The organism is Sporosarcina sp. OR05, from assembly GCF_041414805.1.
Taxonomy (GTDB): Bacteria; Bacillota; Bacilli; order Bacillales_A; family Planococcaceae; genus Sporosarcina; species Sporosarcina saromensis.
In genome coordinates this window covers 56,719-172,061 of record NZ_JANKJL010000002.1, presented here as the reverse complement: position 1 = coordinate 172,061, position 115,343 = coordinate 56,719, and the positions used below count along the sequence as shown (strand labels likewise).

112 protein-coding genes, 1 tRNA gene and 1 riboswitch (2 of these 114 only partly in view) are annotated in these 115,343 nt (G+C 40.4%); of the genes, 27 read left to right on the top strand and 86 right to left on the bottom strand.

Going from position 1 to position 115,343, the window contains the following annotated elements:
- The 3 genes from NRI27_RS05090 to NRI27_RS05080 all read left to right on the top strand — a co-directional run.
- Positions 1 to 657, top strand: partial view of an ABC transporter permease gene (locus tag NRI27_RS05090; protein WP_371389816.1) — the 3' portion only. Its footprint begins 144 nt before the window's first position; only the last 657 of its 801 coding nucleotides appear in the window; its start codon lies beyond the left edge, outside the window; it ends in the stop codon at positions 655 to 657.
- On the top strand, positions 654 to 1,727 hold the full coding sequence (locus NRI27_RS05085) for an ABC transporter substrate-binding protein (protein ID WP_371389814.1): 1,074 nt from the start codon (positions 654 to 656) through the stop codon (positions 1,725 to 1,727). The genes NRI27_RS05090 and NRI27_RS05085 overlap by 4 nt, the downstream gene beginning before the upstream one ends.
- Before the next feature lie 498 nt (positions 1,728 to 2,225).
- Complete coding sequence (locus NRI27_RS05080; RefSeq protein ID WP_371389813.1) at positions 2,226 to 3,425, top strand: MFS transporter; 1,200 nt, start codon at positions 2,226 to 2,228, stop codon at positions 3,423 to 3,425.
- 88 nt (positions 3,426 to 3,513) lie between these two features.
- Here the strand turns inward: NRI27_RS05080 and NRI27_RS05075 are convergent, their stop codons facing one another.
- From NRI27_RS05075 to NRI27_RS05010, 14 genes are all read right to left on the bottom strand, one after another.
- On the bottom strand, positions 3,514 to 6,111 hold the full coding sequence (locus NRI27_RS05075) for a VWA domain-containing protein (RefSeq protein WP_371389812.1): 2,598 nt from the start codon (positions 6,109 to 6,111) through the stop codon (positions 3,514 to 3,516).
- Positions 6,092 to 7,852 carry a vWA domain-containing protein gene (locus tag NRI27_RS05070; protein ID WP_371389811.1) on the bottom strand — a complete coding sequence of 587 codons (1,761 nt, stop codon included), beginning with the start codon at positions 7,850 to 7,852 and terminating at the stop codon, positions 6,092 to 6,094. Before NRI27_RS05070 ends, NRI27_RS05075 begins: the two co-directional genes overlap by 20 nt.
- A 14-nt stretch (positions 7,853 to 7,866) precedes the next feature.
- On the bottom strand, positions 7,867 to 8,739 hold the full coding sequence (locus NRI27_RS05065) for a DUF58 domain-containing protein (RefSeq protein WP_317941809.1): 873 nt from the start codon (positions 8,737 to 8,739) through the stop codon (positions 7,867 to 7,869).
- Positions 8,739 to 9,731: an AAA family ATPase gene (locus tag NRI27_RS05060; RefSeq protein WP_317941810.1), complete on the bottom strand. Its 993-nt coding sequence runs from the start codon at positions 9,729 to 9,731 to the stop codon at positions 8,739 to 8,741. The genes NRI27_RS05065 and NRI27_RS05060 overlap by 1 nt, the downstream gene beginning before the upstream one ends.
- 21 nt (positions 9,732 to 9,752) lie before the next feature.
- Entirely contained in the window at positions 9,753 to 11,237 is a 1,485-nt protein-coding gene (locus NRI27_RS05055) for a hypothetical protein (RefSeq protein WP_371389810.1), read from the bottom strand.
- 10 nt (positions 11,238 to 11,247) lie between these two features.
- The gene (locus NRI27_RS05050; protein ID WP_371390055.1) at positions 11,248 to 12,099 is read right to left on the bottom strand and encodes an ABC transporter permease; all 852 of its coding nucleotides are present in this window, start codon (positions 12,097 to 12,099) and stop codon (positions 11,248 to 11,250) included.
- Positions 12,096 to 13,025: an ABC transporter ATP-binding protein gene (locus tag NRI27_RS05045; RefSeq protein WP_371389809.1), complete on the bottom strand. Its 930-nt coding sequence runs from the start codon at positions 13,023 to 13,025 to the stop codon at positions 12,096 to 12,098. Before NRI27_RS05045 ends, NRI27_RS05050 begins: the two co-directional genes overlap by 4 nt.
- Positions 13,022 to 15,442 carry a DUF7408 domain-containing protein gene (locus NRI27_RS05040; RefSeq protein ID WP_371389808.1) on the bottom strand — a complete coding sequence of 807 codons (2,421 nt, stop codon included), beginning with the start codon at positions 15,440 to 15,442 and terminating at the stop codon, positions 13,022 to 13,024. Before NRI27_RS05040 ends, NRI27_RS05045 begins: the two co-directional genes overlap by 4 nt.
- A gap of 82 nt (positions 15,443 to 15,524) precedes the next feature.
- Positions 15,525 to 16,421 carry a transcriptional regulator CcpC gene (locus NRI27_RS05035; protein WP_317941815.1) on the bottom strand — a complete coding sequence of 299 codons (897 nt, stop codon included), beginning with the start codon at positions 16,419 to 16,421 and terminating at the stop codon, positions 15,525 to 15,527.
- Entirely contained in the window at positions 16,402 to 17,889 is a 1,488-nt protein-coding gene (locus tag NRI27_RS05030; protein WP_371389807.1) for an MDR family MFS transporter, read from the bottom strand. The genes NRI27_RS05035 and NRI27_RS05030 overlap by 20 nt, the downstream gene beginning before the upstream one ends.
- A 107-nt stretch (positions 17,890 to 17,996) precedes the next feature.
- Positions 17,997 to 18,434 (bottom strand): cyclic-di-AMP-binding protein CbpB, encoded by a 438-nt coding sequence (gene cbpB, locus NRI27_RS05025; protein WP_317941817.1) that lies wholly within the window; start codon positions 18,432 to 18,434, stop codon positions 17,997 to 17,999.
- 285 nt (positions 18,435 to 18,719) lie between these two features.
- The gene (locus tag NRI27_RS05020) at positions 18,720 to 18,956 is read right to left on the bottom strand and encodes a hypothetical protein (protein WP_317941818.1); all 237 of its coding nucleotides are present in this window, start codon (positions 18,954 to 18,956) and stop codon (positions 18,720 to 18,722) included.
- A 73-nt stretch (positions 18,957 to 19,029) separates the two neighbouring features.
- A complete protein-coding gene (gene fadH, locus NRI27_RS05015) occupies positions 19,030 to 19,788 on the bottom strand; it encodes a 2,4-dienoyl-CoA reductase (RefSeq protein WP_317941819.1) in 759 nt (252 codons plus the stop codon).
- Between the two features lie 134 nt (positions 19,789 to 19,922).
- A complete protein-coding gene (locus tag NRI27_RS05010) occupies positions 19,923 to 21,974 on the bottom strand; it encodes a putative bifunctional diguanylate cyclase/phosphodiesterase (RefSeq protein WP_371389805.1) in 2,052 nt (683 codons plus the stop codon).
- Between the two features lie 326 nt (positions 21,975 to 22,300).
- Here NRI27_RS05010 and NRI27_RS05005 point away from each other — a divergent pair, with 326 nt between their 5' ends.
- Positions 22,301 to 22,774, top strand: coding sequence for a YkyB family protein (locus tag NRI27_RS05005; RefSeq protein WP_371389804.1), 474 nt, complete (start codon positions 22,301 to 22,303; stop codon positions 22,772 to 22,774).
- A gap of 164 nt (positions 22,775 to 22,938) precedes the next feature.
- Here NRI27_RS05005 and NRI27_RS05000 read toward each other — a convergent pair whose 3' ends face one another.
- From NRI27_RS05000 to NRI27_RS04980, 5 genes are all read right to left on the bottom strand, one after another.
- Complete coding sequence (locus tag NRI27_RS05000; RefSeq protein ID WP_317941955.1) at positions 22,939 to 23,823, bottom strand: NAD(P)-dependent oxidoreductase; 885 nt, start codon at positions 23,821 to 23,823, stop codon at positions 22,939 to 22,941.
- Between the two features lie 138 nt (positions 23,824 to 23,961).
- On the bottom strand, positions 23,962 to 25,194 hold the full coding sequence (locus NRI27_RS04995) for a hypothetical protein (protein WP_317941822.1): 1,233 nt from the start codon (positions 25,192 to 25,194) through the stop codon (positions 23,962 to 23,964).
- Complete coding sequence (locus NRI27_RS04990; protein ID WP_371389802.1) at positions 25,137 to 26,348, bottom strand: DUF58 domain-containing protein; 1,212 nt, start codon at positions 26,346 to 26,348, stop codon at positions 25,137 to 25,139. Before NRI27_RS04990 ends, NRI27_RS04995 begins: the two co-directional genes overlap by 58 nt.
- Positions 26,345 to 27,280, bottom strand: coding sequence for an AAA family ATPase (locus NRI27_RS04985; protein WP_371389800.1), 936 nt, complete (start codon positions 27,278 to 27,280; stop codon positions 26,345 to 26,347). Before NRI27_RS04985 ends, NRI27_RS04990 begins: the two co-directional genes overlap by 4 nt.
- A 34-nt stretch (positions 27,281 to 27,314) precedes the next feature.
- Positions 27,315 to 27,473: an aspartyl-phosphate phosphatase Spo0E family protein gene (locus tag NRI27_RS04980; protein WP_317941825.1), complete on the bottom strand. Its 159-nt coding sequence runs from the start codon at positions 27,471 to 27,473 to the stop codon at positions 27,315 to 27,317.
- A 185-nt stretch (positions 27,474 to 27,658) separates the two neighbouring features.
- Between NRI27_RS04980 and NRI27_RS04975 the strand changes: the two genes are divergently transcribed.
- Together NRI27_RS04975 and NRI27_RS04970 are read left to right on the top strand one after the other, a co-directional pair.
- A complete protein-coding gene (locus NRI27_RS04975; RefSeq protein ID WP_317941826.1) occupies positions 27,659 to 27,847 on the top strand; it encodes a YkvS family protein in 189 nt (62 codons plus the stop codon).
- 49 nt (positions 27,848 to 27,896) lie between these two features.
- The gene (locus NRI27_RS04970; RefSeq protein WP_317941827.1) at positions 27,897 to 28,544 is read left to right on the top strand and encodes a hypothetical protein; all 648 of its coding nucleotides are present in this window, start codon (positions 27,897 to 27,899) and stop codon (positions 28,542 to 28,544) included.
- A 73-nt stretch (positions 28,545 to 28,617) separates the two neighbouring features.
- Here the strand turns inward: NRI27_RS04970 and NRI27_RS04965 are convergent, their stop codons facing one another.
- Together NRI27_RS04965 and NRI27_RS04960 are read right to left on the bottom strand one after the other, a co-directional pair.
- Complete coding sequence (locus NRI27_RS04965) at positions 28,618 to 29,064, bottom strand: MarR family winged helix-turn-helix transcriptional regulator (RefSeq protein ID WP_317941828.1); 447 nt, start codon at positions 29,062 to 29,064, stop codon at positions 28,618 to 28,620.
- Between the two features lie 83 nt (positions 29,065 to 29,147).
- Entirely contained in the window at positions 29,148 to 30,578 is a 1,431-nt protein-coding gene (locus NRI27_RS04960; RefSeq protein WP_317941829.1) for an ATP-binding protein, read from the bottom strand.
- A 189-nt stretch (positions 30,579 to 30,767) separates the two neighbouring features.
- Between NRI27_RS04960 and NRI27_RS04955 the strand changes: the two genes are divergently transcribed.
- Entirely contained in the window at positions 30,768 to 32,552 is a 1,785-nt protein-coding gene (locus tag NRI27_RS04955) for a B12-binding domain-containing radical SAM protein (protein ID WP_371389798.1), read from the top strand.
- A 50-nt stretch (positions 32,553 to 32,602) separates the two neighbouring features.
- Here the strand turns inward: NRI27_RS04955 and NRI27_RS04950 are convergent, their stop codons facing one another.
- From NRI27_RS04950 to NRI27_RS04925, 6 genes are all read right to left on the bottom strand, one after another.
- Complete coding sequence (locus tag NRI27_RS04950) at positions 32,603 to 33,955, bottom strand: TrkH family potassium uptake protein (RefSeq protein WP_371389797.1); 1,353 nt, start codon at positions 33,953 to 33,955, stop codon at positions 32,603 to 32,605.
- 273 nt (positions 33,956 to 34,228) lie between these two features.
- Complete coding sequence (locus NRI27_RS04945) at positions 34,229 to 34,984, bottom strand: TerC family protein (protein ID WP_371389796.1); 756 nt, start codon at positions 34,982 to 34,984, stop codon at positions 34,229 to 34,231.
- A 414-nt stretch (positions 34,985 to 35,398) separates the two neighbouring features.
- Positions 35,399 to 38,464, bottom strand: coding sequence for an efflux RND transporter permease subunit (locus NRI27_RS04940; RefSeq protein WP_371389795.1), 3,066 nt, complete (start codon positions 38,462 to 38,464; stop codon positions 35,399 to 35,401).
- Between the two features lie 1,004 nt (positions 38,465 to 39,468).
- Positions 39,469 to 41,043, bottom strand: a complete 1,575-nt coding sequence (locus tag NRI27_RS04935) for a peptide chain release factor 3 (protein WP_317941834.1) — start codon at positions 41,041 to 41,043, stop codon at positions 39,469 to 39,471.
- A 122-nt stretch (positions 41,044 to 41,165) separates the two neighbouring features.
- Positions 41,166 to 42,656, bottom strand: coding sequence for a UDP-N-acetylmuramoyl-L-alanyl-D-glutamate--2,6-diaminopimelate ligase (locus NRI27_RS04930; protein ID WP_371389793.1), 1,491 nt, complete (start codon positions 42,654 to 42,656; stop codon positions 41,166 to 41,168).
- Between the two features lie 14 nt (positions 42,657 to 42,670).
- Entirely contained in the window at positions 42,671 to 43,717 is a 1,047-nt protein-coding gene (locus NRI27_RS04925) for a M42 family metallopeptidase (protein ID WP_371389792.1), read from the bottom strand.
- 98 nt (positions 43,718 to 43,815) lie between these two features.
- Here NRI27_RS04925 and NRI27_RS04920 point away from each other — a divergent pair, with 98 nt between their 5' ends.
- Positions 43,816 to 45,411: an ATP-binding protein gene (locus tag NRI27_RS04920; RefSeq protein WP_371389791.1), complete on the top strand. Its 1,596-nt coding sequence runs from the start codon at positions 43,816 to 43,818 to the stop codon at positions 45,409 to 45,411.
- A gap of 72 nt (positions 45,412 to 45,483) precedes the next feature.
- Here the strand turns inward: NRI27_RS04920 and NRI27_RS04915 are convergent, their stop codons facing one another.
- Positions 45,484 to 46,851: an aldehyde dehydrogenase gene (locus NRI27_RS04915; RefSeq protein WP_371390054.1), complete on the bottom strand. Its 1,368-nt coding sequence runs from the start codon at positions 46,849 to 46,851 to the stop codon at positions 45,484 to 45,486.
- A gap of 339 nt (positions 46,852 to 47,190) precedes the next feature.
- Between NRI27_RS04915 and NRI27_RS04910 the strand changes: the two genes are divergently transcribed.
- Complete coding sequence (locus NRI27_RS04910) at positions 47,191 to 47,340, top strand: hypothetical protein (protein WP_317941839.1); 150 nt, start codon at positions 47,191 to 47,193, stop codon at positions 47,338 to 47,340.
- Between the two features lie 42 nt (positions 47,341 to 47,382).
- On the opposite strand, the gene NRI27_RS04905 is transcribed toward NRI27_RS04910, so the two are convergent.
- On the bottom strand, positions 47,383 to 48,228 hold the full coding sequence (locus NRI27_RS04905) for a DNA-3-methyladenine glycosylase family protein (protein WP_371390053.1): 846 nt from the start codon (positions 48,226 to 48,228) through the stop codon (positions 47,383 to 47,385).
- 125 nt (positions 48,229 to 48,353) lie between these two features.
- Here NRI27_RS04905 and NRI27_RS04900 point away from each other — a divergent pair.
- Positions 48,354 to 48,426 (top strand) — tRNA-Val (locus NRI27_RS04900).
- Positions 48,427 to 48,823: 397 nt separating this feature from the next.
- Here the strand turns inward: NRI27_RS04900 and NRI27_RS04895 are convergent.
- Positions 48,824 to 49,342 (bottom strand): hypothetical protein, encoded by a 519-nt coding sequence (locus NRI27_RS04895; RefSeq protein ID WP_371389790.1) that lies wholly within the window; start codon positions 49,340 to 49,342, stop codon positions 48,824 to 48,826.
- A gap of 360 nt (positions 49,343 to 49,702) precedes the next feature.
- Here NRI27_RS04895 and NRI27_RS04890 point away from each other — a divergent pair, with 360 nt between their 5' ends.
- Positions 49,703 to 49,843: a hypothetical protein gene (locus NRI27_RS04890; RefSeq protein WP_371389789.1), complete on the top strand. Its 141-nt coding sequence runs from the start codon at positions 49,703 to 49,705 to the stop codon at positions 49,841 to 49,843.
- Between the two features lie 92 nt (positions 49,844 to 49,935).
- Here the strand turns inward: NRI27_RS04890 and NRI27_RS04885 are convergent, their stop codons facing one another.
- From NRI27_RS04885 to NRI27_RS04860, 6 genes are all read right to left on the bottom strand, one after another.
- Positions 49,936 to 51,306, bottom strand: a complete 1,371-nt coding sequence (locus NRI27_RS04885; protein ID WP_317941842.1) for a vWA domain-containing protein — start codon at positions 51,304 to 51,306, stop codon at positions 49,936 to 49,938.
- A gap of 16 nt (positions 51,307 to 51,322) precedes the next feature.
- Positions 51,323 to 52,504, bottom strand: a complete 1,182-nt coding sequence (locus NRI27_RS04880; protein ID WP_371389788.1) for an AAA family ATPase — start codon at positions 52,502 to 52,504, stop codon at positions 51,323 to 51,325.
- Between the two features lie 172 nt (positions 52,505 to 52,676).
- Complete coding sequence (gene arsC / locus NRI27_RS04875; protein ID WP_317941844.1) at positions 52,677 to 53,096, bottom strand: arsenate reductase (thioredoxin); 420 nt, start codon at positions 53,094 to 53,096, stop codon at positions 52,677 to 52,679.
- A gap of 18 nt (positions 53,097 to 53,114) precedes the next feature.
- Positions 53,115 to 54,395: an arsenic transporter gene (locus NRI27_RS04870; protein ID WP_371390052.1), complete on the bottom strand. Its 1,281-nt coding sequence runs from the start codon at positions 54,393 to 54,395 to the stop codon at positions 53,115 to 53,117.
- Between the two features lie 29 nt (positions 54,396 to 54,424).
- Entirely contained in the window at positions 54,425 to 54,772 is a 348-nt protein-coding gene (locus tag NRI27_RS04865) for an ArsR/SmtB family transcription factor (protein WP_317941846.1), read from the bottom strand.
- A 181-nt stretch (positions 54,773 to 54,953) separates the two neighbouring features.
- Positions 54,954 to 56,270 (bottom strand): sodium-dependent transporter, encoded by a 1,317-nt coding sequence (locus NRI27_RS04860; protein ID WP_317941847.1) that lies wholly within the window; start codon positions 56,268 to 56,270, stop codon positions 54,954 to 54,956.
- Between the two features lie 156 nt (positions 56,271 to 56,426).
- Between NRI27_RS04860 and NRI27_RS04855 the strand changes: the two genes are divergently transcribed.
- Positions 56,427 to 56,924: a TspO/MBR family protein gene (locus NRI27_RS04855; protein WP_317941848.1), complete on the top strand. Its 498-nt coding sequence runs from the start codon at positions 56,427 to 56,429 to the stop codon at positions 56,922 to 56,924.
- Positions 56,925 to 56,970: 46 nt separating this feature from the next.
- Here the strand turns inward: NRI27_RS04855 and NRI27_RS04850 are convergent, their stop codons facing one another.
- The 4 genes from NRI27_RS04850 to NRI27_RS04830 form a co-directional block, all read right to left on the bottom strand.
- On the bottom strand, positions 56,971 to 57,387 hold the full coding sequence (locus NRI27_RS04850) for a pyridoxamine 5'-phosphate oxidase family protein (protein WP_371389787.1): 417 nt from the start codon (positions 57,385 to 57,387) through the stop codon (positions 56,971 to 56,973).
- Between the two features lie 671 nt (positions 57,388 to 58,058).
- Complete coding sequence (locus tag NRI27_RS04840) at positions 58,059 to 58,502, bottom strand: GNAT family N-acetyltransferase (RefSeq protein ID WP_317941850.1); 444 nt, start codon at positions 58,500 to 58,502, stop codon at positions 58,059 to 58,061.
- 167 nt (positions 58,503 to 58,669) lie between these two features.
- On the bottom strand, positions 58,670 to 59,152 hold the full coding sequence (locus tag NRI27_RS04835) for a hypothetical protein (protein ID WP_371390051.1): 483 nt from the start codon (positions 59,150 to 59,152) through the stop codon (positions 58,670 to 58,672).
- Between the two features lie 263 nt (positions 59,153 to 59,415).
- Positions 59,416 to 61,170, bottom strand: coding sequence for an ABC transporter substrate-binding protein (locus NRI27_RS04830; RefSeq protein WP_371389785.1), 1,755 nt, complete (start codon positions 61,168 to 61,170; stop codon positions 59,416 to 59,418).
- A gap of 140 nt (positions 61,171 to 61,310) precedes the next feature.
- On the opposite strand from NRI27_RS04830, the gene NRI27_RS04825 reads away from it, so the two are divergent.
- A complete protein-coding gene (locus tag NRI27_RS04825) occupies positions 61,311 to 62,525 on the top strand; it encodes an MFS transporter (protein ID WP_371389784.1) in 1,215 nt (404 codons plus the stop codon).
- A gap of 40 nt (positions 62,526 to 62,565) precedes the next feature.
- Here NRI27_RS04825 and NRI27_RS04820 read toward each other — a convergent pair whose 3' ends face one another.
- Positions 62,566 to 63,105, bottom strand: coding sequence for a hydrolase (locus tag NRI27_RS04820; RefSeq protein ID WP_371389782.1), 540 nt, complete (start codon positions 63,103 to 63,105; stop codon positions 62,566 to 62,568).
- Between the two features lie 150 nt (positions 63,106 to 63,255).
- Here NRI27_RS04820 and dpaL point away from each other — a divergent pair, with 150 nt between their 5' ends.
- On the top strand, positions 63,256 to 64,476 hold the full coding sequence (gene dpaL, locus NRI27_RS04815) for a diaminopropionate ammonia-lyase (RefSeq protein ID WP_371389781.1): 1,221 nt from the start codon (positions 63,256 to 63,258) through the stop codon (positions 64,474 to 64,476).
- Between the two features lie 23 nt (positions 64,477 to 64,499).
- Positions 64,500 to 65,057, top strand: coding sequence for an SLOG family protein (locus NRI27_RS04810; RefSeq protein WP_371389780.1), 558 nt, complete (start codon positions 64,500 to 64,502; stop codon positions 65,055 to 65,057).
- A gap of 63 nt (positions 65,058 to 65,120) precedes the next feature.
- On the opposite strand, the gene NRI27_RS04805 is transcribed toward NRI27_RS04810, so the two are convergent.
- The 4 genes from NRI27_RS04805 to NRI27_RS04790 all read right to left on the bottom strand — a co-directional run bounded on the left by NRI27_RS04805 (position 65,121) and on the right by NRI27_RS04790 (position 69,216).
- On the bottom strand, positions 65,121 to 66,911 hold the full coding sequence (locus NRI27_RS04805) for a S9 family peptidase (protein WP_371389779.1): 1,791 nt from the start codon (positions 66,909 to 66,911) through the stop codon (positions 65,121 to 65,123).
- A gap of 198 nt (positions 66,912 to 67,109) precedes the next feature.
- Positions 67,110 to 67,511, bottom strand: coding sequence for a DUF4870 domain-containing protein (locus tag NRI27_RS04800; protein WP_371389778.1), 402 nt, complete (start codon positions 67,509 to 67,511; stop codon positions 67,110 to 67,112).
- 101 nt (positions 67,512 to 67,612) lie between these two features.
- A complete protein-coding gene (locus NRI27_RS04795; RefSeq protein WP_371389777.1) occupies positions 67,613 to 68,302 on the bottom strand; it encodes a hypothetical protein in 690 nt (229 codons plus the stop codon).
- A gap of 119 nt (positions 68,303 to 68,421) precedes the next feature.
- Positions 68,422 to 69,216, bottom strand: coding sequence for a VLRF1 family aeRF1-type release factor (locus NRI27_RS04790; protein WP_317941862.1), 795 nt, complete (start codon positions 69,214 to 69,216; stop codon positions 68,422 to 68,424).
- Between the two features lie 223 nt (positions 69,217 to 69,439).
- On the opposite strand from NRI27_RS04790, the gene NRI27_RS04785 reads away from it, so the two are divergent.
- Positions 69,440 to 69,604 carry a hypothetical protein gene (locus tag NRI27_RS04785; RefSeq protein ID WP_317941863.1) on the top strand — a complete coding sequence of 55 codons (165 nt, stop codon included), beginning with the start codon at positions 69,440 to 69,442 and terminating at the stop codon, positions 69,602 to 69,604.
- A gap of 329 nt (positions 69,605 to 69,933) precedes the next feature.
- Here the strand turns inward: NRI27_RS04785 and NRI27_RS04780 are convergent, their stop codons facing one another.
- The 21 genes from NRI27_RS04780 to NRI27_RS04680 all read right to left on the bottom strand — a co-directional run bounded on the left by NRI27_RS04780 (position 69,934) and on the right by NRI27_RS04680 (position 85,063).
- The gene (locus tag NRI27_RS04780) at positions 69,934 to 70,215 is read right to left on the bottom strand and encodes a hypothetical protein (protein ID WP_371389776.1); all 282 of its coding nucleotides are present in this window, start codon (positions 70,213 to 70,215) and stop codon (positions 69,934 to 69,936) included.
- 103 nt (positions 70,216 to 70,318) lie between these two features.
- Positions 70,319 to 70,660 carry a cupin gene (locus NRI27_RS04775; RefSeq protein ID WP_371389775.1) on the bottom strand — a complete coding sequence of 114 codons (342 nt, stop codon included), beginning with the start codon at positions 70,658 to 70,660 and terminating at the stop codon, positions 70,319 to 70,321.
- Entirely contained in the window at positions 70,638 to 71,120 is a 483-nt protein-coding gene (locus NRI27_RS04770) for an NUDIX hydrolase (protein ID WP_371389774.1), read from the bottom strand. The genes NRI27_RS04775 and NRI27_RS04770 overlap by 23 nt, the downstream gene beginning before the upstream one ends.
- A gap of 154 nt (positions 71,121 to 71,274) precedes the next feature.
- The gene (locus NRI27_RS04765) at positions 71,275 to 71,706 is read right to left on the bottom strand and encodes a VOC family protein (protein WP_371389772.1); all 432 of its coding nucleotides are present in this window, start codon (positions 71,704 to 71,706) and stop codon (positions 71,275 to 71,277) included.
- A gap of 14 nt (positions 71,707 to 71,720) precedes the next feature.
- A complete protein-coding gene (locus tag NRI27_RS04760) occupies positions 71,721 to 72,161 on the bottom strand; it encodes an ASCH domain-containing protein (protein ID WP_371389771.1) in 441 nt (146 codons plus the stop codon).
- Positions 72,162 to 72,173: 12 nt separating this feature from the next.
- Positions 72,174 to 72,623, bottom strand: coding sequence for an SRPBCC family protein (locus NRI27_RS04755; RefSeq protein WP_371389769.1), 450 nt, complete (start codon positions 72,621 to 72,623; stop codon positions 72,174 to 72,176).
- A 25-nt stretch (positions 72,624 to 72,648) separates the two neighbouring features.
- Complete coding sequence (locus NRI27_RS04750; protein WP_371389768.1) at positions 72,649 to 73,128, bottom strand: NUDIX hydrolase; 480 nt, start codon at positions 73,126 to 73,128, stop codon at positions 72,649 to 72,651.
- A 12-nt stretch (positions 73,129 to 73,140) separates the two neighbouring features.
- Complete coding sequence (gene dnaN, locus NRI27_RS04745; RefSeq protein ID WP_371389767.1) at positions 73,141 to 74,271, bottom strand: DNA polymerase III subunit beta; 1,131 nt, start codon at positions 74,269 to 74,271, stop codon at positions 73,141 to 73,143.
- Positions 74,261 to 74,854: a nucleotidyltransferase family protein gene (locus tag NRI27_RS04740; protein WP_371389766.1), complete on the bottom strand. Its 594-nt coding sequence runs from the start codon at positions 74,852 to 74,854 to the stop codon at positions 74,261 to 74,263. The genes dnaN and NRI27_RS04740 overlap by 11 nt, the downstream gene beginning before the upstream one ends.
- Positions 74,851 to 75,753, bottom strand: a complete 903-nt coding sequence (locus NRI27_RS04735) for a GNAT family N-acetyltransferase (protein ID WP_317941870.1) — start codon at positions 75,751 to 75,753, stop codon at positions 74,851 to 74,853. Before NRI27_RS04735 ends, NRI27_RS04740 begins: the two co-directional genes overlap by 4 nt.
- Positions 75,754 to 75,774: 21 nt before the next feature.
- Positions 75,775 to 76,632, bottom strand: coding sequence for a hypothetical protein (locus NRI27_RS04730; protein WP_371389765.1), 858 nt, complete (start codon positions 76,630 to 76,632; stop codon positions 75,775 to 75,777).
- Positions 76,619 to 76,915, bottom strand: a complete 297-nt coding sequence (locus tag NRI27_RS04725) for a DUF2087 domain-containing protein (protein ID WP_371389764.1) — start codon at positions 76,913 to 76,915, stop codon at positions 76,619 to 76,621. The genes NRI27_RS04730 and NRI27_RS04725 overlap by 14 nt, the downstream gene beginning before the upstream one ends.
- Before the next feature lie 257 nt (positions 76,916 to 77,172).
- On the bottom strand, positions 77,173 to 79,890 hold the full coding sequence (locus NRI27_RS04720; protein WP_371389762.1) for an ABC transporter permease: 2,718 nt from the start codon (positions 79,888 to 79,890) through the stop codon (positions 77,173 to 77,175).
- The gene (locus tag NRI27_RS04715) at positions 79,887 to 80,579 is read right to left on the bottom strand and encodes an ABC transporter ATP-binding protein (protein ID WP_371389760.1); all 693 of its coding nucleotides are present in this window, start codon (positions 80,577 to 80,579) and stop codon (positions 79,887 to 79,889) included. The genes NRI27_RS04720 and NRI27_RS04715 overlap by 4 nt, the downstream gene beginning before the upstream one ends.
- A 456-nt stretch (positions 80,580 to 81,035) precedes the next feature.
- The gene (locus NRI27_RS04710) at positions 81,036 to 81,320 is read right to left on the bottom strand and encodes a tetratricopeptide repeat protein (RefSeq protein ID WP_371389759.1); all 285 of its coding nucleotides are present in this window, start codon (positions 81,318 to 81,320) and stop codon (positions 81,036 to 81,038) included.
- A 34-nt stretch (positions 81,321 to 81,354) separates the two neighbouring features.
- Entirely contained in the window at positions 81,355 to 81,939 is a 585-nt protein-coding gene (locus NRI27_RS04705) for a ribonuclease FAU-1 family protein (protein ID WP_371389758.1), read from the bottom strand.
- Between the two features lie 15 nt (positions 81,940 to 81,954).
- Positions 81,955 to 82,491 (bottom strand): Rossmann-fold NAD(P)-binding domain-containing protein, encoded by a 537-nt coding sequence (locus NRI27_RS04700; protein WP_371389757.1) that lies wholly within the window; start codon positions 82,489 to 82,491, stop codon positions 81,955 to 81,957.
- Positions 82,488 to 83,063 (bottom strand): NUDIX hydrolase, encoded by a 576-nt coding sequence (locus tag NRI27_RS04695; RefSeq protein WP_317941876.1) that lies wholly within the window; start codon positions 83,061 to 83,063, stop codon positions 82,488 to 82,490. The genes NRI27_RS04700 and NRI27_RS04695 overlap by 4 nt, the downstream gene beginning before the upstream one ends.
- A gap of 14 nt (positions 83,064 to 83,077) precedes the next feature.
- The gene (locus NRI27_RS04690; protein ID WP_371389756.1) at positions 83,078 to 83,848 is read right to left on the bottom strand and encodes an alpha/beta fold hydrolase; all 771 of its coding nucleotides are present in this window, start codon (positions 83,846 to 83,848) and stop codon (positions 83,078 to 83,080) included.
- Positions 83,845 to 84,303, bottom strand: a complete 459-nt coding sequence (locus NRI27_RS04685; protein WP_317941878.1) for a GNAT family N-acetyltransferase — start codon at positions 84,301 to 84,303, stop codon at positions 83,845 to 83,847. Before NRI27_RS04685 ends, NRI27_RS04690 begins: the two co-directional genes overlap by 4 nt.
- A gap of 121 nt (positions 84,304 to 84,424) precedes the next feature.
- Complete coding sequence (locus NRI27_RS04680; RefSeq protein ID WP_371389754.1) at positions 84,425 to 85,063, bottom strand: SIMPL domain-containing protein; 639 nt, start codon at positions 85,061 to 85,063, stop codon at positions 84,425 to 84,427.
- 194 nt (positions 85,064 to 85,257) lie between these two features.
- Positions 85,258 to 85,391: riboswitch (cobalamin riboswitch) on the top strand.
- Positions 85,392 to 85,552: 161 nt separating this feature from the next.
- Between NRI27_RS04680 and metE the strand changes: the two genes are divergently transcribed.
- Entirely contained in the window at positions 85,553 to 87,850 is a 2,298-nt protein-coding gene (gene metE / locus NRI27_RS04675; RefSeq protein WP_371389753.1) for a 5-methyltetrahydropteroyltriglutamate--homocysteine S-methyltransferase, read from the top strand.
- 56 nt (positions 87,851 to 87,906) lie between these two features.
- Here the strand turns inward: metE and NRI27_RS04670 are convergent, their stop codons facing one another.
- The 3 genes from NRI27_RS04670 to NRI27_RS04660 form a co-directional block, all read right to left on the bottom strand.
- The gene (locus tag NRI27_RS04670; protein WP_371389752.1) at positions 87,907 to 88,068 is read right to left on the bottom strand and encodes a hypothetical protein; all 162 of its coding nucleotides are present in this window, start codon (positions 88,066 to 88,068) and stop codon (positions 87,907 to 87,909) included.
- Positions 88,069 to 88,092: 24 nt separating this feature from the next.
- Positions 88,093 to 89,022: a heme o synthase gene (gene cyoE / locus NRI27_RS04665; RefSeq protein ID WP_317941882.1), complete on the bottom strand. Its 930-nt coding sequence runs from the start codon at positions 89,020 to 89,022 to the stop codon at positions 88,093 to 88,095.
- A gap of 234 nt (positions 89,023 to 89,256) precedes the next feature.
- Positions 89,257 to 89,493 carry a hypothetical protein gene (locus tag NRI27_RS04660; RefSeq protein ID WP_371389751.1) on the bottom strand — a complete coding sequence of 79 codons (237 nt, stop codon included), beginning with the start codon at positions 89,491 to 89,493 and terminating at the stop codon, positions 89,257 to 89,259.
- A 123-nt stretch (positions 89,494 to 89,616) separates the two neighbouring features.
- Here NRI27_RS04660 and NRI27_RS04655 point away from each other — a divergent pair, with 123 nt between their 5' ends.
- Together NRI27_RS04655 and ypfJ are read left to right on the top strand one after the other, a co-directional pair.
- Positions 89,617 to 90,051, top strand: coding sequence for a YusW family protein (locus tag NRI27_RS04655; RefSeq protein ID WP_371389750.1), 435 nt, complete (start codon positions 89,617 to 89,619; stop codon positions 90,049 to 90,051).
- 121 nt (positions 90,052 to 90,172) lie between these two features.
- Positions 90,173 to 91,009 carry a KPN_02809 family neutral zinc metallopeptidase gene (ypfJ, locus tag NRI27_RS04650; RefSeq protein ID WP_371389748.1) on the top strand — a complete coding sequence of 279 codons (837 nt, stop codon included), beginning with the start codon at positions 90,173 to 90,175 and terminating at the stop codon, positions 91,007 to 91,009.
- A gap of 35 nt (positions 91,010 to 91,044) precedes the next feature.
- Here the strand turns inward: ypfJ and NRI27_RS04645 are convergent, their stop codons facing one another.
- The 9 genes from NRI27_RS04645 to NRI27_RS04605 form a co-directional block, all read right to left on the bottom strand.
- A complete protein-coding gene (locus tag NRI27_RS04645; RefSeq protein ID WP_317941885.1) occupies positions 91,045 to 91,950 on the bottom strand; it encodes a methyl-accepting chemotaxis protein in 906 nt (301 codons plus the stop codon).
- Positions 91,951 to 92,084: 134 nt separating this feature from the next.
- Positions 92,085 to 92,924 (bottom strand): aspartate dehydrogenase, encoded by an 840-nt coding sequence (gene nadX, locus NRI27_RS04640; RefSeq protein ID WP_371389747.1) that lies wholly within the window; start codon positions 92,922 to 92,924, stop codon positions 92,085 to 92,087.
- A 36-nt stretch (positions 92,925 to 92,960) separates the two neighbouring features.
- Positions 92,961 to 93,968, bottom strand: coding sequence for a YcjF family protein (locus tag NRI27_RS04635; protein WP_371390050.1), 1,008 nt, complete (start codon positions 93,966 to 93,968; stop codon positions 92,961 to 92,963).
- Positions 93,969 to 94,230: 262 nt separating this feature from the next.
- A complete protein-coding gene (locus tag NRI27_RS04630) occupies positions 94,231 to 94,725 on the bottom strand; it encodes a GNAT family N-acetyltransferase (protein WP_371389746.1) in 495 nt (164 codons plus the stop codon).
- 11 nt (positions 94,726 to 94,736) lie between these two features.
- The gene (locus tag NRI27_RS04625; protein WP_371389745.1) at positions 94,737 to 95,243 is read right to left on the bottom strand and encodes a GNAT family N-acetyltransferase; all 507 of its coding nucleotides are present in this window, start codon (positions 95,241 to 95,243) and stop codon (positions 94,737 to 94,739) included.
- Between the two features lie 169 nt (positions 95,244 to 95,412).
- A complete protein-coding gene (locus NRI27_RS04620; RefSeq protein ID WP_371389744.1) occupies positions 95,413 to 96,819 on the bottom strand; it encodes a SpoVR family protein in 1,407 nt (468 codons plus the stop codon).
- Positions 96,816 to 97,973, bottom strand: a complete 1,158-nt coding sequence (yhbH, locus tag NRI27_RS04615) for a sporulation protein YhbH (protein WP_317941892.1) — start codon at positions 97,971 to 97,973, stop codon at positions 96,816 to 96,818. Before yhbH ends, NRI27_RS04620 begins: the two co-directional genes overlap by 4 nt.
- Before the next feature lie 78 nt (positions 97,974 to 98,051).
- Positions 98,052 to 99,947, bottom strand: coding sequence for a PrkA family serine protein kinase (locus NRI27_RS04610; protein WP_317941893.1), 1,896 nt, complete (start codon positions 99,945 to 99,947; stop codon positions 98,052 to 98,054).
- 205 nt (positions 99,948 to 100,152) lie between these two features.
- Positions 100,153 to 100,578 carry a DUF1801 domain-containing protein gene (locus NRI27_RS04605; protein ID WP_371389743.1) on the bottom strand — a complete coding sequence of 142 codons (426 nt, stop codon included), beginning with the start codon at positions 100,576 to 100,578 and terminating at the stop codon, positions 100,153 to 100,155.
- 403 nt (positions 100,579 to 100,981) lie between these two features.
- Here NRI27_RS04605 and speD point away from each other — a divergent pair, with 403 nt between their 5' ends.
- Genes speD through nspC form a run of 6 tightly spaced genes read left to right on the top strand, consistent with a single transcriptional unit; the run spans position 100,982 to position 107,340 of the window.
- Positions 100,982 to 101,794, top strand: a complete 813-nt coding sequence (speD, locus tag NRI27_RS04600) for an adenosylmethionine decarboxylase (protein ID WP_317941895.1) — start codon at positions 100,982 to 100,984, stop codon at positions 101,792 to 101,794.
- Positions 101,795 to 101,806: 12 nt separating this feature from the next.
- Positions 101,807 to 103,267 carry an aminotransferase class I/II-fold pyridoxal phosphate-dependent enzyme gene (locus tag NRI27_RS04595; protein ID WP_371389742.1) on the top strand — a complete coding sequence of 487 codons (1,461 nt, stop codon included), beginning with the start codon at positions 101,807 to 101,809 and terminating at the stop codon, positions 103,265 to 103,267.
- Entirely contained in the window at positions 103,264 to 104,115 is an 852-nt protein-coding gene (gene speE, locus NRI27_RS04590) for a polyamine aminopropyltransferase (RefSeq protein WP_371389741.1), read from the top strand. The genes NRI27_RS04595 and speE overlap by 4 nt, the downstream gene beginning before the upstream one ends.
- Positions 104,105 to 104,962 carry an agmatinase gene (gene speB / locus NRI27_RS04585; protein ID WP_317941898.1) on the top strand — a complete coding sequence of 286 codons (858 nt, stop codon included), beginning with the start codon at positions 104,105 to 104,107 and terminating at the stop codon, positions 104,960 to 104,962. Before speE ends, speB begins: the two co-directional genes overlap by 11 nt.
- 18 nt (positions 104,963 to 104,980) lie before the next feature.
- The gene (locus NRI27_RS04580; RefSeq protein WP_371389740.1) at positions 104,981 to 106,180 is read left to right on the top strand and encodes a saccharopine dehydrogenase family protein; all 1,200 of its coding nucleotides are present in this window, start codon (positions 104,981 to 104,983) and stop codon (positions 106,178 to 106,180) included.
- Between the two features lie 17 nt (positions 106,181 to 106,197).
- Positions 106,198 to 107,340, top strand: coding sequence for a carboxynorspermidine decarboxylase (nspC, locus tag NRI27_RS04575; RefSeq protein WP_317941900.1), 1,143 nt, complete (start codon positions 106,198 to 106,200; stop codon positions 107,338 to 107,340).
- Between the two features lie 64 nt (positions 107,341 to 107,404).
- Here the strand turns inward: nspC and NRI27_RS04570 are convergent, their stop codons facing one another.
- Together NRI27_RS04570 and NRI27_RS04565 are read right to left on the bottom strand one after the other, a co-directional pair.
- The gene (locus tag NRI27_RS04570) at positions 107,405 to 107,542 is read right to left on the bottom strand and encodes a hypothetical protein (RefSeq protein ID WP_317941901.1); all 138 of its coding nucleotides are present in this window, start codon (positions 107,540 to 107,542) and stop codon (positions 107,405 to 107,407) included.
- Positions 107,542 to 107,856, bottom strand: a complete 315-nt coding sequence (locus NRI27_RS04565) for a hypothetical protein (RefSeq protein WP_317941902.1) — start codon at positions 107,854 to 107,856, stop codon at positions 107,542 to 107,544. Before NRI27_RS04565 ends, NRI27_RS04570 begins: the two co-directional genes overlap by 1 nt.
- A gap of 141 nt (positions 107,857 to 107,997) precedes the next feature.
- Here NRI27_RS04565 and NRI27_RS04560 point away from each other — a divergent pair, with 141 nt between their 5' ends.
- Positions 107,998 to 108,387, top strand: coding sequence for a hypothetical protein (locus NRI27_RS04560; protein ID WP_371389739.1), 390 nt, complete (start codon positions 107,998 to 108,000; stop codon positions 108,385 to 108,387).
- A 128-nt stretch (positions 108,388 to 108,515) separates the two neighbouring features.
- On the opposite strand, the gene NRI27_RS04555 is transcribed toward NRI27_RS04560, so the two are convergent.
- Positions 108,516 to 109,433 carry a stalk domain-containing protein gene (locus NRI27_RS04555; RefSeq protein ID WP_371389738.1) on the bottom strand — a complete coding sequence of 306 codons (918 nt, stop codon included), beginning with the start codon at positions 109,431 to 109,433 and terminating at the stop codon, positions 108,516 to 108,518.
- 139 nt (positions 109,434 to 109,572) lie between these two features.
- On the opposite strand from NRI27_RS04555, the gene NRI27_RS04550 reads away from it, so the two are divergent.
- Entirely contained in the window at positions 109,573 to 109,980 is a 408-nt protein-coding gene (locus NRI27_RS04550) for a YugN family protein (RefSeq protein ID WP_317941905.1), read from the top strand.
- Between the two features lie 64 nt (positions 109,981 to 110,044).
- On the opposite strand, the gene NRI27_RS04545 is transcribed toward NRI27_RS04550, so the two are convergent.
- From NRI27_RS04545 to argC, 5 genes are all read right to left on the bottom strand, one after another.
- Positions 110,045 to 111,256, bottom strand: a complete 1,212-nt coding sequence (locus NRI27_RS04545) for a CynX/NimT family MFS transporter (protein ID WP_317941906.1) — start codon at positions 111,254 to 111,256, stop codon at positions 110,045 to 110,047.
- 293 nt (positions 111,257 to 111,549) lie between these two features.
- On the bottom strand, positions 111,550 to 112,695 hold the full coding sequence (locus NRI27_RS04540) for an acetylornithine transaminase (protein WP_371389737.1): 1,146 nt from the start codon (positions 112,693 to 112,695) through the stop codon (positions 111,550 to 111,552).
- Positions 112,692 to 113,471, bottom strand: coding sequence for an acetylglutamate kinase (argB, locus tag NRI27_RS04535; RefSeq protein ID WP_371389736.1), 780 nt, complete (start codon positions 113,469 to 113,471; stop codon positions 112,692 to 112,694). The genes NRI27_RS04540 and argB overlap by 4 nt, the downstream gene beginning before the upstream one ends.
- Positions 113,434 to 114,660 carry a bifunctional ornithine acetyltransferase/N-acetylglutamate synthase gene (gene argJ / locus NRI27_RS04530; protein ID WP_371389735.1) on the bottom strand — a complete coding sequence of 409 codons (1,227 nt, stop codon included), beginning with the start codon at positions 114,658 to 114,660 and terminating at the stop codon, positions 113,434 to 113,436. The genes argB and argJ overlap by 38 nt, the downstream gene beginning before the upstream one ends.
- Positions 114,661 to 114,747: 87 nt before the next feature.
- Positions 114,748 to 115,343 carry the 3' portion of an N-acetyl-gamma-glutamyl-phosphate reductase gene (argC, locus tag NRI27_RS04525; protein WP_371389734.1) on the bottom strand. Its footprint extends 439 nt past the window's final position, so only the last 596 of its 1,035 coding nucleotides appear in the window; its start codon lies off the right edge, out of view; it ends in the stop codon at positions 114,748 to 114,750.

The following is a 115,343-nucleotide window of genomic DNA, read 5'->3' as shown; positions in this document are numbered from 1 at the left end:
GCAGCAGTTTTCGAAGACAAACGACTCATTATTATCGTCATCAATACAGTAATTGTCGCCTTGCTTTCTGCCTTATTATCAACAACCATTGGCGTAATGGGCGCACTTGCCATCTATTTCATGCGAAATAAAAAAATGCGGAATGCAGTATTGTCGTTGAACAATATCCTAATTGTCAGCCCAGATGTTATTATTGGTGCTTCATTTCTCATTTTGTTTACAATTCTTGGCGTGAAGCTAGGTTTTGCATCTGTGTTGATTTCACATATTGCCTTCAGTATTCCAATCGTAGTGATCATGGTATTGCCTAAACTTGCTGAGATGAATCCAACGCTAATTGACGCTGCACTTGATCTAGGAGCAACGCGAAAGGATATTATGAGGAGAGTCATCCTACCTTTCATTCAACCCGGAATATTTGCTGGCTTCTTCTTAGCTTTGACCTATTCATTAGACGATTTTGCAGTTACATTTTTCGTTACCGGAAATGGATTCTCCACGTTATCAGTTGAAATCTATTCAATGGCAAGGACAGGGATCAGCTTGACGATTAACGCCTTATCCGGTCTAATATTCATCGTCACCGTCCTATTAGTCGTCGGCTACTACGCCATTAATCAAAAGTTAAAGACTCCTTTTGCGGGGGTGAAGAAATGAAATCTTTATTACAAGTAGCAATACTTATTTTGGCTGTATCAGGAGTTCTCTTCTTCATTAATGGAGAATTGAGCGAAGGAAGTAAATCAGGAAAAAATACCATTACCGTCTATAATTGGGGGGAATATATTGACCCTGAATTACTAAAACAATTTGAGCAAGAGACAGGCTATAAAGTCATTTATGAAACCTTTGACTCCAACGAGGGAATGATGGCAAAAATCGAGCAAGGCGGAACAGCATACGACATATCCGTCCCATCCGAATACATGGTTGAAATGATGGTCGAAAAAGATCTTCTTTTACCGATTGATTATAGTAAAATTCCAAATATCCAACATATCGATTCTTATTTTCTCAACTTGCCATTTGACCCTGGCAATACGTACTCAATCCCGTACTTCTGGGGCACTGTAGGAATAGCTTTCAATCCAACGCTACTCGAAGGGCAAACGTTCGAAAGTTGGGATAATCTATGGGATCCTTCGTTAAAGCAACGTGTCATCCTCGTAGATGGTGCACGCGAAACAGTTGGTATGGGCTTAAACTCATTAGGGTACTCGCTAAACTCAACAAACCCTGCTGAACTTCGGCAAGCTGTCGACAAGCTGAAAACACTCAAGTCAAATGTTAAAGCAGTGATTGGCGATGAAGTAACCCAATTAATGATTAACAATGAAGCTGCCATCTCCTTAACATGGTCTGGGCAAGCTGCAGATATGATGTATGAAAACGAAGATATAGACTATATCGTTCCAGAAGAAGGTTCAAATTTGTGGTTCGATAATATTGTCATTCCAAGAACGAGTAAAAATATTGAAGGTGCCCATGCGTTCATTAACTTTATGTTAGACCCTGAAGTAGCGGCTCAAAACGCAGATTACGTTGGGTATTCCACACCTAATCAAACTGCTTTGGACCTTATGGATCCTGAAGTTGTATCAGATGAACGTTTTTATCCCGACGAAGAGACAAGAAGTGAATTAGAAGTATATAAAAATCTCGGCCTTGAATTACTAGGAATCTACAATGAACTGTTCCTTGAATTCAAAATGGACTTGAACAACTAAAGATAAATTAATCGTATGAGAATGACTGGAGTCTGCATACCGGTACAGACTTTAAAGATCACTTTATACGAATCCTTGAAAGAGGCTGGGACAGAATCTTAAAATGCATGTAGGCAAATTCGCCATCATGCATTTTTTCTACTTTTAATATGTTTCTTTTCATATTAATGAGTGGATCGGAGCGGAAAAAGGCCGACTCCTGCGGGATTTAGCGCGAATGTTGAGACCCCGCAGGAAGCAAAGCGAAGCGACGCGGACGAGGAGGCTCAAGCGCGCCCCGCGGAAAGCGTGCCTTTTGGAGCGCAGAGGAACGGTCTATTTAGAGTTTTGTCCCAGTCTGTTTTATGTACTGTTCCTGATTTGTTTTACGCTTCGCATACCTTTGCATCTCGTATTAACTAACCAAATCGTTTCCTTTTCTCAATCGTGTGTATTTGGCTATTTACTATGGTAAACTATTTCAATAACGTAATTACTATATTGAAAGGCGGTGCGCATTTGACAGGTTCAAAATCCACCAATATCGCACTTATCGTTTTGATGTTCAATATGTTCATCGCGATGGCGGGCATCGGTCTAATTATTCCGATCATGCCTGAATTCCTAAAAACTTTCGGCGCCGCTGGTATGGTACTCGGATTCCTCATCGCAATCTTCTCTTTTGCTCAATTCATCTTTTCTCCTCTGTCAGGAGATCTTTCAGACCGACATGGCAGAAAGAAAATCATTATTATCGGCTTGTTCATATACGGTGCTGCGCAACTCGCTTTTAGCTTATCTACAGAATTATGGATGCTTTTTGCCGCAAGATTCTTTTCAGGATTTGGTGCAGCTTTTCTTGTACCGCCAATGATGGCATTCGTTGCGGATATTACAACACTCGAAGGAAGAGGAAGAGGAATGGGCCTATTAGGTGCTTCCATGTCGTTAGGTTTTATGATTGGACCAGGCATCGGGGGATTCCTTTCAACAATTAGTTTACATTTTCCATTTTATTTTGCTGCAGGTGCTTCTTTTTTTGCAGCACTCTTATCGATCATCATTTTACCGAATCCTACACCAACAATTTCAATGGAAAAACAGCAAAAACGACAAGATCATCTTTTTAAGCAACTAGTGAAATCTACAAAAACACCTTATTTTGTCTTACTAATTGTCATGTTTGTTTTTTCATTTGGATTGGCTAATTTTCAATCGACGATTTCTTTGTATGTCGATCAAAAATATGGCTATACGCCTACCCAGATTGCAGTTCTCATCACAGTCGGTGGGTTTGTAGGCGTTATCGTCCAAACATTTGTCATCAATCCATTGTTTAAGCGATTTGGGGAAATGCGTATTGTTCTGGTCAATCTTCTCATTGCAGCCGGTGCGATGCTCGCAATTCTTTTTGTAGATCTTTTTTGGACGATTCTATTGGTCGCTACTGTGTTTTCCACCGCTACTTCCCTCTTGCGTCCAGCAGTCAATACGCTCGTCTCTAAACTTGCAGGAGAAGAACAAGGTTTTGCAGCAGGTATGATGAATGCATATATGAGTTTAGGAAACATGTTTGGACCAGCACTTGCAGGCTTTATATTTGATATAAATTATACATTTCCTTACATACTCGGAACTGCGATCTTACTCATTTGCTTTGCCATTGCTAATGTCTGGTCTGTCAAAAAGAAAAGTATCATTGCAGCTACACGGACTTAATAAGTTCCACTTACAGTCCTTACTATCTACAAACAAAAGCCCCTTACTCTCTCGCATGTATGCTAAAGAGTAAAGGGCTCAAATTTTATTATCTTCTCTTTTTCGCTTTTAATAAAGCACCTACATGGTCTTCGGTCGATGAAGGCGTGGAGACAGACTCCGTATCATCTTTCTTTCTTCGTACAAGTCCTCCTAACATACCAAAACGACGCAATGTAATATCTACGAAAAACAGAATCATTCCTAGCATCACAAGCCACTGAGCAATCGGTAGCTGATCAGCACTTTTATAAGGATGAGGACGAAAAGCTTCTGTTGGATCTTCCAGCACTTTCCCACCTGTACGTTCTGAAATTTTTTCTAATAGCTGAACATTCGGCTCAGCGTATTTGAATTCATCACTATAAGGAACAGAAACACCCGCTTCAAAGAGTCCTCCTTTATCGTCTGAAACACCAAAGAATACAAGTCCAGGATCAGTATCCAGCGTAACTCTCACTTTCCCCGGTGCGAGTGGTTCTGATACAAAATTCACATCATTTCCTTTTTCATTTACAATGGCAATATCCAGGAACGCTGAATTTTTCGACGTATCCGTCACTGTATATGTGCCTCCACGTTCATGCGTAATTAGATACGGGACACTTTCATACGACGGTAGCAATCGAGAAATAGCCGCGTTCCAGAAATCACCATATCCTCCCCACCTCGCAAGATCTCCAGCCCACTTACCTGTAGAATCAGATGTAAATGCAACGGTACGTCCTAATCCATACATCCATTCAGCAAGAATAGGGTCTTCTTTCGGACTCTCAGCGACAATCGTTGACGTGCCTTTTGGAGTTGTTGCGATATATGCATTCATTTGTGGAACTCCTTCTGTAAAGAGTGAAGTCCATTCAGGCACATTTTTCAAATTCATATAAAATGGATTGTCCTCAATATATGTTCTCGTCAGCATAGAAGTCTCACGGGTTAGAATAGCAGGGACTGTCGACTCATCGATTGCATTATAAAATCGGCCTCCCCCCAATTCAGCGAGTTCTTCCAATAGACCAACATCTGCATCTGTGCCAATTGATACGGTAGATAAAGTAACGTTATTTGTCTTACCTTCCGTAATGATGTCTTCATAATCCGAAGGCATCGATGATTGGCCGTCCGTCAGTAAAATAATATGCTTCCTCTGAAGCTTCAAATCTGCCAAGTCTTCATATCCTTTTGCAACGGAGGGGAAAATATCAGTTCCGCCTGCTACCGGTATAGAAAGAATTTGATCGATAACATCTTGTTTATCTCCCAGTGTCCCTACAGGAATGACTTCCCAAATTTCATGATCAAACGCTGTAAAACCAAACGTATCATCATTTCGGAGAAGATCGACTGCTCGGGCAGCAGCTTCCCTTGCAATGACAATTTTAGATCCCGACATACTGCCAGATCGGTCCATTGCAATGACAAGTCCAAGAGATGGTAATTGCTCTTTCCCTTTCACTTCCATCTCAACAGGTAACAACCTCTCAATTGGTGATTTAAAATAACCACCAAGTCCAAAGCTATCTTCACCACCGACCATCATGAAACCTGTACCGAAATTTTTAACAGCTTGTTCAATCACGGTCATTTTATGCTCACCTACAAGATGACCAGGGACATTGTCAAAAATAATGGCACCATACCCTAAATAACCCGACAACGTTTCAGGCAGTTGTTCTGCCTGCAAAACATCGACATCCATTGCATTCTGATCCAACAAAGAAGGAATGACAGATGGATTACGTTCAGTTTGAACAACGAGCACTTTCGGTGATTGCTCCACCATTGTTACGGAAAGCATTCGATTGTTTTCGAGTAGACCATCATTTGGAACAATGAGCTTCGCTTCATATTTCAACAAACCGGACCCTTTTGCCTCCATGGAATAGGTGAAGACATTCCCACCTTCGTCCAATACAACTTCTTCCCGATTAATCTCTTCATCGTTTCGGTAAATAAGCAATTGCCCCGCTGTCTTAGACGATGACTCAACTTCAACACGAAGTAGCTGCTTTTCTCCTTCAAACGCAGTTCGCGGCGTGTCGAATAATGAAATGGACGCATCTGCCACATTCGTTTTCTTCAATACAACGGTATCAATCTGGACATGGCTATTTTCATACTTCGGGAGCAATTCCTCGATCGACCCATCCGTCTCCAATCCATCCGTTAACAGAACAAGTCGAGTTGCTACATTCCTTTTTGCTAATGCAACAGACAAATCGACCGCGTTCGCAATATTAGTCTTATTCGCTGTAGGTAACGGTTCAGGAGATGCTATATTTACTGCTTGGTCTGTCAACTGATGATCTGTTCGAAAGCCACCTCCGAATGAATAAATGCCGGAAGCTTGATACTCTTTACGTTCTTTTAAACTATCCGCAATCCATTGATCAGCTAGCTGACCGGCATCTTCAATCGATACAGACCTATCCACGACAAACAAGATTTGTTCTTCTTTATGCGGTAGATTAATATAGGGAACGGTTAGTGCAAATACAAGGGAAAGGATGACTGCACTTCTTAATACAAATAAAATTGCACCTTTACTAATGACTTTTAATTTTGATGCTTTCCACGTATAACCCATATACAGTCCAATCGGAACAAGCAAAAGCAGCCACAACGGTTCAACTATTCGGATATCCACGACGTCTTTGCACCTCCCACTCTAGTACTAACAGAAGGAGAACTGGCAATAAAAACAGCCAACCTATCAACCTTTTACCTTCTTCTTGGTTTTTCTGTTGGGTAGAACCGAGTTGATAGCCTTTTCCATCCGCAACTGTTTTTTCTGCAGCATCAAGTTGTACAGATAGAAAGTTCTCATCACCTTCATCGAGTAACTTATAGATGCCTGGTTTTGAAGGGGCAACAAAACTATTACCATCCGCGAACGTCGTTACATATTGATCATCCAGGGTGAATAATTCTAGGGATTCGACACCGCCTGTCACAATTGCCTTACGTTCATTTGGTGTAAAAGAGCCGATAAGTTCACGATCCGTTGTCAACAATTCTGAAGCACTCCAAAAAAACAACGGAAACGACGGATGTAATGGCCAATCTGTTAAGTCGATATCTGTTAATACTACAATATCCCCTCGAGAAGACTGCTGAATGAAAGGCCTATCATTGATTGAAGCAAGTGTTGTGAAACCCTCAAATGGAGGATAGAGTTCACTTACATACACTTCTTCAATCGAAGCAACTGTAAATAATGGGTTTGGTACCGTCTCAATGTCCCCCGCTACTTCTTCTGCCGGAACGTCATTTCGCCCAATTAACAAAATTGGTTCCGTCCCTTCATCTAAAAAAGAGGTCTGATTTGTGACAAGCATCGCTTGATCTCTTGATAGGTTCAATTCATTTGTAGAACCAGTTGTTACAGCCAAGCCAATTGCCTCAAATGCTTTTTTCACAAGTTCATGGAGCTGAACGTCAACAATAACTTCCGTTGACTCTTTTCCTAACAACACGATTGCTTCATTATCCAAAAGATAGTCATCTTCCGCTTCTATCTTCACACTAACAACAGTCATTACTGGTAACTCCTTAAAGCTTAATAGCTCTTCCGATTGCCCTTCTACAACTACATTTTCTGACGCAAGCTGTTCACCCGTCAATTCATTCTTCAGCAGGACTGTCCCTTCCAGCTTCATCGCTGACTCATTTTTCAATTTGACAATTGCTTCTGTATGATTCTGAGAGGAAACAGCTCCAAACTTTTCAATCGCAATATTCGTGAGTGGTTTGTCGTTGTTGTGAACGTTCCACGATATACCATTTTCGTTTTCCATAAAAAATGAACGATCCAAGTAATCTGTAAAAATATGAACATCTGCGCCGCCTGTTTTTGCAATAGATTGGACGATTTCAATTGCCCGATCCATATGTTCATGTTCGTAGTTCAGTTCCAATTGATCAATTGTCCCTAGAATCAAGCGTAAATCTTTTTCTTCCCGCAAAAGGAAAGAAGGCTCTTTACCAGTTGTGATAACGGAAATCGCTTCCCCTTCTTTTTCTTCTGCTAGAGCAAGTAATTTTTTCTTGTTCCGCTCAAACAACGATACTCCGTCAACCATAGCCCCCATTGAGGCTGATGTATCAATGACAAAAATTGAATGTTCTCCCACCACGTTCTCTTCAGCAACATAAGGCTTTAGTAACACAAAGAGAAACAATAATAACGCAGCCATTTGTAAATAAAACAAAGCATTTTGTTGTAGATTTTTTAAATAGGGCGATACTTTCGTTTCACGCATCGACCTTTCCCAAAATAAAGTGGATGAAATTGTCGTCGTCACGTATTTCTTCCGAAAAAAATAATAAAGAAGGACGGCGAGCGGGAAAATTGCCGTCCACAAATTATTCAATTGATCCAAACCCACTTAGCCGTCCCCCTTCAACGTAGCCAACCAATATGGCGCATCTTCTTAGTAAACACTTCCATGACGCCATCTGTAACTTCTGTACGCACCAGCTGGATACCGTATTTATTCGCCAGTGCTCGTATTTCCGCTTCATGCCTACTTTTCTTTTCTTGATACTGTTGTACGATACGGTGATTTAGTGATACTTCCACGATTGCTTCATCCTCAACATCAATAAATCTTACATCCCCTTCATAAGTCGGCACTTCTTCTGTACGAGAATGTATTGTCATAACACGGACGTCTCTGCAAATACCCGGAAGTCTTTTAAAAAGCAACTCCCACTTTGACAGTTCTTCCAGCCCGTCTGTAATGATGAACAATACCGTAACGGCCTTTGGAACATGACGAAGCGCATGATCAGCAAAACCATTAGGGGACGACGGTGCTGGTAGTTGCGAAACGAATTTTTTAAAGGAAGCCCGATGGAGTGCCCCCTTCTTTCTGAAGAAATAGTTCTGCTCTGCTGTCCAAGTTGAAAAGGAAACGGTATCACCGCTCTTTAATGCAATCTGTCCAAATCCAATTGCAAGCTGGCGAGCAAAGTCCCACTTGCCATCCGTTCCCATCGATTTTGTGGAATCGAGCAGTATATGTATCCGCATCTCCTGTTCGTCCAAAAATTGTTTAATGAACGGCTTATCTGTACGGGCAAACACATTCCAATCGATGTGGCGCAAGTCATCACCGGGATGATACTCTCTAAAATCAGAGAAATCCAATGAAGTACCTGTTTTCGTTGAACGATGTGTCCCTTTATGGTGGCCAAGACGCCGTGATTTTGTCGCAATGGTTAGTGCACCTAACCTTTTTGTCAAACCATCCGGAAAGAGTTGTTCACCCATTAGACAGATGCTCCTTGGCGAATCTCTTCCAATAATTTATCGATCAACTGATCTACGTCGACACCTTCCGCTTCACCTTCATAATTGATGAGGACCCGATGGCGTAATGCAGGTTTAGCGACTGTCTTAATATCAGCAATTGACACATGGAAGCGTCCAGAAACAAGCGCTCTTGCTTTTGCTAAACGAATAATGGACTGCAAGCCCCGCGGACCACTTCCGTATTGCACGTACTGGCTCCATTCGTTACCTGTTTCAACTTTTTGATGGGTTGCAGCAATCAAATCGACTGCATAATCGACCATTTCATCTGCAATTACGACAGTTCTAACCATTTCTTGTGCTTCAATGATTTTAGTAGCTGTCATCACTTTTTCTACACCGATTGTACGAGGTCCTGTCGTTCGCTTCATAATTTCTTTCAATTCTTCTTTTGTTGGATACGGAAGTAAAATCTTGCACAAAAATCGGTCCATTTGCGCTTCAGGTAAAGGATATGTCCCTTCCATTTCAATCGGATTTTGAGTTGCCAATACAAAAAATGGATTGGCCATTTTTCTCGTTTCACCGAGAACCGTTACGGTCTTTTCTCCCATCGCCTCTAACAGAGCACTTTGGGTTTTAGGTGTCGCTCGATTGATTTCGTCTGCAAGGACCATTTGGCCAAATATCGGACCTTCTTTGAAGATAAATCGTTGAATTCCATCCTTATCACGTTCTAAAATACTTGTGCCTGTAATGTCTGCTGGCATTAAATCAGGCGTAAATTGGATACGCGCAAAGGATAGGTCCAACACTTCAGAAATTGTTCGAATAAGCATTGTTTTTCCGAGACCTGGTAAACCTTCAAGTAATGCGTGACCGTCAGCTAATATGGAATACAGACAAAAGTCAACTGCTTCTTGCTGGCCAACGATGAATTTCCCAATCTCACTCCGCACTTCAGCAAGTTTGCTACTCATTTCTTCAAATTGTTCAGGTGAAAAAGACATGTATACATCCCCTATCATTTATCATTCAATTGATGAAAAGTAATCAGAAAGGACACGTTGTAAATCTGCTGGAAGTTTCATTTTATCAGACCCTTTTAGATACGCATCTTTGTAATTTCCGATTACTTCTTTATACGGACGTATCGTCCCTTTCTCTGTTAACCCTTCCCGCTCGTTCTCTTCGATGAAATCCCCTTCACCAAGTTTTCCACTGTCGATAGATGAATTGGTTTGTTTTCCTATTCTGTTTGCAGGAATGGATAAAAGGTCACGACCACCTTTTCCAGTACCTGCTCCCATTCCACTTCCCGGCCCTTGACCTTGACCTTGGCCCTGGCCTTGACCTTGACCCTGGCCTTGACCTTGACCTTGACCTTGACCTTGACCTTGACCTTGACCTTGGCCTTGGCCCTGACCCTGGCCTTGACCTTGACCTTGACCTTGGCCCTGACCTTGACCTTGACCTTCGCCTTGACCTTCGCCTTGACCTTCGCCTTGGCCTTCGCCTTGACCCTCGCCTTGGCCCTCGCCTTGACCTTCGCCTTGGCCCTCGCCTTGGCCTTCACCTTGGCCTTCGCCTTGGCCTTCGCCTTGACCTTGACCAGGTTTACCGTTTCCGGTTGAATTACTTGAACCAGATTGTGTAGATTTTCCGGCATTAGCCAATGCAGGCAATGCTGGTGCTTTGCCGATTTTATTTAAAGCACTTTGAGTCTTCCCGGCTTGTTGTGCTAATTGGTCAACGAGAGGTTGAAGTTGATCCAACTCCTCTTGTTCGGAATCATTCAGCCCTTCAACAGATTGTTTCTCAGTTAACTTTTGTTCTTTCAATTTTAGCTCTTTCTGTTTTTTCACTAGCTCCTTCAGCAACTGCTCAGATGTTGGACTTTCTTTTAATTGATTAGCTAGTTCTTCGAGTTCTTTTTTTAACTCCGGTACTTTTTCTTTCTTCGCTAAATCTTTTATTTCCTTTTTCAACTCTTCAACAATCTCTTTTTCTTTTACAACTGCCTCTGCTTCTTCTTGTGCAACTGACGGGAACAAAAAGAGCAACGTTGAACAGATTGAAAAAACAAAAATACCCACTATCATTTTTGCATGGATAAAATGCTTATCCCGTTTCTTAAATTTTTCGTACGCAGTCGGTACTTGCGCCTTTGCATTACCGACTAGTACATCGGCTAAATTTGTTTGTTGGTCGTCCACATCCAAAGCCGTAACAAGAAGATTGTGCGGTAAATAATGATCCAGTCTCCACACAGCTTCTTGACGATGAATTCGTTTCAAAAGGATAACAATGACGGCGATGAGAAGTGTGCCAAAAGAAGCCCAAAAAGCAATCTGCTCATAGTAAGGCAGGATAAACAATCTGGAAGCGGCAAGTATTACCGTATAAACCAGGATGGAGATGAACAAACCTGTTTGCAATTGATAAATCGATCGCTCAAAGCGAAGAGCTCGTAACGCACGATCTACATATCGTTGTAATGCTCTTTTCCCTTCCAAAAAGTTCACCTCATTTTAATTTTTTCATATTAACACGCAATCTCTTTACTGCAATGAAAAGAGAAAACATGGTAAGAATACCGTAGAAAATTAAATAACCTGCCCAAATAGGAAAATCGATATTCGTCATCTCATGAATGGTTCGATTCATATCAGGTGATAAAAAAGTAGCAAATAAAACCGCCGGATTAATGGACGCCAAAAACTGGCCTAAATAGGACGGTGACATAGATGGTGTACCCATTTGTGTATACATTTTCATTTGCATCGTTATGATGAAAAGGAAGCCAGTTACGACCGAAAGGAACAACATTGAGCCATACGTGACAATCATCGACACAATTGTTCTACGGAGTAATGTCGAAAACATTACGCCTAAGCTTCCGATTGCAAGCAAAGTCACAAATAAAAATAGAAGCATTTTTAAAAAATGCATTGGCGAAATACCACCAAACAAAAACACCAAACTGTAAACTGGAAGACCTGCAACAATGAGTAATAAAAGAAATGCTACCGAAGACAACATCTTTCCAGAAATGATTTGGAAAGAGCTTTGAGCTGTCGTCAATAGGATCGGTAATGTCTGCTTTTCCCGTTCAGAACTTATAGCTCCCGCTGTCAAGCCAGGTGCCGTAAACAGCACAAGACCTAATTGTATATAGGATAGAAACGCAAAAAGGACGAAACTTTGACTTGGTCTGAAATAAGAGCTACCACCAATATTAACGGTGAGAAAAATGTATCCAAAGACAAACACACACATTGCAAGTAAGAAAAACAAGATGCCGTTGAAGCCTTTAAAGGATCGGAAACGCAATTTCAGCTCTTTCGCAAGAACAGGATTGTTGAAACGCATATTCAGTCCGCCCCTTTCGTTATTTCCATAAAGACATCTTCTAAATTCGTAATATGCTCCATGAACGATAATATTTGTATATTTGCAAGCATTGCTTTTCGTAACATATTTGCTTGCTCAATATCCGTTCCTCTATAAGTGAAAGAGAATCCATCGTTTTCCTCAAGCAACTCAACAGTACTAACATAAGGTTGTTCTTCAAAAAATGTAATCGCTTCTGCTCGATCACCGACTGTGCGCACTGTAATTTGCTTTTCACCTTGCAATTTTTTTTGAATTTCCGTTACAGATCCATGTGCAATTAACTTCCCATTATCAATTACACCAATTTCATCACACATCTCTGCAAGTTCCGGCAGTATATGTGATGAAATCAAGATGGTTTTACCCATCCCTTTCAGTGTTCTTAAAATGTCTCTCATTTCAATTCTTGCACGAGGATCAAGTCCTGATGCTGGTTCGTCTAGAATCAGAACTTTTGGATCATGTATAAGACTTCTTGCCAAACATAGTCTTTGCTTCATTCCACGGGATAATAAGTCAACATACGAATATCTTTTATGGGATAGATTAACAAGCTCTAGTAATTGTGGTATGAGTTTTTTTCTTTCATCTTCTGGAATTCCATAACTAGCTCCATAGAAATCCAAATATTCATCCGCTTTTAACTGATCGTATACCCCAAAGAAATCCGGCATGTAGCCGATCAACTTTCGTATTTCACCCGGTTTCTTTCTCACGCTAATTCCATTAATGAAAACATCCCCTGAAGTAGGTTGCAACAAAGTCGATAAAATGAGAAATGTCGTTGATTTGCCTGCTCCATTTGCACCAACAAATCCAAAAACCGTCCCTTCATCTAACGAAAGGTTTAGATTATCTAACGCAGTAAATTGGCCATATTTTTTTGTTAGTCCCTGTATGTCAATCATTTCTTCACCTCGCCATGCAACTTGATGATTGGGGGTTGTGCCTCATTGCCATGCTGTTTATTGATAAAATCCAATTTCAATTTAACGACCCCATCTGTTGTTAGGTAACGATCTAACGTATCAATTGTCAAACTCGTTTCCGATTCAAGTGGTTCGTATTCGTTTGTTTGGATATTTAATATACTCACATCATACAAGTTCTTCTTAATCTTTGAGATATCCATGGACTTCCACGTAAACGCTTTTTCTAGCAAATCTTTCGGTAGATGCCATGATTGGATGTATACATCTTCGTCAAAATAATACATGTTCCCTGCGTACCCACTTGAATGTGCAGGCATATTATTCACTTCAGACAAAAGCTCCATCGTCATCATTTCGGCATCAACAGAAAAAGCTCCGCTAAATTCGATATTCGGTGTAAAAGCTTGTGACACCATCGTGAATGCATCTGTTGATGCTTTTGTGCCTTCCAATTCAACTGGAATAATCTTTGTATCTGTGTAGCCGATTACGACTGGCTTTGGTTGGTTATTCATGAAATCACCAGAAAAAGAAAGGACACTATCTTTACGCATTTTCATTAGATCATCCGTCGTCGCAGCAGGTTGATAACCCATATACATGGAATTTGAGGACTGCTTTCTGATGAGCGTAGATGTTTTTAACGTTTCATTCACTTTCACTGTTTCTCCAGGACCTAAATCACCAACTGTAATTTGTTTTGTTCCAGACCAAATCGCCACATCACTTAATGGAAAAGGAAAATTGTTTGTAATTTCACCCGTTAACTGTTTATCTTTTACGGTCAGATCAATTGCAAACGTACCGACTTCGTTTAATGTCGTTTGACCAAAAACGGTCGCAACGTCCCAGTATCCGACGTCTCGTACATACAAGTTCAAACTACTCGCATCTTTTTCCAGTATCGCCCTTTTATGCGCACTCGTCCCCATTTGAGAAGGACCGAAGAACCCTGAAGAATACGGTGTAAATGTTGATAAAATCGTCTCACGAGGTGCTGTGAACACGAAGTCTCCACCTTTATGTGTTAAAATCGATTCAACAAAATACCCTGTCATCGTTCCGTCCTGATTGACATCGAAAACAGATGTCTGTTGAATTTGTGCTTTCCCAATACGATCGTGCGCACCATATGCAAAAATGAATACGGAAACGACAATTGATATGGCTGGGATGATCCACCAAGCATGTTCCCGTTTGTCTTTCCGTTTTAAAACAAAATATAATACAGGGATAATAATAATGATATATAGAATGATGATTCCGAAAATGAACGGAGCGGAAACTTTAAAAGAAGGAAACAATTCATTTGCATTACCGATTGTCCAGCGCAAAGAGTCCATCGGTTGGTCATAATAGTTCATACTTCCGCCTACCATTAATGATTGTTGCACATTATTCAGCATCTGATTCCACACGATAGTTGCATCAGATACTTTTGAAAATGGTTCATCCCCAACCGAGAAGGCAGTCTGTACGACCATTCCTTTTCCGAGTTGGTTGGAAGCGGCTAATATGTCTGAACCAGATGCATGGATAACAGTTGCTCCCTTGTTCAATGTCGCCTTTGCTATTTGAATATCTTCTGTGAATCCTTTTCTTTTTGTCCAGTCATTAAAAACCTGTGGGCTGATTGTTTTGTTTTCAGCAACTTTAAGAGGCAAAAATTCAGCAAAAGTACCTGCCTCGGCATCTACATGATCCGATCCACCAAACACGATGATGCCTCCACCTCGAACCCAATTCACAAGAGATTCCTGCTCTGATGGAGATAAATCCGCAACTGGATATTCGTCTATGATAATAATATCAGCCGGTCCCCATCCAGCAGCTTCATCAGGCAGTTTAATGGATGCCACTTTTGTGCTATCAATCACTTGAGTAGAAGAAGTATTATTCAATCGGATGCCTTTTACTGCAGAAAGTCGATCAACGTTATCTGTAAACGTTGTGATGATTTTCGTATCTTCGTGATACATGGCAACCGTTATTTGTTGAGAACCTTTATGCTGAATTTCTTTACCTTTTTTCCATCCACCTTCATAAAAGTAAATAGATTTCGTATTTAATCCATACATATTAAAATCAAACATTTTCGAAACAACAAAAGATACGGTTTTTGTTTCACCTGCTTCTATCGACAAAGGAAAGACTTCTCCAACACCCGATTCATACGTTTGTTGCGTATCGATGACCATGTCACCGTTAAATGTTGAAGTTCCATTATTCTCGACTTCAATTAAAATCGGTGCTCCTTTTCCGTATTTTGCCTTGCCGTCAAAACCCGCAGACACCTTCACTTTTAATTCTGGTGCTGCAGCCGCATGGACAGTTGGCAGGAACAAGCATACAGTTAGCAGCATTGCTATGATTGCCCACTGTTTTTTCCACATGTAGACTCCCCCTAATCGGCAATTGCCATTTATCTATTTAGCTTTCTTAATTAGTACGTAGGAAAGGAAAGAAAGTTCCCCTTTATTCTGATTCTTTTCTTAATTTTTCAGCATGCGCCATAACCACTTCTGTAAAAGCACTTACTTGCTTTAACGCAAATGTGGAATCATACCCAATCAGCCATGTATCCCTTGTCAATTCGAATTCTTCTTCACTATTCAAAAGAGGAATTTTGTTTACTTTTTCATCGCCCGTTAACGTAATGTTTGGCAAAATCGCATAACCAATTCCATTCAGTGCAAGTTGTTTGCACGTCTCAATTTGGTCGACTGTAATTTGACGGCCGGGATATTGAGAAAAATGTCGTTGCCACCATCTCTGAATTTCCATGTAATAATTCGAATCACTTTTGAATTGAATGAACGGTCGATCTGTATTTTTCAATTCATCAATGGATTGTATTTCTTGATCGACTAAATACAATTTATCCCTAAATAAATACGTTTTCTTGCTCTTCCAATCCACTTGTCCACGTACAATTCCAACATGGGCCTCCCCATCATAGAGAGCTTTCATAATTTCAGAACTCCAACCTGTCATGAGAGAAACTTTTGCATCGGGGTACATTCTGACAAATTCTTTTAATACTTGCGGCAACCAAGTTTGCCCAATAATGGATGCACACGCAATACGCAACGTACCATGTACTTTATCGGCAAGTGAAGCGATCATTTCCAATGTTTCTGCTTTCTTTAAAATCGTTTCTCTTGCATACGCGATAACAAGTTCGCCTGCAGGTGTCGGTTCCAAGCCTTTTTGTGAGCGGATAAACAGCATTGCACCCCACTCTTTTTCAATCGTCTGTAGACGTTGTGACAATGCCGGCTGCGAGAGAAATAATCGCTCAGATGCTTTGCGCATGTTTCCTTCTTCAGCAAGTGCTTTAATAATTTCCAATTCAGTTGTCGTCACGTTCATTCATCCTCCCTCTTGGAATGCGTAAAATGAGTAATACACTTATGACGGCAAAGAGAAGTACGACAATATAGACCCATTGCAATGAACTGTCCAATGCTTCTTGGAGAGATTGCAACTTCAACGTTGGCAATAACAATCGCTCATCTACGGTTAATAGTGCGTTTATATCATTTACTTCATAAAAAAGGTGCTCTCGCTTAAAAATAAATAAAAGTGATCCATTTAGGACTGCACCAAAAATAGCTGCTCCAATTGTATTGCCGAAATTTCGCATAAACATATTTGCAGCTGTAGCCGTACCTCTTTTTTCCCGACCAACAGATCCTTGGATTGTGACAGTGAACGAAGTGCTAGTTAGCCCCATGCCGACACCAATGAAAAAGCTGGCAACTGCTGCCCATACCGGTCCTGATTCGCTTGACATGAAGACGAACAGAACAGCACCAACAATGAGAGAAAGTCCACCAACAAAAGAGACTGGAAAGGGTCCAAATCTCACTAATAAATGCCCAGCAACAGATGATGCAATAGGCCAGCCAATGGACATCGTCGTTAAAGTAAATCCAGCAATAATTGCAGGTTGTTCCATTACGCCAGTTACAAAAGTCGGCAAATAAGTCGAAACGCCAATGAGAATGACACCAGTCGTCAATGAAACTAGATTGGCATAGAGGATAACCGGATTTTTCCAAATAGAAAATGGCATCATCGGATCTTCTGCAACACGCTCGACAAAAATGAACAAAGTAAAAAGTGCAAGACCCAAAACGAGAAGGACAAAGCTAATAGCAGAAAGTCGGGGAAACCCTTGTCCTCCTTCAACCAACCAAAAAAGAAGGAACGATAACGACAGCGTCAGTAATAACGCTCCTTTCTTATCAATTGCCACTTTACGTTCAACTGCTGGTTCATGCAAAAACAAATAGACACCGGCCATCGCCAATAGTCCAAGCGGAACATTTACCCAAAAGATATATTTCCAATCTACGTATTGAACAATGAGGCCACCGATAACTGGTCCTGAGACGGCAGATATCCCCCACACACTCGACAAATAGCCTTGTATTTTTGCTCGCTCTACCGTCGTGTAAATATCTCCTACGATCGTTGTAGCAATCGGCATCACTGCACCAGCGCCTAACCCTTGAATGAATCTGAAAACAATTAACATTTCCATGGATGTCGCCAAACCACAAAGAATAGAGCCGATTAGAAAAATCGAAAGACCTAAAAAAAATATTGGCTTGCGGCCAAATAGATCAGCAAGTTTCCCATATACTAAAACTGTCACCGTACTCATTAATAAATAAGATGAAAAAATCCAACTATATCTTGAAAAGCCCCCCAACTCTGCTGCAATTGCGGGCATAGCTGTGGAAACAATTGTCGCTTCAACAGCCCCAACGAACATTGCAAGCATAACAGAAACAAGCACGAGCGGCCGTTTTGTCGCTATACCTTTCGTCATATTCATCCCTCCATGACCCAACCATAATTTATGTATACAATTAGGAAAAGGCCCCAATTTGGAGCCTTCCTTGTTACGCATACTGACGAATCAGACTATCGAATCGATTATTTTGTGTAAATGTATTTTTTAAACTCTTTTAACATGACTCTTCTTGTCAATATCCCTGCAAATGTCCCGTCTTCTTCCGTAACACATAAAAACGTATGGTTAATTAACAAATCTAGTCCTTTTTGGAATTTATCGGTTGTTTTAATTGTAGGTAAGTCTGTTTGCATAATGTCATCGACTTTTAAGTCTGAAAGCCGTTCGTATTCAATTCGTTCCAATCCTAAAATGGAATCCGTAATCATCCCGATACCAAGTAAACCTCTTAAGTGATTTTTCGAATCAATGACAGGAATGGCAGAATAACCAGTCTTGGTCAGGACGAGAAGGGCGTGTTCAGCATTATTCCCAACTTGCACATGTGCAACTTTCTCAGACGGAATAATATAGTCTGTAATCGGCACATGCAAAAAATCCCTGTTATTTACAGAAATCATAAATGAATCGCTCCTTCGGTTCTTAAGCTGTCTAACAAATCTTCAACACTATCATACCATAAGTGTCTCCCAACAGCGTATCATATTGCGAAAGAGCATTAGAATAAGGGCAAGAGAAATAAAATCAATGCAGGTTTGTTGATTAACTCACTTATTTACAGTTAAACTCCTTCGAACCCGTTGGCTTGCGTTCCGGCGCACGCTTTCCGCGGGGCACTTCCAACGCGTCTGCCTGGAAATAAAGAAAGTAATTTGGACAACCTATACAAAGTGAAAAACCTCTTCTTATGAAGAAGAGGCCCAATAATAAAAAATCACGAACAGAATGAACACAGATGCGACAGCGATCACCCAAATAATCGGATTCACAGTAAAAGGGTTTTCTTCCACAACCTCTGGGATTTGCTGATCTTTATTGTTCAGACGAACTACAGGTTCATTCCAATTTCGCACAGATTTCCACCCAATATAAGCGATAATAAGAATGACAATCACAACTGGAACTGTCCAAATATCCATCATACTAGTAAACCTCCCTACTTCATTATGACGTAGGGTGTGCAATTTAATGGAAACAATACTAAAGCAATCCCTATTAGAAAGGATATTGGTTCAACCACTGTCCACCATCTAATGTGACGATTTCCCCATTCATATAAGCTGCTTTATCAGACATAATGAAAGCTGCTAATTCAGCGATCTCTTCAGGTTTTCCTACACGCCCAAGAGGAACGGAATTGATTGTACGTTGAACCGCTTTTTCAGATTGGAACAATTTTTCAGCTCCACCTGTGCGCTCAATAGGTCCTGGTGCAATTCCATTTACCCTAAAGCCGTACTTACGTCCCCACTCGACTGCTAATGTTCGAGTCAACGACATGACACCAGCTTTCGCAGCTGCCGAATGAACAACCCCTGGGCCTGCATCCCATGCATATGTGGCTAACATGTTTAAGATGTTCCCTTTTTGTCCCTTTTCTATCCAATACTTGCCAACAGCACTTGAACAGTAAAAAGTTCCATTCAATACAATGTCAATTACCGCATTCCAGCCATTTGGTGATAAATCTTCAGCTTGGACAATAAAATTTCCAGCTGCATTATTTACAAGTCCATCAATCTTACCGAATTTCTCATCTGCAAACTCAACTAGCCCCTGCACTTGCTCAGTTGACCGGACATCCATCTGATAACAATATGCAGATTCCCCAATTTCTGATTTTGCTTGTTCTAGTTTCGCTTCATCCCGTCCTGTTATTATGACGTGAGCACCCTCTTCAGCAAACTTTCTCGCCATATACTTGCCCATACCGCTAGAACCGCCTGTTACAATAATGACTTTTTCCTCAAACATGTTACTCCCCCTTTATGAATGAATACTCACTCATAATTATAGCACAATTTTCTGTATATGATATAGATGAACACTAAAAAAGCACATGAAAATGTGTCACTTCTTACACACTTTCATGTACCTCATTTTTTTAGTTAAATCCAGTCAAAATATTGATCGACAATTTGCGAAGCGGGAACGGGTTTACTAAACAAGAACCCTTGTGCTTTATGGCATGCCGCCGCTTTAAGAATTTTTGCTTGTAACTCTTTCTCCACACCTTCAGCTATAACTTCCATTCCAAGGTTATGGGCTAAGTTAATAATCGTTTTTGCAATTGCTTCGTTCTTCTTATCATGTTCAATGTCTTTTATAAAAGACCGATCGATTTTAATAATATCAATGGGGTATTGCTTTAAATAACTTAAAGACGAGTATCCTGTTCCAAAGTCATCCACTGAAATAGTTACACCAATTGCTTTTAGTTTTTGCAAGGTTAATAAAGTATCGTTCATGTGCATTAATGCTGTTTCCGTAATTTCTACTTCAAAAGAAGAGGCATCTATTTCATGTTTTTCTATTAATTCTTTCGTTTTCAGTGCAAAATCTCCAGATCTGAATTGTTTCGGAGAAATATTTACAGCGATTCGAACCGGACGATATTGTTTGTCTTGCCATTCTTTCAACTGCTTACAAACAACTTCTAGCACCCAATCACCTATAGTATGAATCAGGCCGGATTCTTCCGCTAAAGGGATGAATTCCATCGGTGAAACAAAACCGAACTTTCGATTATTCCATCGTAACAGCGCTTCAAAACTATCGATTTGCCCTGTATTTAAATTTACTTGCGGTTGATAATAAACCGCAAGCTCATTAAATTCAATTGCTCGACGAAGATGGGATTCCATTAAAGCCAAATCTGTAAATGTGCTATTCATATCTTCACGATAAAACCGATAATGGGACCTACCATTCTCTTTTACGTACAAAACAGCTTGCTCAGCCTTCTGCAATAATCCTTCAAGTGATACACCATCATGTGGATAGACTGAAATACCGACTGATGCAGAGATGAAATACTCTTGATGATTGTAATAGAAAGGTTTTGTAAAATCACTGAGAATCCGCTGTACCAATGATTCTGTGCTGTCAATGGAATGGTTCCGGAAAGAGATGATGTATTCGTCCCCTCCATTTCGATACAGCTTACAATCCTTTCTACAAACCATTTTTATTCTGTCGGCAATCATCTTCAGCATTTCATCCGCACCATTGCGGCCAAGAGAATCGTTAATCGTTTTAAAGCGATCCAAGTCTAAATGAATAAAAGACAAATATTCATCACTTTTCTTTGCATAGTCGGCATCCACTTTAAAATGTTCTTTTAATGCACGTCGGTTCCATAAACCCGTCAATTGATCGTGATAAGATAAAAACAATAACTTTTCATTATTCTTTTGATGATAAGAAGTATCGCGCAAAATCAAGTGAATTTCATCAATTGATCCGATAATTTTTACAGGAATTGCTTTTATATAGGAAGTCACATACTTTCCTTTTTTATGAAAGAATGATATCCCTTCCATTTCTAATGACTCACCGGCAAAAGCCCGTGCGATAAAGTGATCGAATTCCTCTTTCTTTTCATCACTCAAAAGATCGATGACAGAACGTCCGGACAGTTCTTTCATTCGATAACCAAACGCATTATGTACGGATATATTTGCGTACGTAATGCGATTGCTGCGATTAATTGTAATAATCGGATCTAAATTATGCTCAATTACTGACATATATTTTTGTTCGAATTCTATACGGATTTTCTGTTCTTCCAATAGCGCTTCTTGTGAACGTAATTCAATCACATACATTTCTTGATAGTGTTCTGAAGCTTGGCGAATGATAATTGACTCAAATAAGTGGGCTTGTTCATCTTTTTCATAAGCAATCTGGTTTTTACTCGTTTGTGTAGAACACATTGTACCTATCTGTTTACGTAAAGGCGCCCAGAATGGTCCAAAGTAGCTGGCCGCGTCTAGCCCTTCACTTTCTTCAAAAAACCGCTTTGCTTCTTCATTTGTGGACAGAACCGTCCAATCGTCGCCGTGCATACTGCCGATCAGGATGGCAAGAATGTGAGGATGTTGTTGTAAATATGTACACAGTGTTTCGTCATGATGTTCTTGTACAGTTTTATTCTCCATGTATGCCTCCATGCATGTCGATTGTCTTTTAACGAGCAGTAGGGGGACATCTCTTGCTAAGGGCGATCATTATACATGTTTTCCTACTATTCTACGTTATTTTACAAGTATACCTTTTTATTCGACAAAAAAATAGTGTCTCTACGTAAATTTCTGTAAACGAACCGTAGTACCGTACACATATGTCACGAAGAGTTAAGACGATGATCAGTGAGTTTTGGTATTAAATCGTAGCGTAATCTGTGTGAAATTCATCTCTACTTCATTTTAGTTTCAACTATGCTATGATAGGAGGACAGACGTCAATATTTGAGCGGAGGATAACAGTGACTAACGAAGAAAGAATACAGCAATTGGCAATCGCCATCTATACCGTGAACCGACACGCCAAAACAGCTACGAATAATCGTGAGTTGTATACACTGAAAAACAAAGCGATTCAACAACTCCTTCAAAATGGGGATGCCCAAAAAATCGGTTTGCATTTTATTGAGAATCCTCAATTAAGCAAACAAAGCTCAACAGTTCTTGTGGCATGCAGTGATTTTCTCTTTCATACCTTACCAACAAAAGAAGACTTCACATCTCTCCCTCACCTTGGCAATCAAGACCAACAATTCCGAAACCCTCAAATCCATATGAATTTAAAAGCAGCTAAAGAATTGTTGCTATCATTCATTGGTGAAGACTCTGTCGTACACCAAACTCCTCCTAAAAAAAGACCTGCAATAAAGGAACACAAAACCAAGCGAATGTCACATACACAACCTTTCCGTTCCTCTTACTTAGATGGGAAGTAAGTGTAGGATCACCAAAGAGTTGACATTGCGTGACGAACATCAAACAGAAAAAAACGCGTAAAAGCAATCGGCCTGTTCCTTTGCTTTCACGCGTTTTTCTATTTTCCACTTATACAAACAGCATGCCACCCTCTGTTTCTTGTACCTTTAACTCCATCTATCAATCAATTCTTATATTTCATAAATAACACTTGAGTACCTTTTTCTCCATACCCTTCCTCTATTAACTCTGCATATAAATCCTTTGCCATTTGAAGACCAGGAAGAGCTACTCCCATCCTATCAGCTTCCTCCAAAGCAATTTTCATATCTTTCACAAAATGCTTTACGTAAAAACCCGGCTCAAAATCTCCTTTTATGATTCGAGGAGCCAAATTGGACAATGACCAAGATCCCGCTGCACCTGTTGCAATGGACTGTAATACAGTATCTAAATCCAGACCCGCTTTCTTTCCATAGACGAGTGCTTCACAAACGCCAATCATGCCTGTCGCAATAGCGATTTGGTTACACATTTTTGTATGCTGGCCAGCCCCTGAAGGACCCTGATACACAATTTGCTTACCGAATAGTTGTAAGAAAGGTAGCGCCCTTTCGAACACTTCTTCAGCCCCTCCACACATAATAGAAAGTGTACCATTTTGTGCCCCAACATCTCCACCCGATACTGGCGCGTCTAGTGTATACAAACCTCTTTCCCTCGCATCAGCATCCATGCGCTGCGCTAACGAAGGGCTGGAAGTCGTCATGTCAATAAACAAAGCCTGAGAATTAGCATTCTCTAAAATCCCGCCACTACCGTAGAACACTTCCTCCACATCAGTTGGGTAACCGACCATCGAAAAAATAACGCTCGCCCCTTCAACCGCTTGCCCAACTGTTTCAGCCCATTTAGCCCCAAACTGAAGCAGTTCCTCCGCTTTTGCTTTTGTTCTCGTATAAACTGTGACTTCATGTCCCGCTTGCAACAAATGCTTTACAATACTTTTACCCATTACACCCGTGCCAATGAACGCTATTTTCGCCTTCTCCAAGTTGACCCCTCCAATATATGTATTACTCTCATTATAAACAATGTTCAACAAAAAAAGGAGGACAAAACCTGAAAAGGTTCTGTCCTCAAAAGGGGGAAATGAGAATGTTGCTGTGTTCAATCATACTATGCCCTGATCATACAAAGGTTAAACCTATTTCGTAAAAAAGTTTTCCTTTATTTTTTCAAGTGCTTGTAAAAATGTGTTTTGCTCCAATTCTGAAGGGATATAGGCACCGTAACGAACATCATTGTAAAGCGTTACAACAAGTACTTCCTGCTTCCACCCCATTCTCGCAAACCATTCAGAGACAGTCTCACCTTGAAACCGAGAAAAATTGTATTTTTTTGCTTCTAACTCAAAACTTTCAAAAGCTTGTCTAACAACATCTCGCGCAATTGAATAATCATACGTTAGTTTAAGAGGACTCACGTTATTCCGCTTTCTCCCTTTAGATGTAAACGTATACGGTTCTTTCTTCTCTATCTGCTTTGTTCTTCGTTTTCTTCTAAACAAGTAAATTGTTGCAGCAAGTAATAAAAAAGCAGTCACCGCAAACATCGTATATTCAAAAATACTTCCTTCGTCCCCAAACACTTTTGCCTCTTCTTGCATTTCAAAATCAACGGCACTCGACTCATCTTCCAATTCCTCTTGAATTTTTGTAGCTTCACGGTTAATATACTCAACAAGCGGACTCGTCGCTTTACCGAACAGCGTGAACAATCCGTTGAATAAAAAACCCATTAACATGAATAATCCAAGACGCACAGGTTTCAAGCCAAATGCGATAAGTGCAAATACTGCACTGCCTAGCCCAATAATGGAGAAGAATATTCGATTGGCATCGACTAATTTAAAATTAGCTAATTTGCGGCTATTACTCCAAATCGTCAACATTCGCACAAAGAAATACAGAAATGTGATAACAAGATAGATGACAACCTGCTCCTGAATCCTAACTCCAGGGTTATCCATTGGAAACAATAACCGAACAAGAACTGTTAGTATGACAAATACAAATGTATTTACGAATAAAAACGGCCAACCATGAATGCGAGAACCATTAAAATTCCCTTGTATCCGCCACAATGCAAACAAGAATATAAACCAGCCGCTCATAAGCGGAACACCTGCAAACAAAACTAGCATCGTCAAACTTAAGGCCAAACCTATACCCAGCCCTATTGAATAATCACGCTTACTAAACAAGAAATAGCTTACAATGCCTCCAAATAACGCAATCAAGATCCATACAAACGCTACAACCGCATGAACTTCTTGTGGAAAGAAAGCAAAAATGTAAGCCAGGAGCGATAACTCAACAATCAAGCGCTCGGAATTACTGAATCGGTTCCTGTCATCTTCAATTCTGGCTTCTCCCATCCATTTTCATCCCTTTCAAAAGAAGTATCGACTGTAACTGTATAACGTCTTTCCCACTGATGAACAATCCTTTGAAACCTTTCTTGAACATGAGAGATAAGTATAATCGTTGGAGAGAGCTGACCTGAACTCTCCATATGTTTCATCATCTCCTCAAAAGGCATTTTCGCATAACGATCTGAAATTTGCGCCATCATTTCCATTACCTCTTGAAAGTGCAATTTTCCAGAGCCACTTGGAATGAACAAGTAGGGTCTTCCTCCCAAAGTACGCAAATTAATGGCAACCGCATAAGGAATCTCATTTTTCGTACAATAATCCGCGTATGCGACAAGCCGTTCAATTTTTGCTTCAAAGTCATGATAACCTCGGTCTTTCTCAAGCGCGTTCATCATCAAAACAATCATTTGTGCACTAATTGGCTGAAATTCTTTCGTCTGCAGTTTTTGCATTCTCGCAGAAGCTGACCAGTGAATCTGATCAAATCGGTCATTGGGCATATAATCACGCGTACCGATCGGTTGGAAAGGATCAACAAACAATGACTGCCGTTGTTGAAATTCTCCTGGTTTAAAAGGCGATGGTGTCAGCTCTCTTCCTAACTTCGTAATTCTTGGGTATACGATACTTTGATAACTGACTACATCTTTTAGTTCCATATTGACTGAACCATCCCCAAACATATGAGGAATTTCCAGCAACACCCTCGTTATTCTTGATTTGCCTCGTTTTTTCCCTTCTAACGGAATACGAATTTCTGTCGTTTCATGACGACCAATTGCAAAAGGAATATAAATATCATAGATTCCACTAAAGTTTTTCATTAACAAATTTTTCGGTGCAACCGAATCTTCCATTGACAAAACAAGTGTGCCGTTCCAAATAGGGACCCTACCGTTCTCAAATTCCATTATGAGTTCTTCGTCATGCCCAATTAAGATTCGTTTTTGTTTCGCTTTGAATCGAACAGTCAACCCCTCTCCAATTTTGGAGAAATAATAATTCTGAAAAGCCAACATTGCAAATACTGAAGCAAAACAAGCCGCTAGTGTAGATAAACCAAACACTGCACAGAGTAGAAATAATGTAAGTGTAAGGAGCATGCCGTTGTAGATCGCCTTGAACCCATGCTCATAGCGGATCCAATTCATCATACAGTCGCCTCAATCGGAGCAGTCACATGATTGACAATTTCATTCAACACTTCCTCTACCGAGCGTGTTAACATACCTTCTGTCGATAACTCCAGTCGATGCAATGCAGCAGGTGCCACAATCGCTTTCACATCATCCGGTGTAGCATACTTCCTGCCTTCTATATATGCTTTTGCTCTAGTGGCTTGTAGGATTGCAAGTGCAGCTCGTGAACTTAACCCAAGTTCCATCATAGGGTGTTCTCTTGTAGCTCGAACAATCTTTAGAATGTATCTTTCAATATCTTCATGGACAGTCACTTCTCCGGCTTCTTTTGCCCATTGACGGACAAGTTGAGCGTCGACAAGCGCTTTTGTTCGAATTTCTCCAGGTTTAGAACCATATTGGCGCAAAATCTCATGTTCTTCATCAAATGAAGGATAATCGATTGTCAATTTAAATAGAAAACGATCTAACTGAGCAGCCGGTAACGGAAAAGTTCCCTGCTGAGATTCAATAGGATTTTGTGTGGCAATGACCATGAATGGAGTAGGCAATTCAATCGTTTCTCCATCAATCGTTACCTGCTTCTCTTCCATAGCTTCCAACAAACTTGACTGTGTACGTGGGGTCGCTCGATTCACTTCATCCGCTAAAAGGATATTCGCTTGTACAGGTCCTGCTTTTAAGACAAACTCCTGTGTTTGTGGATTAAAAAATCGAATACCTGTCACATCGGACGGTAGTACATCCGGGGTGAACTGAACACGTTTAAAAATCCCTTTGAATGTATTGGCAAAACTTTTTGCCATCATTGTCTTACCGGAACCCGGCACACTTTCAAGCAACACATGCCCTCCTTGTAAAAGGGCAATTAACAATAGAACAAATTCCTTTTCTCTCCCCACAACCGCTTCATTCAATTCTTCTCGAAACTCTTGTAACGTCACCATTTTACATAATCCTCCCTATTCCCCTAATCATCTATTATCCCGGCAACTCGTCTATTGTTTGGAGCGCATTCAATAAACGATCAAGTTCTTCACTCACTTCAATCGTCTCTTTAGAAGAAATCCCCTTTTCTAACGCTATCGCACTCAACTCTTGACGCGTCAATTCGATTTGTTCTTCCAATAAACATCTCATGCGCTAGCCTCCCGAGAATAATAGTTTTAAAAGTCTAGTATAACCTATTTTACAAATAATTAGAAACGTTTTAACAATCTCGTTGTTTCTTATGAAATTGCACAATTTTTTGAGTGAAAACCTTTACGAATTGAACATTTTAAGGCACACTATAAAAGATAATCTGTTTAAGGAGCTGGCGAACTATGAAAATCGCAGAAGTTGGCAACATTATAGAATTCAGAGATGGTTTACAAGGGATTGTTGAAAAAGTAAATGAGAACTCTGTCATTGTCGATTTGACATTCATGGAAAACTTCGATGAACTTGAGCTGGAAGAAAAAACAGTTGTCAACCATAAACGGTATACAATTATTCATGGAAGTGATCAGTGAAACGTTTCAGCCAATGATACGTCCAATTAGTAAATGGGAGGGATTATGAATGAAGATTAAATTTAAAATTTTATACACCGGGCTTGCCGCAACCCTACTCCTTGCAGCATGCGGCACAGAAAGCAACAATGAAGAACCCGCTAAAGAAAAACAAGAACAGTCGGTCAATCCTTCAGAGGAAAGTTCGACTGATGAGAGTACGACAACTGACGGTACCGAGGAAAGTGGTAGCGACGATTCAGAAACTTCTTCTTCGGACTCTTCCGATGAGCTGGCAGATGCTACGTTGACAGAAAGCGATGAACAACCCTATGCACTTAAAGTGTTACCTGGCTACACATTAACAAGTGAAGAGCCTGGCCGAGATAGCTTGTACTCAAATACCAATGAGTCAGCGTTTATGCGCATTGAAACTAAAACTGCAGAAGATGGCTTGTATGATTACCTTGCGGAAAATATGCAAGAAGTTTTAAAAGCCTCAAGTGATGGAGTTGAACCCGAAGAAGTGAATGATGTCTACACTAACTCCAACGAGGGTGTGTCAAACGTTCAAGCTTTTAAAGTAGAAACCGCTACAGGTCCCGTCACAGGAGTGCTTTTTGAAAAAGGGGATATGATTGTCAGATTGACAATTTTTGATGCTCAAGATGGAGAATTTACAAATGATTTTCTGAAAATGGGCGAAACCATTCAATGAATAAAGGAAAGCCGGACAGTCACATCATAGTGGCTGTCCGGCTTTTTAAGTATGATTAATAATAAGTTCGACTTTAAGATAAATCCCTAACTGATAAGCCTAATTTTTTTATAAGATGAATTGCATGTTCTTGTTCTTCAGCACTAAGTGTCGACATGATTCCAGCAATATTCTCTTCATGGGAGGGAAAGATCTCTTCAATTAACGCTGTACCTGCTGGTGTAATCGACATATACGTAATTCTTTTATCCTCCATACTGGAAACCCTTTCAAGGAGTCCTCTTTTTTCAAGCTTATCTACAACATATGTCATAGACCCACTTCGTAATAAAATTTTTTGACCAATTTTTTGAATAGGCTGCCTTCCTTTGTGATGCAACAATTCTAATACCGCAAATTCAGTTGGATTTAAATCATAGGTTTCAATTAACTTGTTCGCTTCTTCCAAGACGACTTTGCTTGCCCTCGAAAGGACAATAAATAACTTTAATGCACGGGCCGTATCCTTACCATTCGCCATTATTCAAATCCACCTTCTATTATTCCTTAACTCTGTGACACTATTATACTGTTCAGTTGAAGGAAGTGTCAAAATATCCATTGTTATGAAACAATCGTCCGTTTGCAATTCATCATTTCGTTAGCAGCCTCATTCTTTTTTGGCAATGTCAACACGAATTTTGTCCCGATTTCCAGTTGACTTTCTACCGCAATCGTTCCTCCATGCTCTTCTACTGTCTTCAAGACGAATGGTAAACCTAAACCTGTACCACCGGGCTTTGAGCTAAAAAAGGGCATGAAAATTTGATTCACTTGATGCAAGGTCATTCCTTTGCCTGTATCTTTAATTGTCAACATTAATTTTTTGTCTTCTTCTGAAAGCTGAATTGTCAAAATCCCACCGTGTTCCATCGATTCCAGGGCATTCTTGAAAAGATTCAATAAGACTTGTTTAAATTTATCTGGGTCACCATGCAGAAGTGGACTTTCCTTTACACGAATATCGGTATCAATTTCAATTCCTTCCATAAGTGCTTTTGGTTGTAACACTGCCACCATTTCATCTACTAGAATTTCCAGTGAAAAAATACTCTTCTTCTTTACAGACGGTTTTGACAGCACTAGCATTTCTCCCAGAATCGATTCCATCCGATCGATTTCATCTTCAATAACGGATATATACCGTTTTGAATCGTCTGAAGCGGATGCTTTTAATAACTGTGTAAATCCTTTTAACGTTGTTATCGGGTTACGAATTTCATGCGCAATGCTCGCTGCAATCTGACCAACTGCTGATAGAGATCCTGAATGTGCCAATTGGACTTGAAGGTTCTCTTTTTCTGTTGAATCGGCCATTTGAATAATATACATATTTGTTTCTTGATCGTAATACGTAGTAATATGATAATGACGCGTATCTTCCTGTGTCCGTTGGTACGATTTAAATGTTTCTACACAACCTTGTCTTTTCACAGTTTCACATAATTCCGCAAAGTTATTGGTATTTCTAGAATCGATGATGGAGAGGACTGTAGAAATGTTTTCGCCAATCAGTTCTTCCCGTCTTCGGTTGATGAAAACAGTATGCATGGCGTTAACGTCCCTAATGATTCCCTCCTGGTCCACGAGGAGGATGAAGTTGGATGATTGGTTAAATGCATTAACATATGTTTTCATTGAGGGGAGCATTTGAAGATGAACAGCATCAAACATTACGATCATTTTATTAACATCAGGAACAAAGAGTAACTGCATATCCACAGGATGCTTTTCGGTTAACATGACTTTCTTCGGCATCATTTCCATCATCATGCATCCTGATCGTTTAGCTTTACGCGTAAATTTTTCGAAAGCTTCATACGATGATGCATCTAGTAATTGGACGATATTTCGATTCGTTACACTGTCAAAACACAGTTTGAATGCTTCATTTTCATACAGGACGTTTCCATCCATATGCAAGATGAGACCCGGTCGAAGGCTGTCATCCACTAGGAACGACAAACTTTTTCTCGTTTTTTCAAGATCACTCAATTTGATACCTCCTATGTCATTTGTAGACAATATGAGCAATGAATAGATTTGATGAGAAGAAATACAATTTTAATAATTATCTTTATTTTTGATTATTTCATATTCCTACACACATTAAAATAGTCACATATAACTAATTACACGTATCAAGACACACTACTTAAATACTACTAAAAAAGGTGAAAAAACATGAACATTATCCTTACTACTCTAAATGCAAAGTATATTCATACGAATTTAGCGATCCGTTCCTTAAAGGCATATGCACAACCTGAATATGAACCAGTACTTACGGAGTACACAATTAAAGATCCCATTTTAAATATTGTAGCAGATATCCATCAAAAAAAACCAAAAATTGTCGGATTCAGCTTATATATTTGGAATATAGAAGAATCCTTAAAAGTAATTCGAACGTTGAAAAAGACGAACCCAGATTTAATTATCATTGCAGGCGGACCTGAAGTCACATATGATTACGATAAATGGTTGGAAAAAGTTCCCGAAATCGATGTAATTGTTATTGGAGAAGGCGAAAGAACATTTAAACAATTGTTAGATTACTACGCACGTAAGATAGATTTAACAGAAGTCCAAGGGATTGCCTACATAGAAAATGGCATCTTCAAAGCAACTCCTCCTGGACCAAAGCTCGACTTACGTGAAGTACCTTCACCATTTAGGTTTCATGAAGACTTACCCCACCTCAGTAACCGTGTCACCTACATCGAAACGAGCAGAGGATGTCCGTTTTCTTGTCAGTTCTGTTTATCGTCAATCGAAGTTGGCGTTCGGTATTTCAATCGGGAGGCAATTAAAGACGATATTCGATATTTAATGAAAAATGGAGCGAAAACAATCAAATTCGTTGACCGCACATTCAATATTAGTCGAAGCTATGCGATGGAAATGTTTCAGTTTTTAATTGATGAACATGTGCCAGGTACGGTTTTTCAATTTGAGATTACAGGTGACATTATGCGCCCTGAAGTCATCAATTTCTTAAATGAGAATGCCCCTGCCGGTCTATTCCGATTTGAAATTGGTGTCCAATCGACAAACGATTTGACGAATGAATTAGTGAAGCGACGACAAAATTTTGAAAAGCTTTCTCGAACAGTCACAATGGTAAAAGAAGGAGGAAAGATCGCACAACACTTAGATTTGATTGCCGGGTTGCCTGAAGAAGATTACAACTCCTTTAGACGTACATTTAATGATGTATTCGCGATGCGTCCTGAAGAACTGCAGCTAGGTTTCCTTAAGCTGTTGCGCGGAACAGGGTTACGAATCCAAGCGGAACAATACGGTTATACGTATATCGATGAGGCACCCTATGAAATCCTTTCGAATAATGTGTTAACGTTCGATGAGATTCTTCAGATTAAACAGACCGAAGACGTACTCGAAAAATATTGGAATGACAATCGTATGCCACGAACAATCGAGTATATTGTTTCTCATGTATTCGAGACACCGTTTGACTTCTTCCAACAATTCGGGACCTACTGGGAGACGCGTGGCTGGTCAAGAATCGGGCATCAGTTGCAAGACCTCTACACACGTCTCCAAGCATTTTTAGAGGAGACTGAACGAGGGGACATGAACATCATCCGTAGTCTCATGAAAATCGATTATTTAGCTCACCATTCGTTCCAACCGCGTCATATTTGGTGGGATGTAGAGCTTGATGCCAATGAATTAACTAGTCTTGAACAACGTATTTTACAAGATGAGCAGTATCTTAAAGACATCATCACGCCCACACGTTTAACAGAACGCAATATCCGTAAACATACGTTCATCACACCGATCAATGTACGACCAAATGGAGATGATGCAATGGAGTACAGCATGGAAAAAGGCTACTTAATAACCCTCTTTTGCCGTGGACACAAACCACAATTCCGTTTTATGCGTGAATCAATTCGTTCAACTGATAAAATAGCTATGGACTCGATTACAGTCCGATAAAAAAACGCGTGCGACCGGATAACGGTCCACGCGTTTTTTTATTATTTCCCTCATCCAATAATGACTCGTTCTTTTGGATACGTATAAGGTCTTTTATTCGTCTTTCCACCTAATGTATATAAGAACGAAATAAGTCCCACTCGTCCGATAAACATTAAAATCATGATAATTACTTTACCGACAACGGATAAATCAGATGTAATACCAAGTGACATCCCACACGTACCGAACGCGGATGTGATTTCAAACAACAATGCGACTACCGGGATATTCTTTTCAGTTACGAGCAATATTAACAATGCAGTCATGACCATCATTGCCGCAAGAAGGATGACAGCATATGATCGATACACGTCCACAAGCTTCACTTCACGCCTAAAGATATTGATGACGTTATTTCCACGTGCAAAGTTTATGAGGAACAATATAGCGATTGCAAACGTCGTCGTTCGAATTCCGCCTCCAACTGAGCTTGGAGAAGCACCTATGAACATTAACGATGAAATGAAAATATCTGTCGCATCACTAAATTTTGTAATATCATACGTCGTCAATCCTGCTGACCTTGCCGATACTGAATGAAAGAGAGACGTAAATATCTTTTCATGCCATGTCATTCCTTTAAATGAATGAAATGATTCCAAAATGAAAATCATAATTGCGCCCCAAACGAGCAACAATCCGAATGTTGCCGTAGTAATTTTCGTAAATAACGAAAAGCGGAAGTTTGGAACTTTTTTAGAAAAATACCCTTTCACTTCAATAAGGACAGGAAAACCGATCGCCCCAAGAATGATGAGCACCATTATGACGGACTGAACAAAATAATCATTATAGTATGGATGTAAGGATGCTCCTGTAATGTCAAAACCGGCATTTGTCGTTGCAGACACGGACATAAACATCCCGTTAAGCAACGCTTCACTAAATGTGTCATAAAAACGCATAATGTATAACGTTAAAATGATACCACCCGTAATTTCAATAATGAAAATAATCCCAACAATTTGTTTTATGAGCTGCACAACACCAGCAAATGAATATTGGTTATGATCGACCATTATTAATTGACGTTCCCGCAAGCCAATTCTCTTTTTCACGAGAAGCCAGAAAAATGTACCTATCGACATAATACCGATTCCGCCTAATTGCAGCACAAGCATTAACATACAGAGACCGAAAACTGTATAAGTATCCCCTATACTGATGGGTGTTAAGCCTGTTACACTGACAGCACTGACAGCGGTGAAAAGACTATCAATAAAGCTAACTTTAACGCCAGGCAAATAGACACCAGGCAAATTCAGTAATAAAAATGAACAAGCAATTGCCAAAAAATAATAAAATACGATTACTTGCGCAGGGGTGAATCTATGCAAACTCTCCTTTGTAAGCTTCTTCATGCCATCAGTACCTTTCTTTGTAGAAGGAATCATCTATCTAGTTTAGAGAACTTTACCTAAAAAAGAAAGGATTGCGGTATCCAACACGTTCATCCTTCAAAAAGTCCTTTTTCAACTGTACGCAAACAGTGGGTGTAAAGTTTCAATAAATCCGTCCACAGACATAAAAATGATTATCTCAAATGTCTCTTTGCAACGCAATCATTTTTTTAACTCGATAATTAGACAAAGAAAAAGCCGATACACCTCATAAGATGTACCAGCTCTCAATCATTATGCCTTTTTACGCTTTGTCGCGAGTGCAGTCAAATAACCGAAAAGAACAATCGCTCCAAGGACAGTCCAGAAAATGACCTTCCAAAGTGTTGAATGCGGGAATGCCGTATCAATGATTGCTAACTTTTCATGTCCTAATGCAAGGACTGCCAATTTGACGCCTACCCACCCAACAATAATAAATGCCGTTGTTTCCAGTACTGGATATTTTTCAATAAGGATGACAAACTGTCTAGCCGCAAATCGGATTAAGACGAGGCCGACAATACCACCAATCAACATGACGGTGAACTGACCACCATTAATGCCACCGATATGGAAATCACCAAGTTCAGGTAAGGTCACTGCCAACGCTACAGCAGCAAGCATTGAATCGAGCGCGAAAGCGATATCCGCCAACTCAACTTTCAGCACCGTCATCCAAAAGCCAGATTGTTTCCGTGGTTTCTTGGTCGCATGGCCATCTGCACCTTTCCCTTTATCCATTAAACTCTTAATGGCGATGAACAATAGATAGGCTGCTCCTAACGCTTGAATCTGCCAGATATTCACCAAAAAAGTAATCATGAACAATGCCGCGAAACGGAAAACAAATGCTCCAAGCAATCCGTAAAACAACGCTTTCTTCTGTTGGACTTTCGGCAAGTGTTTCACCATAACCGCCATAACAACTGCATTATCAGCTGCCAATAGACCTTCTAAAAAGATCAAAACGACTAGCACCCATGCGTATTCCAATAAAATTGCTTCCAACTAAATTTCCTCCTTATTTTCACAAAATAAAAAACCCTCACCTAATAAAGGCAAAGGTCTCGCTAAGTCAGAAATTTTCAAAACGAAAAATCCAGCTATCATAACCGATGGACAACGCCCATGTATTGACGACTATGAAATAGGTTTCCCTATAGCTACTCCCCTTTGACAACCGTCAAAAGAAATTTAATTAAGTTGCTGAGTGCTCTCCTATCATTATATCACTAATCGTTTTCGAGGACAATTACTTACGAAAAAAAATCACAGTTCTTTCCACCTCACTTTCTAAGATGAATTGAGACACCGATATCGTCGATTCTGCTTATATATAGTCTTTCAAAAAGAATACTTACACTTCTAATTCATTAAAAAACCCTTGGAAGCTACCTTTGAGCAAGCTTCCAAGGGTTTCATTCATTCAGGTTCAACTGCGCGTCTTCTCGTCTGGCGATCGAACAAACTATAAATGATGGGTACAATATAGAGCGTCAAAAATGTTGAACTGATCAATCCACCGATGACCGCAATCCCCATCGGTTGGTTCATCTCTGTCCCTTCTCCTAACCCGAGTGCTAATGGTAACAATCCTAAAATGGTCGTCAAAGCAGTCATCAAAATCGGCCTTACACGGTCCCTTACTGAAGCGATGATTGCATCATAGGATGACATGCCCGCTTCCTTCCGTTGATTAATATAATCAACAAGGACAATACCGTTATTGACGACAATTCCAACGAGTACTAGCACCCCAATTACCGCTGTCACACTGATTGGGGTAGAGGTTACGAAAAGTCCTAACGCCACACCGATAACCATTAACGGCACAGAAAACATAATGACAAATGGATACTTGAACGATTCAAACTGAGCAGCCATAACAATGTACACTAACACGACAGCCAACACGATTGCTAATAACATGTCATTGATCGCACTCTCAAACAGTTCTCTGTCTCCCCCATAAGCCATTTCGGTCTCATCAGGTAAATCAATTTTGTCAATGAGCGTATTCACTTCTGCAGTCATTTCACCTAATGATAAAGAGGATTCGTATTTGACATCAAATGTTACTGAATGCGCTTGGTCGACCCGTTGGATGGACACAGGACCTTCAGCGACTGAAATGGTCGCAACATCTTTCAAAAGAACGAATTGCCCCGTTTGCGTTCGTAATTTAATATTTTTCAACGCCTCAATACTGTCCCGAAATTTTTCATCATACTTCACCAAAACAGAAACGACGTCTTCTTTGTCATCTACAAACTGTGTAGCAAAAGCACCACGAGTAATCGTATTGACAGTTTGAGCAATTTGATAAGGTGCAAGTCCTTGTTCAAATGCTTTCTCACGATTGACGTCAATATGGATTTCTTGTATCGTGTCTTGCAAATTATTAGAGACTTCTAATACGCCATCCATCTTTTGCAGCTCATCATTCAGTTTGGCAACAGAACTGTTTAGCCGCTCTTCATTCGTATCTTGCAATGAAAACGACAAGGTGTTCGGACTGGATCCAGCAGCCGTTTGCATATTGAAGCTAACGCGTGCATCTTCGCCTACCAGGTCCAAAACTTCCGGTTGTACATCATCTACAAATTCAAACACAGAGCGTTCTCGATCTTCCATAGGAACAAGTTTGACATACATTTCAGCAGTGTTGGATTCGGAACCCCCTTGTGCCATACTTTGCTGTGTTCCCCCGACTAGACTGACATACACCTCAATGTCTTCTTCCTTTTTCAACCTTGTCTCAATCTTTTCAACAACCTCATTTGTGGATGAAAGTGCTGAACCATTTGGCAAATCGATTGCAATACTGAAGAACCCTTCATCTGTTGCAGGTAGAAATTCTGTTCCAACTTTGAATAAGCTAAAACCACTTCCAGCGAGTAACAATACTGTCATCGTCAATACGATGGCACGATGTTTTAACGACCATTTCACAGATCGCTCGAAGTTGTTTACTGTTTTAGAACGCCGTCTCCTTGCTTCCAAGTTCTTACGTGGTTTCTTTAACATTCGACTAGCCATCATTGGTACTACCGTCAAAGCAACGACAAGCGAAGCAAACAAACTAAAGGAAATCGTCAACGCGAACTCTGTAAAGATTTGTCCGATCAATCCGCTAATAAAAATGACTGGAACGAATACAGCTAACGTCGTTAATGTCGAAGCCGTAATGGCCCCACTAATTTCCTTCGCCCCATCTCGAGCAGCTTCCACTCGATCTTTCCCCATTGCCAAATGCCGTTCAATGTTTTCGATGACAACAATGGCGTTATCTACAAGCATTCCGATGCCAAGCGCCAATGCACCAAGCGTCATAATATTTAGCGAAAAATCGGCAAAAAACATCAGCACGAATGTGACAATGACCGAATAAGGTATCGCCACTCCTATAATAATCGGGCTTTTAATGCCTCGTAAAAATAAAAACAGAATAACCATTGCAAATAAACCACCAAGAAGTAAAGATTGGCCGATGTTCCCAATTGCCAATTTTACATAATCCCCTTGGTCAAACAAAATGTCCGCTTCAATGTCCTTAAAGTTCTCTTTTGCAAGCAATGCATCCAGCGATTCCTTGAAAGCTGTCGATACTGTCGCTGTATTCGCACCTGACTCCTGCAATACAGACATGAGCACTGCTTGTTCATCATTCGCTCTCGTTTCAGATGTTGCTTTCGGTTCAACAAGCGCAACATCTGCAACATCTGCAACTTTTACTTTCTTACCTGTTAACGGATCCATGTTAATCAGTACATTACGAATATCTTCGACAGACGTTAACGAGCTGAGAATCCGAGTCGTCAATTGTTTTCCATCATCCGTTTCAATTGGCTCACCTGGCATCGATACATTATTTGCCTGGATTGCTTGCACGACATCCGATTGGACAAGTCCGTAACTGCCTAATTTGTTTTGGTCAAGTACTACTTGGACTTCTTCCACTAATTTGCCGGATACCGTTACACTCGCAACACCTTCCGTCCGGCGTAATTCTTTCTCAAGTTGCTCCGCAAGATTCCGAATATCCGCATCCTCAGCCGAAGTCCGTAACGATAACTGAATGACAGGAAATTGCGACGGATCAAATTTCATAAACCGGGGAGCATTTGAACCTTCCGGAATTGGCACTTGATCAATCCGCTGTAAAATATCTAGCTGCACATCATCAATCTTTGTAGACCAATCAAACATTAATAAAATGAAATTAGCACCTTCCTGAGACGAAGATTGCATCGATTTCAATCCAGGTGCTGTTGATAAACTATCTTCTAACGGTTTCGTTAACTTTTCACTTACTTCAGTTGAAGAAGCCCCAGGATAATTTGTTACCACAACCGCTACAGGAGGATTTAATTCCGGAATTAATGTCACTGGAATCTTTAAAAAAGATACCGCTCCAAGAATAATGACAAGAAACATCGTCACAATCGTAAAGACCGGTCTCTTTATTGCAAAATTACTGATCTTCATGCGCCCATTCCTTTCTACATCACCACATCACTATATCCATCATATTGAATGTAGTTATGAACATCAAACACGAACTCTCACCATCCCCCAACTCTCTTCTAAAAATTCCATCACTCTGTCACACATCCCCTAACCAAACAAACTTTAAACAAGTCACTCACCACATATCTTCCGAGAACGCAGCCTATTCTTTCCCCGTTCGCAGCATAAATTCCTAGAACGCCGCATTCTTCCCTCGTTCGCCGCATAAATTCCCAGAACGCAGCATTCTTCCCCCAGTTCGCCGCATAACCCCGCAAAACGCCGCATTCTCCTCCCACTTCGCCGCAAAAAATCCACTAAACAAAAATTCCCCATACCTAAAACATAAAAGCCTAGTTTGTCAAAACCCATTTTAGCGCGTCTGCTACTTACTAACACTTCAAGCTATCCACGGAACAATTATGCTGGACAAATATGTAAACTAACTTTAACTTTGGCGAATGTCTTTCCTCTAAACAAAGCAATCCATCTGAACGCGGCATATTTTCCCCTTAAGCCGCATATATTCACGGAACGCAGCATTCTTCCCCCATTCGCGGCATAACTCCGCAAAACGCCGCATTCTCCACCCACTTCGCCGCAAAAAATCCACTAAACAAAAATTCCCCATCCCAAAACATAAAACCCTAATTTGTCAAAACCCATTTTAGCGCGTCTGCTACTTACTAACACTTCAAGCTATCCACGGAACAATTATGCTAGCCAAATATGTAAACTAACTTTACCTTCGGCGGCGAATGTCTTTCCTCTAAACAAAGCAACCCATCTGAACGCGGCATATTTTTCCCGTTCGCCGCATATATTCCCAGAACGCAGCATTCTTCCCCCGTTCGCCGCATAAATCCGCAAAACGCCGTATTCTCCTCCCCATTCGCCGCATAACCCCGCAAAACGCAGCATTCTCCCCTCAACCAAAAAAGCCGAATAGACTCATTTCAAGTCTATCCAGCCAAACCTAATCCTTATAACAAATTGTACAATCGAATATCTGGATACTTATCACCGAACCAGCGGAGTGCAAAATCATTCTCGAACAAAAAGACGAGGTTGTCGTATCGATCTTTCACGAGCATCGACCGTTGTCCTGTCATCGAATCTTTCACGTCACTTTCATTCTCAATCCAACGTGCCACCTTCGAACCAATATGTTCCATATGCACTTCAACGTTATATTCGTTCTTCATACGATGTTCGAACACTTCAAACTGTAGTTGACCGACTGCGCCTAACAGCACTTCTTCGGTATGCAGCGTCTTGTAATATTGAATAGCCCCTTCTTGCACAAGCTGAAGAATCCCTTTATGGAAATGCTTTGATTTCATAACGTTTTTGGCCGTCACACGAACAAATAGTTCAGGCGTAAACTGTGGCAATGCTTCAAATTGGAAGTTGGACTTTCCACCAACTACTGTATCGCCAATTTGATAGTTCCCTGTATCATATAAGCCGATAATGTCACCTGCAACCGCTTCATTCACCGTTTCACGGTCATCCGCGAGAAATTGCGTCGTTTGCGTCAACTTAACCGTCTTTGAAATACGCGGAATGGTGACGGACATGCCTCTTTCAAAACTGCCTGAAACAATCCGGACAAACGCGATTCGATCTCTGTGTGCGGGGTTCATATTCGCCTGGATTTTGAAGATAAAGCCTGAAAACTCTTCAGCCTTTGGATCCACTGCCTGTTCATCTTTCGTCATTCTCGGTTGTGGTGAAGGCGCAAATTTTAAGAACGTTTCCAAAAATGTTTGCACCCCGAAGTTCGTCAGCGCGCTGCCGAAAAATACAGGTGTTAATTCACCTTTTGCAACACGTTCAGTATCGAACTCGTTCCCTGCTTCATTCAACAGTAAAACGTCTTCAAGCGCTTGCTTGTAATAGGACGTCTCTGTCATCGGATGTTCAACCGCAAGCTCACCGTCTTCATTTAACGGAAGAAAATGACTTTCCCCTTCAACACGCGCTTGCTCAATTCGTTGATTGTAACGATCGTACACGCCAATAAATTCTTTCCCCATCCCAATAGGGTAATTCATTGCGTATGACTCGATTCCTAACACTTCTTCAAGCTCTTCCATCAATTCCAACGGCTCTTTCCCTTGTCGGTCCATTTTGTTCATGAACGTAAAGATCGGAATGCCTCTCATCCGACAAACTTTAAACAATTTGATCGTCTGTGGCTCGATCCCTTTTGCCGAATCGACCATCATGACAGCTGCATCTACCGCCATTAATGTACGGTACGTGTCTTCACTGAAATCTTCATGGCCAGGGGTATCCAAAATATTTACTCGTTTACCATCATAGTCAAATTGTAAAACAGAAGACGTTACCGAAATTCCCCGTTGTTTTTCAATTTCCATCCAGTCAGAAGTGGCATATTTACCAGTTTTCTTCCCTTTTACAGTCCCCGCATCACGAATAGCTCCACCGAAGTAAAGCAGTTTTTCAGTCATCGTCGTTTTCCCGGCATCTGGATGCGAGATAATCGCAAATGTCCGCCGGGATAAAATTTCATCATGTATCGATTTTTGCATATAAATAACTCCTTCTTTTCCGCTTTTTTAAGCATAGACAGATTGCAATCCATTTTCAACATTTTTTTCTTCAGAATTAATCAAAATGAAAGAGCTGCCTAAACAGACAGCCCTTCTCACTATTATTGCTCACGAACTTGATGACCAAACTTCTTCTCTGCTTCTTCAAGCGCAATCATTGCATCTGAATGCGGAAATTTTTCCTTCCCGATAATTTGGAAATCCTCGTGACCTTTACCAGCGAAAATAATGATGTCTCCTTCATTAGCAACTGCAACTGCATGCCGAACCGCTTCCTCACGGTCTCCAATACACGCGTACTGGTCATGTTGCATGCCCACTTCAAGCTCTGAAAGAATTGACGTATATGGCTCGTCTCTCGGATCATCTGTCGTCAAAATGACGTAGTCCGCAATCGAAGCCTTTTCTGCCATAAATGGACGTTTCAACCTGTCCCGATTGCCACCTGTACCGATGACAAAAATTAATTTTCTTTCAGTACCTTTATACGGTAATACAGCTTGAATCGCTTTTTCGATTGCATCCGGCGAATGCGCATAATCGACATAAATTGTGAGCGGTAAATCCGTCTCTACTTTCTCCATTCGTCCTTTTGCAGCCGGAATAACAGCTAGACCTTCAATTATCGACTCCATTTGAATTCCTTTCGCATATAACGCAGCAATGACAGCAAGGGCGTTGTAAACATTAAACTCGCCAATGAGTGCCATTGATACATCAAATCTGCCTTCAGGTGAATCCAAATGGAAAGAAGTCCCTTTATCACTTAAAACGATGTCTGACGCACGAAAATCGGCAGACTGATGAATTCCATACGTCAAGACAGGGAATGCGGTCATCTTTTTCATACGCTCTCCCCAAAGGTCATCACAGTTGACAATACCAAACTTCTTTTTCTCCAAGTCTTGTCCGAGTTGCGCAAACAAAAGACCTTTTGCATGGCCGTAATTATCCATACTGCCATGGAAATCCAAATGATCATGCGATAAATTCGTAAAGACAGCAATGTCAAACTCCGTACCTGCCAGCCTTCCTTCCAACAGACCATGTGACGATACTTCCATCGTCATCGTCGAACAATTTGCATTCGCCGCTTGTCGAATTAGCTGTTGAGTTGTCAATACATCATTCGTCGTATTTTCAGTTTCAAACAACACACCATCCAAGTTAAACCCGATTGTCCCGGTCACTGCAGACTTTTCGCCAATATGACGCAAAATCGCATGCATCATATTGCTGACACTTGTCTTCCCGTTCGTTCCTGTCACACCAATCATCGTCATTTCTTTCGACGGATAACGATAAAACCGAGGAGCCAGTAATGAAATCGCTCGCATTGTATCGTCAACATAGACAACCGCCACTCGTTCCGTATCTACGTCGATCCGGTCCGACGCGACAATGACACGAGCACCCGCTTCTACTGCATTTTGTGCATACATATGTCCGTCGACTGTAAACCCTTTAATACAAACGAATGCCCCTCCCGCATTAACGGAACGAGAATTTACCGCAAGATCAGTAACCTGTTCTGGTAATATCCCTTCTATTGTTTTAATTGGCAACACGTCAAATAATTCATTACAATTCATCACAAGACTCTCCTTCAATCCATCATATCTGAATTCACATAAGCATATAACAACTGTGCCGTTGCACGTAATGAATCAACATGTGTCCGCTCTAACGCATGAGACGATTCAATTCCCGGACCAAACAAAGCATGCTTCACGTCAAAGCCTGCCCGAATAGCAGCAGATGCATCCGAACCATAGTATGGGTAAATGTCTAATTTAAACGGCACATTCTCTTTTTCACAAAGAGCTGTCAAATGCCGCGTCAAGCCGTAATGGTAAGGACCACTAGAGTCCTTTGCACAAATGGAAACCGTGAACTCATCAGATGATTGGCCATCACCAATCGCACCCATATCAACGGCTATATATTCTACTGTTTGTTGAGGAATATTAGAATTTCCGCCGTAACCAATTTCCTCATTGTTCGAAATATAGAAATGCGTTGTATGCGGCAATTCCACGTTCTCTTCCTTTATTGTCCAAAGTAAATCCAGCAACAAAGCTGTACTCGCTTTATCATCCAAATGCCTTGATTTAATAAACCCACTTTCAGTCGTTTCAAAGCGCGCATCAAACGAAACAAAATCGCCTACTTCAATCCCTAGCGCTCTTGTATCTGCAGCATTTTTTACTTTTTCGTCTATACGTACTTCAATGTTTTCCGCACTTCTCTCGGCAGTTCCTGCATTGCGATACACATGAACGGTCGTCTGGTGCATTAAAATGGTTCCTCTCACTTCTTTACCAGCAGTATGTATACGACAATATTCTCCTTCAACCGCATTCCAGTTAAAACCGCCGACCATAGCAAGTTTTAACCTGCCATCGCTTTTCACTTCTTTGACCATTGCTCCTAGTGTATCCACGTGTGCCGTCAACAATCGATGACGCGTATCATCTTTCCCTTTGACAGTTGCAATAATCGCGCCTTTATTTGTTTGCACAAACGGTACTTTAATGCTCGTTAACTCTTCACGGATTACTTGCATCACTTTGTCCGTAAAACCAGATGGACTTGGTGTCTTCACTAACTTTTCCAATAACTTAACCGTACGTTTTTCATTAAAACGCTTCATATACACTCAACCTCTTTTCTATTTCTGAAACTTCTGTTTTCATTCCTCGATAAATCATGTATGATACATATAATACTACTTCTAAGAGAGGTGCATCAATGAAAACCGATCAATTCATCCTCACACAAACTAAGTATTTACTACTCTTTTTTAGTTTCATTGTTTTAGCACAACTACTCTTTATTATATCAGTAAAACATTATGAATACCTCTCTATCATTGCAGTAGGCGCTGTTATAACAGGTTGCTTGCACTATATGCTTTCTCGCAATTTTATGCTGACCTTTCTCATACCGATCATGATTAGTACGAGCCATTTCTACTTAATTTCATTATTTCTTATTGAGCATAAATTAATTTTCATCTATTTTTTACTTTTACCCATTATTTTAGCTGTGCTCTTTAAACATACCGTATTATCAATGTCGCTTCTCCTCATTACAACTATTGAATGTATTGTTATAGTTAGGTATGTGCAGCTTACCGTACAACCGATGAACAATGCCTCTTTACTCATTTTCACAACCGTCATCATCGGAATGCTTGTCCTTCTTCTTTTTACATTCAAAGTACGGTCAACAGAGCTTTCAATATTATTTAAAGATCAACTTCCTGAATCCACATCCACCTCAGGTTACTTGGATTTGTTTTTCGAGTACGCACAAGACGCCATCGCTGTTTTTGCGATTGACATGAAAATACTAGCTGTCAATCCTGCATTTGAAGAGTTGTATTTGTGGAAGAAAGAAGATTGTATAGGAAAGCGGATTACTTTGTACCATCCATCTGATGAAGATAATGTAACTGAGCGGATCCAATTACTATTAGAAGGCAGGCATTTCAAAAACTTACGTACAAAAGAGATTCGTAAAGATGGCACAATGTTCGAGGCAGCGACAACGCTTGCACCCATTAAGGACAAAAACAATAACGTCATTGCTATTTCGGTCATCGTTCGTGATATGACAGAACGGATACAAGTCGAGCGCATCAAAATGGAAGCCATCAAGCTGAATGCCATTGGTGAAATGGCCGCATCTGTCGCCCATGAAGTCCGCAACCCAATGACGTCTATAAACGGTTTTGTTCAGATGATGAACAATGACCCAGCGAATCCTTATCGTGCCTTTAGCGAGATTATGGAAAATGAAATTAAACGAATCAATTTGATCGCTAATGAGTTTTTAATATTATCGAAACCGAATATTAAAGAACGGAAGCAAATAGATGTTGAACATTTAATCATGGAAGTCATTTCACATCTCGAACATGAACTGATTGCAAAAGACATTGGTTGCGATATTTATCTAGCGGAATACCAAACAACTGTTATTGGTAATGAAGAAAGCCTTAAGCAAGTATTCATTAATTTGATTAGAAACGCAATTGATGCAAACCCTAACAAAGGAAGCATCTCGTTTACTAATACCATCTTAAATGACATCCTGACGATAACAATAAGAGATACTGGCTCTGGGTTCCATCAAGAGACACTTGATCAATTATTTACGCCATTCTTTACAACCAAAGACGGCGCCGCTGGTCTCGGACTCGTCATTTCCAAAAAAATTATTCTCGATCATGACGGCACAATCGAGATAAATGAACGGGCGAAACAAGGGGCTGAAATAACCATTACGTTGCCAATCAGTTCATTTTCTAAACAAGATTACACGTATACGACTACCAGATAAACTCATAAAGCCGCATGAATCAGGGTTCATGCGGTTTTTAAATGATTTGGCGATGCCTTTAACGCATCTCAATTATTTAAGAATCTTTTTAATGACCGACAGCTTATTGCCATACGGGGGGAAACCTATACGGACAGGAATTTTCGAGTTTCTTTTCATAATTGATTTCTTATGCGAAAACAATTCAAAGCTCGCTTGACCGTGATAAGCGTTCATACCCGAAGCCCCGACCCCACCAAACGGCAAGTGGATATTGGCCACATGCGAAATTGTATCGTTAATGCACCCTCCACCAAAAGAGAGGTTCGCTAAAAAGTATTCTTGTGCTTTATCATTTTCGGAAAACAGGTACCCCGCCAACGATTTTGGCATTTGACGCAACCGGTGTATAACTTCTCCCAAATGTTTATAAGTGATAATCGGAAGGATTGGACCGAAAATCTCCTCTTCCATTGACGGGCTATCCCACGCCACCCCATCCAAAAGAGTTGGGCTAATATAGAGTTCTTGACGGTCTACTTGTCCACCAACAAGGATTTGTCCTTTCTCTCTTTCCAACAGCTGCACTAATCGATCAAAGTGTTTTTCATTAATAATCCGTCCGTAATCCGGGCTTTTTGCGCTATCTTTCCCATAAAAATCACGAATTGTATTTTTCATTTCTTTCATAAGATGTTCTTTGACACTTTCGTGGACAAGTACAAAGTCTGGCGCTACACATGTCTGCCCATTATTTACAAATTTCCCCCAGACAATCCGTTCAGCGGCCGCTCGTATATTGGCGGTCTGATCGACGATTGCAGGACTTTTCCCACCAAGTTCAAGCGTGATAGGTGTCAGCCTCTCTGCTGCAGCCTTCATAACAATTTTCCCGACAGTTGCACTCCCTGTAAAAAATATGTAATCGAACGGAGCATGTATGAGCGCCGACGTCTCTTCCACACCACCTTCAACAACTCGCACGAAATCAGGTGGATAGGTAGCTGTCACAAGATCACGTACAACCGCAGCCGTGTGCGGAGCATCTTCAGAAGGTTTGATAATCGCGCAATTCCCTGCTGCAATCGCCCCAACTAAAGGATCCATGACCAATTGAAACGGATAATTGAACGGTCCGATAATCAAGACAGAACCATATGGCTCCCGTACAACAAAACTTTTAGCCGGTTGCAAATGAACGGGCGTCTTCACTTGTTCGGGTTTCATCCATTCTTCCAGATGTTTCATCATATGCGTAATACTCGACAAAACAAAACCGACTTCCGTCACATAGGCCTCAAAAGAACTTTTCCCTAAATCCTTTAATAAGGCTTCTTGAATTTTCTTCTCATTGGCACGAACCGCTTCTCTCAAACGATGTAACATGTCCAATCGGAACGCAACGCTTTTAGTTGCACCTGTCGCATAAAAATTCTGTTGATACGTAATCATTGACTCCATATTTTTCTTTACAGTCACAAAATCAATCTCCCTTCAAAAAAGTCAATATAGCAAAAGCACTGTTTTTACTAACCATCAAATTCCGACCAATTACGCAGTTTGGTTCAATATACGACAACATATAATAGGTATACGTAAATCATCGAAATCTTGTCATCATTCCACGTGAAATCAAGGAAAAAATACGTCGAAAAAGGAAAGAAAAGATAAATCACACAACAATCAACACATAGGCCTTAGGATCTTTTTTCATGTATTCAGTTTAAACTACTCACTTTCTCGGGTAAAGAAATAGCACATACCAACAATGACAACGAAAAACGAATGGAGGAAATGAACATGACAACAACAGAAACTTGGTGGGAAACAATTTTTGAAGGAAATCTTTCATTAGGACTCAACAAGGAGCGCATCTCAGACCTAAATGATGAAACTTTCCTCTACTTTGGTGAAATGGATCAACAAACAAACGAAGACCCTACACAATAAATACATGCCAGAAAGCTTTCCACTTGAAAATGGGAAGCTTTTTTATTCGATACTTCTCCATAAATACAGCGCAGCGTAACTTAAATACGGAGACCACCTCGGAAAATGCTCTGCAATTTCATCTGCAGTCGGTTTACGCGTAAGATTCCACACTTTCTTCAAAGCATTCTGCAAACCGACATCTGCGATCGGGAACAAATTCGGTCTACCTAACCCGAACAAGAGAAAATTTTGAGCTGTCCACGCACCAACACCTCGATAGGCAACCAACTCACGTATGACCTCTTCATCTTCCATCGTCTCAAACTTATTCAGATCTAGTCGTCCATCGGCAATTGCTTGCGACAAACCGATGACATATTCTGCTTTACGCGCACTGAATTGCAGGGTTCTCAAATCATCCACTTGCAGACGAGCAACAACTTCAGGTTTTGGATACCGCCAAACGCCCTCTTGCTTTGAGCCAAACGCTTGAACGAATCGCATCGTCAATGTGTGGGAAAAAGCTAGATTTAATTGTTGGTGGATGATGTTTTGCATGAGTGTACCATACAAAGAAAAGTTTCGAACGAGCGGTGTACCCGCATGCTCGATAAATAATTGCTCCAAATCCGTTTGCATAAAATGATGATTTATTTGATCGAGCGACTGATGAAAATGAAAACGACGCTTCACCCATTCAATTTGGTCTTCATTCAGCACATTTTGCAAAATAAACGATGGACTCACCGTAGTACCCGTACCAACAAGACGTACAATATTCCCTTCCTCCATTGGAATTCGTACTTCACGTGTTGCCAAATTTATCGAATGCACTGGATCGGATGCTAACCGTTCAAGCGCACGATCATAATCATATCGAAAAGGTAACTTAATAGAACTATCGATACGTCCCACCTCCCTCTTCCATCTATATTACCTTTTTACGGTCCAAGAAAAAACTTTTAAAAATAGTGTTGACTTTAAACTCAAACGCGCTATAATATAACTTGTGCAGTAAACAACTATCTCCCGATTCCGTAGCTCAGCTGGGAGAGCGCTACCTTGACAGGGTAGAGGTCGCTGGTTCGAGCCCAGTCGGAATCATTGGGTGCCAAACCCTCGGAAGTATTGTCGGAACAACAATACTTCTCCGAAACAGTCCTATTAGGCCGGATGCCTAGGGGCTGTTTTTTTATGGTTTTTTATCGAATGTCCGCATTTTTGTTCTCCGTGCTTCACGCTCTCTCAAATCCAAGCCAAAATCGTGAGAAATGCAAATAAAAATACTCCTCCCTTGCATTACGCCAATAATTTAGCACATTGAAGGGGAGAGTTTAAGTCCTCCGCTGAGGACTTATACAAAAAATGGTAATAAAAAGATTTAATGTTACTCATTACACAAAGGGTTTAGAATTATGAAATTCATTCAATTAATATAATAAATATTTTCATTTTGAGGATACAATATTAGTTGAATAAGAATTATTAATTGAAGTAAAACCTATTTAACATTAATTATAAGAGGTGCTGAAGTAATCTTGCTGTTTCCGAGTTCTATTAATTCTTCATTCGTTTCATTTTTTATGTATTCTTCGTTACCTATTCCTTTTATTGGCTTTCCGTCTACCAGAATTAATGTTGTTCTTGCTTTTAAACTTTGCTTTCCAGCCTTTGTAACTTTAAACTCCTCTTCTACTTTAATAGTTTGCCCTGTCTGTATCTTTGTTATAAATCCACCATCAGTATAAACATGTTCATCCGATCCAGTAAAAGAAAAACGAATAATAGGTTCACCATGGGATAATTCAATTGGTACATCACCTACATATGTTAATTTTCCCTCTACCTTAAGCATTTGCCCATTCTTAATAACAGAAGGGGATGTTATTTCAAGAACAAAATTTGATGCCTCAATTTTTTCAGTTACAAAGTTTTCTTCTTCAGATTTGTTTTTACAACCAAAAATAATAAAAATCAGGAATATAGAAAACAAATATCGTACAATAATTTTACCAACCATAAAGTGTCCCCTCCATTACTCCCATATTCTAAATACCAATGTTAAACAATCATTCCCGTTCGTTTACCAAAATCATTCATTCTACAAACACTTTAACACAAATTTTCCATTTATCCACAATAAAATATGCTCGATTAAACAAACTACCTCAGTTTTAGCGTTGGTTTAACAACACCACATAAATTTATGCAGTATCTTCAAATTGTTGTATACATGTTAGTATACAAATTAGTGTGTTAAATCCATTAAAGTTTACCATGAGAACAAAGAAAGGAAACACAAAACGCCGCAACGGATACTTTGACAAGTGCAACCAATATATATGTCGGATACTTTCACAATGAAATCACGGAAGCAGGGATGATCGAAGATTTCGAACGATTGTCGGTCGCCGCTTCGAAGTTCACCAACGGCGTTGAAGACGAAGATAACCCCGAACTAATGGGCGAATATACAGTAGCATTGCGGGACATTGTTGAAAAACTGGGGCTTGAAGAATAAGAAAGAGAGCCGAAGTTTTTTTAATTTATTCGTAAACCAAGCTGTTTACTATGCTACGCAATAGTATAAAACTTTTCTTAAACAATAGAACATCAAACCTCAAAAGCAATAAAAGCCCCTTCATCGTTGTAATCTGTAATCTGCACAACCCTGTCAGAAAAGTTCTTCACGCTCTCACAAGCTTGGCCAAGAACGAGTGATAGCACTTGGAAGCCTTTCTCCTCTTTTGCCTGTCGGAACGAAGTTAAAAAGGATTCGCTCACTTCGTCCTCTCCGTCCGTTACCAAAATTAGATCTGCTGCTCGAAATCGGCTTTCTTTCATGACAGTCACCGCTTCTTCGAGTACGCACGAAAAATTTGTTCCTCCCCCTAAATAGGTTTTCGTCAACTTCACCATTTCAGGAAACTTCACTTTTCCCTTTTTATAGATGAACATGCGTGTCGTAGTTGAAAATAACAAGATACAGAAATCACGACGTTGCTGCTTTGCAATCGCCAAAAGTGCTAAACTGAATCCTTTCGAAGGTGCGTCAAGACCACTCATACTGTCAGATTGGTCTAAGCAGAGCACAATCGGACCTCTCCCTAACACTTCCCTACCTTGTTGTTCATATTGCAACGTTTGTCCTTCGGCTAACCGGCGCAAAAAATCCGTTTTTGTTAACGGGTGTGAATAATAACTGTATTCGATCGGTACTAACGCATCTATTGCGTTGCCGATTGTCACGCCGTTTTTTTCAACAGATTCAAGCGTTGTAGTTCGTTGTTTTGTCCGAGCAATTTGTTTGAACCGGCCGGCCCACTCAGCAATCTCCTTTAACTGTTTATTCTCCAACATTTTATCCGCTATCATGAACTGGTGACGTAAAGGGACTTTCTTCAATGACGCTTCCCCATCACCCGACTTTAAGCCACCCAACAATGATTGCAGTTGGAATTTTAGCCACTTCGATTCTTGCATGACTGCCGCAATCATGTCGTTAAAGCGATGACTATTTTCATCGACAGAACGGTCAACTGCTACTTCTATTCTTTGCAACTCTCGATCATCCAACCTCTCCCACTCACAACGTGAATTATTAGGTTCAAACATACGATCGAAGTCTTTATCTGCATCCCTTAACTCCGTAAGCCAGCGATTAATCATCTCTCCAAATTTTATTGCACCGATTGCAGAAACAAAATCATCCAGTCTAGTGACACGCCGAAATGACACAAACTGTTCATGCGCCATTATTTGCTGGATGAAGTGCAAATTTAGCTGTAATTGACTATCAATTTCCCCCTTTCTAATCTCAGGTTTCATTTTATACAAACACGCCCACACATCACCGAGTAATGCTCTAAACAATGGATAGTCCGTTTCTTGTTCGAGTTGGTAAAGACGATTAGACATATTAAAAATCTCTTGAAAACGTCTACGGTCAAATGCATCGGTGTTGACGACTGACAGGTTGTCCATTCACGCAAGACTCTCCTTACAATTTGTAGTTCATTGACGACATATTTTGTTTAAATTCTCTCACCTTTGCTGAAGCATCAAAATAGAGCGGTTCCAACAAAAACGTTAGTACTTCTTCGTGCATCAATTGTACTTTAGATAAAAGTTGTTCAATTGCTTCTTCACGAGTATGGTGCGTTTCTTTTAACTTCATCAAATCTGCCAGTAGCGCTTTTAATTTCTGAGATGCTTCCACTCCTGCGTCCACACAATGTTGTTGAAGTACAATTGTAAACAATTCAACTGCTTCTGCTTGAATACTATCCAACTTCCGAATGACAGCATCTTCAGCGTGTCTACGAACAATAAGAGAAGTGGCCTCTTTTTGATCGTGCGTTTTCCATAAAACATTTTCCAAAATGACAAGGTCATCCGTATGCACGACGCCTCTTTGCTCCAACAACGCTTTTGCTTGTAAAATCCGTAATGATTTTTTAAAACGACGATCTGACGGCCGAATGCCTTCATCGCTTAGTTCTTGTCGTATTTTTACAAGCGCTTCATAAATATCATTATGGATAATTACTTTCTCCGTAAGCTCTTGGTAATCATGCAACTCCTCTAGTGTTATCGTTGGTACTTCTTTCAGTTGCTCATCTTGTTTCATCATTGCAAGGAAATTGGTTTGCTCTTTTATGTAATCCACCTCATAGCGCAATAGAAACCGATCAAAAAGAGCATCTAACCCTTCTCCCTCTTCAGGGTATTCATTCGATGCACCAATGACAGAGAATAGAGGGACTTTCATGGGTTGATCTCCATTGTAGAAAAGCCTTTCGTTCATCAAAGTAAGTAAACTGTTCAAGACCGCACTATTAGCCTTGAACAATTCATCTAGAAAAGCAACATTCGCTTCCGGCATTTTCTTGCTCGTATTGCGTTTATATAGACCAATTTCCAAATCTTTTAATGATAATGGGCCAAATAATTCCTCAGGGGTACTAAATTTCGTCAATTGCCATTGAAACAATGTTGCCCCTTCAATACTTTTCATCAGCTCATCTATCATTGCAGATTTTGCTGTACCCGCCGGACCAATCAACAACATATGCTGACGAGCCAGTAGAGAAATTAACATCCCCTCAATTTCTTTTTCTCGCTCAACAAATCGCATATTTAAACTTGCCTTTATCGCTATCAGTTTTTGAAGTTCTTTCAAGTCATCCCCTCCTATTGGTGTCATTCATTTTACTCATAACATACTTCTATCTTTTCCAAACCATTCATTTGTTAATCGAAAACAAAACAGGTCATCTTTATCTCTCGAATTTTCTACACAAAAAAAATTGTGGAACATTGAATAAATCCAATGACCCACAAGCAGACTCGCCTTAATACATATCATTAAAATAATTATTAATTTTACTTCCAATCTCATCCCTTACACGTTGAAAGAAAGCCCATTTCTCTTCATCGGTTCCTTCAGCTTTTGCAGGATCATCGAATCCCCAATGTAACCGTTCGACATGTGGAGGTGTTAATGGACATTTGTCCGCAGCATCCCCACATAATGTGATAATTAAAGTAGCATTGTTTAAAATTTGCGGATCAATGATATCCGATGTTTGGTTGGTTATGTCAATCCCGACTTCACTCATTGCTTTCACCGCGTTCGGATTCACTCCATGTGCCTCAATGCCTGCACTATAGACATCCCATTCGTCACCTAAATACTTTCTCCCCCACCCTTCTGCCATCTGGCTTCGGCATGAGTTACCTGTGCATAGAAAATACAAGCTTTTTTTCGCCATTCCATTCCACCCTTTCCATTAGATAATGAGTAGCCATAGATACAGTCCAACGAGCGTGATCAATAATGTTGGAATCGTCAAGATGATGCCAACTTTGAAATACGTCCCCCAGCTAATTTTAACGCCTTTTTGCGCTAGTACATGCAACCAGAGCAAGGTTGCAAGTGAGCCAATTGGCGTAATTTTTGGCCCCAGATCAGAACCAATGACATTGGCATAAATTAGCGCTTCCCGAATGGGTCCTGTCGTTGTTGTTTCCGCAATTGCCAATGCGTCAATCATAACAGTCGGCATATTATTCATAATGGATGACAAAAATGCAGCAATGAAGCCCATCGCAATCGTCGCACTAAATAATCCTTGATCGGCTGCAAGTTGTAGTACATCCGCCAAAACCGTCGTCAATCCTGCATTTTTTAATCCGTACACCACGACATACATTCCAATCGAGAAAAAGACAATGGCCCAAGGTGCACCTTTCAACACTTGTGTAGTCTGGACTGCCGAGCTTCTTTTTGCCATAAGTAAGAAGAAAATCGCAACAATCCCCGCGATGAAGGATACCGGTATACCGATAAATTCACTTGAGAAGTAGCCAACAAGTAGCACACCTAAGACATACCAAGACAGACGAAACATCTTTGCATCCTTAATCGCTTCTTTCGGTCGTTTCAACTGCGCCATGTCATAGTTTCCAGGAATACTTTTTCTGAAAAACAAATAGAGGACAATAATACTTGCAACTAACGAAAATAGATTAGGCACAATCATTCGAGATGCATATTCCACAAATCCAATACCGAAGAAGTCTGCTGAGACGATATTGACTAAGTTACTAACAACAAGTGGTAGAGACGTCGTATCGGCAATAAAACCACTAGCGATAATAAAAGGAAAAATCATTTTCTCGCTAAATTTCAAGTTACGCACCATCGCTAATACAATTGGTGTCAGTATTAATGCTGCACCATCATTCGCAAACAATGCAGCAACAATTGCACCCAAAATGCTGACATAGACAAACATCCGTAAGCCGCTCCCTTTGGCAATACGCGCCATATGTAAAGCAGACCATTCAAAAAATCCGATTTCATCCAAAATCAATGAAATAATGATGATAGCAATAAAAGCAAGCGTTGCATTCCAAACAATCCCTGTTACATCAATGACATCCCCAATATCGACAACACCAAACAATAGCGCAACAACGGCTCCTATACAGGCAGACCAACCAATCGAAAGATTTTTAGGCTGCCAAATAACAAAAACTAACGTAACAATAAAAATCAATGAAGCCATAATAACTGGATACAAACTTTATTTCCTCCCTACTCGCATATAATGCGTAATCCTTGTGTTTCTAGCGCTGCTATCGATTCATCCTGTTCGGGCAGATAAGCAAGGATACTCTGAATGAAAGGATAATCTTCATGCTCTGTATTAATGGAGTAAAAAATCCACTGCCCTTTTCGTTCTTCCTTTACCAATTCAATATCTCTCAACTTACGCAAGTGTTGACTAACTGCCGGCTGACTCATGTTAAAAATTGCTACAAATTCACACACACAGCAATCATGTGTTTGAAGTAATTTCATCATGGTTAACCGGGTTTTATCTCCCAATAACTTCAACAATTGTGAAGCACGTTGAAACTCAATGACTTCTCCCCTATCCATCGTTCTCTCCCCCTCCTCATTAACATCGTATAATTATATGCTTATATACGCAAGGAGTTTTTTGTTAAGCTTTGTAAATAGCTTAATCAACACATCGATTTCTCTCCATTGCATTTCCATGAAACACCGACATACTAGATGCATAAGAAAGCCGCTTACCTGATTTGTAAGCGGCTTTCGTTTAAAAGAATGCAGCGATAAAAATTATCACAATCGCAGCAGGTGCGATGAATCGCACGATGAACTTCCATGCGCTATGCAAGAAAGGATGCATACGCAATTCATCTTTCGTTTGTGCCGAAGTTAACACGTGTCCAGCAAAAATAGAAATGAGAAGTGCACCAATTGGCAAACCGAAGCGACTTGTCAACATATCCGCAAAATCAAAGAACGTTCCGCCTGGTAATTGAATATCAGCCAACAGACCAAATGATAAAGCGCTTGGAATGCCGACGATAAAAATAAGAATTCCAAACAACCAAGCTGCTTGTTTTCTACGGTTGTATTTGCTACGAATACCAGTCGACACGACAATTTCCAACATAGAAATCGAAGACGTTAACGTGGCAAAAAGCATTAATACAAAAAAGATAATCATAAAAAATGCCCCAAAAGGAATTTCATTGAATATTGCTGGCAATATGACGAAAATAAGTCCAGGGCCTTCTGCCGGTGATTGTCCGAGTGCAAACACTGCAGGAAAAATGACAATTCCTGCTAATAACGAAATAACAATGTTAAGGATGGATACATTAAAAGCAGATTGGCCAAGTCGTTCTTCTTTTGATAAATAAGATGCATACGTCATCATTGCAGTTACCCCTACACTCAAAGAAAAGAAGGCTTGACCGAGTGCCATTAGTAATGTCTTTCCATTTAAATAGGACCAATCAGGTACAAAAAGAAAACGAACTCCTTCCATTGCCCCTTCAAGCGTCAATGATCGAATCGCTAAGACGATGAAAAATATGAACAATAACGGCATCATCCAGCTGCTAGCACGTTCTATCCCACCTTTTATGCCACTTTGGACGATCCAAATTGTCAACATCATGAAGACCGCTTGTGCGATGAGCACTTCAACTGGATTGGCAATAATCGTATTAAAAAGGTTACTGTAATTCGTCAAATCCAGCTTAAACAACAATGCCCTGCCTAAATACGAAAGAATCCAACCGCCGACAACACTATAAAAAGACAACAGGATAAAGGAAGAACCTAGTCCCATCCAACCAATCCAATGCCATTTACTTTTCGGAGCAAGCTTTGATAGTGAAGTGACCGCATCACTTTGCCCTCTTCTTCCAATGACAAATTCAGCAAGTAAGATCGGCAATCCAATTGCTAATGTACAAAAAATAAATAGTAACACAAATACACTTCCGCCATTCATTCCAGCCATATACGGAAACTTCCATATTGCGCCAAGTCCGATGGCACTTCCCGCTGCCGCTAATATGAATCCAATTTTGGACGTCCATTGTTCACGTTGTTTCATCTAATCACTCACTTCATTCCCAGTGAACCACTGAATTTTGTATTAGTATACCGTACCAACATAGGAATCAGTACTATTTTTATTATTTCGGAAATAAAGCGCTTCTGGTTTGTCTATCTAAAAGAAGGGAATTCTACAGTACGAGGAGGTTGTAAAATGGAACTTTTGAAAGTGAATGGCCGCTTGGATCGTAAACGGGTTGCTGTTGGCATATTGTTGCCAATCATCGGTGGCTCCATTACGGGTTGGCTCGCCAATCGGAACGCACAAGAGAAGTATAAAAGACTTGAAAAGCCTTCATTTTCTCCACCACCGGCTGTCTTTCCGATTGCATGGACAACCTTATATGGCATGATGGGGCTGGCAAAATATCGCGTTGAACGAAAAAAGGAGATCGGTTACAAAGAACCGACAAGCATTCCCTCATATGAAATTCAACTAGGGTTGAACTATTTGTGGTCTTTTCTGTTTTTCAAATGGGGATTGCGGGGAACTGCCCTCATAGAAATGACAATTTTATTAGCAACGATTGCCTTGACGACCTATGAATTTTATCAAGTGGACAACACTGCTGGGACGTTGATGATTCCTTATATCGGATGGGTTGTCTTTGCGTTAGGTTTAAATTATGCAACGTGGAAATTAAATAAGTGAATACCAAAAAATCCCTTACATTTAGTTACGCAAGGGATTTTTTGGCTTAAGTAAATTGAATGTCTTGTGGCGGTTGGCCTTTTTTATTCATGAGTCGCATCGATTCAGGCGTCACTTTCAAGATAATTAAGTCAGGATCATCAGGACCTGAAAACCAAGGTTTCATATGCTCGTTCCACACTTTTTCTCTCAAGCTTTCGTCGTCAGAAATCTTTACAGTGCCCATAATCTCAAGGAATGCATCGTCATAGCCTTCTCCGTTATAACCGATGAGAATATGCGTGTTTGGGTTCGCTTCCAACTCCTCCACTTTGTCCGTCTGTTTCGATGTCGCTGTGTACAGAGTGAAATCCTCATTGAAAAATGTCATATACCGACTGAATGGCTTATTTCCTTTGACGGTCGCCATTGTCCCGACTAAACTTTCATCTAAAATCTTTCTTGCTGTCGCTTTTGCATCCATTTTCACTCACTCCTTTTATGTCTCTCCTCTAACTCTTCCTATATTGGGCAAAAACTAAACATCGACAGACCTACTCGTAGAATAAGGAAAAATTTCTCATTGATATTTAAACGCATGTTGCGTATTATATACGTATGAGCTGCATTGTTCGTATACACATTAAGTTTTAACCTTTAAGCTGTAAAAGGGAGTTTATATAAGAACAGGAATGGCAGGCCCGGTTCAATGATCAATCGGGACATACAGGAATGTTTTTGCGAACACCCACTTTGAGGAGTGGTGGTTTAAAACTTTCTATGAAACCTATACGGCAAAGGCGGCTTTTTAAAAGCAAATGAGCAACCACTACCCTTTATAGGGTGGTGGTTTTTTGTTGTAAAACAATTGGGGTTAAAATTGTTTTAGTTGCTGATAAAAGCTGAAAAAAAAGTAGGTCAATGCCCCATCGTTCATTTTCTAATGAACATGATTTTTGCATACTATATTCAACTTCCTCGTTATCGTACTCTTTGCAACCCTTTAGTTTCCGGGGAACAAATGCCAATTTCCCCTTATAAGGTGGTTCTCCGTAAAACAGATTGAGGTACACATTCCATCTCTTTCGGTAGCATATGTGCAACCTCAAAAAGAAAATATGTCATGTCTTTTGAAAACAACACTTAACTTCAAGCTTAGTTTTCCGGTATGTATAACCGCATAAAGAGATAACCATTCTCCATGTCGTCTGTCATCTCAAATCCTGCCTTACTCCAAAATCTTTGAGCTACGCTATTTTCACGTTCAACTGGTAAAGAAATTTTACTTGCGCTGCACTCTTTACACAGGTATTCAACACAAAGCTTAGCAGCAGCCGCACCATAACCTTGTGCTTGAAAATCGCTATCTATCATGAAATTAATGATTTGAGGGTTATTTTCTCCAATATACATTAGAACATAGCCCACCATCACATCACCCGCATAAATCGCAAAGGGACGAGAAGCATCGTAAAACACCCACGCCTCCGCTAAAGACCACGCTACAGAATCTACAAAGTCATCATTAGTAACCGATGCACGTAAATTCAAGCACTCCTCGTAATTATCTTCATTAATTGTTCTTAATTCTACCAACATTAATCAAAGTTTCTCCCCTTTTTTATCGCAATAAGTTTTTACATATTAAACCAATTTGCTCTATTGTTGGAATGGCGCAATTCAAATTTTGAGAATTGCGCCTGATTGCTGAACAAAAGTTAAACAGCACTCTTATACTAAACTGCCTCGTTAGTTCATTAATGGCTTTATTGTTTATGAACTTTCAAATAAATACTCCCAAATATTTCATCTCCAATATAAGCATCTAACTTCCACATTCCACTTTTAGGAAGCATCATATTTGTTGGGATATGATGATCTGCACCATTACTTGGGCTAGGAAAAGAACTCCCTATTGTTGGTACAACTGTTATTTCCTCATCACTGTTTTCGTGAGTTCCTAAAACCTTAAAATCACCAATTAACTCATCTTCGTTTCCCCAAAAGTGCCACATATACGTTTGCACTTTGTCCGGATAAAATCTAACTACCTCGCTATCATCGTAAATAAATGCCAATCGTCCTTCTTCGCCGATCATTGTGTAACTTCCTGATTTAAAGAGAGGACTTTCACTCCAATTGTGTTGAATAACTTCTTCTTTTATTGGCTCTTCGTCATTACAGCCCGCAATTACTAATGCTAAAAAAACTGCGCAAATCAAAAAAAAATTATTTTTGAACAAGAACATATCCTCCAACTTTTTATTTTCACCTTACTCATCTAATTCGCTTCCGTTAATAGGAAAACCTCCTAAAATCGTTAAAAATAACAAGCACAGCATTCGATAAAGGACAGGGCACTTTTTACAGTCATCTTATATTTCATTGTCCGCGCTTGCCATCAGTTAAAGCAGCACTAGCATTTGATGTGCCTGGTCAATTGGGTTGTTAAATGGGAAGCAAGATACGATTATTGTTTAAAGCGAATCAGCTTACAACAATAATTTTACAGTCAAATCCTATATTTATTATCCCACCTCCTCCACACTTTTCGATAATCCACTCGTCCATTGCTATCTAGTTGGATGCCCTCATATGGACTATCTTCTGGTTCATAGACAGCATGGAATCGATGATTTAAGAAGAATATTGCGTGTATCGATTTCAGCATTTCCTCAATTTCAAAGTACTTTGTCCAACGAATAGATTCCTCCTGAGACAATCTAATTTCCCTAACCTTCTTATCGATTATTTTCTTCGTGCGATCATCTACTGTGGGATAGATTGTATAAAGTGAGGATTGTAACGTTGCAAGCAGAGATAAAAGTCGATCTTCCCCTAACAATATCCCGCAAACAAAAAGGTCATATTTCGCCAAATTTTCACTTGAACTTAAGTGTGATGCCTCAACTAGGTCAATTGTCGATTCAATGCCCATTGTATGCAGCTGTCCTTGAAGATACTTGGCAGCTCTCAAATGATTTGCACCAGGACGAATTTGCTGAGCAGCAATCCGCAAAGCAGGACCTTTATACGTGAAATCATTGCTTCTTACTATTATTTTCAATTTGCACTGCTCTGATCGCTTCCAGATAAAGCTCGTTGCAACAATTTCTTTGTCCAGTGCTTCGTTCCGTATAGCCGCTGGTTGAAGTCGCTCACAAATCGCTCTCCTAATAGTTTGTTGGCGAATTGGGCCGTTTTTTATACAGTTAAATGAGATATAGCTTGCTCCATCTTCTACGCGTTTCACTTGCCTCCACGTTGCATCAGGCGCAGCTAATAAAAATGGATGGCCCGCTTCAGCCTTATATTGGGTTGGTGTTTTAATGATATCTATTTGATCCAACCACGGGCGTTCCGAGAAATAGGATTGATTCACTTCAAGTCGAATTAGGTTTTCGTCATGCACTGTCAACTTATAGGGACCACTGCCAATCGGAAAGACTTTAAACTTCTCCGGATTGGCTGTCACAATCTCAACTGGCACGATGGACGCTTTTGTACTTGCTAGACTTCGAGGAAAGAGATAGTCTACTTCCTTTAACATAAATTGGATTACTGTCCGATTACAAATAATTATCTTGTCTATCGTTCTAAATAAATCCTTTTCATCCATTAACCTGGAAAACGTCAATTGGACATCTGTACTCGTAAGCTCTCTTCCATGATGAAACGTAATCCCTTTATTTAAATAAAATGTCCAACACTTTCCATCTTTTGATTCCCAATGGCGAGCTAAACTTGGATTCAGCCGATTGGAAACTGCATCATATTCTACAAGTCGATCAAATACTTGCTGAACCATATGTGCATCGTGACGGGATGTCGTCCATAAGGGGTCCATGATTAGGCTCGTTTCATAGAATGGATAGCGCAATACATCAACTTCATAAGCATCTTTCTCCCTTTTCTGCGTTAACCCTACATGATTAGAAAACCATTTACGAAACTCCTCTTGCTCTACACGCCCCAGCGATTCCATTAGCTTGAATGCCTCACGATATTGTTGAACTCCTACTCTTTTCTTTGCTTGTATGAGTAGAACAGTATTTCTTGACATTTTGACGGTCAATCTAGGCTTCTTCCCTCTGCCCCTTTGTGTTTGCCACTCAATAACACCATCATTTTGTAGCGATTGCATAATCGTTTTTACATGTCTCTCTGAGCAATTCAAAATACTTGCAAGCGCAGAAATAGATGTCTCTGTTTCATCGTCTTCTTGAAAATGGTCCGTCAATTCGAGTAAGTACTCAACGTATTTCATATGCATCTACTTCCTTTCGCATGTAGTCCATACAAGTAACTGCTAAAAGGTGAACAACGAAATTACTAGTGGTCACTTTTTATGCACCTTTTACTATTCTACACTTACAATAAGCGTTTGAAAAATTTGGAGGGGGTACTATGAAGGCTGCAGTTTTACAACGTCCGTTATGGAGAAACAGAAACTTCCTGTTTTTGTGGGGAGGGTCTACACTTTCGAGCTTTGGCATGCAAATGTATAGCATTGCAATACCATTACTCATTTACGATTTAAGCAAATCTGCATTATCAATGAGTTTGATGCGAGCGATCGAATTTTTCCCTAATATTTTTTTAGGTATGCTCGCTGGAGCGCTCGTTGATCGGCTAAACCGAAAGAAGATGATGGTTTGGACCAGTTTTATACAAGTCCTTTCGATGTGCGGCATCATTGCTTTGTTGCTTGCAAATCATATTGAACTTTGGCATTTATATGTATTTGGATTTGTCTTATCATCGGCTGGTTATACGTTCGGTAACGCCAATCATTCAGTTCTTCCGCAAATTGTGACGAAGGAGCAACTTACGTCTGCTAACGCAACACTTTCTTTTATCGACACATTGATTCGGATGATCGGTCCAGGAATTGCTGGCATACTGCTAGCTGTTTTTTCCTATACATCTACACTTACCATTTACTTGATTTGTCTTGTCATCATGCATGTATGTATGCATTTTTTACACGTTCCACCTGTTGTGAAACAAAAAGAGACTTCAAATTCCATTTGGAAAGATATGAAAGAAGGAATCGATGAACTTTTTAGCAATAAAACATTGTTAACACCAACGATTACCGTGCTTTTTAGTAACTTTGCATCCAGTCTCGTCATCGGTGTACTCATCTTTTTTGCTACCGATCAAATTGGGGCAAATTCAAAACAAGTCGGTTTCATGTTCACTCTTTCAGCAATCGGGGGGCTCATTGGCGCAAGTGTGATTAGCAGCATTCGAAAACGGTTCGGTAGAGGTGTCATCTATACATACTCCTTACTTTTTGATATTGCATCGATGGGGTTACTTATTTTCGCACAAACGTGGTGGGCGATTGGTCTTTCGTTAGGAATCCGGACGTTCTCAACGACACTGTCCAACATTGTCTACTTTACAATTCGACAAGAATTCACGCCAAATCACTTATTAGGTCGGGTTGCAGGAACGTCCTCCATGCTCATGAAGTTAACGTTACCATTCGGTCTTTTCATAGCCGGTTTATGGGCGGAGTGGTTACCAATTCGTGTACTATTTGTTATTTCCATGTGCATATTCATCGTTCTGTTTTTACGCTTGTTCTTTCATCCTTTTAGGAAATTAACGTAACGAAACGGTCTGCCAACGATTCTAGGCAGACCGTTTTACATCATTTAATAATCTTGAGCAATTGTTTAAATGCAGGATCATCCGCTCGCTCCATCAATTCATAGAGCGCCATTTCTACACTTGTGACTTGTACCCCTAAAGCCGCCATCTTTCGTAATCCTACTTCTTTGTTTTCATTCGTACGTGACGACACAGCATCTTCTACTACTTGAACGTCATATCCATTTAATTGTAAATCTACTGCCGTTTGATAGACACATATATGAGTTTCGATACCCGCAATGAGAACTTGATTGCGGTTCAGTAATTGTAGCTGCTCTTTAAATGTATCTGTTTTGAAAGCGCTGAACGTCATTTTCGGGATAGGTGTGGTCCCTTCCAACAGGCAAGCGATTTTTTCATTTGTTGGCCCCAAACCGTCCGGATATTGCTCGAGCCATAATATCGGTACTCCTAGTACTTGTAAGCCTTGAATGAGCTTGCGCAAATTTGTTAGCATCTTCTCACTTTCATGAACAATCTCAGACAGTTTTCCTTGTACATCTACTAACACAAAAACAGTTTGTTCTCTCTTATTCATTCTCCTTAATCCCCTTTCCCAACTACCACTAATACCTTCTATCATAATCATAAATCACTATAATGCAAATCATCCGACAATCCATTAAACTGCATTCTTACGGGATTACAGTATAATAGATGCATAGATAGATGATGAGGAGGATGTTAGATGAATACACACTTAAAATGGACGCTTAATCGTTTCCATACCAAAGATCTTGCTATGGATGAAGCACTATCCCAATTTAACGATCAACAAATCCGTTCGATTTACCAGTTCCAACAGTCGCACCCCTCTTACACAAAGACGGCACTCGTTTCACTCCAAGATCTAGCTAAACATTTAGGGATTGCCCAATTACATGTAAAAGACGAATCGACTCGGTTTGGCTTGAACGCATTTAAAGTAATGGGAGGCATTTATGCGATGGGCAACTACATTGCTCAAGCATTGAATAAAGACATTTCTACACTGTCATTTTCAGATTTAACGGCTACTGCTGTCCGCGAACAACTTGGCGAGTTGACATTCATTTCAGCAACTGATGGCAATCATGGAAGGGGCGTTGCCTGGACTGCAAAAGAGCTTGGTCATCGTTCAGTCATTTATTTACCAAAAGGAGCTTCCCAGCAACGGTTGCAGGCCATTCAAGCTGAAGGGGCAGAAGCGTACATAACTGATATGAATTATGATGATACGGTTCGCATGTGTGCTCAACTTGCTGAAGAGAATGGTTGGGTACTCGTACAAGATACAGGCTGGGAAGGTTACGAGGAAATTCCATTATGGATCATGCAAGGGTATGCAACCATTGCATATGAAATGATTGAGGAGCTACCAGAACCTCCGACACATTTGATTTTACAAGCGGGAGTCGGTTCTTTTGCAGCGTCCATTGCCGCGACGATGATCAATGCCTACCCAACTAATCCACCAAAGATTTTAGTTGTTGAACCGGCCGCAGCTGATTGCTATTTCCGTTCGTTGACGACACATGACGGCCACATTGAACATGTGACTGGCGATCTAGCGACAATTATGGCTGGTTTATCATGTGGTGAACCAAATACACATGCTTATGAACTATTGAAAAAGGCCGCTACTGCCTCGTTTTCCTGCGTTGACAGTTTAGCCGCTCTTGGTATGCGTGTATTAGGCAATCCGATTGGAACTGACCCGCGTATCATTTCAGGAGAATCCGGCGCGATACCGATGGGATTACTTTATCATTTACGGACGACTGATGAAGGCAAAGCTATTTGTGATGCGTTAGCTATTAACAATGAGTCTCGATTACTCTTCGTCAGTACGGAAGGAAATACGGATGCCCAGCATTATTTGGATGTAGTTTGGAAAGGCTATCACCCTTCACATTTGGAATCGTACTAAACAAAGTAAAAAGGAATGAGCAAATGATCAAACGACTTGTCATAACAGGATACAAAGCACATGAGTTAGGCATTTTCAATGATAAACATGAAGGGATTACCATCATAAAGAAAGCATTGGAAAGCCGATTGACCCCACTGCTGGAAAGTGGACTTGAATGGGTCATCATTAGCGGACAGCCTGGCGTTGAAACGTGGGCAGCTGAAACGGTCATTGACTTGCAAGACGATTTTCCTGAACTACAGCTAGCTGTTATCACACCATTCGAAGAGCAGGAGAAAAACTGGAACGATGCGAAAAAACAAGCGTATGAATTCATCCTCGCACATGCGGATTACACAGTCAGTTTGACAAAACGTCCCTATGAAGCACCTTGGCAATTCATCGAGCGGGATAAATTCCTATTACGCAATTCGGATGCCATTTTAATTGTTTACGACGAAGAGAATGATGGCTCGCCAAAATTCATAAAAAAGATGGCTGTCAGTTATTCGGAGAAGAGTGATTATGAGGTGTTGTCGATTGCAGCCGATGACCTTCAGTTAATCGCTGAAGATATGCAACGACAAGATTGGGAGTAGAATTGCACGGCTAAAAAAACAGCTATCTCCAGTACCTTTCTCTGGAGAATAGCTGTTTCCCTTTTATTGCTGATGCTTTTCCAAAAAACCAAGCATAAGCGAATACACCTTAATCTCATTTTCTTTCTTAGAGAATCCGTGTCCTTCATCATCCAAAACAAGGTATTCAACATCTCTGCCTTTTTCTTGTAATTTAGCAACGATTTGATCCGATTCCTCTTTAACGACACGTGGATCTTTTGCACCTTGTATAACGAGCATTGGTTTTGTCATTCCGTCTAAATACGTAACAGGTGAATCTTTGATGAAACGTTCTTTATCAAGTTCAGGGTCACCTAACCACCGTTCCATAATTGGCTTCCAGTGCGGAGGGACTGAATTGACAAACGTGAATAGATCTGATGGTCCAAAAATATCAACTACAGCTTTAAAGCGCTCTGCATGGCGTCCGTGTAAAAGCAATGCCATGTAACCACCATAACTACCACCGACAAGGAAAAGACGATCACTATCCGTAATACCGTTTTCAACAAGCCAGTCTATTCCTGCTAGGCAATCAAGGCGAGGACCTTCTCCCCAATCTTGTTCGACCATCTTTGTAAATGCAGAACCATAGCCTGTGCTTCCTCGGAAATTTGGCGCAAAAATTGTATAGCCACGATGTAAGAAACATTGGAACATTGAACGGAACATCTTACGCTCGGACGCTTGTGGACCACCATGTGGCCAAAAGATTGTAAAACCATTGTCATTTTCGGGCTTCGCTTTAAATAACAATGCTTCAATTTCCATACCGTCAAATGATTTGTACGAAACGACATCCGGTTCAACCATACCTTCTTCGCTCACACCAAGTACTCGATTTTCCGTCAGACGACTCCACACTTTCCCGTCGATAGACGAATAAATATTTTGCGGCACCGTTGCACTTCTTCCTAATACATAGATATTTCCGGCCTTTGTATAGTGAATCTGATCAATCACATCGACAGGGAGCTTGCACTCTTCAATAGAAGCAGTGATGAGCGAATAGCGATAGAGCTGATCAGTTACACCTTTCGTCGTTAAGAAATACAAATCGTTCTTCTCTTTATTCCACTTAATCGTTTGGATGCTTTCCCCTTCGACCTCTAACACTTTTGTAAAGGTCTTCGAGGATAACTCAAATTTCGCGATATACTTGTGATCACTTTCATAATCAGTCACAAAATGAATCGTGTCATTGTCTGTAAAAACTGCGTCATACGCAACATGTACTTGTTGAGGATCAGGCGTTAAATGAAATGTATCTTCACCGAGTTTCACAAAACTGACGACATACGTATTCGCAAACGCTTGGGAATAAACAAATGCCTGCTCATCATCCGACACAGCAGCAAGCTCAGTCGGTGACACTTCTCCAATGTGAATCAGTGTATCTACATCCGTCTCCAAGTTACGCATATGTGTATTCAAGTACGATGGATTATCTTCTGAAGTGACATAATAGATGCGTTTTCCATCTTCACTTAAATGACTAAAATAATATTTCTCATTCGGTTCGCCCGTTATTAATGGATGGGGTAACCCACCTTCAAATGGAATCGCATAGATTTGGTAATTTTCATCGCCATCTTTATCAAACCCAGCAAGTACATAGTCATTTGCTGGTCCAAATTTTATAAAGTTGCAAGATTCATCTCGTTGAGCAAATAAATACGGATACGAGCTAGGAAGATCCATTGCCCACAAATTCATCTTTCCGTTCAAGTTGGTATTGAAAATCAATTTCGTTTCGTCACTGTTAAGCGCAAAATTGGTTATGGCATACGTTCTAAAAAACTGTTCCACTGTCGGTTGTGCAAATACGACCATTGTTTCATCCCCTTTTTAGGTACTTTCCTACATGCAACTAAGTATAACATTATCTTAATCTACTTTTCACTTTTTAGAGAATAGCGTAATAATTTACACCTTAAATTATAAATAGCAATTGCAAATTATTTATAACGAGTTTTAGTAAATACTAACAAATTGAAAAAGCTGTCCTTCATAACGGGGACAGCTCTCTCATCAAACACTATCAAGTTGTTTCTCCACTAATTCTCCAATAAACGGCAGTTTATAAAACTTCCCTTGATACGCTTGCACCATCATGAAAATCACTAACGCAAAAGCAAGTGGTCCTAACAACAAGTTTGCAACCCAACCGATAATTGGAATAAATCCTAAAACAACACTTGCTAAAAAGACAGCTATTGTCAGAAAGATGGACTGCAATGCATGAAAACGGATGAATCGGTTCTCTTTTTCGATAAATAAAAAGACGATCCCGATAATGAAAATATAACTAAGCATTCCTCCTACATTTTCAGTCAACCCAATAGATGTTTTTTTCTCAGCGTCTGCAGATGCAGGTAATAACTCTGTTTTTGATTCTGTTTGTTCTACAGACTCTTTTTCTTCAGTCGACAAATCCTTCCCTCCCCTTTTACATACTATATTGACGTAGAGAGAGAATGATACCGAATTTCATCAGCTTTCTTGGTCTCATTTTGATTCTGTTTTTCTATTACTCAGGAACGAAATGCTGTTGTCAATTTTTTCAGAGATGAAATGCTGTTGTCAATTTTTTCAGAGATGAAATGTGTGCGTTCGTACAATATCGAACGAAAGTAATCTAGCTGCCTCAAGATTTTATCAATCAATCCTTCTTGATTGTCTAATCGCTCAACAATTCTAGATTGAACGGTTTGTTGTTCTTGTAGGCTTGTCGCAAATTGATTTTGCTTTTCTATTTGTTCGTCCATCTTACTCAACATCACTTCTTGGTCCTCATCAAGCTTGTTTAACCGACTCATTAGTTGTTCATTCGAATAAGTCAACGTTTCAATTTGATGAACGAGTTCGTCATGTACTGAACTTTTTTGTTGCAATACATCTTGAAGATTTATATTTTGCCGTTGTAATTGCTCTATCGCTTGAAGAGCATCTTGTTCGAATTGGAATTGTTGTTCCTGATTGTCCAACACTTCATCTATTCGCATCCTCGTCGTCGTCCACCGGTCTGTTTGAAGGCGATGCTGTTTGCCAACCTTTTTTTCAATTGCTTGTTGTTGATTTTTCATCGCTTCCAGTACGTTTTGCTGCTCTTTTAAAAGCGCTGACAAGGAATCAGACCGATACGATTGTTGATTGGATTCGTCAGATGGACGGCTGCCTGCCAGAAGATTTTGGTGATGTGTCTTATTGATAAATAGCCCCATTTCATTCAACCTCCTTGTCTTCTCATTTCTGTATGATATGTCGAAAACGTTCATTCCGTCCGGCTATCGGCAACCAAGACAAAACCGCTCCTCATATGAGGAACGGTTTATAAGTGTCCTTATTTCTCAAATACTTGATGTAGAATTTTTCTTGGTTCTACATTAATTAAATTTTTGTTAATACAATTCGTTGGTTTTTCTTTTAATGAGCTGGCAAAAGAATTGGCAAGTTCAGCCTCACCGACGACATAGATCTCTTTCCATTTTAATTCTTTCCTCATCTTCTCAACAATCTCGCCCATTTCTTTATAAAAACGTTCTAAGTTTTCTTTTAAGCGCTGATCCAAATCATCGGAATGGCTGCCACCAGTTCCTCTTTGATAGGATGAATTTAACCCTTTCTGCTCTCTCCATACTTCTAATCCTGAATCAAACGCATACGACTTCTCGCCATTTACAAAGCCCATTGATGTGTCCAGGATGCGCACTTCCCCAAAGCTTGGTAATACAATTCCCGCTTCAGGATATGCTTTTAACATATATTCCATTTCTTCAACGACCGGATGGTCTTCCCAATGAAAACTCGTCTTCACTTGTACTTGAACATAATGAACGGACCACAGTTCAGGGTCATCAGCAGCAAAAATTACGACGCCTTTGTTTAAGTCGTTTTGATTGTCTTCAATTTCTTTCATCACTTTGTCTTTCAATTTTTTATACGCTTTTATTTCCTTTTCATCTTGAGAGGCTTCCAAATACTCGGTGATCCGCTTCAATCCATTTTTCAAATGAATTCTCCAGGCACCGTTTTGTTGCTCCGGGTCAGCAGGGTTTGTGTTCAAATAAACACTCAACACACAACGTGAATCGCACTTAAATTCTTTAAGTTTTTTCAATTCTTCACTTAGTGACATGTATCCCGAACCTCCTTAAAAGTATGCTCTTTTGTAGCATACCCCAACGACGATATCGTAAAACGAAAGCAGGCACATGTGGATTTTATTCCATGGGAAAGTGATGCCAATATGAATTACATCTAGTTATCCTACCAATACGCTGGCAAATCATCTAAGCATAAAAAACGATCCCCAAAGCCATATTATATTGAACACTACTTTATAAAAGGAGCTGTTACTTGTGGGAAAAGACGAGCACAAAACGGGAGGAAACAACGCAAGTTCCTTGCCACAGACACCTAAAAATCAAAAGATCAAACCGAAAGATATGCAAGAGGAAATCGCAAAGGAATTTGCAGAATTACGCCAAGACAGAAGGAAGAAAAAACAAGTTAGATGGCCATAAGGAAAAACAACCCCGCACTTCTATTTGCTATGGAAGTGCGGGGTTTACGTGTACTATTTGACAACCGTCTCAGCTGGTGTAAATGCTTCCCACTCGTTATATTCTGTTAGGATGGATGTAATAAACCAATACTCTAAAAAAGGTTCTAAATTCTTCTCCACGGTTATCATCTTCTGTCCTCCACCAAAGTCTCCATAGGATGCGAATAAATCATATACTACAGTATATCGCATTTGCGTTTCGCTAAGCTTTTCTACGTTGGTGAAACGAAAATTACTAACTGAAGGACTAGACTGACCTGTTATCCAATGAGTTTCCTCAAATTTACTTCATGATTGTTTGCGGAGCGCTGGGGACAACATCGCATATTGAACAGCACCACTACGATTATTCACACCTAATATCCATAACTCAATAGCTTGTTTTGGCTCGTTTACCATCAAACCATTCAAAAAAGACATTAATTGGCTTTCTATAGGTGTGAGTTGTTTACCTTCAGTAATTTTCTCCTCAAAAGAAGGAGGAACGTTTGTTTTCGCATTTATTGATTCATCATGCAAGCCACAAAATCCTATACTAAACAAAACCACAAGAAGAAATTTCCTTTTCACCGATTTCAACACCCAATATTGTATTTGGGTTTATTATCTCCAATTTAGGAAAAACAATGCCCCTTATACGAAAAATGCAATCTACCTTATTCGTTCATCCTCCTTAAAACGAACCAAAATCCAATCCTTCTGATTCAATAACAATTGCTTTCATTCCCTGATCTGAAGTCGTTTCGTGCCCTTCCCCTTTTTCCCATAAAACAACATCCCCTACTACGACCTTTACTTTTTCATCTTCTCCGGAACGGACCCAACCTTCCCCATCGAGGATGATGAGCAGTTGTGGAACTGTTGCATCATGGTAACCTACGATTCCCCCTTCATCCAGCTGCATCATTCCGACATGAGCGTTCTTATCGGTCATAAGGATTTTTCTCATGATGAAATTAGAGTCGTATTGGCTAATGCTTTTCCCTTGTATTTCATCTAATCGAATAATCTTCACCTTTCATGCCTCCTTGACTAGCAGCGTATTGGTTAATAATCGGAAAATCAGGTGGGCTAATTTTTGTAGGAAGATTTTCGATTGGAAAGAATCTCAAGTCCAACACTTCCAGCTCATCCTTCTTTACTTCCCCTTCATAATCTTTACAAACAAAAGTTGCAACGACATTGTATACTTCATCACCATGAGGATATTTATAGTAGAATTTTTCACCAGAGAAAATATTAAATAATGTTAATTCATTAGCTACTAAATTAGTCTCTTCGAAGAGTTCACGTCTTGCAACTTCTTCTAAGGATTCCCCGAGGTCCATTGATCCTCCAGGTAAACCCCAACATTTATTATCCGCTCGTAATTGTAAAAGCAATCGATTTTCCTCATCCACTACCAATACATTGGCTCCTACCATAATAATAGGATGGGTACCGATGAGTTCTCTGAGTTTACTAACATAGCCCAAGTGAATCCCCCTAATGATGGTTAATGATATATAGTAATACTAACATCTATAATATAAGTCCGTATTTCACACAAATTTATCCAGTAAAAAGTAGTAATACCATCATTCTGTCTTAAGATCGTTCCCCTACTGTTCAACTACAAAATCAGTTGATTCAGCTGTTGGTTAGACTTTCGTCGCGTTGACGATTTTTAAATGAAGGGCTTAACTCGCTCCACACGTCATACTGATTGCCATCTAGGTCTTGAAAGACAAAATTGCGGCCGGCATGCCCTCTATTTTCAATCTCACCTACTGTTACATCAGATTCAATGAAATGTTCACGTAAACTTTCTAACGCTTGTAAACCATCTACTTCAAAAGTAAGTGAAAAACGCTCGTTCCCTTTCGCATCATAGAAGTTCGCCGTTTCGTTTTCTTTTGACTTTACGAGGAAGAAACTTTGATCGGCTAAGTTCAAAATCGCCTTATCTTCATCCCGATAATTTAACTGCGCATCCAGTTTTTCTACATACCACTGGGCTGCTTTCTCCACATCTTTTACCGGAATATATGTCGTACCTACTCTTTCTAACTTTGGACTCATACCCATACCTCCACTCATTTTTTTACGTCAATCAATGTAAACCTTTCACAGACAAGGAGCATATCCTCCGAATACGACCGATGGACTTCTTTTAATTCTTGTTTGAAAAAGCGAACGTGTGCGGCTTTCCATTCTTCATAGGTTCCTTCACCTTCCGCCAATGCAAATTCTTCAGTCACTTCATTCATCGGAACGATTTCAACGTTCACAGTTTTTATGATTGCAACGGGTTCTTCTTTACTGTTTAGAATTACACTGTAATCCTCAGTTGTAGGAAGTGGTTCATTTTCTAATTCATACAGAATATGTGCTGAGCATGTTGCTGTTTTTTTCTGGTCAATGACTAACTGTGCAAGCTCATCAGGTGTATCTCCGAACATCCAGGCACTTACAGATGCTGGTGGTTCTTTGTCACCCCAATAGCTTTCCCAGTAGGTCTTTGCTGCTTCATTCATGATTGCTTCCCCTCACTTTTCACTTTCAGCTACTCGTTTTACACGTTCGACAAATTCTACAACGACTTTATCGTTTGCAAACATCAAGAATAATTTCACAAACCATTTTAACGGATCATTTGTTGCTGTATAAATTAATTTCGTTCGCTCTTCATTCAACTTGATTAATTGATAGCGAGCTGTAATGTCAAACATATTAGCAAGCGCAAAACCTACTTTCAGCTTTTTCTCATTAGGAGAATCTATATACTCCAATGTTTTTACTTCATACTCCATGACACGTTTGCCTTCCCGATATTTTTGCAAATACACACTGCCAACTACCTCTTCGGTAATCAAAACCGGGTCATTTGAAACCACTTGTGGCATGATTTTTTGCATATTCTCTAAAGAACCGTCCAAGTACTTCCATACATGTTCGATCGGTGCATCAATTTCAATTTCCCTTGTCCATTGTTTCATTTTCATTCTCCTCGTATGTTCTTTGTCATTTAGCAACTACACGTAAAGACGAATAATGTTTCAACAGAAATTCATCCAATATCGCTTGATGACTTTTCACAATTCCTTCAGGAAATTCATTGGGATAAAAATAATGGAAAGCGAACGACTCAGTTTCATCAACGACGACGTCCCCTTTTGCATGCTCTGCATAATAGGCAGTCGTTACGACATAGAATTCATCGCCATTGGCCGCTTTTATGAAGTGCTCGGGTCCAGAGTAGACATTGATTAATGTTAAATCCTCTACCTGTAACCGTGTTTCTTCATACAATTCACGTTTTGCTACATCCTCTGTCGATTCACCTAGTTCCATTAATCCTCCTGGAATGCCCCATGCACCTTCGGGAAATTTTCTTTGTTGCAATAAAATTCTCCCTTTGTTATCGACTACAACTACGACAGATCCGACAAAAATGAGCGGTCGGTGTCCTACAATGCTCCGCAAGTCTTCTATGTATCCCATGATAGCCTCCTATTAATGTGTTCGGCGTGGTGAAATGAGCTGTACATATGTATTACTTTGTGCCGGTTTAATAACAATCGGCTTCATTGCACCATTATACTGTATTTCAACAAACTCCTCTTTAATTCCTCTCAACGCCTCTACTAAATACTTCCCATCAAGCGTGATCTCGAATAAATCCAACCCTTCCATACGCTCAACCTTCTGTCGTTCTTCAATCATGCCCATTTCTGTAGAACTTGAAGAAATACTAATGGTTGTTCGATCACAAAGCTTCAATAACACATTGTTATGTTTTAACTCTCTCGAGAAAACGCAAGCCCGATCTACACCATTTTGTAAAGCTTTTCGATGTAATGTAATAGAGGACATAAAACATGTCGGAATTAACCCTTGTGTTACTGGATAGTTGCCTTCAATTAATACCGAAACCAGTTTCGTATGCTCAGTTTCCATTACAAGTAAGTTACCTTCTTGAAGGATGCTAAGGTTCGTAGCGTCAGCCTCCTTCAAATTTACAACCTCCAGCATGCTAGCAGAAGGTACGACAAATGCTTTATTTAATTGAGATGCTATTGGCAGCTCACAGCGAGACATTCGATTGGAATCGGTCGCAATACATATGAGTTTACCCTTTTCAAATTCCATCCTTACACCTGTAAGAACAGGTTTAGCATCATTTTTTGAAACAGCAAAGATTGTTTGTTGAATTGCTTCTTTTACTGTTTTAAGTGGTAACTCAACGGATTGTTGAGCATGGACTTCCGGTAACTTTGGGTATTCTTCAGCACAAAATCCTGGAATCTTCATGACTACCTCATCGGATTGAATACGTATCGCATTATTCAGGTCAGCTTGAATATGAACGTTCCCCGGCAGCTTTTTTAGTATTTCATTAATGAATTTAGACTGAACGACAACACTCCCCTCTTCAATGACTTCAACTACTTTTTCACCATTGAGCTCAAGTGGGATTGTCTTTTCAATGAATATCTCTGAATTGCCACCGGTTAGTTTTAATCCATTTTTACTTGCCACAATTTTAATGCCTGAAAGAATCGGAATTACACTTCTAGCTATGCAAACTTTATGAAGTTCAGAAACAACTGTCGATACTATCGAATGATCTACGTTAAAATTCACGGACATATTCCTCCTTACTTACCATGCCAAACACTTCAAGCTTGTTCCATCTAGCCTTCCAGTTTTTCTTTATCACTCGATCTTTGTAAATCTCCATTTGTTCCTCGCTTTGAGTAAAGTACGGTGTTGGCTTCACCTGACAGTTCACGACATCTTCAATACCATGAGGTGCCGCCAAGACAACTTTTCCATGATCATTCAGTTTAACCCCAAGCGCTGTAGCAGTTTCCGGAAACTTGGAGATTGCATCTATAGATGATTCATAGGGTGGAATTCTATTGACAATATGCATTCTTGCTTGATTTTTCACCGACCATGGGAGATGAGGTTGAAGGTGAAGCAATGTCTGTTCATATTCTTTTTCAAGTTCAGCACTTTGCACCGTGGAATCGAAGTAAATTACATCAATATCAGGCAAAGGGGTTCTTTCACTGAAACCGTGTAGCACATCCCATACTTTTGCTCGCACAAATCCTGCGCATATCCACCAATCCGGTAGATTGAGTGACTGCGCACTTTTTAATATATCCAACATCCATTTGTCTTCTTGTATGAGTTGAATGAGTGACTCATTGGTGATCATCTTAAAACAACTCCACTAAAACGATTAATTTTATAACTAATCAACTCATGGAGCACCTCGAAACCTGCAGCTTGATACAATTTCAGAGCTTGCTCGTTTGCACTTTCTACGCAAAGTGAAATTTCTTCAATGGTGTCATGTTGAAACAACTCTTGCATCGCAAAGGTTAGTAGCTTTGTACCGAGGCCTTGTTTGCGAAAGTCATTGGAAATAGCAATGTATTCAATCGAACCTTCATGATGTGTTGGTTGTGCTTCCACGTAGACATAGCCTTGCATTTTTCCGTCACTCGTACGAGCAATGAACAATTTATGGGTATCACTTAGGCGATTAATTATTTGCTCTGCATTAAAGTATGTAGACGGAAATTCACGTTCATGAAGTTCCTTGAAATCTTGATAATCTTTCGGCATGTAAAGCTGGATCCCACTGCCATCTACATCACGTTTGTCACTTTTCTTTGCAAGTAGAATTGAATGGTGACCATTTTCAACTCCTCCGTGTGCCAAAGCAAACTGTTGTCCAAAACGATTTTCTTTGGAGAGGAAAAAATAAAAGTTTGATAGTTGCAAACCGGAAAATTCAAGTACTTTACGCCACAACTCTTCAGCTACACTAGACTGGTCCGCTACGTCACTAATAAACGGACCCCATACTTCAGCACTTAGGTCCTCCTCGTCGATATCCAGCCCGATTGCACCAACAATGCGATCATGTTGATAAGCGACTGCAAAGGATTGATCTACGTCCAAATCCGAAAAATCGGTTGAAATCGTATCGTAAATCTCTTCCTTCACATTTCCACAATAGCCGACGTGTTTTGTTTGATCTGTGTTCATCTCTTCTAGAAAAGCTGCTAGCGCTTGCCTATTACGAGGTGGTGTAATGAGGATATTCATCGTCTATCATCCTTTGTAAGTTTAGTTGACATAAGCAAACAATGTTTCAACAACTTCATACGGTACCGATTTGCAAATATGAAGGGAATAAGGACAAGTTGAATCTACTTCCTTTTCAATGAAGGCGATATTGTTTTCCTTTGCACCTGCAAGTTGTCGGGCAAGAATGGCATCTAATAAGTATAGATTTGAATTGATATCAGCCCCTACCCAGCCTAATTCCCAATTATTCTCCTCTCCTTCATACAGTAAACTGAATGCAAGTACTTTTTCCCCATCAAGCACAACATAGCTATAATCCAAAAGCAGTCCATCCAAAACCACTTCTCTCCATGATTGAAACGGATGATTGCCGACAGGATTACTTACATGCGTTTCTGTATATGTACGTTTGCTTATTTCTACTAAACTGTTCATGCAATCGACATTTTCACTAATTTGTGCAACTGTTGTAAGCGGGGTGTCACTCCTATGATGTGTAGCTGGTTGAATATGTACAACTTCAGTTTTCCGAATCATTTGGAATCCAAATTCCACTAGAATGCTTGCTAATGCATTGAAACGATCATCTAGTAAGAAGAACAATGGTTTATCAATTTCATCTCGCAAGAACTCGATACAAAATTGAAGCAGCTGTAAATCAGGTTCATCAAGATCGTAAGCAAGACGCGTATAGACACAGTGAGGATGCCATTCGCTTTCATGTATTGAAGCGATGAGTGGACGACGATTCCCTGACAAAAATTCAAACAATCCACAGTTACGTGGAGAATTGGCACTCGCAATTAAGGCACCTTGTAAATCGGAATGTTTTGCAAAGACCTTTTCAATAAACAGTAAATTCTCCTCATTCAGCGTCTTGATTTTATTCGCTTTCAATCCAATACACCTTCCCATCATCACTCCGCTTCATGAATTCATAATCAATGAAGTAGCGTCTGATGGTCGCAAAGTCAGGATATACCTCTTTCAAGATGCAATTTATCTCTACTTCTTGATAATCCTTCCCGACTTGAAACCGTTTGATCAGTTCTTGCGCGATTATAAATTTCCGTTTGTCTTTACTTGGAAATATATCTAGCGGTCCATCAACGCCTTGTTTAAAGTAATTCTTTAATACTTTTTCTCTTTCACTGTCTGTTACACGAAATATAGTATTCATAATAGCAGTCCTTCCTGATGGTTAGTAAGTATTTCAGAAAAATTCCCATCGTTCGATAATTATACCACAGGAAGCGACTAACTTTTCTAAATCATTCATCTCACATTAATGTTGAAATTAAAAAATGCATGAAGTATCATGCGACTTCATGCATTTTTTCTTTGTAACGATATGTGTGCTAACTATCCCATTTATACAAGGAAACGATATTTTAGTTTAGTTCTATCCTACTTACTTTTCCTTCAACATAACTACGGTCAAATTGACAAAATGAAACGGGCTGCAGTATAAATAACGAACAACAATAAGACTGCAAAAACCGTAATAATAAACTTGCGCATCCATTTTTCTTCACTTACTTCATTTCCAAACTGACCAACTAAACCTTGCATAGGAACCAGTCTTGCAGCTTTTTCAGCAGGGATAACTGTTCCAAGTACCCCAACAATAATTGGTACTAATGCCGTCACAACAATCATACCGAAATCATCAAACGGAATTTCTCCATAGAAAATCCACATTGCACCAAATGCTAACAATAGTGAAAGAACGGCTGCGCAAATTCCTGTAAACAATCCTTCAGACCAAATAAGTTTTCTGATTGTGCCATTTTTCCATCCAACCGACTTTAATATTGCGATTTCTTTACCGCGTTCTGCAACATTTTGCCAAGTAATTTCAAAAGTCGTCAATACTGCGATAACAAGTGCGATGATTATTGCAATATATTGTATCGGCCCAACTTCAAGTGCCACATACTGGCCGAGCCATGTCGTATACATGACGCCTTTTAGTCTGAAACCGACATATATGAATAGGGCAAGTAAACTGGTCGGCAAGGCAATCGTGATAATTGAAAGCCAACTTCGTTTCCACTTTCCAAGGAAATGATTGGCTGACATGGATAATATGCCTCGAGTATGAAGCAAGCGTTTCTTAGATATTGATATTTCTCCTGTTTGCATTGCCAAATAAGGAGAGATATTCCTTGCCATAAGTGCAGGAACTACCGCACCAATAATATATATGATAAAAGCAATAATCCCGGTCGCCAAAAAACGTAACGGCGAAACCGAAACATCTTCTGTCAAGTAAACAAATCCAATAATCGTCCACGACACGGCTGCAACAAAAACGCCGAGCAAGGCAGATTCCACAACAAGCAATCGGCTAATTTGGCTAGGTCGCCATCCAACCGCCGCCATAACTGCAAACTCATTACGCCTTGCAAGTAAAGAGACAAAACTAGATGCCCATACATATAAGGATGCGACGACTATTACACTGAAAATAATCCCTGTATACCCAATCTTCGCTTCCTTGAATAGCGTAAAGGAAGAGCCTAGTTTCACCCACATTTGTTGCAACCAACCGTACTCAGGTTTGCCATTAATTGAAGGTATGTTAGTAAGTGCAGGTTGGGGCGAAGAACCGAGTGTAATGTCTGTTAGTAAACCTGTCTTTTCTTCAATTTCACGAGCGATGAGATCAAGCGTTTCTTGACTGTCTTCAGTTAACTCACTAACACCTGCCACCTTGACTCGAATCGCGGATATCGGTTGATCGCCTCGTATCATCTCTGCAGCTTCAATTGTTGTAAGCATTCCGGGCGGATTTGCAAGAAAATTATCCGGACTTACTTCCGGCTTTAATGTTTCCGGCGGATTTACAGGGTTTCGATCTCCATCAAGTACAAGTTCTGCAGATGCAGGACGATACGTTTCCATCGGCAGCTCATTCAAAGGATCCTTGGATATATCCAAGTTGGTCGGATCGTAGAATCCAATCCAATATGGTGCTATTAATGGAGCCATACCATCCTCGATAAAAGAGTTCATCTTTCGGAAGCCTTCGTAAGCACCTTGCATTCCTTCATTTTCCTGAACTTCAATTTCATATGCATACGGCCATCTTTCTTGGAAAGGGCTGTCCACTTGTTTGTATTGAAACTGACTTGGATGGTTGTCTAATGTAATGTAATCAAATTTCAATCGGTTCTCATAGACTGGGTCACCTGTCACCATATCATAACCAGACATACTGTTTCCGAGCTCTTCTAGTACTTCTTGATCGTCATAGGTATACTTTCTTATAACTGTTCCGGGTTGCTTATCCAAATAATCTCTGCCACCATTTTCTTCGGCCCGTTCAAGTGTAGTTGAAGCTTCCGACTTATCAAATGGCAGATCCAATTTTTCGATTGTATAGTTCGTTTGTAAATCAGTATATGATGTATTGCTAAAAATCACTGGAAATGAAAAAACATCTGGCACATCATCTGATCCGGAATCGTAAAGGGGTTTTATTTCGGCAACATCTTCCTTTGTAAAGTAATGATTATTCTCATTTTGTAAAATCGCTTTGTCCAAACCAATTAATTTCGCTTCTTGTTCAGGATCAATTCCAGCAAATAAAATACTTCGCACAACTACTATATTTTCGAAGATCGGACCTAAAAAATAATCTCCTTCGTTTTCTATGAACTTCTGATGGACAATGGCGTCATTCCCATATGTGAAGTAGGAGTGGGTCTCATTTCGTTTCTCAGTGATTCCGTCGTTTATGACTTCTTCTTCTATCAATCTATAAATCCCTTCGTCTTCCAACTCATAGTTGTCCAAGTACAGATTATAGGTTCCATATCCAATCATCGCTATCGGTGCGGCAACTTCTATATTTTCGATTGCTTTAATTTGTTCATATTGGGCAAGACTAATTCCCCCGTCAAGTCCACTCAAGTAATTTGGGTCAAGTAAATTGTCCGCTTCAGTCAGACTGCGCGACCCTTCCGGGCGTACAACAATATGATAGGAGGCCGACCAACGTTTTTGCAGTTCGTCTACAATTGTCCCTTTACTTGTCTCAGACAGACCTATCAAATAGGATAACCCAGCACTTATAATCAACGCTCCAAATAGCAACAACAGAAAACGCTCTTTACGCCTCCACCAACTTTGCCAAATGAGACGAATCATACGCTAGCACCCATCTTGTCTGATAGTATAAGCCCATCCTTCATCGTGAGAACTCTGTCAGCCTTTGCAGCAAGTTCGGGGTCATGTGTTACTACGATGAGACCACACCCTACTTCCTGCTTTAAATTCTGTAGCAATTCTAGAACTAGTTCGCCAGTTTCCGTATCGAGATTCCCTGTCGGTTCATCCGCCAATAACCAACTTGGCTTATGTACAATAGCTCGAGCTATCGCTACCCGTTGCTGCTGTCCCCCTGACAATTGCGAAGGAAGAGAATTCAGCTTATCTTCCAAACCTACTTGTGCGAGCACTTCTATTGCTCGCTTTTGCTTATTATAGGGAACCTTCCTAGAAAACAGAGGAGTCATCACATTTTCTAGTGCAGTCAATGTAGGTAGAAGATGAAACTGTTGAAAAATGAAACCGATTTCATTAAATCGGAAATCCGCAATATCCTTCTTCTTTTTTTTCATGATGTCAAGGCTGTCATATAGAACAGTTCCTTCAGATGGCTTGTCCAAGGTTCCAAGCAAGCTAAGCAATGTCGATTTCCCTGATCCGGAAGAACCTACAATAGCTGTAAAATCTTCTTTCTTAAAAGTGACATTAATGTTGTTAATTGCATTTGTCTTTACCCCATCTCCGACATAGGACTTTGTTAAATCGGAACATGTAATTTCTGCGATCATACCCTGTTAATACCCCCTCATATTAAAAAGTGATTTCAGTTTACATAACCGAGAAGCCTGATAGATGAATTTTTCTATCAGGCTTAATTATAATATTAGACCCCCAACACAACTGGAATAATATTCCCACAAGGTCTATCATACACGTTTGTGCAAAAAAAAAAAACAAATTATTTAAACTAGACAAACAATAGTAACCGTAGTAAAGTGTTTATCTTTATTGATAACTTGATGAATACAAAAATACCATTTTTTTCTTTAATACCACGTCTTATCCAGTTTGTCCGCGTAGAAACCAATAGCTCTCTTATAAAGTGCTATATCTGTGTCATTTGTAGTCTCCACGATACAAGTAAGAAGAATTTCCATTGCTTTTTTGTTCTCGCCTAAATTGTACAACGTCATTGAGTAGAATGTTTTCAGTGCATTGTTGTGAGGAAAGCGGTCAATTCCCTTTTAGAAAACTAACTTCGATTTTTTATATTGGCCAAGCGTTCGGTAAGTACTGCCAAGTCCAATGGTTGCACCTAACGTATCCGAATCATTCAATCCAATTTCAAGTGCTTTCTCATAAAAAGGTACTGCTTCCGCTTCCTTACCGAGCACATCAAAACTCCAAGCGCATTGGTAATTCAATTCCGCGTTATTCGGATCATTTACTACTAGTTTAAGAAGCAATTCATTGGATTCCTGCAATTTTCCTTCATCACGGTATTGAAGTGCTCTTTTAACGTTATTCATTCATCACACTTCCTTTACTTCTTCTGCCGAATAGTTACCCTTCTATTATTGGCAAGTAGGGAATCACTTGGTCATCCACAATTCCCATAGAAAGCTCATCAAAATGCGTTGTGGTCATTTCAAGAAGGGCGAATTGATCATCTTTAATCATAGTTTTTAATTCCCTAAAGTCAGTCCAAGCTTGCAAGTAATCTTGTTTAGAAATAATTCGAGTATTTAATGCTGCATCTAGTTCTTCTTGATCTTTCTCTATTATTTCACCTGTTGGCAAGACAATTAAATCTAAATATAAGTCATCCATCCAGGGACCGTTCACACTACAATAGCCATTTTTTTTGCAAATATCGATATACCATTGGACGATTTGATTTTCTGCATTAAAGACAGTCGTTACAGAATAGCGCTTACCTTCAGGGAAATGTTGCAACCAACTGTATCCCTTATCCGCAATACAAACAGTCCTCTCTTTATAAGTCATGTTGAGAGGTTCAACCACTTCGCACATTGTAAATAAACTAATATACCCCGTAAATTGTGGAGTGGTCCTATACGTTTCTGTATACCTTTTCTTCCTAATACGCTTCCAATCGTACCGACTTCCATATTTTCGTTTCAGCAAGCATTTTCCACCTTTCTAGCTTGGCCGTTGACTATAAGGATGTAATTGACCAACAATCCGATCTTCAATTGGCGCTAACATTTGCTGGATGACGCCATCTACTATTTCTTCATGCGTCAGCCATCTGGAGTTTCCGGTTTCCATCACGAATCCTAAAAATACCTTTTCATAATTACAATTAAGTGGAATGCGTATTTCTTCATCATCAAAATACCTTCTGCTCCCTTTAACATGAATCAGTCGAAAGGTATCTTCCTGTTCATTCAATTCACAAATCCTTTCAAGTGCTTGATAATTCGGCGTCCAACTGACGATTACACTAAAGGGTCCCCGATTCTTTATGGCATCTATTACTTTTGTGAAAATTGTATCCGTATTGTAATCCGCTTGAATAGGATAGATTGAATGAGGTGGACAATCCTCTATTAGCTGGTCTAATTTACAAATAGTCCTGCCAATAACTGAAACGATGTATCCTTCTTTCGCTAAATAGCGGCTTACGCCAGCTAACATTCCAGTCCCACCGATAACTAGTACATGCTGTTGACTCAATAGACTTTTTCCTCCTGTTGAGTACCTTTGTTCATCTCTATATAATTCTTAGCTAGATAGTATGCGCTTACCGAAAACAATTGCGTAATTTGTCTCTCTCGAATCATCTTTTCAACACTTTCAAAAGGATACCTTTTTACATCTATTACTTCCGTTTCATCCAAGTCTTGCTCAAACGCATAGTAAGCATCTTTGATTAAAAAGGTTATTACTTTATTCGTCTGCGTCGCTGGATTCACCAGGAATTCCCCTAATAGAATAGGTTGTTGCATAGAAACATATCCTGTCTCTTCGCGCAACTCACGTACAATTCCTTCCGCATACGTTTCCCCTTCTTCAACTTTGCCTGCAGGGATTTCCAAGAATATATCTCCACCAGGATGACGGTATTGCTCGACGAGAATGATGTCATTTTCCTTCGTTAGGACGATTGCATTTACCCAATCTGCATATTCGTTCACATAATAATCTTGAATGATCGTTCCGTCCGGCATTTGGCACGTATCTCTCCGTAAATTACCAAATGGTGATTGATAGACGTTCTCCGAGTTTAATACTTCCCATTTCTTCAACGTAATTCCCCCATTTACAACTTATGTACGTTACCTTTTGTTATCCATTTCTCCACAACCTCATTGAAAAGTTGAGGTTGTGCGACTGGAAAACCATGTCCCATATTTGGAATAAAGAGTTCTTTGCAGTTTACATAGTGTTCGACGATTTGTTTGACCGATTTCTTTAGTATTCTCGTCTCTCTTTCACCAACTGTCACTAAAATTCTCACTGTACTATTAGATCGATTTTCTGGAAGTGCATATGACATGTTTTCCTTTAACATTTGGATAAGCGTTGATGGTTTCAGTTTCACACTGTCTTCATAGTATTTTTCGAAGTATTCTCCATCCATATAAAGCTGCTTCGCTTGAACTTTCGCAAATGATCGGCTTTTGACCAACGGAAAAGTTAGTAGGATTGTCGGGGCAATTAATGGTAATACATATTTCATCGGAATGACTGTCGCACTGTTGATAACTGCTGACGTAATAAGAGTCGGCGCAAGATCAATCATCTCTAAACAGATTTGAGCACCAATTGAAAAGCCAATAATATGTATGTCCTTGCCAGCTCCCTTTTCTTTGATTAAGTCAATCATCTCTTCTGCATTTCCCCGAATTGAAAATTCTTCTTCATTCCTTCTAACTCCATGTCCTTGAAGGGTTGGTACGATACAATGGTAGTGACTGAAATCGTCAATTTGCTTATCCCACATCCACCCCCCTACACCTCCCCCGTGCAAAAAGAGCAGGAGAGGTGCGTTTTCATTACCATATTCTTCAAAGTGCATCACTTCATTCATTCCTTATCATCAAAATTTAAAATGTGCGTCGTTTCTGAAGCGGAATCATCGAACGAAAAACCACATGCACGATAAAATGCGTCTGCTTTCGCTGATTCTGTCCGAACGGTAATCTCTTTAAAGTGCTTCTTGGCATGATTGATGATCGCGTTTTGAAGCAACGTACCGACACCCTGACGTCGATATGCTTGTAACACATAAAATCTCCGTAATCGAGCTACCTCGTGATTTTCTGAAAAAGGAGATTGATTGATGCCTCCGATAGCGACGACTTCACCTGTATTGTTTTGAACACAAAACAGCCCTTCCCCTCGTTCGTCGAATGTATTTGAACTGTCTTCATAATCGTTCACTAAACGAGTAACAAAACGATATCCTTCATCTTCGCTTTCTTTCACAAGCCTTGAAATATCAATCGTGCGCAAGTTCTCAATCTGTTGAACGACATAATTCATAGACTTCCCCCCTCAATTTTCTCACCTATCTCTACATTCTACAAAGTCTGTCAAAAAGCCTGCTTATTCTAGTAAAACAGTATAAGTAAGCCGAATCCCTCCTGACGGATTCGGCATTACATTAAAACGAATAGTCAACGCGCATCGTCGCTGTAATGACTAACTGTCCTTTCTCAATGGGTGTTGTTGATTTTTCTGCGGCGACAGAATAATACGGAGTAGGACTTACACGATTCACTTCCTCTACAATTCTTATTGGCTGAGGAGGAACGGCCAGTTGCATAGAATTTGCGATAGTTTGGGCTTTCGTCTGTGCATCTTGCAAAGCAGCTACAATGGCTTCTTGTTCATACATTGATGGATCTTCGACGCTGAATTGGATGCTTGAAACACGATTTGCACCGTTCGCAACCGCTGTATCGTTGACAATGCCAACTTGATCAATATTCGTTAATTTCACAGAAATGGCGTTGTTTACTTCATATCCTCTAAATACTTGTTCCCCGTCGACGTAATCATATTTTGGATAGATCGTATATGAAACGGTTTGTATATTCGCTCGAGGAATGCCTAGTTGTACGAACGATTGGATCACTTGATTTATGATTGCGGCATTTTCTTCTTGTGCCACACGGACTTGCTCGTCTACAGTACGCACTTCAAATTGAATGGTTGCTACATCTGGTTCAACAGCAACCTGCCCATTACCGACGACTGTTATCTTCCTTACCGGTTGGCGAAAAACGTTCTGGTAATACAACGAACTTCTCCCTTCTTCATTCAGTTTCTTTACTCTATGCCAAATGAGTAGGTGCTAGTAAAAGATATTTCCATTCTAGTAAGCGTTTACAACCTAGCAACCTGTACCTATCAGTCCTCTAGCAATGCTACTAAATCCGAATCTTTAGTTGACAGATATTTTTTACTATGCTAACTTTAGGCATCACTACTAATCTAATAGCTATGGAAATAGGTGGTCTGATTTTGGTCAGATCTTAAATGGGAAGCCGGTGCTCAATCCGGCGCGGTCCCGCCACTGTAACGGCATATTGCCGAAGCCAGATACCAGCCTATTTGAACAACGCTGCTAACCTACGGTGAATGGGGAGGTGTTAGACGATACGCAAATGAATTGCGTGCTTTTTAAGCATGCATTTACCCGAAAATCGGGATACACGTACATTTCTAACATTCCGTAGAAATGTATTTTTTTATGCACAAAAATCCAAAATTGAAGGAGACGAGACAGATGACAGTAATTAGTAGTACAATCGGCTATCCGTATATCGGTGAAAACCGTGAGTGGAAGAGAGCGTTAGAATCATTCTGGGCAGGCAAAACAAGTGAAGAACAATTGTTGCAGGTAACAAAAGACATTCGTCTTTCCCGTTTACAAAAACAAAAAGAGAGCGGCATTGACCTCATCCCCGTTGGCGACTTCACGCTCTATGATCGTGTGTTGGATACAGCAGTTATGTTCGGAATGATTCCTGAACGTTATGGCTGGAATGGCGGGCAAGTTCCTTTATCTACATATTTCTCAATGGCACGTGGCAATGCGTCTACAGTTGCGTGCGAAATGACAAAATGGTTCGATACAAACTATCACTACATCGTCCCTGAATATGAGGGTCGCAAACTGGCTGTAACCGAAAACAAGCCCCTCATCGAATACCGTGAAGCAAAACAAGAGCTTGGCATTGAAGGAAAGCCGGTACTCATTGGACCGTATACATTCCTGAAGCTTTCTAAAGGTTATGAGACAAAAGATATTCCAGCTTTCTTACTTCAATTACTACCACTCTACGAAAAAGTACTTGTAGAATTGCAAGCGGAAGGAGTCGAGTGGATTCAATTGGATGAGCCGATCCTTTCCACTACTATTACACAGGATGAAATGAAAACCGTTCATGAAATCTATTCACAACTTCAAAAAGCGGTCACACAAAGTAAATTATTCATCCAAACGTATTTCGATTCAGTTGAATGGTACGAAGAGACAATTGCCCTTCCGGTTGATGGGATTGGCTTGGATTTTGTACACGGATTGAAAAACAATCAAAAGAGTCTAGAGGCGCATGGCTTCCCTGCTGATAAAGTATTTGGAGCAGGCGTGATTGACGGTCGAAACATTTGGCGCGCAAACTTGCAAAACAAATTGGCGTTATTAGATACACTTCAGCAACATGTGTCAGTTGAAAATTTATGGATTCAACCTTCTTGTAGCTTACAACACGTTCCTGTGACAATTGCATCCGAGCAAAAATTGGACTCGACCATTAAAACGGCACTTGCTTTCGCAGATGAAAAAATTGTTGAAGTAGCAACTCTTGTGAAAGCTGTTCGCGAAGGAGCCGACACTATTGTTCATGAACTTCGTGAAAGTGTTGAAGCATGTGAACAGCTTGCTCAATTACCCGCTCGCAATCGCCAAGATGTTTTGCAAGCCGTCAACAACATCGGTAACGTACCAAGTAAACGCCCTACACCATTTGCAGAGCGTCGTGTAAAACAAGAAGATGCATTTAACTTACCTTTATTGCCGACAACTACTATTGGAAGTTTTCCTCAAACACCTGAAGTACGTGCAACGCGTACGAAATGGCGCAAAGGTGAAATTACGGAGCAACAGTATGGTGATTTCGTATTCGATGAAATTAAACAATGGGTCGACATCCAAGAAAAGATTGGCCTAGACGTATTTGTACACGGTGAATTTGAACGGACAGATATGGTCGAGTACTTCGGCGAAAAGTTGGACGGCTATGTATTTACAGAAAAAGCTTGGGTCGTTTCCTATGGATCCCGTTGTGTAAAACCGCCAATCATTTATGGAGATATTGCATTTGTCGAACCAATGACTGTCAAAGAATCGGTCTATGCGCAATCTCTTACGGACAAGCCGATGAAAGGGATGCTGACAGGCCCTGTTACGATGTTGAACTGGTCATTTGTACGTGACGATCTTTCCCTTAAAGATGTGACGTACCAAATCGCTCTTGCCCTACAAAAAGAAATTGAAGCGCTAGAAGCAGAAGGTATTCATATGATTCAAGTCGATGAGCCTGCACTACGAGAAGGTTTACCGTTGAAGAAGGACGAATGGAATGAATACTTGGATTGGGCTGTAAATGCTTTCCGTATTTCCACTGCTACCGTCCAAGATACGACGCAAATCCATACCCATATGTGCTATTGTGATTTCAATCATTTCATCGATTCCATCAGTGCACTAGATGCTGACGTCATTTCCATTGAAACGTCAAGAAGCCATGGAGAACTTGTGCATGCATTTAACACGTTCCATTATGACAAAGGAATTGGATTAGGCGTTTACGATATTCACAGCCCGCGTGTCCCATCTGTAGAAGAAATGGTGGAAATCATTGAAAAAGGACTAGAAGTTCTGGACGTGAAACAGTTCTGGATTAACCCTGACTGCGGCTTAAAAACAAGGAAAAAAGAAGAAACAGTCGCTTCGTTAGAAAACATGCTTACAGCAACGAAAAAAGTTCGTGAACAACTCACTGCAGTAAGTTCAAACTAAAAAAAGTGCTCCTTCTCTCACATTTGAAGAGAAGGAGCACTGGTTTATAAAAATAATCACCAAAAATCACCAATAAAGCGAATCAAGGGTCTTACTAACCACACAAGCAGTCTAAATGGAAGAAAGAGTAGTTCTGGGATGAAAAACAATACATCTAACAGAAAATCCGAAAACCGATAACGTTCATTTTGCTCTTTACGAACGGTCCTTCTTCTCATGCACCCATCCTCCACACTTCATTATTAGATCGGTAATGTGACAGCAACCATTAACAAAAACAGAATCGCAATATAATTAACCGAATACATGAACATGACATATGCCCATTTATCATCGTCTTTTGTAAAGAAACCTCGAATGGATACAGCAAGGAAACCGATGTTCAAGATCGTTGCAAGGATGATAAACACCATACCTAATGAACCTAAGTAAAATGGCAACGGCAGTAAGCACGCAATATAGACAAACATTTGGCGCTTCGTCATCTTAAATCCGCGGACAACCGGCAACATGGCAACATTCGCAGCTTTGTACTCATTGTATTTTCTCATTGCAATCGCGAATGTATGCGGCATTTGCCAAATGAACAAAATCATAAACAGCATGATTGGGACAATATGATAAGCCGGTGCAATCGCCGCCCACCCAATCATTGGCGTAACTGCTCCTGAAACACTTCCAATAACCGTATTCAAAGTGTATTTACGCTTTGTCCACATCGTATACATCACTACATACGTAAACCATCCAATGAATCCATATACTGCTGCTTCAAACGTGGTGAACAGTAACATGATGAGACCAACTGCAGACATTGTAATTCCGATTCCTAATACAGTTCTTAATGAGAAATGCCCGGTAACAGTTGGACGTTGTTGCGTACGTTTCATCACTGTGTCGATATCAACGTCATACCAATTATTCAAAACGAGTGCCCCGCCCATAAGGATGGTACTCCCGATTATCGTTAGCCAAAACAGCTTACTGTTAGCGAACAATGATCCACCCGTGAAGTGAAGTGCAAGCCAAAATCCCACAAATACCGGTAGCGCATTGGCAAGTAGGACGGGTGCTTTAAATAGTGATTTCAAATCTGCAATGAGTGTGCTTGATCGCTCATTCTCAAGCGCAGGACTTTTTTCGTTAAAAGTAATATCCATTTCTTTCGTCATCTATATACGCTCCTTAGAGGTATTCTCTATTATCATCCTCCCCATCATATCATTTCAAGCGACACAATTTAAACGTTTATCGCTTTTTATTTGGAAAATCCTTTACTTTCCTAGTTAGTTCGTCACAAATAATTCAAAAGTGGTTAGATGTGACACCTGTCTGATTTCGACAAAGAATTCTATTCTTCTTGCAATATCAAACAGTACGAAATGAAGTAATACATTTAATATGTATTATTGTCCAAGCATCAAACCGAATGTAATTGCGAAGAAGAAAATGACAGCATAAATCACAAAAATAAATGCAAATACACAACCCATAACGATCAAATAGGCTTTCGCAAAAGTATTTCGTCTTTCTTGTTTATCCGTCGCCCAAATAATGAGCATGATAATATTAACAATCGGCAAAGTGATTAATATGATTGTTATAATCCACTCTTTTAGCGACATCGTTTGGTTCGTTTCCATACATGACTCCCCTTTCTTGTCTATTCTACGAACATGTTGCACAGAAGTTTCATGTTAAATGACTAACAGTATATCTTCGCAGATTAGCGGTTATGTTAAGTATATAGGAAGGAATGAAAGGGCGTGACATGGACAATGAAGAAAATTGGATTCTTTATAATTACTGTGCTTTCATCAATGTTGTTTGCTTGCAGCAATCAAAATCTTGTTTCTGACAAAGAAGCAAAAGAAATCGTGGATACATATGACATTACAGCTTTTTCAGTCGTTATTGATACGAATGAACAAAGTGAAGTGCTTTCCGCCAGTTTCACAGAGAAGAAAGACCGATCTGAAGCAGAGTATTCCCATAAGAAAGACGAAGTACATCTACATGGTAAAAAAGCGTTGGACAAAATAAACGATGCACTTGAGAAAATGAAGCCTACTCCAGAGACAGAGGAAACTGAATTGATCAAGCAAGTTGCAGAAGCATTCGAGTTCGCTGATTACAAAATGATAAAAATTGAAATCACTTTTAAAGGACATGACAGCAAAGAAATCATGTTTTCAAAATGACATGGATATTGATTGCTTAACAGCATTCAATATCTTTTTTTCATAACGCTTCAATTCACTTAAAAGTGGGTAAAGCAAAGCAAATTGCTAATGTATGAACGGTTGATGAGGAGGGTGTTTAATGGAATGGAAAGGCAGAAGAAAAAGTCAAAATGTGGAGGACCGAAGAGGGATGGGTGGAAAAACGCTCGTCGGTGGAGGCATTGGCGGAATTGTCCTTGTTCTGATTGTCATGTTCCTCGGAGGTGATCCTGGAGAACTTCTTGGCAACTTATCTGGCGAACCTTCAAATACAGCTTATGTAGAAACAGAGCAAGATAAAGAGTTAGCTGATTTCGTCTCAGTCGTATTAGCAGATACCGAAGAGGTGTGGACGCGCGTATTTCAAGAGGAAGGACTCGAGTATCGTGAACCAACGCTCGTTTTATTCACTGGAAGTGTGCAATCTGCTTGTGGGCTAGCCGGTTCAGCAGTCGGACCTTTTTATTGTCCTGCAGACGAGAAATTATATATTGACTTAAGTTTCTTTAATGAACTGCAATCAAAATTTGATGCTCCAGGGGATTTCGCGATGGCCTATGTCGTGGCCCATGAAGTCGGGCACCATGTACAAAAACTAGTAGGAACTAGCGATAAAATGGAGAGTATACGAGCGCAAGTGAGCGAGGAGGAATATAATGAGTACTCCATTCGCCTAGAACTACAAGCTGACTATTTTGCAGGCGTGTGGGCACATCACGCAAACATTATGGGGGTTGTGGAAGAAGGCGATTTGGAAGAAGCGCTCAACGCTGCGAGTGCCGTTGGAGACGATACAATTCAACAACGAACTAAAGGTTATAGTGTTCCTGAAAGTTTTACACACGGCACAGCGGAACAACGGAAGAAATGGTTTTATCGAGGGTTTACGTCAGGCAAGCTCAACGAAGGGGATACATTTCGTACACCCGATCTATAACAAATCGACCGAGACATCTCGCTCGGTCGAATTTTTTATATAATGTCGGATACTCTTTTAGACTGATCATCCAAAGCAGAAGCCGATGATGAGATGACAAGGAAATCTTCCATAGCGACTTCAATTCGTTCTTGGCAACGTTGAATATGTTGCTCGGCTACCGCTGTACCCTTTGATATGTTTTGAATTTCACTCGTTATGGATTCAACACCTTCTCGTACTTCGACAATTGACTGTTCCACGTTAGCCGACAACTTCCTCACTTCTTTTGCAACTACGTCAAATCCTCTACCATGTTCCCCCGCTCGCGCTGCTTCAATTGCTGCGTTCAATGCAAGCAAATTCGTCTGTGCAGCAATGGCTCGGATTGTTTTTACAATGTCTTGAATGCCCTCTGCATGTGTTTCCAGTTTTCCTAATGTTAATGTGTTTTCAGCAGAAGCCACTGCAATTGCCTCAATAATCTGCAGTACTTCTTCACTTCTCTCAATGCCGACAGCAGCACGATTGGTCAATTCTTCGGACATATTCCGAAGATCCTCTACTAAGTTCGTAATAGACGTCTGACGCTTCGTGATATTAGTCGCCACCTTCGAAATACCAATGACTTTCCGAAATTTTGTGCTGTAAATCGGCATATACGTTGCTTCTAACCAAACTTTTTGACCAAATTTGTCCTTCCGCTCAATCTTCCCTTGCTGACGCACCCCTCTAGTTAAGTCACGCCAAAAATTTTCATACGCTACACTCGTTACATACGCCGGAAAGCAAAAGTCCTGATGTGGCATCCCAATCATTTCTTCACTTGAATACCCCATCGCATGTGAAAAATTATCATTGACATATGCGACTTTTCGATCCAAGTCAAAACGAATGATTGCCAAATTCTCTTCAATGGCTTTCACAACATGGTCATCTGTCACCCGTTCAATAAAATGCATCCATTTTCCCCACCTTAATTCCTATTTCTAAATAAAAGACGTTAAATTCGTTCGAAGTATAGTAATTTCGTAACGGTTATCTTCCTTCATTTAACCATAGCGGTTTGTAAATAGGAATAGTTTGGAATAACTTTTTATTGGGTTATGTGGATACAGTTGAGTTTTGACATGGAATAGACAAATTCAACCGATTTTGATTGGGGCTCATGCACATTTTTCAGCGTAGCTAAAATGCTTAAACCCGTTACATAACTAGTTTTTGGATTTTCGGGTGAAGGATTGTTCATAATTGTTCCTTCATAGTCTCCAAAAGATCCTGATGCATGAATATGGTGCACGTTCTTCTTGCTATAAGGATCTGCAATGATCGTGACGTTCGTCTTTTCAATGCCTAGCCCCGCTAGTGACAATGCAATAGCGACATTGGCGTTTTTCGGAAACTTATGGATTGCCTCCTTGGCAGAGCCTTGGAAAATTACTTGTTCCTCCTCTAATTGGACGGATGTAAGAGAATGTGCAGGCTTCCTCGTCGTTAACGTCACATGATCGAGTGCACCGGCGAAGTTTGCAGCTTTTATGATATCTAACCCACCTATTGCGCCTGAAGGTAAATAAATTTGGTGGCTCTTTTCTAACGCAATCTTTTCCATTCGTTCTTTTAGCACTACATCAGAAAACGCACCAATACTAATGAGTAGAAGGCTTTTCCGCTTCAAGATGGCTTCCCCATATTTACGAACAACGTCTATATTGGCACATTCAACAACCAAATCGATCGTTGAATCGAGAAATGCATCCATCGAATCAAACGGTACACATTCATAATCATGAGCAATGCGCACCAAGTCATTGTGTGCGTGTTCTCTCTCATCAATAATTGCCGTTATGCGACAACCTGGAATGAGTTGGTCGACATTAATTTTTTCCAGCAGAAAAGTACCGAGTGCACCTTTACCAATTAATCCGATATTCATCGTAGTCACCCTTTCAGGGAAAAGAACATTTACGTCCTACTTCTCTTTCCGTGATTTTGTTTGAGACGAAGCTTTTTTCAGAAACATATTGTAAATAGGTTTTAAAGCTTTCGGTGTTAAGTCAATATTGTTTTCGTGTGCATATTTAACTGCATGTCCAAGTGCAATTGTCATCGCACCCGCCACACTTGCTCCTGCTACCATACCAGCCCCTGGTACAATTTTGATGACTTGCCTGAAAACCGTCTTACCGATATTCCCTACAATGGTTGCAATTATTAACTCTTTCGCATTGTCTTTTGAGATCGGTTTCCCATACAATGTCGAAAGTTTTAACATGAGACTCACTTGCAGGGCGGTGAGCGGAACGAAATCAGAACCTGGAATTGGAACCGCTCCAATTGTAGCAGCTGATGCACCTGCCCCGAGTATCCAGCGGTTGGCAATTGTTGATTTATCGGCCATGTTTGCGGCCATTAAAATGTCTTTTTTTTTGGATTCCAATAAAGCCAGGACTTCTTTTTGCAACAGGTGGATATTTTCACCGGTCCGAGATGAAATAGGCGTGACGGGATATTCATAACCCGTATGGTCTTGTACATATTTCACAAGCGCAGGAATATCGTCTGCTGCGTCAATTTTATTCAGCACAAGAATGAGGTCTTTATTCACTTTAGCAATTTTCTTCAATGAAATAAGCTCTGCTTCAGATAACACGGTACCTGCTGCATTTAAGAAAAACAGGATGACATCCGCCTGCTTGTAAAATTTCAACGTTTCGGCTGAATGCTCGCTATAAATATCATCTAGTCCAGGCGTATCAACAAAAATGATTTTGTCTTTGTAAACGAATTTCTTAATTTCTTGCGTCTCTCCAGGTTTTGCACCAACTTGCGCAACTTCTGACGCCATTAACCGGTTAATCGTAGACGATTTCCCCGCATTCACATCCCCGATCATGGCAATCAATATTTCACTCTCTAACTGCTCATTAATTTCCGATGATTTCTCATCAAATATTTTGTCGAATTCTTCATCTGACATCCATTCTTGTTTCACCGTATGCACCTCTGTTCTGTTTAGCTTCTATATTATTGTACGAATTTCCTATGGGATAAGATTCATTTTGTACTGCTCTACCCTTTTTATTGTACTTGTAACAGGAGCTTGTTGGAAGTTCGACGAGTGGGGGAGGAATTGTATTTAGTAACATCTCCCAAGAAAAAAACCATACCAATTACACCGGTACGGCTGCGTTGTCGTATGTATTCACGACGGTTGAATGCTATAAAATTTCCAATATTCTTCATAGTATTTTCGCCATATAGTATTCATCGATATATTGACCATTCACGTAGAGCGAATCTTTCTTAACACCTTCTCTAACAAAGCCGCTCTTCTCGTACAAAGCAATGGCAGCTTGATTTGTTTTTAGTACCGTCAATTCAAGCCGATGTAGATGGTTGTTGCGGGCCCATTCGTCAAGAGCACTGAATAGCGCTTTACCTATCCCTTGTCCGCGGTAATCGCTGGAGATTCCGATAACCAGATAAGCAGAATGATGGGTCCTGATTGCCCCTCCACGATTCACCATTAAATAGCCCACCAAATCCCTATCATTTTCTGCTACTAAAATTGTAGATCCACTTTCTTCAAAAGAAGCAATTCGTTTAGTGAATTGCTCCACAGAGATGCTCCGTTCGCCTGCCTCAAACATCATATTTTCCGAACTATTTTCCACATGTTTAATCAATTCTACAATCCTCTCAGCATCTATCGGTTGTGCGTGTCTGATCTTCATTGATGCACCTCCTATTTGTTTACAAACTTCTCCAAATCCCACACAAAAGCAATTTCCTTAAACGATTCGCCACCGATTTCAATCATTGTTTCTCCAACTCGTTGGCCACCTACTGCTTCGTAGAACTTCTTAGCGGGATTCAAATCGAGAACCCAAACGAGCATTTTTGTGGAACCCTGTTTTTTCAGGTCCATAGCAACTACTTGCATTAATTGCTTACCAATTCCTTTTCCTTGCACTTTTTGCAACAGATAAATGGCAAAAAGCTCACAATCAGCTGAATAGTTGCCAGTCCGTTCTTTACCTCCTGTAGCAAAACCGACAATCTCTCCGTCTTCAACTGCTACATACAAACTATTATTTCCAATTCCTCGTCGCCAATTTTCCGTTCGTTGTTCAACGGATAACTGATCCAAATATCCATCTGACACAATACCTTTGTAGGTCGTTCGCCAACTGTCCACATGGACGCGAGCAATCCCTTCTTCATCCCCTATTACCGCTTCTCGAATTTCCACCCAATCTCCTCAATTCTGTAAGTGATTTACCTATTATTTTACATCATTATCTGAAATAATTAAACATTATCAATATCTCCACTTAAAGAATCCATCCTCCGGCTACTCTACCATCAAAAAAACCGCTCCATTCTCGAATGAATCGATGAATGAAACGGCTTCTAGCAATCTAGGCAAATCTTCGATGAACTTTCTTTCCATCATAGGAAAAAACGACAAGTTTAGAATCCACATACGTTTCCAAATGCACAATCCGCCCCCACAGTTGATGAATATATGGAAGTACATTTTCTAAATACGGTACGTCCAACTCAGTCTCTTCAAATTTATGCACGAGGTATAGTTCCCCATTACGAATGTAGTCTCCATCCTCAACGACGATATATGGAAAACCGCCATTTACACGCTGCGCAATAAGTCGATCTTGCACAATTTGATAGTCTTTATCGGAGATTTTATATTGACTTCCTTTTTTCTCAAATACATACATATCTTCACTTTGAATGATTTCTTTCGTTAAATAATTGCGGACAAACGAAATGTCGGAATCCATTTCCCGCACTTCAAACATTTTCTCTCTCCCTGTTCCAGGACGCACACCTAATTGCATCATTTCTTCTGTCGGCTCGTTGTAGCGGCGTTCAATGTCCTCAAAAATTTTCAAGCCTAAATAATAGGGATTAATTGACGTTTTGGATGGCTGAATCACATTTGCATTCAACTTGGCAAATTCAATTGTTTCGTCAGCTGTCAAATCCATCTCGCGTAATATACGCTGATGCCAAAACGTCGCCCATCCTTCATTCATAATCTTCGTTTCCATTTGTGGCCAGAAATACAACATTTCCTCACGAATCATCGTTAAAATGTCCCGCTGCCACTCCTCCAATTCACGACTATGCTCTAACAAGAACAGGAGCAAATCTTTTTCGGGTTGAGCAGGGATTTTTTTTCTTTTCACTTCATTAGATGGTGAATTCAATTTTTTGTAATCCAATTCCCATAAGTCGTCGTACGCAGTTTTTCGTGAAACTAGCGCTAATTCTTCTTGCTCGACTTCTTTATTACCATCACGCCACCTAACGAGTGATGGATCGATATGCTCCTGAATAGCGAGGACGGCATCCAAAAATTGTTCAACTTCATCTTTGCCATACTTCATTTCATAATGTGCTATCCGTTCAGCAGTGGCCGTCATACTTTCAACCATGTCCCGTCGTGTATTCGCAAAGCGCGCATTATTTTTGAAGAAATCGCAATGCGCGAGGACATGTGCAATGATTAATTTATTTTGAATAAGAGTATTACTTTCCAATAAAAATGCATAACATGGGTTGGAATTGATGACCAGTTCATAAATCTGGCTTAACCCTAAATCATATTGCAGCTTCATCTTATGAAATTGTTTTCCAAAACTCCAATGACTGAACCTTGTCGGCATTCCGTATGCACCAAACGTATAGATGATATCTGCGGGACAAATTTCATAACGCATCGGATAAAAATCCAATCCAAATCCTTTGGCGATTTCTGTAATTTCCTCCACGGCACGTTGAAGTTCTATATGTCCCTTCATCGAGATCCCTCCAGATCTTTATAGAAGAACTTCTTCAATGCGTGGTACACGTCTTTATGGTCCTTCAACACATAATGGCGGAACTTCGGGTCATCGATTTTGTTGTACGTATTCATCAATGTGGAGTATCGGCTATGGGCATTCACTTCACCATAGCCGAACATATTGCTTTGTTCCATTAATGCCTCCACGAGCGTTAAGCATTTTGCATTATCTGAAGACATATTTTCACCATCCGAAAAATGGAACGGGTAAATATTGTAACTCGATGGATTGTATTTTTTCTCAATTAAATCGAGTGCTTTTTCGTATGCAGTCGAGCAGATTGTTCCGCCACTCTCCCCTTTTGAAAAGAAGTCTGTTTCCGACACGACTTTTGCTAATGTGTGGTGCGCAATGAACTCAATGTCTACCTTTTCATATTTCGTCCGTAAAAATCTTGTCATCCAAAAATAGAAGCTTCTTGCAGCGTACTTTTCAAACGTCCCCATTGACGCACTTGTATCCATCATCATGAGCACAACCGCTTTCGATTGTGGTTTGACGATCGGGTCCCACGTTTTAAATCGTAAATCATCATTGTAAATCGGCAAGATATCGGCATGCCCTTCCATCGCATTTCGTTTGAACGCTGCGATGATCGTTCTTTTCTTATCAATATTGCCGATCAGCCCTTTTTTCCGTATATCGTTAAACGCGATATCTTCGTCAGTAATCTCGTATTGATCGCGCTGCTCCAAGTTCGGTAACTCCAACTCTTTGAATAAATGATCTTCTATTTCCGCAATGGAAACTTCTGCTTCGTAATAGTCACTACCTGCCTGATCGCCAGCTTGCTTTCCTTTACCGGCATTTTGGCTCCCATCATTTGCAACAACATCCCCGACTTGACTCTTTCCGTTGCCTTGCCCAACATGCTTAGATTTGTCATGGTTATAACGAATTTTATATTCATCTAAAGAACGAATCGGTATTTTAATGACATCTTTTCCATCGGACATGACAATACTTTCTTCGCTGATCAAGTCGGGCAAATTATTTTGAATGGCCTTTTTCACTTTATCTAAGTGACGTTGTTGATCTTGGTAACCCTTACGGTGAAGCGACCAGTTCTCTTGGGAAACGACATAGGATTCGCCTTTTTCGTCATTCATTCCTTTTCACCTACCCCAGTCCACTCGTTTTTAGTAGTATATGCAACGACTGGCGTTTAATTGTAATATTCGGATAAATCATCTGTTAAGAAGACTGCCTACGTATTTCAAAAGTTCATTCGCAGAAATGGAATTGTAGCCATGCTCCTCGATAAGACGTGCTACGACCTCGTTTATCTTCTTCAAATGTGTTTCATCTGGCGTCGAAGAAGACGTCGTAATTTTAACGACATCTTTCAAATCGGAGAATAATTTCTTTTGAATTGCTTCACGTAGTCTCTCGTGCGATTGGTAGTCAAAACGTTTTCCTTTTCGTGCATATGCAGATATTCGAATCAGAATCTCTTCACGGAACGCTCTTTTCGCGTTTTCTGAAATGCCGATTTGTTCTTCGATGGAACGCATTAATTTCTCGTCTGGATTCATTTCCTCACCAGTGAGCGGGTCTTTCAACTTATGCTTGTTACAAAACGCTTCAACATTATCCAAATAATTGTCCATTAACGTTTTCGCGGACTCTTCGTATGAATAAACAAAAGCTTTTTGGACTTCCTTCTTAGCAATTTCGTCAAATTCTTTGCGAGCGATTGAAATGTAATTCAAGTATTCTTCTTTGTCCTCTTTCGATATGGACGCATGCTGATCGAGCCCCTCTTTTAATGCGCGCAATACGTCTAATGCATTAATGGCATCGACTTCTTTACGGATAATGGCAGAGGAAATCCGGTTAATGACGTACCGTGGATCAATGCCGTCCATGCCTTCATTCGGGAACTCCTTCTTCAATTCTTCCAAGTCGGCGGAATTGAACCCTTCTACATTTTCCCCATCATACAACCGCATTTTCTTGACGATGTCGATGCCTTGTTTCTTAGAAATTTTCAACCTCGTCAAAACGGAGAAGATCGCTGCGACACGTAAAGCATGTGGCGCGATATGCACGTGATGCATATCACTTTCCCGGATCATCTTTTCATAGATTTTTTCTTCTTGGCTCACTTTCAAGTTATATGGAATCGGCATAACGATAATCCGGGAATGCAACGCTTCATTCTTTTTATTGGAAATGAAAGCCCGGTATTCCGTTTCGTTCGTATGTGCAACAATTAATTCATCCGCACTGATTAACGCAAATCGCCCTGCTTTGAAATTCCCTTCTTGCGTCAACGATAATAAATGCCATAGAAATTTCTCATCTAGCTTAAGCATCTCCTGAAACTCCATCATTCCTCGATTTGCCTTGTTAAGTTCGCCATCAAACCGATAAGCACGAGGATCGGATTCCGACCCGTACTGGGCAATTGTTGAGAAATCAATACTTCCCGTTAAGTCGGCAATGTCTTGTGATTTCGGATCAGATGGTGTAAACGTTCCGATTCCAACCCGTTTGTCTTCTGAGAAAAACATTCTTTCAACAAGCACATCTTCAATACGGCCATCGTACTCCGTTTCCAACCGCATTGTATTCAGCGGCGATAAACTTCCTTCAATGCGGATGCCGAACTCCTCAAAGAAGTCATCTCGTAAGTGCTCAGGGATTAAATGCAATGGATCTTCATGCATCGGACAGCCTTTTATTGCATAAACCGCGCCTTCCTCTGTTTTCGAATATTGTTCCAGACCTCTCTTTAACAACGTAACAATGGTAGATTTCCCACCACTCACTGGTCCCATTAATAACAATATCCGTTTGCGGACATCAAGACGTTTTGCCGCTGGATGGAAATATTCATTCACAAGACGTTCTACAGTGTCCTCGAGTCCAAAAATTTCATTTTCAAAAAAATGATAGATGGTATGCCCATTTTTCTTCGTTTCACCGTGACTTTTTATCATTTCATATACTCTTGAGTGCGCCGTTTGTGCAACTTCTTTCCGTTCACGCAAAATGTCCAAATACTGTGCAAAGGTACCTTCCCATTTCAGCTTGTTCTCTTCATCTCTGAATCGTTCAACCTTCTGTAAAATGTCCATTCATGTCCCTCCAATGTGGAGCTTGGTTTCAATTAGTGTATGCAAGTACGCGCCGTAAAATGAAGCAAACAAAAGAAGCTGCTAAACGAAACGACTCGTTTAACAGCCTCAACTTGTTGACAGACACGTTCATCCATTGTTGCTCGACATATTTGAAATTTTACGCCCTATATAGATTGACAAATCTAATTTATAAACACAATCGTTAGTTACCGTCAGGATAAGTTCTCCGAAGAAAGTCGATCGATTGGTCAATCAATTGTTTCAAGACATCAACATCGATGTCAGCCACTTTATTAATATAGACACACGCTTTCCCTGATGTATGCTTCCCAAATTTCGCAAGTGTTTCTTCTCTTGCAGTGTCTCCAGGAGCAAAGTATAGGCTAATCTTTGCTTTTCTCGGAGAAAACCCGACTAACGGTGCATCTCCTTCGTGACCGGTTTTGTATACATAATGATACGATCCGAAACCGATAATACTCGGCCCCCACATTTTTGCCTCATAGCCCGTAGCTTCCGTAAAAATATCAAGGAGCTTATAGGCATCCTCACGTTTTTTCGGGTTATCCACAGCTTCAATAAATTCAATCACACTATTATCAGTTTCTTTCGTTTTTAGTTCATACATTCGGTTTGCCCCTTTCATATTAACTGAATAATGCTATCACTTGAAATTCCATTGAAATTATTATAACGTTAATAGCTACAAATCCAAAACAACCCTAACTGTAAGCGCAATTTCGTGATAAATTTTTTAGTTCATGTAATCAGATTTTCACGGTCAAACTTTCTTCAATTTCAACGAAGAAAATGCATTGAATTTCCTATTTAATTAATCGGTTGTAAATTATCTTGACTCACCCTTTTTTTACTTTATAATTAGATTGATTTTATTACAATGGCAATGGTTGTCCCGTAAGATTGAGTGATGTGGAGATGCTTGAAGAGATGACAGTTTTACACATTTTACTCATCAGGAATTTTACGGTTCTTGCTAGCCTGATACCCGAATAGAAGGAGTGATAGTTGGGTTGGAAAATAAGCTGAAATTGTACGGCTTTAACAACCTCACAAAAACACTTAGCTTTAACATCTATGATGTAAGCTATGCAAAAAGTGAGCGGGAGCAAAAAGATTATATTGCCTATATCGATGAGCAGTACAATTCTGAACGGCTGACAAACATCTTATATGACGTCACAGAAATCATTGGCGCACATGTATTGAATGTGAGTAAGCAAGATTACGATCCGCAAGGCGCTAGTGTCACAATCCTAATTACGGAAGAGACATTACCTGTCGCTTTAATAGACGAATCGTGTAATCGAGGGGCAATCGATATTTTAAAAACCCGGGATTCGGTTGTAAGTCATTTAGACAAAAGCCATGTCACCGTCCATACGTACCCTGAATACCATCCGGATAATTCTATCGCCACTTTTCGTGTAGATATCGAAGTATCCACATGCGGTGAAATCTCTCCGCTCAATGCACTTGATTATCTAATAGGAAGCTTCGATTCGGATATCATTACGACTGATTATCGGGTCCGTGGGTTTACACGCGATGACAGAGGGAAGAAGTTGTTTAGAGATCATAAAATGACATCGATCCAAGACTATATCGATAGCGAAACGTTACAGAAATACGATGCCATTGATGTCAATGTATATCAGTCCAATATTTTTCATACAAAACTGCTGATTAAAGACATTAACTTACAAAATTATCTTTTCAATACGGATGTTTATGAAATCCCTCCGAAAGAGCGGTTATATATCACAAACAACTTACGTAAAGAAATGATTGAAATATTCAGCGGTTCCAATATATATGAAGAGTGAGAGGAGCGTATCATGAACATTCTTTCACAACAAAAAGCCCCAATTATGGAGGCGCTTAACAAATACAAAAAAATGAGGGTCGTTCCATTTGACGTTCCTGGCCACAAACGTGGTAGAGGGAATGAGGAATTGACCGCTTTTTTAGGCGAAAACTGTATGTCTTTTGACGTCAATTCCATGAAACCATTGGATAACCTTATTCACCCTGTTTCTGTTATTCGAGAGGCTGAAGAACTTGCTGCCGACGCATTTGGTGCGAAGCATGCCTTTTTCATGGTGAATGGAACGACATCCGCAGTGCAAGCAATGGTGATGACGGCTTGTAAAGCGGGCGAAAAGATTATTATGCCAAGAAACGTACACCGGAGTGCCATTAATGCGTTAATCATTAGTGGCGCCATTCCGGTCTATGTGAATCCGGGTTCCAACAAAGAACTGGGCATTCCGCTTGGGATGGCGGTGGAAGACGTCAAACAAGCGATTAAAGAACATCCTGATGCGAAAGCAATTCTTATTAATAATCCGACATACTATGGAATTTGTTCCAATATGAAGGAAATTACTGCTCTCGCTCATCGACACGGGATGCTTGTGCTTGTAGATGAAGCACATGGAACACATTTTTATTTTAGTGAGGAATTGCCTGCTTCAGCCATGTCTGTCGGTGCAGATATGGCTGCCGTCAGCATGCACAAATCAGGTGGCTCATTGACTCAAAGCTCCTTGCTGTTAATTAACAACGAAGTGAGTGAAGGGTATGTCCGACAAATTATCAACTTGACGCAAACAACGAGCGGTTCTTATTTACTCATGTCATCTCTTGATATTTCAAGAAAAAATCTCGCTTTACACGGTGAAGAAATTTTCAAGAAAGTGATGAACATGGCTCGTTATACGCGTGAGGAGATTAACAAAATTGGCGGCTACTATGCTTTTGCGGATGAGTTGAAAAATGGTGATACGATTTACGACTTTGACCTAACAAAGCTGTCTGTCCACTCGTTGGATATCGGACTCGCTGGTATCGAAGTGTATGATATTTTACGCGATGAATACGACATTCAGATCGAGTTCGGAGACATCGGCAACTTCCTTGCGTACATATCCGTTGGCGATCGTCATTTAGACTTGGAGCGCCTCGTCTCCGCACTCGCAGAGATTAAAAGGCGCTATAGCACCGACAAAAGTGGCTTATTCGATCATGAATACATTAAACCACAAGTCGTTTACACTCCTCAAAAAGCGTTCTATGCTCCAAAAGAAACATTGCCGATGGCGCAAAGTGTTGGCCGTATTTCAAGTGAATTCGTCATGGCGTATCCACCGGGCATTCCGATTCTTGCGCCTGGTGAACGAATTACAGGTGAAATTCTTGAGTATATCCAGTACTGCAAGGATAAAGGAAGTTTCATGACAGGGACGGAAGACAGGGAAATTGAGCATATCAATGTCGTAAAGGAGTCTGAGCAATGAAATTATGGTTTACTGAAAATCACTCGCCCAATGTGACATTTTCCATGAAAGTCGATGAACATTTGTACACTGGCAAAAGTGAGTTCCAAAAAATCGACATCTTGCAAACAGCAGAATTCGGACGGATTTTAACGTTAGATGGTCTTGTAATGGTAACCGAGAAAGACGAATTCATTTACCATGATATGATTACGCACGTTGCAATGGCGACGAACCCGTCCATTAAAAAAGTGCTCGTTATTGGTGCTGGAGATGGCGGAACAGTCCGCGAACTGACGAAGTATGCCACCATTGAACATATTGATATGGTTGAAATTGATAAAATGGTCGTGGATGTGTGTAAGGAATACTTGCCGCAAACAGCATCGAAGTTAGAAGATCCACGTGTTCATTTACATTTTGAAGACGGATTGAAATTTATCCGTTCAAAAAATGATGCATACGATTTAATCATTGTCGACTCCACTGATCCATTCGGACCGGGTGAAGGGCTATTCACGAAGGAGTTTTATGGCAATTGCTACAAAGCGCTTAATGAGGAAGGAATTTTAGTCAATCAACACGAAAGTCCGTTTTATGAAGAAGATGCTTTAGGCATGCAGCGTGCGCATCAGCGGATTATCGGTTTCTTTCCGATTTGCAAAGTGTACCAAGTCCATATTCCAACCTATCCATCCGGCCATTGGCTATTCGGATTTGCTTCTAAAAAGTTTGATCCGATAAAAGATTTGCAAGCGGATGATTGGAATAATCTTGGGTTGCAAACGAAGTATTACAACACGGACGTCCATGTCGGATCGTTTGCCTTACCTAATTACGTAAAGGAGCAATTGGAAGATGTTGAATAGAAATGTTGAAACATTCATTGGCTGTGACAATGAATATGATGAGTCTGGCATTGTGATATTTGGTGCTCCTTTCGATTCCACTACGTCTTTTCGTCCAGGTACCCGTTTCGCTAGCAAAGCGATGCGTGGAGAATCTTTCGGAATCGAAACGTATAGTCCCTACCAAGATAAAGACTTAGAAGATATGAACGTCTTTGACGGCGGGGATTTGGAGTTAAGCTTCGGAAACACCGAAAGAGCTTTAGGCCAAATCGAAGCGTTTACGAGCAAAATTGTGAAAGACGGCAAAATACCTTGCATGATTGGTGGAGAGCACTTAGTGACGCTTGGATCAGTTCGCGCTGTTGCTGAACAGTATCCAGATTTGCACATCGTACAATTCGATGCTCATGCCGATTTGCGGGACGAGTACCTTGATGAGAAACTTTCACACGCATCCGTCATCCATCGCGTATGGGATATTGTCGGAGATGATCGGATCTTCCAATTTGGAATCCGCTCCGGTGATCGTAGCGAGTTTGCGTGGGGCAAAGACCATGTATACACAAACAAGTTCAACTTTAATGGCTTAGAAGACATTGTTGAGAAGTTGAAAGGGAAACCTGTGTATTTAACAATCGACTTGGATGTGTTAGACCCTTCGGTTTTCCCAGGAACAGGTACACCAGAAGCTGGCGGTGTTTCGTTCATGGATTTATTGCAAGCGATCTTGACGGTCAGTGAATTGAATATCGTCGGTTGTGATGTGAACGAATTATCACCGGTCTACGACCAAAGTGGCGTTTCAACTGCCGTCGCTTGTAAAGTACTTCGTGAATTACTATTGGCAATTCATAAACAAAAATAATTATGGGTGGTGTTTTGATTGGGTAAAGCGTTAATTATTGGTGCAGGTGGAGTAGCAAGTGTAGTTGTTCATAAATGTTGTCAAGTTCCGGATGTGTTTGAAGAGATTTGTATCGCAAGCCGAACAAAATCAAAATGTGATGCGTTAAAAGAAAAGCTTGATGGTGGGCGTACGAAAATCCAAACGGCACAAGTGGATGCTGACAATGTGGACGAACTCATCGAATTAATTAACGATTTCAAACCGGAAATCGTCATTAACGTTGCACTTCCCTATCAAGATTTAACAATCATGGATGCATGTCTTGCAACAGGTGTGCATTACTTAGATACAGCAAACTACGAACCGTTGGATACTGCGAAGTTTGAATATAAATGGCAATGGGCGTACAAAGAGAAGTTTGAGCAAGCTGGACTTACAGCACTATTAGGTAGCGGCTTTGATCCTGGTGTAACTGGTGTATTCTCTGCGTATGCACAGAAGCATTATTTTGACGAAATCCATACGATCGATATCGTAGATGCAAATGCAGGTGATCACGGGTATCCATTTGCAACAAACTTCAACCCGGAGATCAACATCCGTGAGATTACAGCAAACGGTCGTTATTGGGAAAACGGTGAGTTCATCGAAACACCGCCACTTTCTGAAAAACGTGTGTACGATCTTCCTGAAATCGGACCAAAAGATGTGTACCTTCTCTATCATGAAGAATTAGAATCATTAGCTGTTAACATTAAAGGAATTAAGAAAATCCGTTTCTGGATGACATTCTCCCAAAACTATTTGACACATTTGAAAGTGCTTGAAAATGTCGGAATGACATCGATTGAACCAATTGAATTCGAAGGACAACAGATTGTCCCATTGCAGTTCTTGAAGGCGATCCTTCCTGACCCGGCTTCTCTTGGACCACGCACAAAAGGAAAAACGAACATCGGCTGTATTTTCCAAGGTGTTAAAGACGGCGAAGAGAAAACGTATTATGTATACAATATTTGTGATCACCAAGAATGTTATCGCGAAGTCGGTTCCCAAGCGATTTCTTATACAACGGGTGTTCCAGCCATGATCGGTGCAATGCTCATTATGACGGGTGCATGGAAAAAACCAGGCGTGTTCAACGTTGAAGAGTTCGATCCAGATCCGTTCATGGATGCATTAAACAAATACGGACTTCCTTGGCAAGAAGATTTCAATCCTGAACTAATCGACTGATGGGAGGCATGCAAACAATGAAATTGAATTTCGATCCAAACGCTGTTCCCTCCCCTTCCTATGTTGTGGATGAAGCATTGCTTATCAAAAACTTGGAGTTGCTCAAGTCGGTCATTGACAGAACCGGTTGCAAAATCTTGCTCGCACAAAAAGGGTTTTCGATGTTTTCCGTCTATCCGCTCATCGGCAAGTATTTGAATGGTGTTACTTCAAGTGGGTTGTTAGAGGCGAAACTAGGGTACGAGGAAATGGGGAAAGAAGTGCATACGTATGCACCTGCTTTTTCGGAAGTGGATTTTGATGAAATCCTTTCCTACTCTGACCACTTAGTGTTCAATACGTTTGAACAATGGCGACGTTTCCGCGACAAAGTGAAAAACTATCCGAAGCAGATTGAATGCGGCATTCGCATCAACCCAGAATACTCGGAAATCGAAGTCGATATGTACAACCCTTGCTTTACGAATTCTCGGTTTGGTGTGACGCTTGAAAACTTCGAACCGGATGAGTTGGAAGGCATTAGCGGATTGCATTTCCATACGATGTGCGAACAAAACTCCGATACACTGGCACGTACAATCAAAGTTGTTGACGAGAAGTTCGGCAAGTATTTACACGGCATGAAATGGATTAATTTCGGTGGTGGTCATCACATTACACGACCTGATTACGATATCGAAACCCTTATTGAATCCATCTTGTTCATGAAAAATAAGTATGACTTGGATGTGTACTTGGAGCCGGGCGAAGCGGTTGCCCTTAACACGGGTTTCCTCGTTTCGACTGTATTGGATACAATGCACAACGGCATGCCGATAGCAATTGTTGACACTTCCGCATCTTGTCATATGCCAGATGTATTGGAAATGCCATACCGGCCGGAAATCGTCGGAGCAGGCGTCGCAAATGAAAAAGCAATTACGTACCGATTAGGCGGACCAACATGTCTTTCGGGGGATGTCATCGGTGATTATTCATTTGACGAACCGTTACAACCTGGCGACAAACTCGTATTTTGTGACATGGCCCATTACTCGATGGTGAAAAACAATACGTTCAATGGCATGAACTTGCCGTCTATCGTATTAAATACGGTGAATGAAGGACCAAAAGTCATTAAGTCATTTAACTACGAAGATTTTAAGGAACGGTTGTCCTAACGGATTACATGGCTACAAAGAGGTGATCTTGCTTCTTTGTAGCCTTTTTTCAATGCTCAAACGTTTACAACGGGCCTACGATATCTTCCGCTACAGTTAAGCCTTCCAATTTTGTTGAACCAAAAATGAGCAGGAGCAAGAAGAGCACGAGAATCACTTTATTGATAAAGGATGGAGCGTCAAATTCTTTTTTCTCAACCATTACTGTCCCTCCTCCTCACTGTTCATCCGTTTTTTAATTCCTTCAAACACTTCATCCATTGTCAAATCACCGTTTGCTGCCAAGAAATCCGTTAACGTATTCACTTGATCGGCTTTAGATGATTTGAATTCACCTAACAAAGATACATAAATGATTGGCTGACTTCTATAAATTTGTACGGAGTCCACTTTTAGTTTGCCGAGTAAAAGAAGCGTTGCTGCAATGATTTCAATGTCTTTTCCTTTTAAGAGGTCACTAATTGTATAGGATGATTTTCCATGTTGCTGAAAATGGTTATACATTCGTTCACTCACCTTTTGCTTCCTTTCTATACTATATGGAAAAGCAGGATGGATTGTTCAATCATTTGATTTTTCATAAACGCTCCTTTACAATGAACTTCCACTATATCTTACGCAATAGTAAAAACAATTCGCATCGAGGTGTTCATCATCATGAAAAAACGACTAGCCTTATTTTGTGGTGCTCTCCTGCTCGCGGGATGTGCAAATGACAAGGCAGAAGAACAAGTGAAACCAGACTCCGCCCTAGAAAGCAATGAACAGGCTGAATCACCATCCAAAGACGTTGAAACAAACACGAGTGCAGATCATGTGGCTGACTTGACTGATTATGAAGAATACGATGTTCTGTCAAGCGAAATTGACGTAGATGCCTACATAGCAAGTGTTGTGGAAGACAATGAAGGAAAGCGAGTCATCCTGTTTTCCAATGAAGTCGGAGAGAAAATCTATAAAAGTATTTTCGTTAAACACGATCAACGCCTAAAAATTATCGACTTACACGATGATGGCCTACTATTTAACGACACTATCAACGAATGACAAAGAAAGCCCTACGTCTCTGCAGCCTTTAGAAGCAGAGATGTAGGGCTTGTTTATGTTTGGATTAAGTTGACCTTATTGGTTGTAGAGTTGTAGAGTGGTCGTTCATCATCTTAGCAGAAATGACCTTATTGGTCACTTAACATTGCATCTAAAAAGTCCTCTGAAACATAGGTCTTATTCCCACCAATCAATTCCGGTGCGATTGCAAATTGTCGAAGGCTTTTATTTAGACCATACTTCTTTTCTCCACGTGTAATCGTGAAAGAACGGTTTTCCTTCTTTACGAGCGCTCCATTGATATGCCCTTGAGATACGACTGTGTAGCCTAGAGCCTCTGCAACTTTGCGCAGTGGAATCATTTTGACCCCGTCTTTCATGTAGTGATCCGCTTCAATGATTTTGTTAACAGTTGCTTCTTCAGATTGTTCCAATGGATCCAAAGCAATCACTTTTGTTGGTGTCGTTTGTGGGGGAATGCTTCTCGTTGTTGCTGTATAAAATACCATCAGCTCTTTCCCTTTCAAGCCAGCTTTCCCAATCGCTTTGCCCTGTTGGTTTTGGAGGACTGTATCTTCCGCAATCGTCAATTTCAATTCTTTGTCTAAACTAAGGAATTCATCATCGAATTTGTTTACCTTTACGTTTTGGCCATTTTCATCTTTTACAACGACAAGTTCAGGTGTGTATTGCGCGGGATAGATTAAAATCATCGGTTTGTTTTTGTCAGTATAGGCTTCCACATGCATTCCCTTTTTCAAACGATCGCTCGCGATCGTTGCTGTCGTTTTGTTGCTCAATAAGTATGATTTTTCGTTGATGATTAAAACTTCTTCAATTCCTTCCTCATTTTCAATTCTTACTCTCAAAGAACTTTTAGATGCTTCGACTGCTGTAATGACACCACTCGCTTTCATATAATCACTGGCGTGTTCAGCTTGCTCTTTGCTCACTTGTACGTTTGCCTCCTTTGCTGATACCGAGTGAGCGACAACTGGGCTTCCTGCTAGAAGTATGGTTAATGCCACTGCTCCTAATTTTTTCATCTCTTTCTCTCCTGACATTAGGTATTCACTGATTAGACGGAAAACATTGCTAAAAGTTACAACTCTTTTTTCAAATATGTATAGCAATATTCAATTTCGTGAATGTTAGAAATGACTATCAAAAAAGGGAGTGCACAGCATGTTGGAATTGCAAACAGAATTGGAAGGAAAAAGAACCCATTTTGGAGAATTCCTTAATTTGATTGAGCCCAAAGGCTATCATTTAGGCGGCGGATGGGATTACCATTCAGGTTGTTTTGACTCTATATTACATCGTGAAGGTGGAGAAACCATCTATTTGCGTATGCCCTTCTTAGTTCGTGACGGGATACTAGATGACCAATATGCAGGTATCGAATTTACAAAGCCTTATGTCATTAAACATGTCGTTAACGTTGGACTAGACAGTGACATGAGTTCACTCGGCACTGCTACGTTTAACCAATTCCAAGAGCCGATCGACAAAGACGCAACAATACACGATAAAAGCAAATGGGCATTAGCCGGCGAGCAAGCAATTGAAGAGATTATCCCGTATTTGCAGTGAAGGTTGAATTGAAGAAAATGCGAAAGAGGAACTCCCACAATAAGGAATTCCTCTTTAACGTTTATTACGAAATAATTTTCCGATCTTTTCCGGCTTGCATGCCACATAAGAACAGTAGCAATGATCCGATCAGGAAGATGAACATTGAGCTGTTCCATGAGCCAGTTAAATCATGTAGAAAACCGAATAGAACTGGTCCACTGGCCGCGAGCAAGTACCCGTATGACTGTGCCATGCCAGATAAAGTAGCGGCTTCCATATGTGTTTCCGTTCGGAGCGTGAAGAACATCATTGATAGGCCAAAAGATGAACCGCCAGCAATACCGATAGCCACCATCCAAAGAGCTGTAAAAGATGAACCTCCACTTAACCAAACCCCACCATATCCAATTAAGTAAAGGGCAACAATTCCCACTACAATGCTGCGTTGGTCTTTCACTTTTCCAGCAAGAATCGGAATGATGAATGTCATCGGCAATTGCGAGAATTGTAACAAAGATAACATCCATCCCGCTTGAGCGGCACTCATCCCCCCACTCGTAAGCATTTCAGGCATCCACGCAGAGGTCGAATAAAACAATAACGATTGCAATCCCATGAAGAATGTGACCGCCCAAGCAATTGGGGAACGCCAGAAAGGATTGCCTTTGTTCGCTGTTCCTGTAGATGGTTTTGCTTGAATGTCCATTTTTCTTCTCAACTGTGGAAGCCATAAAAAGATGGCGAGTCCGGCTAAGAGCGCCCATATTGCTAACGCCCCTTGCCAACCGAATTTTGTCTGTTCCACAATTGGTACACTAATTCCCGAAGCAATTGTTGCAGAAATGTTCATCGATACTGAATAGATACCTGTCATTAATCCAATCTGAAGCGGGAAATTCAGTTTTAATAAGCCTGGCAATAACACGTTTCCAAATGCGATTGCGACACCTATTAAAAAGGTCCCGATTAATAATAAGGGAATTGCTCCAATAGATCGGATAACAATGCCTATCGTGAGTAGACAAAGCGATACAAACAATGTCAGCTCCATACCGAACCGATTTGCCAGTTTAGGCGCAAAAGGTGAAATGATTGCAAAAGCTAATAATGGAATGGTTGTTAAAAAACCTGCTAACACGTTCGACATGTTCAAGCTATCTCGGATTGGTCCTATGATTGGTCCAACTGAAGTTAAGGGTGATCGAAGGGTTGAAGCGATGAAAACAATGCCGATCACTAAAAGCCATGTCTGCTTTGTAAATGTAAGTTTTCTAGAATGATGTTGAGCATCCATGACATCTCCTCCTCTTTCTTTTTAAATTCACTCTAATTCAAATGTTCTCTGAATAGTATCCACCAACATTTTAGAGGATTCAATCCACATTATATAAATGCTTAAAGAGCATATCATATGGACACATTTCTTAAAAGAATTGAAATGATGCACGTTAAATTTAGTAGTATTCAGAACACTCTTCCCCATACAAAAACGGATCCCCCCAGTCCGTGAGATCCGCCTTGTATGTACCTTTATGTTCTTGTTTGTTGAATAGTGTTTCACCGAAGCACCTTAATTCAATATAGTCATTACTTCAAACTTGGTTCAAGCAAAATGGCCGTTAGCCGTTCGATCGCTACGTCAATCTCTTCATTCGTCACAGTTAGTGGCGGTAGCAAACGGATAACGTCCTGACCCGCTGGAACGAGTAGTAATCCATTCTGTTCAGCCTGTTGGATAAAAGGTGCGACATCTTCCGTACATGCAATGCCGACTAATAACCCTTTCCCGCGTACACTGAATCGCTCTGCTGGCAAAACGGCTGTCAGCTTCTGTTTCATGTATGCTGCTTTTTGCTGCACTTCCTTTAAAAACGATTCGTCAAACACATGATCAACGACCGTTTGCGCGACAGCTACAGCCAACGGATTGCCACCGAATGTCGTACCGTGTGTACCCGGTCCGAATGCTTCAGCTAACTGCGCACTTCCAAGCATCGCGCCAATCGGAAAACCGCCTCCTAATCCTTTCGCAAGCGTAAGGATATCCGGTTGCAAACCGATTTGCTCATACACATAGCGTGTTCCCGTCCTTCCGATTCCGGTTTGTACTTCGTCAACAATGCAGAGTATTCCCTTCTCCTGACACAGCCTTTGAATCGTGGATGCAAACTGCGGAGTAATTGTATGCACGCCGCCTTCCCCTTGAATCACTTCCAACATAATTGCAGCTACATCTTCATCAATCGCTTGTTCTAATGCAGTACAGTCATTGAATGGGATGGTTATAAACGTTTCAAGCATCGGACCAAAGCCTTGCTTCACCTTTTCTTGACCAGTTGCGGCCATGGCCCCGAATGTGCGTCCGTGAAATGATTGTTCAAACGTGATGATGGCGTGCTTGCCTGTATGTTTCCGTGCCAGTTTAATGGCTGCTTCATTCGCCTCTGCTCCACTGTTACAAAAGAACGCTTTTGAAAAAGGCGTGTGTTGCACGAGTGAATGTGCCAATTTTTCCTGTTCAGGGCTTTCAAATAAGTTTGACGTATGCCAAAGCTTCTCGCTCTGTTTCGTAAGTGCCTGCACGATTGACGGGTGCGCATGCCCTAAACTGACGACCGCAATCCCGCTTGTAAAGTCAAGGTACTCTTTTCCATTCGCATCGTATACATACGTACCTTTTCCCTTCACAAGATGAATGGGTCGTCTTGCATAGTTGTTGAACAACGTACTCAACTGAACACCTCCTCAATTTCAATGACAGTTCCTTCAAGTTGCTGGTCAACAATATGCACCGCAGGAATACCTGCTTCTAGGCATGTAAGCGCGGCTTCCACCTTCGGAATCATGCCACCATAAATTGCTTCTTCCGTGATCCATTTTGCAAGTAGTGAAGGTGTTGCGGCATGTTGTTTAGCATTCCCGACATGAATTCCAGGCGTATCAGTGACGAGCATTAAACTTTTTGCCCCAATCGCAAGTGCAACTTCACTGGCGACTGTATCAGCATTAATGTTCAGCGCTTTTCCTTCAGCAGATGCACCGATGCACGAAACAACTGGCAATATGCCTGCTTTAAGAAGCGTATCGAGTAAATGTGCATTCACTTTTTCAATTTTGCCGACAAGGCCATATCTTGCCTCATCCAACAATGAACATGTCAGCAACTTCCCATCAAAACCACTCAGTCCGATTGCTGGAATGCCCTCCTTGTTTAACTGAAAGACAAGTGCTGTATTCACATCGCTAATTAACACGTGCTTAATGACGTCGCTCGATTTTTCACAAGTCACCCGTAATCCATTGTCAATTTTGCTTTCTATTCCGGCATTTGCTAGCGCAGCGTTAATTGATGGGCCACCTCCATGGACGATAACCACATCAAAACCATCCTGTTGAAGCTGATGGAATTGCTCAAAAAACGTCGTACATAATCCTTCTAACATACTTCCACCTAACTTAATGACAATCCGTTTACGAGCGATATGATGCGTTGATTTGGACGTAGTCATAAGTCAAATCACACCCCCATGCGATTCCTTTACCGTTTCCATTATTTAACTCGACATGTATTTTCACTTCTGGCTGCTTTAAGTAAAGCATGACAAGTTCTTCTGAAAATACGACAGGTTCACCATTTGTTACGACAACATGCTCCCCAATTTTTATTGTAATTGTATTTGGATTAACCGCTGCACCGCTATAACCGATTGCAGCAATGACACGCCCCCAGTTGGCATCGCATCCGAATACAGCGGTTTTAACGAGCGGTGAGCCGACGACCGTTTTAGCAATTTTTCTTGCTTCACTAGCTGTTACCGCACCTGACACTTCCACTTCGATCAGTTTTGTTGCCCCTTCCCCGTCTTTCGCAATCATCTTCGCGAGATCTTGGGAAACTGTATGCAGTGCTTGGATGAACGCTTCCCAATCCGGATGATCAGGGTGTAACGGTTCATTGCCCGCCTTTCCGTTTGCAAGCACAAGTACCATATCGTTCGTCGACGTATCTCCATCGACAGTAATTGCATTAAACGTAACGTCGGTTATGGCTTTTAATGCATCTTGTAAATGGTTGGATTCAATTGCTGCATCCGTCGTAATGAACCCGAGCATTGTTGCCATATTTGGCTCGATCATGCCTGAGCCTTTTGCCGTTCCTGCCACAATTACTTCTTTCCCGTCCACTTCGGTTCGGTACGCAGTGTTTTTCGTCACCGTATCCGTCGTTAAAATGGCTTGTGAAAATTGGATGGAGCCTTCAAGACTATCGACCGGATTCAATTTCTCAATTCCCGCTAGGACAGGTTCCATGTTTATTTTTTCCCCGATGACACCTGTTGAAGCAACACCGACTAACGAAGAGGAGATCCCGAACTTCTCAGCGGTCTTCTCTTGCATCAGCAATGCATCCAACATGCCTTGCTTACCTGTGCATGCATTGGCATTGCCAGAATTGACAATCACAGCTTGCATTTGCTTCTGTTGTTGGACCACTTCTTTTGTCACGATGAGAGGGGCAGCTTGCATCGCATTCGTCGTAAATACCCCTGCCACACTTGCAGGCACTTCACTTACTAACACCGCCAAGTCGTATTTCTTATGTTTTAATCCACAATGGATGCCAACTGCTTTAAACCCTTTTGGCGTTACAATATTTTTCCCAGCAACGCGCTTTAGTTGTTGAACTGCTACTGCCATACAATTTCCTCCCTCTATGTTCGTGTCACTTCAATACGGAACTTCTTCAATCACATGATTCTTCTTTAAAAATCTTCAGGTGCTTCATTAAATGAATAAAGGTACATGCGTGAGACCGGTTGTTTCATCCAATTCCATCTGTATATTCATGTTTTGGATTGCTTGCCCAGCAGCACCTTTCACGACATTATCAATGACTGAAATAATTGTCGCCCGATTCGTCCGTCGGTCCAATTTCACGTGAATATCACAGAAGTTCGATCCATAAACTTGTTTCGTACAGAATTTCGTGGCATCTTGCATCACTCTGACAAACGGGCTTGATTGATACGTCTCCTGTAAACAATTCAGCAGATCCTCTTCCGTAATCCCTTCATAAACGGGTGCATAACTCGTTGTCATAATTCCACGCGTCATCGGCACTAAGTGTGTTGTAAATGTCACGGCAATTGATGCATTCGCAAACTGCTCAATCGCTTGCTCAATTTCCGGGATATGCTGATGTGCATGAATCTTATAGATTGAAAGATTTTCATTCGTCTCACTAAAATGCGTCATTTGGCTCGGTGTATTCCCTGCACCCGACACACCACTTTTCGCATCAATCACCAATTGTGTTGGGTCAATTAACCGTTCTTTAATAAGTGGCAATAAAGAAAGGAGCACCGCAGTCGGGTAACAAC

Bases quoted from the DNA above. Each gene is read 5' to 3' on its own strand.
- NRI27_RS05060 (WP_317941810.1), bottom strand. From the start codon at position 9,731: ATGTCTTTTTCACCTGAACAATTTGAAGAAATGAGTAGCAAACTTGCT.
- NRI27_RS04805 (WP_371389779.1), bottom strand. From the start codon at position 66,911: ATGGTCGTATTTGCACAACCGACAGTGGAACAGTTTTTTAGAACGTAT.
- NRI27_RS04660 (WP_371389751.1), bottom strand. From the start codon at position 89,493: ATGGAAACGAACCAAACGATGTCGCTAAAAGAGTGGATTATAACAATC.
- argJ (WP_371389735.1), bottom strand. From the start codon at position 114,660: ATGGCAGTAGCAGTTCAACAACTAAAGCGCGTTGCTGGGAAAAATATT.
- NRI27_RS05065 (WP_317941809.1), bottom strand. From the start codon at position 8,739: ATGGGTGAACAACTCTTTCCGGATGGTTTGACAAAAAGGTTAGGTGCA.
- speB (WP_317941898.1), top strand. From the start codon at position 104,105: ATGTTGAATAGAAATGTTGAAACATTCATTGGCTGTGACAATGAATAT.
- NRI27_RS04870 (WP_371390052.1), bottom strand. From the start codon at position 54,395: ATGGCTTCATTGATTTTTATTGTTACGTTAGTTTTTGTTATTTGGCAG.
- NRI27_RS05085 (WP_371389814.1), top strand. From the start codon at position 654: ATGAAATCTTTATTACAAGTAGCAATACTTATTTTGGCTGTATCAGGA.
- NRI27_RS04595 (WP_371389742.1), top strand. From the start codon at position 101,807: ATGAACATTCTTTCACAACAAAAAGCCCCAATTATGGAGGCGCTTAAC.
- NRI27_RS04820 (WP_371389782.1), bottom strand. From the start codon at position 63,105: ATGAATAAGAGAGAACAAACTGTTTTTGTGTTAGTAGATGTACAAGGA.
- NRI27_RS04685 (WP_317941878.1), bottom strand. From the start codon at position 84,303: ATGAATTATGTCGTTCAACAGATTGAGAACTTGCGCACGATTGATATT.
- NRI27_RS05010 (WP_371389805.1), bottom strand. From the start codon at position 21,974: ATGGAGAATAAAACTGTACAAGAACATCATGACGAAACACTGTGTACA.
- NRI27_RS04930 (WP_371389793.1), bottom strand. From the start codon at position 42,656: ATGAATTGTAATGAATTATTTGACGTGTTGCCAATTAAAACAATAGAA.
- NRI27_RS04940 (WP_371389795.1), bottom strand. From the start codon at position 38,464: ATGAAGATCAGTAATTTTGCAATAAAGAGACCGGTCTTTACGATTGTG.
- NRI27_RS04935 (WP_317941834.1), bottom strand. From the start codon at position 41,043: ATGCAAAAATCGATACATGATGAAATTTTATCCCGGCGGACATTTGCG.
- NRI27_RS04950 (WP_371389797.1), bottom strand. From the start codon at position 33,955: ATGAAGAAGCTTACAAAGGAGAGTTTGCATAGATTCACCCCTGCGCAA.
- cyoE (WP_317941882.1), bottom strand. From the start codon at position 89,022: ATGACGAAAGAAATGGATATTACTTTTAACGAAAAAAGTCCTGCGCTT.
- NRI27_RS04865 (WP_317941846.1), bottom strand. From the start codon at position 54,772: ATGGATAGGGGAGAAGTCATTGAGTTTCAACGTGCTTCACAATTGTTG.
- nspC (WP_317941900.1), top strand. From the start codon at position 106,198: ATGAAATTGAATTTCGATCCAAACGCTGTTCCCTCCCCTTCCTATGTT.
- NRI27_RS04620 (WP_371389744.1), bottom strand. From the start codon at position 96,819: ATGAAGGGACATATAGAACTTCAACGTGCCGTGGAGGAAATTACAGAA.
- NRI27_RS04735 (WP_317941870.1), bottom strand. From the start codon at position 75,753: ATGAATATCCTCATTACACCACCTCGTAATAGGCAAGCGCTAGCAGCT.
- cbpB (WP_317941817.1), bottom strand. From the start codon at position 18,434: ATGATTTCTGTAAATAACAGGGATTTTTTGCATGTGCCGATTACAGAC.
- arsC (WP_317941844.1), bottom strand. From the start codon at position 53,096: ATGGCGAAAAAAAGCTTGTATTTTCTATGCACAGGTAACTCATGCCGA.
- NRI27_RS04830 (WP_371389785.1), bottom strand. From the start codon at position 61,170: ATGAAATACGTTGAGTACTTACTCGAATTGACGGACCATTTTCAAGAA.
- NRI27_RS04550 (WP_317941905.1), top strand. From the start codon at position 109,573: ATGTTGGAATTGCAAACAGAATTGGAAGGAAAAAGAACCCATTTTGGA.
- NRI27_RS04980 (WP_317941825.1), bottom strand. From the start codon at position 27,473: ATGAGATGTTTATTGGAAGAACAAATCGAATTGACGCGTCAAGAGTTG.
- NRI27_RS04850 (WP_371389787.1), bottom strand. From the start codon at position 57,387: ATGGATGCAAAAGCGACAGCAAGAAAGATTTTAGATGAAAGTTTAGTC.
- NRI27_RS04955 (WP_371389798.1), top strand. From the start codon at position 30,768: ATGAACATTATCCTTACTACTCTAAATGCAAAGTATATTCATACGAAT.
- NRI27_RS04720 (WP_371389762.1), bottom strand. From the start codon at position 79,890: ATGATTCGTCTCATTTGGCAAAGTTGGTGGAGGCGTAAAGAGCGTTTT.
- NRI27_RS04860 (WP_317941847.1), bottom strand. From the start codon at position 56,270: ATGAAACAACGTGAACAATGGACGTCCAAAATTGGATTCATATTAGCG.
- NRI27_RS04670 (WP_371389752.1), bottom strand. From the start codon at position 88,068: ATGAGAAGAAGGACCGTTCGTAAAGAGCAAAATGAACGTTATCGGTTT.
- NRI27_RS04890 (WP_371389789.1), top strand. From the start codon at position 49,703: ATGATCGAAGATTTCGAACGATTGTCGGTCGCCGCTTCGAAGTTCACC.
- NRI27_RS04635 (WP_371390050.1), bottom strand. From the start codon at position 93,968: ATGTCAGATGAAGAATTCGACAAAATATTTGATGAGAAATCATCGGAA.
- NRI27_RS04570 (WP_317941901.1), bottom strand. From the start codon at position 107,542: ATGGTTGAGAAAAAAGAATTTGACGCTCCATCCTTTATCAATAAAGTG.
- NRI27_RS04990 (WP_371389802.1), bottom strand. From the start codon at position 26,348: ATGATGAATTGGATCCGCTATGAGCATGGGTTCAAGGCGATCTACAAC.
- NRI27_RS04835 (WP_371390051.1), bottom strand. From the start codon at position 59,152: ATGTTCTTGTTCAAAAATAATTTTTTTTTGATTTGCGCAGTTTTTTTA.
- yhbH (WP_317941892.1), bottom strand. From the start codon at position 97,973: ATGAATGACGAAAAAGGCGAATCCTATGTCGTTTCCCAAGAGAACTGG.
- NRI27_RS04755 (WP_371389769.1), bottom strand. From the start codon at position 72,623: ATGAAACAATGGACAAGGGAAATTGAAATTGATGCACCGATCGAACAT.
- NRI27_RS04740 (WP_371389766.1), bottom strand. From the start codon at position 74,854: ATGATCACCAATGAGTCACTCATTCAACTCATACAAGAAGACAAATGG.
- NRI27_RS04895 (WP_371389790.1), bottom strand. From the start codon at position 49,342: ATGGTTGGTAAAATTATTGTACGATATTTGTTTTCTATATTCCTGATT.
- argB (WP_371389736.1), bottom strand. From the start codon at position 113,471: ATGACTACGTCCAAATCAACGCATCATATCGCTCGTAAACGGATTGTC.
- NRI27_RS04985 (WP_371389800.1), bottom strand. From the start codon at position 27,280: ATGGTGACGTTACAAGAGTTTCGAGAAGAATTGAATGAAGCGGTTGTG.
- NRI27_RS04965 (WP_317941828.1), bottom strand. From the start codon at position 29,064: ATGGCGAATGGTAAGGATACGGCCCGTGCATTAAAGTTATTTATTGTC.
- NRI27_RS04885 (WP_317941842.1), bottom strand. From the start codon at position 51,306: ATGGACAACCTGTCAGTCGTCAACACCGATGCATTTGACCGTAGACGT.
- NRI27_RS05045 (WP_371389809.1), bottom strand. From the start codon at position 13,025: ATGATTGACATACAGGGACTAACAAAAAAATATGGCCAATTTACTGCG.
- NRI27_RS04690 (WP_371389756.1), bottom strand. From the start codon at position 83,848: ATGAATGAAGTGATGCACTTTGAAGAATATGGTAATGAAAACGCACCT.
- NRI27_RS04925 (WP_371389792.1), bottom strand. From the start codon at position 43,717: ATGAAGCGTTTTAATGAAAAACGTACGGTTAAGTTATTGGAAAAGTTA.
- NRI27_RS05020 (WP_317941818.1), bottom strand. From the start codon at position 18,956: ATGATGGATATTTGGACAGTTCCAGTTGTGATTGTCATTCTTATTATC.
- NRI27_RS04610 (WP_317941893.1), bottom strand. From the start codon at position 99,947: ATGGACATTTTACAGAAGGTTGAACGATTCAGAGATGAAGAGAACAAG.
- fadH (WP_317941819.1), bottom strand. From the start codon at position 19,788: ATGTTTGAGGAAAAAGTCATTATTGTAACAGGCGGTTCTAGCGGTATG.
- NRI27_RS05035 (WP_317941815.1), bottom strand. From the start codon at position 16,421: ATGAACGTGACGACAACTGAATTGGAAATTATTAAAGCACTTGCTGAA.
- NRI27_RS04715 (WP_371389760.1), bottom strand. From the start codon at position 80,579: ATGATCGCAGAAATTACATGTTCCGATTTAACAAAGTCCTATGTCGGA.
- NRI27_RS04915 (WP_371390054.1), bottom strand. From the start codon at position 46,851: ATGGAGTCAATGATTACGTATCAACAGAATTTTTATGCGACAGGTGCA.
- NRI27_RS04910 (WP_317941839.1), top strand. From the start codon at position 47,191: ATGACAACAACAGAAACTTGGTGGGAAACAATTTTTGAAGGAAATCTT.
- NRI27_RS04855 (WP_317941848.1), top strand. From the start codon at position 56,427: ATGGAACTTTTGAAAGTGAATGGCCGCTTGGATCGTAAACGGGTTGCT.
- NRI27_RS04765 (WP_371389772.1), bottom strand. From the start codon at position 71,706: ATGAGTCCAAAGTTAGAAAGAGTAGGTACGACATATATTCCGGTAAAA.
- NRI27_RS04970 (WP_317941827.1), top strand. From the start codon at position 27,897: ATGAAGATTAAATTTAAAATTTTATACACCGGGCTTGCCGCAACCCTA.
- NRI27_RS04750 (WP_371389768.1), bottom strand. From the start codon at position 73,128: ATGGGATACATAGAAGACTTGCGGAGCATTGTAGGACACCGACCGCTC.
- metE (WP_371389753.1), top strand. From the start codon at position 85,553: ATGACAGTAATTAGTAGTACAATCGGCTATCCGTATATCGGTGAAAAC.
- NRI27_RS04920 (WP_371389791.1), top strand. From the start codon at position 43,816: ATGAAAACCGATCAATTCATCCTCACACAAACTAAGTATTTACTACTC.
- NRI27_RS04790 (WP_317941862.1), bottom strand. From the start codon at position 69,216: ATGTCACTAAGTGAAGAATTGAAAAAACTTAAAGAATTTAAGTGCGAT.
- ypfJ (WP_371389748.1), top strand. From the start codon at position 90,173: ATGGAATGGAAAGGCAGAAGAAAAAGTCAAAATGTGGAGGACCGAAGA.
- nadX (WP_371389747.1), bottom strand. From the start codon at position 92,924: ATGAATATCGGATTAATTGGTAAAGGTGCACTCGGTACTTTTCTGCTG.
- NRI27_RS04545 (WP_317941906.1), bottom strand. From the start codon at position 111,256: ATGGATGCTCAACATCATTCTAGAAAACTTACATTTACAAAGCAGACA.
- NRI27_RS04995 (WP_317941822.1), bottom strand. From the start codon at position 25,194: ATGGGAGAAGCCAGAATTGAAGATGACAGGAACCGATTCAGTAATTCC.
- dpaL (WP_371389781.1), top strand. From the start codon at position 63,256: ATGAATACACACTTAAAATGGACGCTTAATCGTTTCCATACCAAAGAT.
- NRI27_RS05040 (WP_371389808.1), bottom strand. From the start codon at position 15,442: ATGTGGAAAAAACAGTGGGCAATCATAGCAATGCTGCTAACTGTATGC.
- NRI27_RS04825 (WP_371389784.1), top strand. From the start codon at position 61,311: ATGAAGGCTGCAGTTTTACAACGTCCGTTATGGAGAAACAGAAACTTC.
- NRI27_RS04840 (WP_317941850.1), bottom strand. From the start codon at position 58,502: ATGTTGGTAGAATTAAGAACAATTAATGAAGATAATTACGAGGAGTGC.
- NRI27_RS04555 (WP_371389738.1), bottom strand. From the start codon at position 109,433: ATGAAAAAATTAGGAGCAGTGGCATTAACCATACTTCTAGCAGGAAGC.
- NRI27_RS04710 (WP_371389759.1), bottom strand. From the start codon at position 81,320: ATGAATAACGTTAAAAGAGCACTTCAATACCGTGATGAAGGAAAATTG.
- NRI27_RS04605 (WP_371389743.1), bottom strand. From the start codon at position 100,578: ATGTATGAACTAAAAACGAAAGAAACTGATAATAGTGTGATTGAATTT.
- NRI27_RS04810 (WP_371389780.1), top strand. From the start codon at position 64,500: ATGATCAAACGACTTGTCATAACAGGATACAAAGCACATGAGTTAGGC.
- speE (WP_371389741.1), top strand. From the start codon at position 103,264: ATGAAATTATGGTTTACTGAAAATCACTCGCCCAATGTGACATTTTCC.
- NRI27_RS05030 (WP_371389807.1), bottom strand. From the start codon at position 17,889: ATGACGAAAGGTATAGCGACAAAACGGCCGCTCGTGCTTGTTTCTGTT.
- NRI27_RS04760 (WP_371389771.1), bottom strand. From the start codon at position 72,161: ATGAATGAAGCAGCAAAGACCTACTGGGAAAGCTATTGGGGTGACAAA.
- NRI27_RS04975 (WP_317941826.1), top strand. From the start codon at position 27,659: ATGAAAATCGCAGAAGTTGGCAACATTATAGAATTCAGAGATGGTTTA.
- NRI27_RS04630 (WP_371389746.1), bottom strand. From the start codon at position 94,725: ATGAAGATCAGACACGCACAACCGATAGATGCTGAGAGGATTGTAGAA.
- NRI27_RS04725 (WP_371389764.1), bottom strand. From the start codon at position 76,915: ATGAATACTATATTTCGTGTAACAGACAGTGAAAGAGAAAAAGTATTA.
- NRI27_RS04645 (WP_317941885.1), bottom strand. From the start codon at position 91,950: ATGCATTTTATTGAACGGGTGACAGATGACCATGTTGTGAAAGCCATT.
- NRI27_RS04795 (WP_371389777.1), bottom strand. From the start codon at position 68,302: ATGGGGCTATTTATCAATAAGACACATCACCAAAATCTTCTGGCAGGC.
- NRI27_RS04560 (WP_371389739.1), top strand. From the start codon at position 107,998: ATGAAAAAACGACTAGCCTTATTTTGTGGTGCTCTCCTGCTCGCGGGA.